We start from the raw sequence: 108,016 nt of genomic DNA, 5'->3' as shown, positions 1-108,016 counted from the left end.
GAGCAGGCAGTCTGGATAAGGGTAGGCTCTTTTTTTTCATCTTTACTAACGATTTAGTGTGAATCAAAAGGTAACGCTTATCCGCTGCTTTTTTACTAAACCAGCCACCGAAGGTTTAGTGCAACCAAATCTAAACGTCAGCTCCGCCACCGTTTAACAAAGTCTGGTAGCCATCAATAGCTCTATTATTCCATCCCCTGCTTGGGCAACTGCAGGACGGGCGAAAAGTATTCGTTTTTGGACCTCAGCAACCTGCTCCTGCTCTATTTTAGCGCCACTCACGGATCTTTACTGTTAAAGGCCTGCTGCGTCTGGCACGCCATCCGCAACATCAGGAGATAAGCACTGTTTTTTTACTGACCATAACCAGAGGGTTTACCAGGCGCTACTCCATTGAAGAACCGATTTTGAAGCTTCCTTACATTTTCACAGCCAGGTTGATGTCCTCTTTATTAGAGCGCTTTGTCTTAATCCAGAGAAGCTTGTGCTGCGCATCGTAAAACCAGCCTGCTCCGCGTTCTAAAGCTGCGGCATTGGCTGCGGCAGAGACTTTCTTTCCGTTCTCCATAACGCCTGCAGGTGCCTTTTCTTCGTTCCAGTGTATTTTAGCCAGGTAGTTGTGTGGCGACACCTTATACTTGCCCTTTGGCTTCTTAATCGCAAGATTTAAACCAGATGAGGAAAGGTTAGAGCTGATTTCCGTGATAGCATATGATCCATTTTTGTATTCCAGGCTCTTCCCGTCGTCTTCATAAAGCTCGAACTTTGATGACTCGTGCGGGAAGATGTCCAGCGTAATCGTGTTCACCGGCTTTTCACCCACGTATATCATCTCCGGCTGCATCGGGATGATGGCTCCGCCCTTGGCAAATATTGGAATAGTATCCAGCGGCGTGAGCACGTGCACATACTGCTTGCCTTCATACTTCTTGCCTGTCCAGTAGTCGAACCAGGTGCCTTCGGGCAAGTATACCGTGCGGGTTTTGGCTCCCTTGGTGGTGACAGGGTTTACCAGCAGGTTGTTTCCGAACATGTATTGGTCCGTTACATCATACACATTCGGGTCGTTCTGATGCTCCAGCACCAGCGCGCGCATGAGGGGCACGCCGGTGGTATGGTTGATGTAGGCGTTGCTGTACATGTACGGAATCAGCCGGTAGCGCAACAGGTCATACTTCTTGAAGTTCCTTAAGGCATCCTCTCCGTAATTCCAGGGCTCTTTGTACGTGGGGTGCTCCATGCCCAGCAGGTGCGCTATCGGGCTGAACATCCCGAATTGTACCCAACGGATGTATAATTCCGGGTCGGCCACGTGCTCAAAACCACCCATGTTGTGCGACCAGTTGCTCACACCAGACAAGCCGATGTTCAGTCCTGCTTTGATAACGGGTGCAAAGTACTGCCATTCGCTCGGCCAATCGCCCGCCCATATAAAGGGGTAGCGCTGAATGCCGGCGTAGCCTTCGCGGGTGTGGGCCATGCCACGTATGCCGTTGTGCTCCTGGAATTTCTCAAAAGATGCTCTGGTATAGATGAGAGGGAAAATATTATGCTTCCACTTGATGTCCTCTCCTTTCGGTCCTACTTTCTCACTTTCGTTTGCCAGGGCACCAAAGGCGCTGCCTTCGTCTGTTTTCAGGAACATGGCTCCCAGATCAGCGATGCGCTTGACGCCGTTCTGCCACCACCAGTCTACCGCCTTCTGGTCAAAGAAATTAACGAACTCGCCCGGTGAATTCTCCTCCGGGTAAACAAACCCTTGCTCCTGCGCCATCGCCAGCAGGTTTAGTTGCTCCCCGTTATCGAAGCGCGGACGCAGGTGCAGGCCCACCATTTTATAGTCCATGGCATACAGGCTGTCGAACATGCCTTTCGGGTTCTGAAAAGTCGGGCGCCACTCAAAAGAGGTAGCGCCTTTTCCTCCCTGCTTCCCGAAGATGCGCCAGGTAGAATCGAGGTGCAGGATGTCGGCTGGTATACCGTATGTTCTGAACTTGCGCCCCAACTCCACTACATACATGTCGGATGTTTCTGCTTCGTGGCCCCAGGTGCCGCCGCTGTAAGTACCCACATGCAGGCCCAACGCAAACTCAGGCAAGAGCGGTGATTTTCCGGTAAGGGAGGTATAGCTGTTTAAGAGTGACGGGAAGCCCGGCCCGTGCATGAAATAGTAATCCAGTTCTCCGCCTTCTGCTTTAAAGCTGTAACTCTCCGGGTTACTCATACCCATGTCCCATTCCGTTGGATAAGCGGTATGGAAGAAGATACCGTAGCCACGGGTACTCATAAAGAAAGGCACCGGCGCATAGTTTGCCTCCAGCACATTGTAGGCGCCTACGTGGTGCGGCAAGCCCTGCCCCCGGCCCACGTTCATGCGCAGCTTCTTGTTTCGCTGATCCAGGAAATCCATTCGCTCACCAAAGCCAAAGAAATGCTCGTCCGGGGCCAGTTGCTTGGTTACGGCAACGGCCTCGCCGTTTTTGGCTAAGCCTTCTCCGCCTGTGGCATCTGCTGTCAGCAGCTTACCGTCTTTTGTATAAACCGCTATGCCGAAAGGAGCCTTGTTTATTTTAATGTCGAGTTTATCAGTTTGCAGCAGGAAATGGTCTGCCTGTTCTGACGTCTTTACCGCTACCGAAGGCCAATCGTATTGCACCACCATGTACGGCTCATTCAACTGAAACTGCCTGTTCCAGCTTGCCCTTACCCGAAACATATCTGGTGTGTTGAACTCCAGCTTTACGTCAGCGTTGGCGTTCCTGAAGAATACTTCATTCCCCTGCTGCCGGAAACCAGACTGGTAGTTGCCTACCGGGGTTTGGCCCAGCACAGGCAAGCAGAATGCCTGGAGGATAAAAATTATTGCAACTATCTGCTTTAAGTGATGTATCATTCTGTTTTATGATTTTTGATTTTTAAATCCAGATTGCTGTTTTGCATCCATCTACCTGTTTTCAAAGGGAGCAACAGCAGAACTTAGTCTCCGTTTAGCCTGGTACAGGCTCTGAATAAACATAGGCATTTCTGCTGATGCAGGCATCCTGCACTGTCCGGTTTTTAAGTGCAGGCAGCTATTTTCAGCTTAAAAGCAAAAAGGAGCGGCACCATTCGTGCCGCTCCTTTCATAAGGTATTCATATCAGTTCCAGAAGGCTGTTTAATAGCCAGGGTTCTGCTCATAAAGCCCTTCTTTCACCTGTAGCTGACTAAACGGAATAGGATAAATGATGTAATTCGGGTCAAGTGTTTCCGGCATCACATTGCGGGTATCCTCGGTCGGAAGCCATTCATTCATCTCTTCTATTACCTGACCAGTTCGGACAAGGTCGTGCCAGCGATGTCCCTCTCCCGCAAACTCACGTCTTCTTTCTTCCAGGTACATATCGAGAGTTACACCGGAAACAGGCTCCAGCCCTGCTCTGACTCTGGCCATATTTATGATTTCGTCCACTTCTTCCTGCGTTCCCGGAGCACCCTGAAGAATGGCTTCCGCCTTCATCATCAGCACATCAGTATACCTGATTATCGGAAAGTTAATGCCCCAGTCAAAGCGGTCCAATCCGTAATCATCCTCATCCAGAAACTTCCTGAAGAATGGTCTTGGATCACTGTTCCCAAACTCATCCGTGAATCCCTGCTGCACGGCAACGCCTAATCGCTCATCTTCCGGAGCAAAAGTTTCTATCAAGTCACTGGATAAAGGCTTTGTTTCCAGGCCTGCCGGGAAAGGAATCCCGACGGCGTTGAAATAAGAATTCGGTGCCATCGTGCCGGGATAAGTGCCTCCTGTACCAAGTCCGCCACTCAGGAACTGAATGTCAAACACGATGTCGGGGTTATTCTCGTTATTATAGTCAAATATGCTGGAATAGTCTTCTACCCAGGCATAGGGCCCATTGTTAATCACGTCATTTAGCAAGGTAAGCGCCTCTGCGTACTCATTCACATCCAGGCCAGGGCCCTCAATACCATAAGTAGGTGCTGAGCGGGTAAGATGCACAAGTGCTAACAACGATTTGGCAGCCCATGATGTAGCCCGCCCTCTGTTGACAGCGCCATGTGAAGGTGGCAGCATCTCTATAGCGGTGTTCAGATCAGACACAATAAGTGAATACACCTCTGCTACCGGACTTCTTGGCACCTCCAGTGCTTCTGCAGGAGACACAGAAGCATCATATACCGGAACCTTACCATACAGGCGCACCAGGTCGAAGTAATAAAGCGCTCTCAGGAATCTTGCTTCTCCCTCAAAGCGGTTTCGCTGGGCATCGTCCGGCACTACGCTCGCATTTAACCTGTCGAGTACTGTATTGGCGCGCATGATACCGTTAAAGTTTTCGTTCCATGCTGAAATCACAAGCGAGTTTGTTTCCAGCGTGTTTACAAAATTGTTGATAGGCTCATGCTCCCTTACGCCAATTTCTGTTGTGGCATACATATTATCCGATCGTACCTCCGACAGGTTAAAATGCCGGTCAGGGTAAGGGCGGAGCTGGGCATAAATACCGTTTACCGCCTGCTCAAAGTCAGCTGCATCACGGTAAAAGTTAGCCGCACTGGCATCCGATAACGGGGCCTGGTCGAGTTCTTTCTCGCAGGAAACTAAACCCACCATCAATGCGGAACATATAAATAAGGATATCTTTCTCATCTTTGATACTTTAAATTAGATTAAAATGTGAGGTTTAGTCCAAACGTCATCGACTTCGCCAGCGGGAAAGCACCGTAGTCGTCGCCTCCGGAGTTAACTGCCTCCGGATTGTAGCCGCCCTCATATTTATCTCCTCCAAACCAGTTCTCGGCACTTGCGTAAATGCGGGCTCCCTGTACAAATTTGTTACCTGCCATTAACCTGCCTAAGTCGTACCCCAGCGTGATGTTTCGTACTCTCCAGTAGTCAGAGGAGTAGATCCAGTCTGAGTTTTTGATAAACCCGAATCTTCCTGTTGCTTTGCCACGGCTGCCGTCTCCCGGGTCTTCAGGTGATCTCCAGCGGTCGCGGTGTACCCCAAGGGTATTTTCTACCCAGCCCATGCTGGTTCTGTCGGTGGCGCGGCCGAATAAAGAGTAAATCTGTCCGCCCTGCTGGCCCTGCACCAGCACCCGAAGGTCAAAACCTTTGAAGCTGAAGGAATTCGTGATACCCCAGGTATAGTCCGGATTCCGGTCACCCATCATCACCCGGTCATCTGCCGTGATAACGCCGTCATTGTTGGCATCGAAGTACCTGACATCGCCAGCAGTCTGGTTGCCATAAAGTGCTGCACCGCTGTCGATGTCTTCCTGTGTCAGAATACCGTTTCTTCTTACCACATAAATTACATTCATTGGCTCGCCTACCATCAGGATGTTATGAGGCGGGTCAAAGTCACCACCCTGTATCGGGGTGTTATTAGGGCCTAGCTGCCTTACCTCATTTTCGTTATGGCTCAGGTTGATGTTGGTATCCCATCTGAACGCTCCTGTCAGGTTATGGGTGGCTATTTCAAACTCCCAGCCCCTGTTATAGACTTCGCCTATATTGGTAAGTGCAGTGGAGAAGCCTGTAGCGGTAGGCACTGGAATATTCAGGAGTAGATTCGTATTCGTTTTGGTATAGTAGTCAAACGAAGTGAAGACCCTGTTCTGGAAGAGCCCCAGATCTAAGCCAATGTTATAAGTCTCAGATTCTTCCCAGCCTAAATCAGGGTTTGGAAAGTTATTGGGGACCTGCCCGGTTGCTAAATTGCCGCCAAAGGTATAGTTAGAGAATCCAAGCAAGGCGATGTGGGAATAGTTGCCGATTCCGTTGTTTCCTGAGATACCCCAGCTTCCTCTCAGTTTCATATCGCTTACAAAGTCTACACCACTCATGAAGGCTTCTTCAGAGATTCTCCATCCTAAAGAGGCTGATGGGAAGGTACCCCACTTGGTATCATCCCCAAATCGGGAGGAGCCATCACGGCGCACTGTCACTCCAAGGAGGTAGCGGTCCATGAAGCTATACTGCACCCTGCCGAAATAAGACAGCATCGTGTTTCTGCTTTCGGCTGTATAGGTCTGGCCTACATTGATGTTGTTGGCTGCGTTAAGCGTAGTGATATCATCAGAACCAAATCCTTCAGCGCTTCTAATCTGGAAGTTGTTAAAGCTCCCGTAATTATAAGAGGCTCCCGCTAACAAAGACACATTATGGTTATCTGCAAACATCCTGTTATAAGACAGCGTGTTTTCATTCACGAAGGTTTGTCTGCGATACCCGCTAAAGTTACCGAATGCCTGCCTGTTGCCCAGCACACCACTTACCGCGGCTGGTCTGTAGCTTTTTGTGCTCGCATCCGAATGGTCCAGGTTAATCGTAGACCGGAAAGTCAGGTCATCTAAAATACTGTACTCTCCATAAACGGTAGCCAGCGTTCTGAAAATCTCTGTATCTCCGATGGATTGCTCAATAACTCGCACCGGGCTGTTTCTCGAAAAGCCCCACTGGTAGTTCCTGTTGTTACCGGTGTTCACATCAATACCTACGGTATCTTCTGAAACCGGTGTGTGGGAGGTGGCTACGTGCATTTGATTATCGCGGCCTTCCACTCCGGGATCACTGGCGATGGAATAGGACGGGTTGATGTTAACGCCAATTTTTAATTTGTCGCTGGCCTTCACTTCCACGTTCGCTCTGGCAGAATACCGCTTATAGCCAATGCCTATGGCTACACCATCCTGGTCCAGATAGTCACCTGATACATAGTAGTTCAGGAACTCATTACCACCGGAGGCAGCCACCTGGTAGTTCTGCATAAAGCCTTTTCTGAACAGCTCATCCTGCCAGTCTATCAAGGTAAGCCCAGGGTATCCTGGCTGCAGCCAGCGCTCGTCCAGCATCAGGTTCTGGTTGAAGCTCCCGTTAATAGCGGTTCTTTCTGCCGTAGTCTGTTCTGCTGTTCTACCCTCTCCGGAGGTCACCCAGTTGTAGTTGATAACTTCTGTGGCTCTTTCAATCCACTCCTCACCGCTCAGCACATCCAGTTTTTTAGCTGTTTCACTCCAGCCCATGTACGTATTGAAAGTAATCTTTGGCTTTCCGGCTCTGCCTGACTTGGTCGTGATGATAACCACGCCATTCGCTCCACGGGAACCATAAATGGCAGCGGCCGAGGCATCTTTCAGCACCTGTATAGACTCAATGTCGTTCGGGTTGATGTTATCCAGAGGGTTACCGGTTGAGAAACCTCCGCCTGAATTTTGAGTCGCCACATCCAGCGGAAAACCATCTATTACATAAAGCGGCTCATTACTGGCATTGATGGAACCTGTGCCTCTCACCTGTATACTGAACCCTCTGCCGGGCACGCCGCTTGTCTGCTGCACCCTAACACCAGCCATCTGCCCTACCAGCGCCTGATCCACTCTGGCAATCGGTCTTTCTTCTATTGCCCTGGAATCCACGGTGGCAATAGCGCCTGTAACGTCAGCTCTTCTTTGGGTACCGTAACCCACTACCACCACTTCTTCGAGCGCCTCGGAGTCTTCAGATAAAGTAACGTTGAGCGTTTCTGGTCCGGAGAAGGACCTTTCGACTGTACTAAAGCCAACATAAGAGAAAACCAGGGTTCCGGGTGACTCCGGCACTGATAAGGAGAAAGCACCGTCCGCATCTGTGGCGGCACCATTGGTAGTACCTTTCAGGAGCACTGTTACCCCTGGCAGCGGATCACCCGCCGCAGAAGTTACTCTACCAGATACGGTCCATTGAAAAACATTTGCTGATACAGCAGAAGGATTGGCTAAAGCCTCCTGGGGAAGAGCAGCGCCAGCAAGAGCTAAAGGGATAAATGCCACACAGCTTTTTAGCTGCCATAGCTGTATTTTACTTCTCATAGGTAAGCGTTTTAGTTATCACGTATTTATTTGTTGTCAGATTTACTATAGCCTGGCTGTTCTTCTAAAAAGGTTTTTCAACAGCAATGTCCTACATATTTATCTTAGCAGGGCTGAAACAGTGAGCAACAGAAGGTGGTACCGCTTTACTACCAAACAATTTTCTATCGATGCCTTCTTTCTGAAACCAGTTGCATTTGCCGGCTAACCATGTGTGTCAGCAGGATAAAAGCCCCCTCCACTTGTTCTGCGCTGGAGGAAAAACTTGTAACTTATTCTAAATTTATAGCATCCAAAAATGCTTTCTATCCTGCTCTATCCTGTAGCAGCTTAAAAAGAGTACAGCAAAATATATTTTATGTGCTCTTGAAGGGCTTTAGAGCCACAAATAGGGTAGCCTGTATGCAAACTGAATTGTATAGTTTAAGACAAGAGAATGTCGGCTAGTATGTAGCAGGTCTTCTTATCGGGGAGGTAATTTTCAAGGTTCAGCTTCATTTTGTCTAATGCTGAAGCCAGGTGACTCTGGTTAAAAGATAACTTATGATGGAAGAAAAATCAGCTACCTGTTCAGTGCATTTGCTACAGGCAACAAGCCACGAAGCGTTGATATTGGTTTTTCCCTGGACCAATGACAGGAGCAGTCGCTTATTCAACAGTGTTTCTGGTCCTGTGTGGCATACAGCTGTAGTATACAGGACACTACCGGATAGTTGTTTAATCACTTATTCTTATTTTTCACATCTAACACCCATCATACAAAAGTTTAAAAGAATAATGAACGTGACAGCAATAGTGCAGGAATGTTTCTATATTAATATCCAATATCTTTTTAAATTCTAGCCACATCCTGTTGCGGCAGAAGCCCAGGCCGAAATTTAATATCAAAACAAAGAAGAAATGAAGAAGACCCTTGCCAGTCAGTTAGACTCCATCAATGAATATGAGAGAGAACCCGTTCCCAAGCATCAGCAGAAGGGATTGAAGAGCTTTATTGGCATGTATGCTGGTGAACACACAGCCGGAACTGAGTTTGTGATTGGTCCTTTGTTTGTTGTGCATGGTGTGAGTGCACCCGATCTTTTCTTAGGCTTGCTGGTGGGCAACCTTTTAGCCGTTTTAAGCTGGGCGTTTTTATGTGCTCCGATAGCAGTTAAAGTCAGGCTCACACTATATTACCAGTTAGAGAAGATCTGCGGCAGATACCTGGTATCCGGCTATAATATAGTAAATGCCCTTATGTTCTGCTTCCTGGCAGGCTCCATGATAGCCGTGGCAGCAACCGCAGTGGGTATTCCCTTTAATATAGCCATGCCCGGCTTAGAAGACTTATACCCCACCAGTGTGGGCTGGATGGTAACGGTGTTTTTTGTGGGTTCAGTTATTACACTGGTTGCTATTCTGGGGTATGAGCAGATTTCTAAGTTTGCCAATATCTGTGCGCCCTGGATGATCCTTGTCTTTGTTGCGGCTGCTTTTGCCGTCATGCCCCAGTTGGGTATTACCTCTTTAGAAAGCTTCTGGAATGTAGCCCAAACCAGAATATGGGATGGTGTGCCGGTGGCAGGTTTCAGCAAGTTTACCTTCTGGCACGTCACCTTCTTTGCCTGGTTTGCCAATATGGCGATGCATATCGGCATGGGCGACCTTTCTATTCTCCGGTATGCCAGAAAATGGCAGTACGGCTTTGCTTCCGCTACCGGTATGTTTATCGGCCATGTGATGGCCTGGATCGCATCCGGCATTCTGGTGGCAGCAGCCAGTGGCGAAGTAACCCCGGGGCCCATTGCCTATAACAGCGCAGGCATTGCAGGTGCCATTTGTGTGATGATTGCCGGCTGGACCACGGCCAACCCTACTATCTACAGGGCTGGCTTAGCGATACAGTCTATTGTGCCCATGGTAAAAAGATGGAAAGTAACCATGGTGGTTGGTTTGGTTACCACTATTGCAGCCCTCTTCCCTGCCCTGGTGATGAGGCTGCTGGATTTTGTTGCGCTCTACGGCTTGGTGCTCATGCCCATGGGAGCCATCATCTTCATAGATTTTTATATCATCCCTAAAATAGGGCTTAGAAGCAATTACGCAGAAGTTGCAAAAAAATCCTTCAACGTGGCGGCAGGCCTGACATGGCTTGTGACCTTGCTCCTTTGCCTGTCTCTTAACTTTTACCAGGGGGTAGAAATCTTCTTCCTGGGGCTGCCGGGGTGGTTTATTGCTGCTACACTCTATATTGTCATCAGCAAACTGTACCAGCAGAAAGAAATTGAGCAACAGGAAGTGAAGGTTTCCGCAAAATCATTGTAATCATGTTCCGCAACGTTCTAACGCTATTTTTATCATGCAAGCCATACTAAAAATCATATCCTACATCGGTCTTATTCTTACGGTAGTACCTTCGTTTCTGGTGTTCTCAGGAGCCATTGAGCTGAGCTTTCATAAAACATTGATGCTTATAGGTACTCTGCTGTGGTTTTTTACGGCACCGTTCTGGATGAACAAGCAAAAGCCATCTGAATCAAAAGTTTAGCAGCTGCTTTATGAGTAGCTGACAAAGGCCGATCATTTTCGATGCCTTTCATTTATTGTCGAACCTTCTATTATCATTCTCTTTTATGATTCCTTGTATTGCAATCTTTGATATCGGTAAAACCAACAAGAAATTCCTGCTGTTTGATCAAAACTATAAAATCATAAAAGAGGAAGAAGTTAGCTTTCATGAGATTGTAGATGATGACGGTGATAAGGGAGAAGACCTTGGGACACTGACAGACTGGCTCCGCACCACCTGGAAAACTTTGGAGACGGAGCAAAAGTATGATGTGCTGGCGGTAAACTTTACGGCATACGGTGCCAGCCTCGTGCACCTGAACGAAGCGGGAGAACCTGTAACGCCGCTGTACAATTACTTAAAGCCTTTCCCGGAAGACCTAGAGAAGCAGTTCTACAGTACTTATGGTGATAAAGCCACTATCTCGGTACAGACGGCATCGCCACCCCTTGGCATGCTGAACTCTGGTCTGCAGCTTTACTGGCTAAAGCACCGGAAACCGGAGGTATTCAAACAGATAAAGCACACGCTACACCTTCCGCAGTATGTGTCGTACCTTTTCACAGGGCAGTTAGTAACGGAATACACCAGTATTGGCTCCCACACTGCCCTCTGGGATTTCCAAAAACAGGATTACCACGCCTGGGTTTATGCAGAGGGCTTTGATAAGCTCTTTCCCCCTTTGCGGCCACATTACAGACCTTTAGAAACATCCTTCAGATCTACAGTGATTCCGGCTGGTTTAGGGTTGCACGACAGTTCATCCGCACTTCTACCATACTTAAAACAGTACCGTAAGCAGTTCTTACTGCTTTCTTCCGGAACATGGGGTATTACCCTTAACCCGTTCGCAAATTCCCCAATCAGCATATCAGACTTAGAAGAGGATTGCCTGCAGTATTTAACAATTTATGGCAGGATTGTAAAGGCATCGCGTAAATTTATAGGCAATACGCATGAGGAACAGATTAAGCGCTTAGCTGAATATTACGATAAGCCACTGGACTATTACAAAACTGTTCAGTATGACGAAAGCCTCACAACTGGTATTACGCAGCCTGGCTTCGGCAGTGCTCCAAAACAGAGGGAGCCAACAGCAGTGAAAGAAAAAGTAGCTTCGGCTGTAAACATAGCATTAGACCTGGAACTGTACGACTCCTACGAGGCGGCATACCATCCGCTAATGGAGCAAATTATTCAGCAACAGTTAGACTCTTTACTTCTGGCTGCGGAAGGAAACATGAATAATTTTAAGATTCTACTTGTAGACGGAGGCTTTAGCAGAAATCAGGTTTTCATGTCATTGCTGCGACGCATATTTCCTTATTTAAGAATAAAAGCCGGTAAGGCAGCCCAGGGTACTGCACTTGGTTCTGCACTGGCGCTGAACATCTGGCCTTATTAAGCTTTGCAAGGGCTGACTTGAGTTTGCCTGCCTTCAACAAAACAGCCCTTCTGCCTGCCATAGTTTAGCAAGCCAGAAGGGCTGTTTTGTATGAGGGAATAAAGAATTGTTTAAAGCCAAGCCACCTTCAGCAGAAGGGCTTTTACAAAGAGTGTCTGCGGATAAGTGTGAAAGGGTTATGTACTTTTTCTGTCAGTTTATGCTTCATCAGATAAGCAGCTGTTTCGCCCATGCCTTCATGGTCAGTCGATATCACGGTAATTCCGTTATCCAGAATGTTCTTTAAAGGTGTGTCGTTATAGGAGATAAGCCCCACGTCTTTGCCCAGTGTCAATCCTTTTGCCCGGCTCTCCTTTATAAGCTCAGCCAGATCAGATTCCTCCAGAACAATATAAGCAGTACCCGGAGAAAGCGGCTCCTGATGGATACTGTTTACCACCGTATGCTCCATAGAGGTTTCTCTGCAGAAATGGCGGAAGCCTTTTACTATCTCAATAGGGTATGCAATCTCTTTGGGGTATACCAGCACAAACTTGTTGTACTTGTGCAACAAGTCCTTACCTGAGTGCAGGGCATTTCTTATGTCGCGCTCGAAATCCTGGTAAACTGCGGCGCAGTTGCCGGTATAGTTTTCGATGTTTTTGTCGAGCAGCACGAGTTTATCCTGCGGTAGCTTCTTAATGATCTGTGTTGCGGCCTCCACATGCGTGGTGAAATGGGGCATGATGACATAGTAATGATACTTCCCCAGGTTTTCCTGAATCAGGCTTTCGCAGATCTTACCGTCAAAGTGGTGGATATGCAGGTCTACAACAGCATCTTCGCCAAGCGATTTAAGGATGGCGTAGTAAACGGATTTTTTGTACGCACTCAGCTTATTGAAAAGCAGCAATACGCGCATTTTGTCTCCGGTAAAAGAATCGCTGATATAGCAGCCTTTTCCCTTAACCGAGCTAATCACCCCTTTTTTGCGCAAAACTTTATAAGCCTTCTCTATTGTGTCCCGCGACAAGTAATACATTTCGCTGGTCTCATTGATAGAAGGAACACGTTCGCCACGCTTCAATACCCCTGACTCGATATCTGAAATAACGGCGTTAACTACCTGTAAATATTTAGGTGTGGCTGAAGTAGCATCAATTCTGTCTAGAAGTTCCATAAGCTATTATAAAGTATAAGGATGAACTGGTTTGATCTCAGTATTTTCAAGCGCTTTTACAGCTGTTACACATCTCATTAAACTTTGCCGACTCAGCCAAACTGCGCAATCGATTGCATTGTATGTGGTAATGTTACGCTTTAAAGCTCTAACAAGTTCATTTATTACCAGTGATTAATCAATCATTTATTTCAATCTTGGAATATAGCCAATAATTTCATGTCTGCAAAAGTTTTTTGATTGTTAGTCTTGCCCCAGGATCTGGAATCATAGTAACAGCTGCCAAAGACGTCTCATGCAACTAGTGCTCCTCTCTGTCTTGTTTACCAAAAGATAGGCAAGAGATGAAGCGCGATAGGTTCAGCACTGGCTAAATGGCAGGCAATATTAGGGCAACTTTGTTGGTTTGCCAGGATGTTCCCCTGAACTACAAAAGGAAAAGCGGCCCAAGGCATCAGGAGCTAGCTAATCCAGTTTCTTAATTCTGATGTCCCGGAACTCTATTCCCTGACCCTCACTCTGAAGGGCTATATACCCTTCCGTCAGGCGCTTACCGTCCTGCTTTATAGCTGGATCGAAATTATTGGCTACATCTCCGCCTATTTGCGGGCGGGTATACTGCAAGACAGTATCCCCGTTGATGAGGTGGGTAACCAGCGAATCTCCCAGTACTATCATGTCTGCTCTTACCCATTGATCCCACTCATAGGTATCAGAAGAAGAATTGATGCAGTGCCGGGGATCCATTTCCCCTTTGTAGAACACTTCCGTTCCCGGAGAACACATGTTTCCTGTTGGGCGGGGATTGCCGTCTCCTGCTCCTGCCAATAATTGAAATTCAACTGAAATGGGCCAGTCCTGCTCTTTTAAAATGGTATTGGGAGCCTGGGAGTGAAACATAATGCCACTGTTCCGATAGGTATAATCCGGCGCATCTTTTAACCACTGGTCTGTAAAGCGGTACTCCCAGGTGAGGTGGTAGGAAGAGAAAGGCTCTTTGTAAAACAAATGGCCATACCGGTTATCGAACGTTTCGTAATCATCATAATTCACCTGCAGCACACCGTCGTCTTTTACCCGGAAGGTGTTGGCATAGTTGTCGCCCACCTCATGATGGTGGATTTTCACAATCCAGTCGTCAATATCTTTGCCATTGAAAAGCGTCTGCCATTCACTCTCCTGCTCTTTATTATCTCCAGTATCTCCGGAAATGCCTGGAGAACAAGAGGTGGCTGAAACCATAACAACAAACAACAAAATAACTTTTAGCGGCAACAGGAACATGGTTTTGGGTGCTGGAAACATTGAATTTTAAATTTGACGGATTACACAAATACTTGAACGTTGTAAAATAGTGATAACTAACTCACCGAATTACATAACCATTAAGCTAATAAAAATAAATGAAGATAATGTCCATTTCTGGATAAGAGTGTTTGAGACCTTTCCTGCTCCTCAACCTAATTCAGGCTCAATGCCGTTAACCTCAATAGTCCCAATCTGCCATTTCGCACCCAATTCTCCGGTTAGTAACATTAGCCTATAGCGCCTTCCATACCTTACTCCGGCATCAGCCTGCTTCATTCTTTCTGATAGACCCTTACATAATCCACCTCATATATTCCGGGAAAATCAGTACCTGAGGGATCTCCCCCATTAGAGCCAATCGCGAGGTTCAACAGAATATAATGCGGCTGGTGAAAAGGGTTAAAACCATCCGGGTTTTGTGTCTGGCTCAGGTCTACCTCGTTTAGCAATTCATCGTCCAGGTAAAGCCTGATGTAGTCTTCTGTCCAGTCCATCTTCCAGACATGAAACTTCTCCGGCCAATTGAGGTCCTTCTGAAGGAAGTGAGAAAAGGGCACTTTACCCTCATCCCAGGCCGCTCGCTTGCTTTCGTGCGCCCAGGCGGCATTCGCCAAAATGGTGGGCTGCCCTTGCACGCGGTAGTATTCCATAATGTCCACCTCCCCGTTGGCTGGCCAGCCTTTGGATATACCCAGCGTCCAGATGGCAGGCCAGAGCCCCATGGCCGTGTCTATCCTGGCCCTAACTTCTATAATGCCGTACTGAAAGGTCTTTTTCCCATTTGTGTTGATGCTGGCAGAGGTATAGTCAGCGTATTCTGTACTCTTTCTCCAGTCCTTACTCGAAGGATCGAAAAAATCATTCTTCACCTTTTCCCGCTTCCCTTCAATCACCAATACCCCATCGCTAACATTGGCATTTTCCGGCTGGTACCACTGCAGTTCATTGTTCCGCTTTAACCCGTACTCATAGGACCAATTCGTGCTATCCGGCTTCCCATCTTTATTGAATTCATCTTGCCAAACTAGATCATAACCATCTGGTGTTAGAGCGGCGGCACTTTGTGATTGCGCTGGCATTTGTCCCCTACTGCACGCCAGTAAACTTACAAAGATTAGCAACAGTGGCCATTTGTTTTTCATCTGTTAAAATATCAGGTTTGAACAGGAAAGTTATACAAAGCAACTTCAGGCCATTTTTAGTCCCAGCGGGACGATCTGTTGGTAGAAAACAATCCCAATAAACTTTAGCTCCAGCGGAGCGACCTGTAGAACTACTTGAACAGGTCGCTCCGCTGGAGCTAAAGGCGCTTATGGATCATGAGGCTATCAACAGGTCGTCCCGCTGGGACTTTTTTGCATAAACTTTAAATAAAGATTCCTGCTTGCTTCAGAAAACAATATACAGAAATGTTTTGCCTAACCACTACCTAAATAGTTAAAACAAGAGCGGGAAAGCTTTTGGCTTTCCCGCTTAACTTCATCCCTATACCTATACAGCATACAGCTGCCTGTCTACTGGCATATCAGGTATGAAACCTGGCAATGGTGTGCTTTAGCTGAGGACGCTGCTAGTACTCGCTCACAGCGATAGCGGCCTGCACATGATATGGTTCATCCGCTGATTTTGTGCTTTCTTTCTGCTCTTCCATCTCCAGTAATAAGTTAGCTACTAAAGCCGTCCAGCCGGTTTGGTGAGAGGCTCCCAGGCCTTGCCCGGTATCGCCGTGGAAAAACTCATAGAAGAGGTGGTGGTTCCTGAAATGCTCGTCTTCCGCAAATTGGGCATGGTCAGCGTGGTACTGGAATTTACCATCTTCGTTTCTTTCAAATATTTTCAACAGCCTTTTCGTCAGCTCATTCGCAATCTGGTTCAGATTTAACCTGTTGCCTGAGTTAGTCGGGAATTCAAAAGTGTAGGCATCACCAAAATACTTATGGTATTTCCGGAGCGCCTGAATGATCAGGTAATTCAAGGGGAGCCAGATAGGACCGCGCCAGTTGGAGTTACCGCCAAACATAGGGCTGGAGCTTTCGCCCGGCTCATACTGGATGGTATGGTGGCTGCCGTTGTGGCCGAACTCAAACGGGTGCTCCTGGTGATATTTGGATAGCGAACGAAGTCCGTAGTCTGATAAAAACTCGTCTTCATCCAGCAGCCTTCTCAGGAGGGGTTCTAACCTGTTCCCGCGCATTACCGAGAACAGGTAATCCCCGTCTTTGCCCTTCTCCTCAATATCGGAGATGAGCTGCCCCAGGTCAGGTCGGGTACGTGTAATACTTACCGCACGGATCTTAAACTCCAGCATCCGGTCAAAGAAGCTGCTGTCAATTACCTCCACTGCCAGCAGCGGGATGATGCCCACCAGCGAACGGACTTTTAGTAACTCACTCGTACCGTTTTCATACTGCACGGCATCATAATAAAACTTATCCTGATTATCCCATAAGGAGATATCGTTCTTCCCGATATGGTGCATGGCCTTGCCTATGTTCAGGAAGTGCCGGAAAAACTTGGCTGCAGATTCTTCATAAGAACGATTTTGCTGCGCCAGCTCCAGGGACATACGTAGCATGTTCAGGGCATACATCGCCATCCAACTGGTGGCATCTGCCTGCTGCAGCTTCTTAACGCCGTGCGGCAAATGGCTCCGGTCAAAAACCCCGATGTTATCCAGCCCCAGGAAACCTCCCTCAAAAAGGTCGGTGCCATTGGAGTCTTTCTGGTTTACCCACCAGGTAAAGTTCATCAGCAGCTTCTGGAAAGCCCGCTCCAGGAAATCCCAGTCCGGTTTACCTGTTTTCTTCTTGTCTATTTCATACACCTGCCACACGCCCCAGGCATGCACCGGAGGGTTAACATCACTGAAATTCCATTCATAAGCCGGTATCTGCCCGTTCGGGTGCATGTAGTACTCCCGGAGCATGAGCTGCATCTGGTGCTTCGCAAAGTCCGGATCCACATGCACGAGCGTGGTGGCATGAAAGGCAAGGTCCCATGCGGCAAACCAGGGGTACTCCCACTTGTCAGGCATCGAGATAATATGCCGGCAGGTCAGGTGCTGCCAATCTGAGTTGCGTTTCAGGTTGCGGTGAGGCGGGTGCTCATGCGATTCCCCGTAATGCCACTTGTACATGTCCAGGTAATAGAACTGCTTTGTCCAAAGCATACCGGCAAAGGCCTTGCGTGCTAAATTTTTATGCTCCTTAGGCAGCGTCTCCGGAACAAGCTGCTCATAATATTCATCTGTTTCTGCCTTGCGAATAGCAAATACATGGTCGAAGTTTCCCCATGGGTCTTCCATGCTTTTTTTGCTCAGGCGTACTTTGAATGTGGCAGATCCGCCTGCAGGTATTTCCTCCTTCAGCCAGATCGCCACTTTCGTTCCCTGCTTCTCCGGGTTAACCGTAGCTGCCTGGTGAAGAACATGGTTGTTGATGCCGTCTTTTACAAAAGGAAAATCATTGGCTGTGTGGTGCACGCGCTGGTTATTTGTTTCATTCTCGCAGAACAACTGCTCCCCCTGCTGATGGTAAAAGTGCCACTTGCCGTTCCGGTCAGAGTTTGTCTGCACACAATGGGCAGTCGGGGCTGTCATGTTCGGTTTGCTGTACCTGGAGTTGTGCTTCCAGTAGTTCCGGAACCATAGGTGCGGCAGCACGTGGATGGCCGCTGCCTCCGGTCCGCGGTTGTGCACCGTCACCTTCATCAGTATGTCATTCGGGTCGGATTTAGCATATTCGATGAAGATGTCAAAATAGCGGTTTTCCCGAAATGCCTCTGTGTCCAGCAGCTCGTACTCCGGTTGCTCGCGCCCCCTCCTGTTTTGCTCCAGCAGCTCCTGGTAAGGGAAAGCGGTTTGTGGGTACTTGTAAAGAAACTTGGTATAGGAATGCGTCGGGGAAGACTCCAGGTGAAAGTAAAGTTCTTTTACATCTTCGCCGTGGTTTCCCTGCCCGTTGGTCAGGCCAAAAAGCCTTTCTTTTAATATCGAATCCTGCCCATTCCAGAAGGCTGGAGCCAGGCACAGAATCTGCTGGTAATCGCAGAAACCGGCAATACCCTCATCACCCCAACGGTAGGCATTGCTTTGCGCCATGTCATGAGAAATGAAATTCCAGGCAGTGCCATCCGGGCTGTAATCCTCGCGTACGGTACCCCACTGCCGATCGGAGAGGTAAGTCCCCCACTTTTTCCAGGTTCTGTTGTTTGTTGACTGAGCTAAACGCTCTTCTTCTTTACTACGCATGCTAATAGGTGCTATTAATGTTACGCCAAAACTAAACCGGCGCTGTTATGTTCATTCTTATGTATTCTTCATCGCTCTCGCTCTTGCTATACATCAATGCAACGGGCATAGGTGAACAATTAAATGAAGAAGCTTTAGTTATCTGAAACAGATATGGCTGTACTCCTGAGATAAGACGAGAGGCATCTCCCTTATCTGTTTGTTAAATAGATAGGGTTTGCTAAGCTTAAGCGAGTCAAATTGAATTGGTTTTCTCTTCCGCAGATAAAGAAAGTGCTGATTAGCTCTCATTGTGCACAGCACTTTTTCCATTTCAATGCCAGTAAATATTTACACCCCAATTGATTGCTTTCCTCTACTGAATTAATACAAAATTATCACTAAATAAATTTTACCAAATCTTCTACTGATTACATATATAGTATATATTCATTCATATAGTTATCATTTTACCATAAAACAAAATAATAATTGAATATTTAAAAATATCAAACCTTTAAAATTGAAAAATAACTATCTATAACATTTTTAAAATGATTGTAATATACTTAAAGTAGTGATATAGTGTTCAGTACTTTACTAAATTTATTGTGTCGGATAGACGCAGGAGGGTGAAGGTGGTTTTGAGGGTGTTTTTTCCAGTGTGACGTTCATCCTGACTTAAGCCTTTACCAAGGGGCAGTGAAGGGAAACAGGAAGAAAGCAGCCAGAGAGGCCACTGCTGCAAACGATGGTTTCTGGTAGTAAAAAGAAAAAGGCACCCCAGAGAGAGTGCCTTTTTCTTTGTTTGATTTTAAATTCTTTCAAAACGATTAATGCGATTGCCTTTTCTGCAGATCGCTTAAAACGCTCTTCAACTTCTGTGGATCATCCATATACTGCTCGAGGTTAAAGAGTTCTACTTTCCTGAATTCCACCGGATGACTTTCGCTTTGCAGGGAGATATAGCCCTCTTTCAGAAGCTGCCCGTCCTGTTTCACTGCCGGGTCGTAGTTGCTTACACTGCCGCCGCCAATCTGTGGCTTCTGATACACCATCACAGTGTCTCCTTCCACTATATGCTTCACGATGGAATCACCTAACACCAGCGCTTCCACGCGTACCCACTGGTCGCCGTGGTAGGTTTCGGAACTGGAACTGATACAGTGAGGCGTGAAAAGCGAATCTCCCATGACCACGTTGGTGCCAGGCGTACACAGGTTGGCAGTGCTCCGCTCATCCTGGCCGTTGCCTCCCAGTAATTGCGCCTCCAAAGAAATAGGAAAATCCTGATCCAGACCCATGGTGTTGGCTGGTTGAGAATGTAGCATGGCGCCGCTGTTCCGGAGAGCCCATCCCTCGCCGCCCGGGGCCTGGTCCCCTACAAACCGGTACTCCATCACCAGCAGGTAAGAAGAGAACGGCTCTTTGTAGAAGATGTGCCCGTACTGTTTGTCGAAGTCCTCATACTGGTCGTAGCGTACTACCATGTTCCCGTCTTCCACCCTGAAGGTGTTTCCGTAGTTCTCGTTCAAGGCGTGGCCCCTGATTTTGATATCCCAGTCATCCAGGTCTTTCCCGTTGAAAAGCTGCACCCACTCCTCCTGGGAAACGTTCTCATCCTGGGCAACAGTCTCATCCTGAGTCTGGTTATTTTGCGTGGTGCAGGACAACAGGCATGCCCCTAGCAGACCGGTACCGAGTAAGGCTTTAATTTTCATATTTTTGGTGTGTTTTGTTTTTAACTTGCAAAACCATATAAACAAAAGCTGATTAGCAGAGGGCATTTTTAAGCTTATTCCTGCTAATCAGCCTGTGCATCTGCTCTCTGCTACTTATGCTCCCATAGCTGCTGCCCCCTTTTTAAGGACCTTTACATTTTTCAGCTATTAACTAAAGCGCGCAGGAGCTCTTTACTTTTTCTGTTGCGAAAGGAAAGTGATGAGGGACGCAAACTCTTCGTAGGACAGGGAATTCGCGAGTCCTGCGGGCATCATGGATGTTTCCAGTTCCTTGCGGGTCAGAATGTCTGCGGTCTTTATGGTGAACACCTGTCCGGCAATGTTCCGCATCACAATCTGGTCTGCTGATTCCTGCGAAATGAACCCCATATACGTTTTATCTCCTTTGGCCGTGATAAGAACTGATGCAAAACCCTGGGAGATAGAGGCATTCGGCTTTAGAATTGACTCCGCTATCTGCTCCCGGTTCATGATAGAACCAATCTGCCCCATAAACGGACCTTTCATGGCCTCGCCTTGCTCTATACTGTGGCAGGCATTACAACCTTGCTGGGTAAAGAGCGCTTTCCCCTTCACCGCATCACCTTCAATTTTCGCCATGGCCAGCATCACGTCTTCGATAGAGGCCTTCCCCACCTGGCCCTTCTGATTCCGGATTTTTTCCAGGTCAACATCTACTTCTTCTGTTGCAGCTACGGCTTCGTCGCCACCGAACTCAGCAATCTCCATACGGTGCCTGGCGTTGAGGTCGGCAAAGAACTGCTTTCCGTTGGCGTCTGCCTTGCCTTGTTCCTCCTTCAGGAACTTCTCGATAGCTGGCGAGGCTTCCCAAACAATTCCCTTGTAATAAGGGCCGTGCGTGTCAGGCCGGGTGCTCCACCACCAGGAGCCATCATAAGGCGCTTCTTTTTTGTAGAGGCGCGACAGCGTGGTCAGAATTTCGTTTTTCTGCTTTTCGTCATTCGTCTTCTGGTAAGCGGCAATCAAACCATCCACCGCTTTCGGATTGTGCATGTAACGCAGGGCCCAAAGCGCCATTCTGGAGTTTTCCGTTCCAACCGCGTTCACGGAAGCATCTACAGCGTTTAGTGCCCCCAGCGCCTGTACTGCCAGGTGCGCAGGCACAACGGCTGCGTTAGGCGTAGCGTGTGGGCCTTCCGTTCCTTTTGCCGGTGCGGCCAGGGTAGCAGGAACGTCAACCGCTAAAAGCGCAGGAATGGCTTCTGCCCGGTCAAGGCGGCCTAAACCAATGATGGCTGCAGCTTGCACCCGCTCCGAAGGACTATTCACTGCTTCAATGAAAGGCTCGACCGGAACATTTCCGATACGCGTTTTTCTATCGCTGAGGGCGCGCAGAGCATACTCTTTCATCTCATTTTCCTGCGTTAGCTTTACTAAATTTTTAGTACCAGCTTCTCCAGACGCCTGTGCATAAGCATACATGCCGGCTACGCGGGCATAGAGCGGCAGTTTCTTATCAGCGGCCACTTTCCAAGCTGCCTTGGTAGCTTTCTTAGTTGGACGGCTAATGAGTTCCTGCTGGGCGTGTAAACGCGCCACGGCGCTTTTTGACTTCAGTAAGTCTGCCAGCTCGTTCACAGAGGCTTTTTTGAGATCCGGGAATGATTTATACTCCCAGTTTGCCGGTACCGCCCGCACCACAAACCCTTTGCCCGGGTTGCCCGAATAACCTGCACCGTCCCAGGCTGCCATATACATTCTGCCAGAGGCATCAACATCCAGGTCCGTGATTTGTGGTAGCTTGATAAACTCTTCTTCCTGCTGCTTAAAGCTTGCTCCGTCTGCCGTTACCCGGTGGATGTAAAGCTGGTTTCTGCCCCAGTCTGCCATCATCGGCACCTGGTTGTATTTTGCAGGCCAGGTAGGATCATCCATAAACAAGGCACCGGTACCCGATCCTCCTCCCACGTCTACCAGGGCAGGAAGAATCTCATCAGTAAAATGCTTGAACAGGACAGGATAGCCATACTCACCAGACTGTATCTGATGGCTGAAGCGGATGTTCCAGCCACCGCCATCATTGGTGTTTCCCCGCGTGAAGATGTTCATGTAAGGGTCGATGGCCACGTCATAGATGTTACGCATGCCGTGGGTATATACTTCCATCTCTGTGCCATCCGGGCGAACGCGAACAATTCCGCCTCCGAGCATGGTCAGTTTTTTTCCTGTTCTATCAACAGCGTTATGAAACCCGAAGTCGCCAACAGCGATGTATATCCAGCCGTCAATACCCATCCGGATACCATTGGTGGCGTGGTCGGTGCCACGGCTTTGCAGGAATTTAGGAGAGCTTATGTTTTGAATGAGTGGTTTGGAGGGACCATCTGCCACACCGTCCTGGTTAGCATCCTCAAAAACAACCAGATCCATACCTGAGGCAATGCCGGTTTCTTTAGAGAAAGTGGTGTGCAGGACAAATACCTGGTCGCCGAGCGAAATAATGCCGCGTGGGTTATCGACTTTGGCAAACTCGGTGTGCTGGTCTACCTGGCCGTCGTTGTTACTATCAACCAGTTTGATGATGCTTCCTTTCTCCGGCTCCTTGCCCAGCGAGCCCATCATATCAACGCCCACGTACACTTCGCCTGTTGGTGCCACGGCGAGGCAGGCGGGGCTTGGGGTAAGTTCAGGACCGGCAAAGGGGGTCACTTTCAGGTCGCTTGGCCAGTCCTGGGCAAGTGCCTTCGTGCGCTTCAGGACCTTCCTGTTATCCTGCGTTTCAGAACCAGAGGGCATTTTAAATAAGCCACTCAACATCAGAAAAGCAAAAATCAGACTAAATTGAATTTTCAACATTTCAATAATTTATTTAAGGTATGCTGTTATTGCCCCGAATAACTCTAGAGGCCGTTTTTAATTTGTTAATACATTTCTTTTGCCAAAGCCGAGAAAATCCATCAGTGAAGCTCCTTCCTGCTTTAAGTTAGGAGTGGGTAACTTTTCGAAAAAGTTCGATATACCGCAACTTGGGCACTTAACCGGTAGCTAATAACTCAGGCTCTATACTAGTAGAGCATAGATTCCTTTAAATTGCCCACTTTGGAGAAATTATTTTATTACAGCCTGTACTATAGCCACATCCAGGACAGCCAACAGCAGCATTAGGCTTTTCGCCAGGGACCGGTTATCGCTACTGTTAAGCCTGCCCCCTGCAGGTTAACAAAGTATGTTTCGCCTGTTGGCGAAAACACACCTCCGGCAAACTCACATTTATAGCCTACATTTTGTGCCAGCTTGTAAAACTCCCCCTTTGGAGTAATTCCCACAACATAAGGAGCAGGATTATCTTCGCATAGCACTAAATCGCCCCACTGCGAGACGGTCATGTTATCGCAGGCATTGGCTATGGTAGAGTCGTTTGGTTCTACAAAAAGCTCCAGTTTTCCAGGCTGGCTCTTTTCCTCCGCCTTTCCCTCATAAGCGCTTGGCACATATTTAAATACCTGCCCATTCATGGAGGTGCCGCCGTTTGTACAGGCAAAAAAGACTTCATTGTTCCCAAACCACATTCCCTCGCCGCGCGCAAAACGGGCTGCCCCTTTCTCGTAACCCTGCAGCCTTAAATCGTTCTCCGGTGATTCTACATTTTCTATATCTATCCAATCCACATCAAAAGGGCGCCCAACCGGAAAAGCAGGCGTAGTGAGTTGTTCCCAGTTGCGGGTGTCCTGGCTTTTCTGCTCCCTTATCATTAAAGCCTGTAGTTTGCCTCCTTTCAGCAATTTGCCGTTCTTTTTTGGTATAAACCGATAAATCAGGCTGTCTCCTGTGTCTTCCGTCATGTATATAATGCCGGTTCTCGGATCCACAGCAACAGCTTCGTGGTTCATTCTTCCCATTGCTTTGATCGGCACCGCTTTGGTTAACTTCATTTTTGTGCTGGCAGGCACCTCAAAGTTATAGCCATGCTCCTGCTCACACGAATTTTCTTCGTTTGGCTTCAAAACAGATTCTTCGCAGGTAATCCAGGTATTCCAGGGAGTAAGGCCTCCGGCACAATTCCTGGTGGTGCCGACTAAGCTCAAAAATTGTTTTTCTACTTCACCCGTTGCCGGATTATATACCAGCGTAGTAGTGCCGCCCAACTGCGGACTAACACCTTTGCCGTAATCATAGAATTTATCTTTATCTATTTTAGACAGAAGCCCGTTCTGAGCCCCAAAAGCGCCACTATCCGGGTTTGAGATAAGCTCATGATTCCGCACCAGTATCACTCTCCCTTTTCGCCCTTTGAAGGTGGCCATGCCATCAGGCGCGCCAGGCACTAAGAGCCCGTCGCTCATCATGTCTCCTTTGCGGGAAATAATTTTGTAGGAGAAGCCTTTCGGAAGATTCAGAATACCTTCCGGATCAGGAAGAAGCGGACCATACCCTACATTATAATCATTGAAGGAACGGGAGGATGCTAATAAGGGGGTATTCACAAAGTGCTGTAGACCTACAAACCCGAGGGAAGCCATTCCCGCTAATTTCAAAAATTCTCGTCTTGCGTTACCTTGTTCCTTGCTCATGTTGTTATCCCGGTTGGTTATGAAGCTATGTGATTAAGCCTTAATATCTTCTGTTCAACATACCAAGACTATACATAACATCACTAAATATCAGCATTTTAATGCATAAATGAAACAGATAGCTGCCTAAAGCACAAGCGCCGCTCTTATAGCGGAATTCATTTCCCCACCCCTTCGCTATCGTGCTGAATTAGGATGGTTTTATTTTAAAGGCTTTCCGCATCGCTCTAACCTGCGACACATCTGCCACCAGCTGCTCAAATTCCGACAGGCTTCTGTTGCTGGACATGGGTGGATAGGCTTTGCGGAAATTCATTTTGCTTTCCACAGGCTTGCGCACGGAAGCATGCACTTCGCTCACACCGGTTTCAGCGACTAATTCCCGTATGTTCGATGGGTTTACCCCACCTCCCGGCATCACAATCAGTTTACCGGCAGCCCTTTTGTTTAGCTCCCGGATCAGCCCGATACCCTGCAGCGCCGTTTCCTGCTGGCCTGAGGTAAGCAAGCGGTGAACATTTAGCTGCAGGAGTGCATCCAGCGCTTTAAGTGGGTTCGGGGTAAGATCAAAGGCTCTGTGAAAGGTGATGCTCAGCGGACCTGCATGCGCTATTAGCTCCTGCGTTCTGGCGGTGTCTATACTGCCATCCTTGTTCAGGACACCAATTACAACGCCGTCTGCACCAAGTTCCCGGCACATTGCTATGTCACTTTTCATTACCTCGAACTCCGCATCGGAATACAAGAAGTCACCTCTGCGGGGGCGGATGAGCACGTGCAAACCTATACGAATACTTTTCCGGACCACCTTGATCATACCGGCGCTGGGCGTGGTACCGCCTCCTGCCAAATAATCGCACAGCTCTACACGCTGCGCACCTCCCTCTTCAGCCGCCATGGCAGAGGCTACTGTGTCAATGCAGACCTCCAGTGCCGGCTGCTGGTCAGAACTTGCTCTTTCCATCCAGCAGCTGTTTTCCTGTTGTGTCCTGCACGGCAAAGTTAAAGCCCTTGTGGATGCAGTAACCACCGTACTCACCGTTCTTGTTCAGTGCGATAAAGCCAACCTGCAGGTCTTTTACGTCTTTCTGCTTGGAGATAATCCGCTCCACTGCCAGACGACAGGCATCCTCCGGCGAATTGCCCTGGCGCATCAGTTCTACCACCAGGTGGCTTCCAACCATCCGCATCACAGCTTCGCCCAGGCCTGTAGCCGTGGCCGCGCCCACCTCGTTATCCACAAACAAGCCTGCGCCAATGATGGGAGAATCACCCACACGGCCATGCATTTTATAGGAAGCGCCACTGGTGGTGCAGGCTCCTGCCAGGTCACCGTTTGCATCCAGTGCGAGCATACCGATGGTATCGTGGTTTTCGATATTGATAACAGGTTTATACTTGGACTCCTTTAGCCAGTTCTGCCAGTCTTTTTCAGATGCAGGTGTCAGCAGGTTCTCTTTCTTAAATCCTTTAGACAAGGCAAAAGCCAGTGCGCCATCTCCCACCAGCATCACGTGCGGCGTATCTTCCATTACCTTGCGGGCCACCGAAATCGGATGCTTGATGTGCTGCAAAAAAGCCACCGCACCGCAGTTGCTGTCCTTGTCCATGATGCAGGCATCCAGTGTTACCTTCCCCTCTCTGTCAGGATAGCCTCCATAGCCTACGGTTCTAACGTTTGGGTCCGCTTCCGGCACCCGCACGCCCGCCTCTACTGCATCCAGCGCACTCCCTTTTTCAGACAGGACTTTCCATGCTGCTTCGTTGGCAGGTATGCCGTGGTCCCAGGTGGAAATAACGATAGGCTTGTTGCTTTTTGCCGAACCCAGCGTGCCACCAAATGCTTTCGCAACATGGAAGCCTCCCCCCACAAGTGTCGCACCTAACGCGGATAGTTGTATGAATTTACGTCTGCTACTCATTGTTCTGTAATGCTTTTTTTGATGTATGCCTGGGGAAAGCCCGGCCTGGTAAAATTGTGAATAAGTTAGGAATTTAACAGCAATATTCTGCTCCACACACTTGAAGAGTTCATGCTTTAGGGCTTCAACAGGTATGAACCGTCCTCTTAAGACATGGAACCCGGAGAAAAACAAACACGTGCACGCCTTCTCCTCCAGCCATGCGCTCAATCAGCTGACACTCGTTGCCTCACGCACTTCCTTGCCCAGGCTTTAACCTTTCTGATACGGCAGGGTATACACATTTTATCACCATCCTGCTAAAAGAAAGGCACCTAAAGGGCCGGAGAAAACAGCCTCTCCTTTACCACCCGCCACAAAGAGGCAATGGCAAAATCAGGATCTTCAAGTAACAAAGAGATGTATGGATACAGAACTAACAGAGGAAGAACAAATCGGGAGCAAACGCTACCACCTTTTTTACAAGTTAGAGGCGGCCCTGGAGGCGCCCATGTTCATTCTGTCTGTGCTCTGGCTTGTCTTCCTGATCATGGAGCTAACGAAGGGACTAACGGCTACACAGGAACTCCTGGTGGTCATCATCTGGGGCCTGTTTATTTTGGAATTCCTGGTTAAGTTCATCATCGCTCCCCATCGGTGGCAATACATCAAGTCAAACTGGCTGACCATCATAGCCCTGCTTATTCCGGCATTCCGGGTTTTCCGCCTGGTGCAGGCTATAAGGATACTACAGTTTAGCCGCGTCACTACCTCCACCTACTTTGTCCGGGCCCTGACTTCCGGCAACCGCTTTCTAAGGGAAATAAAAGAAGCACAGGGGCCAGAGCCGGAGCCGGAGATGAATGTGGGAATCATGCTGGCACTCAGCAGAACGGCTGACACAGCGGGGATGGAAAGCTTTGCCAGGCAGCTCTCGCTGGATACAGGTCCGGAGATGGAGGCGGGAACAGGCATTAAGTGGATTTTCCATCTTGCAGAACCTGTTACCCTTGAATCAGATAGCCCCCGCGGGCCCTCACAGTTTCTGGATGACGCCAGCATGCGCATGGCAGAGGGGCCTTTCGATTTGGTTGTCGTTGTCACGGATGTAGCCCTTCTGTCCCGAAAAAACAAGGCAGAGCCCGGGCTTGCTTCACAGGTCAGCCGGGTACTGGTTATCTCTACCCGGAAACTGGTCAGGTCGCAGCGGGGGGAGCCGCGCCGTTCACTTGACGCTGAGGATGTGCGGTGGAACGGCGCTGCGTTATTGCTGCACCTGCTGGGCCATATCAGCGGGCTGCGGCGCAAAGACCGAAACGAAAGCGAAGTAATGGCTCCCTACCTATTTAAGGAAGGCAGGAGGAGTGTGCCGCACCTTAATACGGCCGAACGAAAAGCGCTCCGGCGGCGAAGTGAGTGGTTGCCTGAGCGCGAGCTGCATGGAGGGAACATGGCTGAAGGGCTTATCTTCCATATTCTCATGGCTTTCCGGCACCCGAAGGAGGTGGCTGTGCCGCTTCTGAGAAACTGGGCGCTCCTGCTGCCGCTTTCCCTGCCCGGGCTTGCCACGGCTGCGGTAGCGCCTTCTTTCCTGCTTATTTTCACTGCTGAGATTTGGGATGTGGGGCTGAACATGCCAAACCAGATAGTTATTCTCTATGCGGTTATCAGCATATTGGGCGCCACCTTTTACCTGGTCCGGGTACAGTCGCTGTTTCTTCCGAGAAAAGACAAGCGCATATTAACAGAGCATTTAGCCGTGGCCAACACCGTTATCTTTCTGAGCATGCTGCTGGCCTGCATCGGCCTGTTTATTATTGTGGGGAGCCTTATGTACCTCATCGAGACCTATATATTTCCTGAGGGCCTGATGAAGACATGGCCTACGCTGCTGGACCAGCCGGAGATTGACTGGCGGGCGAAGCTGCGGTTGGCTGCTTTTATAAGTACCGTAGGCGTCACGACGGGTGCCCTTGCCGGCGGCCTGGAGAGCAGAACAGTTATCCAGCACCTGGCTCTCTTTCGGGAGAAACCATGAGCGGGAGAAGCACCAGCAAGCTTTTGATTCCGCCATAAAAGGCTGCGCTACCTTTCTCGCTTCTTGTCATACGCTGTCATTTTTGATACAGCTAGTAACAGACGTTACGCAAGAGTCTCAGCGGGACGACCTGTTGATAGAAAAAAAGCCCAGTATTCTTTAGCTCCAGCGGAGCGACCTGTTGGGGATTATTTACAGGCCGCTCCGCTGGAGCTAAAGGCGGGTTCTGGCCATCAGGCTATTAACAGGTCGTCCCGCCGGGACTTAGAACAAATTATGCTCTGGTTTTGCGTAAAGTCAGATAGTAAATCTAAAACCAAAGGTTTGAGAGCGGCAGAAGCACGGCAATAGCAGCTGCTGCAGGGCTTTCAGGCGGGTTACTGAGTAATCAGCAGGATAAGGTAAGAGACGTACAGCACCAAGAGCACTCCACCTTCCCACCTTGCCACCTGCCTTCCCTTGCCCGTGAAGACGAAAATAAACAGCAGCAGGCTGGAAGCAAGATTAACGGCAATGTCTGGAAACGAGGCTGAGTTTACCTCCAGTGGGTTGACAATAGTAGAGACACCCAAAATCAGGAATATATTAAATATGTTGGAGCCCACTACATTGCCGATCGCAATGTCCACGTTCCGTTTTCTTACTGCCACCACTGATGTTGCCAGTTCGGGCAGCGAAGTTCCGATGGATACTATTGTTAGCCCGATAATCCGCTCCGAAAGCCCAAAGGTCTGCGCGATGCTCACGGCGCTTGTCACTATCAGCCTCCCGCCCACAATCAGCCCTACCAGCCCGAGTGCGATGAACAGAATGGCCTTTAGGTAGGAGTAGTTTTCTGTCTGCGTCTCTTCCTCCTCCGGACTGTTCCTGGCCACTGTCAGGTTGTATACCAGGAAAACAGAGAAGAACAGAAGCAGGATAATCCCTTCGGTCCTGGAGATAAAATTCGATGCTGCGCCGTCAAGGTAAACATCACTGGCTACGACAAGTACAGTAACAGCGGCCAGAAAGCTCAATGGTATCTCAAGCCAGGTGGTGTTCGTTTTAACTGACAGGGGATAAATCAGGGCGGAGATGCCCAGTATTCCCAGCACATTGAAAATATTGCTCCCCAGCACATTGCCCAGCACCATTTCCGTGCTGTTGTTGATGGAGGCAATCAGGTTCACCACCAGCTCAGGGGCAGATGTACCGAAGGCCACAATGGTCAGCCCGATGACAATGTTAGGAACGCCCATCCTGGAGGCCAGACTTGATGCAGCATCAACAAGTTTTGTGGCGCCGTAAATCAGGGCAATGAATCCGGCCAGGAGAAGCAGTATGTTTATCATGTTATATAATTCTCTTTCAGGTTGTACACTTAAAGTCAGGCGTTACTGATAGAAAAACTGACTTGATAAAATAAGTACAGCAGTTGTAGGCTGATGTTTCATCATAGATGCTACACTACAGTAAACGCAATCCGTTCAGGCCTGCTTCTCTCTTGTGAACCGCTCCATTGCCTCATCAGAGCATGTTTAAAATTTATTTCTGAAAGCGAAAATAGGTGATATCAAGTTCTGACGAGGCTCCATTGCAGCTCAAAGTATAAAGTCCGAGTATGCTCCCAAATAAATTCTGTCTATAACGCCGCCAAAAAGCGAATAATGAAATGTTACTTTCTTACTGGCTTTGGTCCCCTATAACAAACTTAATATATAGTTAATTATTAATATAACTATCGTATACTTTATTTAAGTCCTGTTAATACCCAGATTTATACAATATAATCTAAAGGTAATTCCTGCTGCCTGTTTTAAGTATGTGTTACTCCACGCATATTTATTTCCTGTTGCCGTGCATGATTAGTGTGTATCATTGACATATGTAAAACATAAAACTGTCGCCACATGAGTAAATCAGCTACTTCTTTTCGCCCGAAAGTTATAAAGAACATTAGAAGAATCTTTACCATGGTTTCCGCCTCCCCAAAGGCAGACACTGGTTTTGTCGAAGATCTGCTAAGCTTCTCTACCATAGATGGTAGTGTAGTGGCTTACAAATCAGGGGCAAATGCTTTAAGATCCGGGGCAGGAATATTCGTTGGCGGTTACTTTGTTGGTGTTGCAGATGAGGATACGTTTTCTGGCCAAAGCATGCCCTTTATCAAGTACTGAAAATTATAGGATGCGTCTCCTCTGCAGTGGGTAAAGATATACCCCCCTCAAGGGAGACGTACTATTTCTTGAATGAGCTACCAGCTTTCATGGATCTCAAAAGTCCTGAAATACAATGCGCCCCTATCAACGACCAGTACTATTGCTGTAAGCTTTTCAGATAAGTCATACTTTGGGGCACCTGTATGCTCTTCCTGTCACTCTCGTCCTCAATGTAATAATGTTTGATTCCCGCTTTCTTAGCGGCTTTCAGAATGGCCGCTAAGTCTAACTGGCCGGTGCCCAGCGCTACATCATTTTCTATAGGTGTGCCACCTGAGTAATCACCCTTCACCCCTTTCCGCAGATCCTTTAGATGCATTAGCTTAAAGCGGTTCCCGTACTTATCCAGCAACTGAGCCGGATCCTGCCCGGGATGGAAAGCCCATAAAATATCCAACTCGAATGACACATACTCAGGATCCGTGTTCTGAACAATGTAGTCGAAGAAAGTGCCATTCTGATAAGGCCGAAACTCATAGCCATGGTTATGGTAGCAAAATGTGAGTCCGTGTTCTTCTTTTAATTTTTTGCCTACCCGGTTAAAATCCGCCACCAGTTTTTGGGCATGCTCCAGGGTGAACGGTGCTTCATGCGGAAACCATGCTACCCGCACATAAGCGGCACCTAAGGTTTTGGCATTCCGGGCAACTTCATCGGTTTTATTTACCAGGTCTTCGTAGCTCACACCAAAAGAGGAGCATTTTATATTCCGCTCGTCCAGCATACGGCGCAGCTCGGCAGGCTCCTGACCGAACAGGTTGGAAAACTCCATGTCTGTGAAGCCAAGCGCCTGAATAGTATCCAGTGTAGCCGGAACATCTTTGGCAAAGCTCTTCCGGAAAGTATAAGAAACCAGCCCGGGAGTTTGCGGGAACAGCGGTTTACCGGACTGGGCCGAAACAGTATGCACCGCTGGAATAAACAAGGCTATAAAACCTATCAGGCACCACACATTTTTCATCATGATTGATTTTCATTTTAAGGTCAGAACAATAATAACACTTTAGGCCTTTATTGACTCCCGATAAGTTAATAAAATCTGTGATGGATTTCTGCACTTCTAACCTGAGCTTGCATTATTACATTTAATATATATAATTGATAAAGATTTAACTTAGTAAAAATCAAATTCCCTCTGGACAGAACAATACCCGGAAAAAGCGCCCTTTATACGAGCCATTATATACCCATGTAAGCAATAAGCTCCTTATGATCGACAATGTAAAGATTTTGGAAACTAAAGTACTTTCAGACAACTGGTACGTTCTCAGAAAGATAACTTATACCTACATGAAAAAAGACGGAACCTGGCAGACTCAAAGCAGAGAGGCATTTGACAGGGGCAACGGCGCGACTATATTGCTTTACAACAAGGAGCAGCAAACTGTTATTCTGACAAGGCAGTTCAGGATGCCCACATTTGTAAATGGCAACGAATCAGGAATGCTGATAGAGGCCTGTGCGGGGCTGCTGGATAAGGACAACCCGGAAGACTGTATAAAGCGGGAAACAGAAGAAGAAACCGGGTATAAGGTGACAGATGTACGGAAAGTATTTGAGGCTTACATGTCTCCCGGTTCAGTAACTGAGATCCTCTATTTCTTTATTGCGGAGTATTCAAAAGCCATGAAGATAAATGATGGCGGAGGAGTTGACTATGAGGAAGAGAACATCGAAGTGCTGGAGATTCCTATTGAAAAGGCAATGGAAATGATCGGAAGCGGTGAAATCAAAGACGGCAAAACCATTATGCTGCTCCGATACATTAAACTACACCGCATACTCTGATGCAGGCCGCCAAACCGCTCACGAAACTTGTTGCAGAACCAGCTTCAGGCTAGCCTAGGAATCCAGCCACCGAAGGGCTTCCTTAGGCGAAGAGAAGTTCCTGACATCAAATTTAGTCACCCCCAATGCATCGGCCCTGGTGACCACTGATTCCAGGGCTACCCGATGGAACAGGTTCTCCGGCAGTACCCTTGCCATTTTTTTCAGCTGCGTCAGGGAGAGCAGTTCATAAAACCTGGACGACATCCACTCCTTGGCTTCAGCGGGTAAAACACCCAAATCCTGGGCATTGGCCAAAACACGCGCCACCTGGGTGTCACGCAGTACCTCGTAAAGCTTCGTCCCACCTGCTTCCATTTCCTTCACACTTACCGGCCTCAGCCATTTCGCCTGGAGCAGATCTGCGTCGAGGTCTACCTCTATCATGTAAAAGTCTGTTGCGTACTTTATATCAAACGGCATAGGCTTAGTGTTTAAAGCATGTTCGGAATGTGTACTTTGAGCTACAAATATGCGCTTTCAAAAACTGAAATTAAACATGCTCTTAGTGAAGGTTGAACAAATTTACAATTCCCGGAATATTATTTAGTGTAAAATATAGTTACAAACTGGTATGGCTTAGAGTAGTCGCTTTATACATCATTCCTATCCACCCAGTCCTACTTTATGGCTTCACCGAAAGCAGGGAGGCACAAACAAAGAAGCCCCCGCATAACGGAGGCTTCTTTCCTGCGGCTATAAGCTGAGCCTATTCCTTTTTAGATGCGTCTCCGCCTCTTTCATCCATTCTAACTACACCTGTCTGGCCCTGCTCATTAGTCAGGTTTACCTCGTATACAATAGCGTCTTCAGTGCCTTCTGTGGCTGGCTTGATCAGATAGATGTCTCCTACTGTCCAGTCTTTGTATGTGTCGCTCTTCAAGGCTGCCTGAACAGGCTCCGGAAGTTGCTCCTGCGTTACTTTTTCTTTTTTCTCTTCCTGCTGCGCTGCCGGTGTCTGGTCTTGCGGGGTGGTTGTTTGGGCACTTGCGTCAAGTGATGACATTCCTAAAAATGCGATGGCTGCTAAAAAAGTTACTTTTTTCATAATTGTCTGGTTAAGTTATGCCTCTTACTTTGTCAGAACCGTGCCACGGAAACAAAAACCACACAATTAATTGTCTTACAACACATTACCAAAACATCATAAAATTGGGGAAGTGTGGAAGAAGAGTGGGACTTGTGTATGCTTCTCTACACTCTGTAGAAGATAGCTACAACAGGATGCTCCAGCAAACAGGTTTTTAGGTATCCTTTGAGGGGGCTAAAGCGACATCCTGCTTACCTTCCGACATGGTCGTAATGCAGGAATCTGAAGTTACCTGAGACGTCAGCAGCGTTGGCTTCAACAAATTTTTTCCCCCGGAAGCGGACTGGTAAATATATTTCGTAATATCGCCTTTTGCGAGCATGGAAATATGTCTTCTTTTAAAATGATAAACAAATAATGGCAACAGGACTTCTTGCTTTATTGGATGATGTATCGGCCCTGGTGAAAGTCAGCGCCGCGAGTCTGGATGATGTCCCCGCTCAAGTGTCAAAAACAACCGGTAAAGTATCCGGCATTGTCATTGATGACGCCGCCGTGACGCCCAAGTATGTGGTGGGTCTTGATCCTTCGCGTGAGCTTTCGATCATTTTTCAGATTGCTAAAAAATCACTGGTCAATAAACTTATTATTTTAAGTCCGGCTGCTCTGCTGCTCGGCTTCTTTGCGCCCTGGGCAATAACGCCTATATTAATGATGGGCGGTGCCTATCTATGTTTTGAAGGCTATGAGAAAGTCCACTCCATGTTTAGCAAGCATCATACTGATGACGCCCATCAAAGCCCAGGGGAAGATCTAAAAGTAATCACACCCGAAGAACTGGAGAATACAAGAGTGAAAGGGGCAGTTCGCACAGATTTAATCCTTTCTGCTGAAATCGTAGCCATCACGTATGCCAATGTGGCTGAACAACCACTGGTATCACAAATTGCCGTCATGTTAGCCGTGGCTATTTTTATCACGGTTGCCGTTTATGGGTTCGTAGGCCTGATAGTAAAAGCTGATGATATTGGGGTGCACATGGCAAAAGAAAACCATCATCCGCAAGTCAGAAAAATCGGGCGCGGCATAGTAACATTTATGCCACACTTTTTAAAAATCCTCAGCTATATCGGGACTGCAGCCATGTTGTGGGTAGGAGCAGAAATTATTGCCCACGGTATTCCTTTCACAAGTCATGCGCTTGATGATTTAGAGCATTCTTTGGCCCAAATACCCGTTCTTGCCTGGTTTGCAAAGGTGTTGGTCAGTGGTTTAGCCGGGCTGGCTTTAGGTGCAATCATAGCAAACATTCTGTCACTTTTTCGCAAAGCTGCCTGAGGTTTTAGGCGGGAGGATCTCTTACCGCCTGAAATCATAGAAGTTAGGAGCAAACAGAGTTTTCGTATGAAATATGGCTTGACCGCCAGCACTATTCTTTCATCAAATGTATTGCGCCAAAGTGGTACTCAGATAGATGTTGAGAGTTATAAACCCTAACAGCAAATACGAAAGAAATTCACCTTTAAGAATTGTTGATAATCATCTGATTTTCATAATGATTCGTTTTTTTAGATTTACTTTTGTTACGTAAAAAATATTACCAGGGCTTCAATTAAGAATCACTATTTCCATTGATATCTTGCGGATATAAGTAGTTACTCCCTTCAACCACCCAACGGTACGCGTATCAACGTAACCGGACTAACGAATATATTATATTGCAACTCGCTCTCCATTAAATGTATTGAATATTTTTCAAATTGAGTTGACCTATTCCTCCTAAGAAAAGAACGCGCACTAGCCACTGACAAGTGGTCGATCATGCAAGAACTCTAAGCCTACTTGCTGTGTGCATTACACCCTGTTTTATCTCTAAAACAAGGCTGCAGCGCCGTACTGACTTGGGTTCAGTCCTGTCTTTTGCTTAAAGAAGCGGCTGAAGTGCGAGGCGGTATCAAACTTCAGGTGCTCTGCAACTTCTTTTATGCTCCAGGAAGAATAGGAAAGCAGGTATTGCGCCTCCCGCAGCAGCCTCCTATGGATGATCTCCAGGGCGCTTTCTCCTGTTTCCCGCTTTACCGACTCGCCCAGGTGCTTGGCGGAAATATTCAACATGTCGGCATATTCACTCACGGTACGCTTTGTCAGGAAGTTCTCTTCTACCAGCATTCTGAAGGCGTGGGTTAGCTGGTACTGTCGGTTCATGTGCTTTGTAAAGCTCAACAAACAGGCCTCGCAAGCCCTGTTCATCTCATAGAGCAGCTGCAACGTCTGGAGGCGGACGATGTTCAGGTGAAAAGCACCTCCCCTGTCAAACTCATCGCTGATTTTCTCCAGGCCAGCCTTCATCGCATTAAAACTGTCAGGCTCCAGGGTATATACGGGAGGATAGTCCGGGTTCATCTGCAGCAGGTTATCTACTACCGGGCCACTTATAAAGCTTTCATCCAGGAATTCCCGCCTGAAGAGGAGCATGTACAGGAGCAGATCTTCTGTGGAGTTTTCATAGGAGTTGATGACGCCCGGTGAAACGAAGTGTACCGTTTGGGGCTGCACCTCAAACGTGAACTGCCCAACCGTTTTCGTGCTGCTGCCCCTCAGGCATAGTATCATTGCATAGTGGTCTGTTTTAATAGGCGGACCACTGCTGGTCCCGCCCTCATTGCTCAGCACGGCGAAGTCGCCCCCGTAGTCCAGGTTTTCGTACTTGTTCATCCCAAAAGTCTGCTGCGCTTTTTTCTTCTGCGACAGGTAGTACCTGATGGTGGACTTGATGTCCAGCACACGCGCCACCTCTGAAGGGAGTATTAGAGAATCAGCCATCTTTCCTTTTATATTTCTCGATCCACAGGTCCAAATTTAACCTTTACGTTTGAAGCACTAGCAGGACTGAAAGCATTTCTGCCTGAGCGCATGCAGCAGCGCCTGATGTTCGCTTTAGGTTGTTCTATTGCAAAATAACAAGAGTTCACGCACTGAAAAAGATATTAAGGCAAGCACCATCCGTACTATTGGTTCTTCTTCAGGAGATTTTGGTATTGAGGTGCACTGTTAGAAGCGCGAACTTTGTGGTTCAAAATAAAAGAGATATCCGGGTAGCTTTTAGAAGCTATTTATTTATCTGATAACCAATAATTGATTTAAAAGAATATGGCAGCAACGAAATGGGCTTTAGACCTTTCTCACAGTGAACTAGGCTTTAAGATTAAGCACATGATGATTTCCAACGTTACAGGAAAGTTCACACAATTTGATGTAGAGGCTGGAACCGAGGGTGATGATTTTTCTAATGCGAAAGTAGTGGCTAACGTTGATGTAGCTTCTATCAACACCAACAACGAGCAGCGGGATGAGCACCTGCGCAATGCAGACTTCTTTGGAGCGGAAACACACCCGAACATGAAGTTCGTGTCTACCAAAGTAGAAAGAGTAGACGACGACACCTTTACCCTCTACGGAGACTTAACCATAAAAGACACGACTAAGCCAGTGCAGCTTACTGTGGAAGACAACGGTGTCGCCACAGACCCTTGGGGAAATGTGAAGGCAGGCTTCTCTATCAGCGGCAAAATCAACCGCAAAGACTGGGGCATCAACTACAATGCAGCGCTCGAAACAGGCGGCGTGATGCTGGGAGAGGAACTGAAACTACAGGGTGAGGTGCAGCTCGTAAAGCAAGCGTAAACTCCGCTCTTTCTTTCGTTATAACAAACAAGGCTGCTCCGGTTTAGGGGCAGCCTTGTTTGTTATAACCAGTGGAGGACCTCTGCGAGCAATCTTATCTCCAGCCCATCACTGGCAACAGCCACTTAAACCTTCCGCTACCGTTTCGCTCTCTTGCGCAGCAAACGCTAACATAAAAACGCGGGGGAAGTAAAACTACCTTGTGAGCAAAATCATAGATATACCGGGAAAGCTCGGTCTGAATTTACAGATAGTGAAGACAGCCTTTGCAGCTGCGCTGTCCTGGTTTGTGGCCAGCAGCGTGCTGCACTCGGAATACCCTTACTTTGCTGCTGTTGCAGCCATTATTACAGTGCAGGTTACGGTAGCCGACTCTGTAAATAAAGCGACGCAGCGTATTGTGGGTATAATCGGTGGTGTGCTGGTAAGTATGTTGCTGGGGCACTGGTTTAAGGTAGGGGCTTTCTCCATCTTCTTTATCATTCTGGTAGGGATGGGCATTGCCAAAGCGCTCCGGATGAACCCTCAGATCATATCGCAGGTAGCCATCAGTTCGCTTTTAGTACTTGCTTTCGGACAGACCAGAGAAGGGTATGCCTATGAAAGAATTTTTGAAACGATTTTAGGGTCTGCCATAGCGGTATTAACCAATGCGCTGATTATTCCACAAAATGCCGTACCCGATGTGGAGCGGAGCATCATGACATTTAGCAAGCTGGCTGCAATTACTTTAGCCAATTTAACAGCACTGCTGGATATAACAGGCTCCAAAAGAAAAACCGGTCGCTCAGAGGTAGACGCGCTCATCAAAGAAGCTGAAAAATGCAGAAAGGCACTTGACCTGGCCGAGCAAAGCCTGAAGTACAACCCCCTGCTGACGCACAAAAGAGAGCGGCTAAACCAGCTTGCCAAAAGCATACGGCAACTGGAAAGTATCACCATCCAGATAAGGGGCATCCGAAGGAGCCTGGCCGATTTACAGCTAAACCAGCATTCTGGGCTGGAGCAAACTTATGTAGAGAGGCTAAAGCGAGCGATGGAAGCCACAGCAAATTGTGCTGCTGCCTACGGGCTGTTCTCGGTGCATGCAACGGAGGAAAACCGGAAGAACTTAAACGCTGCTGTGCTTCAGGCCCTGGCAGAACAGGAACGCTGCCTGGATAACCTGCAGGGAGTAGGGCCGCCGGCAACGCTGCGGGATATCGGGAGCATCCTCACCGATTTAGGCCGTATCGTGTCAGAGACGACAAGTCAGCACATCAATTCAGAAGCAACAGAGGCCAAATGAAATGCCTCCTGCCCTGCATCGCGCCATAGATTTGGACTGTCTCCTTTTACGGCTATCTTCAGACAGCTGTGCCACAGCAGTACAGCTGTGTATTATACAAGCCCGTTGTGCATCACCTTTAGAGGCAAATAAGATTGGAATCAAATAAGTGTTTGTTTTACCTGGTTCGTGCTGTTCAAAAAAGGGATGTCTGCTCCCGACTTAGAGTTAACCTGAATACAACTATAGGTTTATTTCTAAGGAGGTAGTCTTCCTCAATTACTTTCATCTCTTACACATCTGAACCCAAGGTTACTGGAACCGCTGGATACTTCGCCTTTCCCACGGCTGCCTGCCCTGTAGCGGGTGCAGTACTGGTCGCTGCACAGGTAAGAGCCCCCCCGCTGCACCCGCTGCACCGTTCCGGACTCATCCGGGTCATAACTGCTGGCCGGGCCTTTGGGGTTCTCTTTGGCGCTGTGCTGGTAGTAGTCCGGCCTATAGTAGTCGCTGCACCACTCCCACACGTTGCCGTCCATGTCATACAGCCCATAGGGGTTAGGAGGATAGGATTTGACCGGGGCCGCACCAACATAGCCATCCGCTCCTGTGTTGCGGTCAGGGAAGTGGCCCTGGTAAATGTTAGCCATCCACTTTCCATCCGGCTTTACCTCATCTCCCCAGTAATATGGCTGCTGCTCTTGGCCGCCTCTCGCAGCGTACTCCCATTCTGCCTCCGTTGGCAACCGTTTACCTGCCCACGTGGCATAGGCAAGCGCATCTTCGTAACTTACATGCACAACAGGCTCATTGGGATGTGCCATGGCAGCACTCCCCTTCCCGAACGGCTTCCTCCAACTGGCACCGGGGGCATACTGCCACCACTGAAGCGGATTATCCAAAGATACCGGTTGGGCAGTAGCCACAAACACACCGGAACCGGGCACTAATTTATCAGCAGGCACACCGGGGAAATCAGCAGGATTCAGGGGCCGCTCCGCTACCGTTACGTACCCGGTGGCCTGTACAAATGCAGCAAACTCGGCATTCGTTACCTCATGCTCATCTATCCAGAAGCCGCTCAGGGTTACATCGTGAACGGGCTTTGCATCAGGAAACGCGGCATCTTCCGCCCCCATGGCAAAGGTGCCTCCCGGAATCCAGACCATCCTCGAAGGAACGGTGTCTGTGGTTTCTTCAGTATTCTCCTCTCCCCTGCTTTCCACTCCGGCAAGCTCCGCAAACTGCTGCCCCGCTCCAGGCTGACACACAGCTATCCCTCTTCCCCCTTCGCTACCAGTTACATCAGCAGCCTTGGCTTGTTCCTCATGCCCAGGCTGGCAACCTGTAAGGCTAGAGAGGCTAAAAGCTAAGGCAGCTGTGGCTATTCTGTACGACTTATTCATATACACTTCTATTTTACCCAACTACACTCAAGGACTTTATTGTAACATGGCTGGCTTCCGAACATTCTCGCCCACCCGGTTTGTCAGATCATCGCCTAAGTCTTTTCGTGCCTCCTCCGCAAGGAGCATTATTTGCGCGACCACCTCCGGGTACAGCTCCTGCACGTCATAATCCTCCCCGGCGTCGTGCGACAGGTTGTAGAGCGCCGTCGGAACCTGCACCCTCGCTATTTTGCCCGGTGTGCCCTCCTTGCCATGCAGCGCTGCGTAGGTGTTGGAAGGATGCGGCAGCACAAGCTTCCAGTTCCGGTAACGGATAGCCTCCAGGTTGTTCTTTCCGAAATAGTAGTAAAGCACCTCCCGGGGCCCTTCATCCGCTTTCCCAAGTAAAACCGGCAGGAAGTTCATCCCGTCTATTTTCTTTTCGGGAAGCGGCGCCCCTGTTGCGGCCATGATAGTTGGCAGCAGGTCCATGTTTGTCATCAGCTGGCTGTTCACGCCGGCAGCCTCCACTTTACCTGGCCAGCGCACCAGCATCGGTACTCGCGTTCCACCCTCCCAGGAGGTTGACTTGCCTTCCTTAAAACCGCCCGACGAGCCGGCATTGTCACCGAAGTTCAGCCAGGGGCCGTTGTCGCTGGTAACAATCAGCAGGGTGTTATCTGCTATCTTCTCCTGGTCCAGCACCTTCAGCACCTCCCCTAACGACCAGTCCAGTTCCAGGATTACATCCCCGAACAGGCCTATTTTACTCTTCCCCCTGAATTTATCTGATGCGGCCAGCGGTACGTGCGGCATGGGGTGCGCCAGGTAAAGAAAGAAGGGTTTGGCCTTATTTTCTTTTATGAAGGCAACCGCTCTTTCGGTAAACGCTGTTGTTAAACGCGACTGCCCCTGTAAGGTAAGAATGGAGTCAACCACAACATCTCCCTGGTACACGGGTAGGGCTGGCCAGCCTCCGCGCATGTTCGCAGGATCCGTGATTCGCTTTCCGGCATAATCTATAGGCCAGATGTCATGGGAATAGGGAATACCATAAAAGCTGTCGAAGCCGTAGTGGATAGGAGTATATGGAGGCTTATTGCCCAGGTGCCACTTACCGAGCATGGCGGTTTTATAGCCGGCTTCTTTGAGCAAAGAAGCAATCGTTTCCTCCTCCGGGTTCAACGCCACTTTACTCCCCGGAAGTAACGCTCCAGCCAGTCCTAACCTGTTGGGGTAAGTGCCGGTAAGCAGTGCCGCACGCGAAGTAGTACAGACAGCCTGGGCTGCATTGAAATGCGTGAAACGCGTCCCCTCTTTTGCAACCCGGTTAAAGTTATCAGTAGAAACTCCTGTCATGCCATAAGGCTCTGTGTCACCGTAGCCCATGTCATCCATGTTGATGATGATAACATTTGGCTTAGAGCTTTTCTGAGCATTAGTATTAGCACATACAATCAATGCAGCAACTAATAATATTAAATTTCTGATCATCTGCTTCTCATTAAAAACTCACTGTTGCTTATCAGGAATCCCCAGCGAAGAGAGCTACTTCAATGCTGATTCTTTCCCCATATCCTAAAATAAGCATAGTTTCTGAGAAGAGTAAGCTCAACTTTAGCATTTCTACAAATCAAAAGGAACCGTCTAAGTGGCTTAGTTAAAGTCACTATTCCCAAACCATCAACCGATATCGCTATAAATCAACTGAAAGAAACGGTATATAGCCTATTCTAAATTGGCTACCAGCGTGGTAATAGAACGGGGAGACAGAATTATTACATTGTCGCTGTTTACCAGGTTGCCGGGCTTCAGATCCTCCTCCGCTGTGGTTACATAAGGTCTGATACCGGCTATAGTAGCCCCTTTCGCACTCAACTTTACTTTCACTGGCTCTATTCCGGCATTTACAGCTACCGTTATGAGCTGCTTTCCTGCCGTATCAATGTAAGAAGAGGCCAGCACAGTGTTAGCCTCCGCTTTCGCTCCTGCCAGCTGCGCGCTGACGCGTACAGCACCAGGACGAATAAACCGGCTGTAATTTCCTAAAGCCCACAGCATTTTGCTTTCATAGTATGCACCGTCTGCTTTGTTCTTGTCAACATACACCAGGCCATCCTTGTAATCATAAGGAGAGACGGCTAACCACCACTGCCAGGCGGTAGCATTTGCAATTACCAGATCGGTATGAACAACACGCGCCAGGTAAATAGCCGGGTCGATTCCCAGGTTCCGCTTGTTACCGTCTATTTCTCCGGCATTATCGCCCAGTATACAGTACTCAGACTGCCAGAACTCCAGCCCTGGCACAGAAGCTACTTTTGCAGCCAGCTTCTCTCTACTGTCAACTGCCTGTTCGAAGGGAGAGGTTGTAAAATAACTATGCGCCGAAATCACTTTGCCCGTATGGGAAAGGTCGCCAATGTAATATGGGGAACTGCTATCAAAGAAAGCCTCTATCTGGTTCCCCCTGTTCGGCTTATCGGCAGTCGTATAGAGGTAATCAATTTTTCCGGCTTCGGCTATGTCAATTTTAGTGGGAAGGCTTCTTCTCTCAAGAGAAGTATTGAGCACTCTGACGATACCGGCAATGTCTTCATTCATAAAGGGAGTTCCCTCCTGCCCTCCGTCACTCCAGTCCCATTGCGGCTCGTTTACCGGGCTGATATAACCGAAGCGAATGCCCTGCGTCCGCTCCACGCCTTGTATGACATCTGCCAGGTAGTCGGCAAAAGCACTATACTGCTCAGGTGCCAGGTTAGGTGTAGCATCGGAAGCGAAGGCTTTGCCGTTTTTCGTTAAGTGAACGGGGGGGCTGTTCGGAAAGGCCAGGAACTTCTTTACACCGCGCTCCTTCGCTGCATTCAGAAACCAAACCTGCCCGGCCTGCCGCTGCCAGTTGTAACTTCCATCCTCTTCCAGAAAGGATTCAGCCCGTCGCCACTCGTCCCGAATCCCGCTTTGCTCTCCCTGTTCTGCACTACCAGCCCCAATGTTAAAGCGCCACAGGGATAACCCTATACCTTCGGGCTGGCCATTGGACATGGTATCTGTACTGAAGAGCAAATCCGCGATGGCATTTCGTTTTTCAGTTGGCCAGTTTCCCACGAACTGACAGGCCCAGGCATCCGAGGCACCAAAATTATCTATCGTCTGGTATGTGTCTGAAGCATCGATACTGAGGGTAACTTCATCTGCCTGAAGCGAAGGGGAAGCCTGCGCATACTCCTGAGGGAGATTGCCGGAACACCCCATCAAACAGCATGCGATTAAAGGTAACTGCCACAACGTGACTCCGCAGCTTTTCCGGATGGAACCCAATATTCTTATCATGGTTGAATGCGTGTAGATTGGAGTAAACTCTTAATACATAGGTACGTGTGCTTCTGCCCGCCATCGCCTGGTTTTAGACATTGATTTTTGTCGTATCGAATACCCCAGCAACCAAAGCCTCTTTTGGTATTCCTGACGGTGAAATCCCAGAGAGTGTGCAGCGTTTACTTTGGCTTCTGAATAAAATCAACCGAAAAACATCCTATAAGAAAGATTACAATGACCGACGTACAAATTTTCTTTTAATGCATGGCTTTTTGTTTTTTACTGGATTGGCATCCCTTCAGCCTTAAAGAGAAACTCCTCTTTTCCAGGGTATGAAATCATCCTGCCCGTGCCGTACAGCAGCGACCTCTTCTTCACCACTGGCCACCGCGATGATATAGTCGAGTATACGCTCCCCTGCCTGCTGAATTGTTTCTTCTCCCTCCGTGATAGCCCCCGTATTGATATCAATGATATCGCGCATCTTATGATAGAGTTTCGTGTTGCTGGCAATCTTAACTACTGGGGCAATCGGGTTGCCCGTTGGCGTGCCCAGCCCTGTTGTGAACAGTACAACGGTAGCACCGGATGCCACCTCTGCAGTAGTTGATTCAACATCATTGCCAGGAGTGCAGAGCAGGTTAAGTCCCGGCCTCTCTACCTGCTCCGGATAATCCAGTACCGCCACCACAGGCGAGGTGCCACCCTTTTTGGCAGCTCCCGCTGATTTGATGGCATCGGTTATCAATCCATCTTTGATGTTGCCGGGAGAGGGATTCATGTCAAAACCAGAGCCAACTGCCATTGCTCTACTATTATATGTTTTCATTAGTAAGGAAAAACGCTCCGCGTCGTCCATTTCTAAACACCGGTCACTCAGGTCCTGCTCTACGCCGCATAGCTCAGGAAACTCTGCCAAAATCACAGAACCTCCTAAAGCCACAAGCAGATCAGAAGTATAGCCAATGGCAGGATTCGCAGATATACCAGAAAAGCCGTCGGAGCCACCACACTCTAGCCCAATGCATAGCTTGCTGAGCGGTGCCGGCGCACGCTCACACTGGTTCGCCTGCATTAGCCCCGCAAAGGTGCACTTTAAAGCTTCTGAAAGCATGTCTGTTTCTGCCCCTATTACCTGCTGCTCTAACACATAAAGCGGTTTATCGAAATGGGGAACCCGCTTCTTTATCTCCTCTTGCAGCATCGTAACCTGTGCATGCTGGCAACCGAGGCTTAGCACAGTAGCCCCTGCCACATTGGGATGCGTGATATAGCCTGCCAGCAGGCCACACAAGGCCTGCGCATCACCCCGGGTTCCGCCACAGCCACCTGTGTGCTTCAGGAACTTTACTCCGTCTACGTTTGGGAACAAGCGGTGCTTCGCCTGATGTGTGTTTTCCACTTCTATATCTAACTGCAGAATCTGCTCAACACTTTTGCCGGTCTTGTAAAAGTCAATTAGTTGCTTTGCCTGCGACTGATACTGTTGGCTTTTGCCATAGCCCAGGTTATCCACCAGCGCCTCCTCCAGTACTTCCAGGTTTCTGTTTTCACAAAATACCATCGGCACCACAAGCCAATAGTTTGCAGTTCCCACACGCCCGTCAGACCGGTGATACCCATTGAAAGTTTTGTTTTCCCAGCGCGAAACATCAGGCCCTAACCACTCTGTTCTACGTTCTCGGGTAGAGAAATCAAGGGCGGCATGTTTCAGGTTCTGCGTAGTGAGCAAGGCACCTGCCGCCACATCTGCTACTGTTTTCCCCACCAGTACCCCGTACATGGTTACCTCAGATCCTTCCGGCAGATCTACTGTAGCAAATTTATGTTTGGCAGGCACAGTGGTTGTTAACAGGTACTGCTCTTCGTCATGCGTGAGCACATCACCTGCTTCCAGGTCAGTCAGCGCGACCATCACATTATCCTGAGGATGTACTTTAATAATCTTCCGAACCATCTCTAATAAATATTTTCTTCTTTGTTTGTTTCCTACTCGTGCCGCTGGTCAGTCTGCCTCCATCCCCCGACCTAAGTTCTTAAATCGCCAGGGTTTGCCTGTAGAAAAATTACTTCCATCGGTTCAGTTGCGACAGCCAAACGGATGCTGTCAGTCCAGTTCAACAATCGCCTTTATGACTCCGGTCTCAGGTTGAAGCCAGCTTGCAAAGTCATGTTGAACCTGATCAAATTTCACCCGATGCGTAATATATGTTTCAGGGTCAATTAAACCACTTTCCATCAACGAAATCACCTTTGTAAAATCTTCGCGACTGGCATTGCGGCTGCTCATTAAGGTTGCTTCACGCTTATGAAATTCAGGATGGCTGAAGCATACCTCCCCTCTCTGCAAGCCAACAAGTACATACCTGGCGCCATGTGCCATATACTGAAAAGAGCTGTTGATTGCTTTCTGGCTTCCTGTAGCATCTATTACCACAGTGGGCATGTCACCATTCGTGATATCCAGTAGCTGCTCCGTTACATGTGGGTCTGTGGCCTTGATGGTATAAGGCAGCCTTAGTTTTTCTTTAGCGAAAGCAAGACGTGCTTCATTTATATCCATCGCAATAACGGTGGCCCCAGCGATGCGCGCGAGCTCCATTATACCTAAACCAATGGGACCGGCGCCTACCACTAATACAAACTCTCCGGGCTTTACACCAGCCCTTCTGACGCCATGTGCTCCTATGGCCAGCGGCTCCACCAGTGCCAGGGCATCATAAGACAAACTGCCCCGTGTACGAGTGCATAGGACGGTACAGAAAGGTATTCTGCCATGCCGCCATCTATGTGCACCCCACATACCTCTATGCCTGTGCAGCAGTTAAGCTTATCGGAGCGACAGGCAATACAGCCGCCACAGTGAAAGTAAGGAATAAAAGTTACCGCCTCTCCTTTCCTGAAACCTGGGGCACTGTCAAAATCAACCAGTTCTCCGGCCAATTCATGCCCTAACACACGCGGATACTCAAAGTATGGCTGCGTACCCTCAAACGCGTGCAGGTCTGTGCCGCAGACGCCAATTCGTTTTATTTTTATGATAGCATTGCCTTCTGTTAACTCCGGCTTTTCAGCGTGCGCATATTCAAACTTGCCGGAAGTAGTACATACTAGTTTTTTCATCAGCGTGTGTTCTCTTGCAGGAATTACCTGATTGTTATGGTATTATATTTATTAAAGCTTATTTTTAAGCAAATACAGCTTACAAACAAGATGAAACCCCAGCTACTCAAGGTTGCCACAGAACCGACCAACTCTTTTTGCATACGCCATAACATCATTCCCTATATGAACAACAGGTGGCATTTCCACCCTGAAGTGGAATTGATACACTTTCATAAAGGCCATGGCCTGCAGTTTGTCGGTGACAGCATCCTGCGGTTTGGCCCTGATGATGTTGTGCTGGTGGGCGCTAATCTGCCGCACTACTGGCGCTTTGATGATGTATACCTGCACGACAAGGACAACTCCGTCGCCTATTCCACTACCATCCACTTCAAAGAGAACTTCTGGGGAGACCGCTTCCTCAACCTGCCGGAAAACAAGCAGCTAAAAGTGTTGCTGGACAAAGCCAGGAGAGGAATTATGGTCACGGGTGCGGCGGGCAAAAAAGTGAGCAGGCTGATGCGCAAAGCACACCAGAAAACAGGCGTATACCGGATAATCGCCCTGCTAAAGTGCCTCCTGGCCATTGCTGAGCAGGACGAGCTAACCCTGCTTTCCTCTTTGGGCTTCCAGGCAGACCTTTCCGATGCAGAAAATGAGCGCATCAACGCCATCTATGAACACACCCTTTCCCACTTTAAGAGAAAAATACCCCTCGAGGAAATTGCCGACACCGCCGGCATGACCCCCAATTCGTTTTGCCGCTACTTCAAAGACCGAACCGGCAAAACCTACTCACAGTTTCTGACGGAGATACGGGTGGGGTACGCCTGTAAACTGCTGGTTGACGACAAACTGAGCATCAAGCAGCTTTGCTTTGAAAGCGGGTTCAACAACTTCAGTTGCTTCCACAAGAACTTTAAGCAAATTATGGGTAAAACCCCACAAACTTACCAGAACGAGTACCTAAAAGTGGAGGCCTGAGTTTATAGCTCAGCTTTTCCCTTTGTCTCTATCTTGAAGACCACCGCCATGTCATTCACCTGTTCAGATGGCGTTGTCAGGGTGAGTCCGTTGTCCTGCCAGGTATGTTTTATCTTATCCGGCGAACCCAGCATAGAGACACGCTTGATTTTCAGGTTTCCCTTCAGCTTGTCTTTTGCAAAGGACTCCAGCAGCACCTGCTGGTTGCCTCCGGGCCAACCAAGCACAATGGCATATATGGTATTGCCTTTCATGGTATACCGGACATCCTGTGGCGTGTATTTGACAACAGGCAAAAAATGACCGGCTTTTTCCAGCTTTGTTGGCCCTTCTCCATACACTATCCAGGGACGTGTCGCATAAATTGCTTCCCCGTGTTCATTCAACCAGTCTCCTATTTGAAGCAATGCCTGCTGCTGGTCCTGCGGTATTTCGCCATCTGCTTTCGGAGAGATGTTCAGCACCATCACACCATTCTTGCTCACAATGTCTGCCAGTACATGAATAATATCGGCAGTAGGCTTTAGCTGCAAATCATTTATGTAACTCCAGCTGCCTGTACTTATAGTTTCATCAGTTAACCAGGTATCCGGGGTAATCTCATTCATCCGTCCCTTTTCAAAGTCTTTGATGCTGACCTCGTCCGGAAAGTCATCGCTTTTGTGCGTGATAACGACCTGCTTTCCCTGCTCGTTGGCTTTGTTAAAGTAATGCGCCACAAATTCCTGCTTATACTTTTCAGGAATCTTACCCTCCATGCCGTCAAAATAAATAATATCAGGGCTGTAGTTGTCAATTACTTCCACCAGCTTGGCTTTCCAGTTTTGATAGAACTCCTCCGCCGGAATGTTTCCGTATAGCAGCCTTAGCTGCGGGTCGGTAGAAGAAGTAGGCATATCCGCCTCGTAAGGAAAGTAGCTTTTGTCTGTTTTCGCCTCTGGGTTGTCTGCATAAAGCTGAAGATTCCGGGCCATGTGGAAAGTGGTCATCAGCTTCATGCCCCTCCCATGGATGGCTTTCTCCAGTTCGGCCATGACATCCCGTTTAGGTCCCATGTCTTTTACATTCCAGGGAGTGACTTTGCTTGCCCACATGGAAAAGCCTTCATGGTGCTCTGCCATAGGCCCCGCAAACTGTGCCCCAGCTTTTTTGAACAACGTCGCCCACTCCTCTGCATCAAATTTTTCAGCTTTGAACATCGGCACAAAATCATGGTAGCCGAATTTGGAGGGATGCCCATACGTTTCCAGGTGATGCTGGTATTCCGGTGAGCCTACCACGTGCATGTTGCGTGGGTACCAGTCGTTGGCAAAGGCCGGCACAGACAAGATACCCCAATGGAAATAGACACCAAATTTAGCATCTTTAAACCACTCCGGCTGCTCATTGTACTGTGCCAAAGACGTCCAATCCGGTGTGTAGGTAATAGGCGCAGGAGCACTCGCAGAAGGTTTAGAGCCTGTACAGCCTCCAATAAATAAACCCGTCGCAAGGCCCAAAGCGATAACAGTGTTTCTCATAAGTGTGAAATTTGCAGGACAAAATGCCCGCCTGAAATAAGTGTCACCAGCAGTTTTGATAGATATACATGCAAGGTAAGGGCTGTCTTAGGAAGTAAGACAGCCCTTTGTACCTCATCATCATGCTAATACCCTGGATTCTGTACCAGGTTAGGATTGGCATTTAGCTGTGCCTGCGGAATGGGGAAAATAGTTCTGGTAGCTGGTGTCGAGTTTGGTTTAAAATCCCATGGCTCGGTATACTCACCGAAACGTACCAGGTCATTTCTGCGCCATCCTTCCCCGGCAAACTCCCAACCCCGCTCTGCTAAAAGCGCATCGAGTGTGAGTGTTCCCATGGTATAGGCTTTCTCTTCATTTCCCTGGAACGCGCGGGACCGCACCATGTTGACCAGCTCCACCGCCTCTGGTGTAGCACCTCCGTTTTTACGCATCAGGGCCTCCGCCTTCATCAGGAGAATATCAGCATAGCGGAAAAGAACGAAGTCATTTGACATGGTAAAATTCTCTGCCCCTGTGTAATCGTACTTCGCCAGGCGCGCACCCTCATTTTCCTTCGCTTGCTCAAGAGAGTTGATTTCCACAGTATAAACAAGCGGTATTCCGGCCATTTCCGCTGTGTTATAAAGCATCTCTCCGCTGGAGGAATACTGTTGTCCCACGAGCCACACGTTACGGCGGGCATCTTCAGGGTCATAGGATGTGTAAAAGGAAGGAACTGCTGCAAAGCCATTCCACCCGCCTTGCTGGGTGTTAAACGCCCTGGTGCCGTCGCCATGCAATGTCCAGAGGTAATGCGAGAACATGCGGGAGGTGATACCGCCGCTTCCCCAATCCTGGGGCAGGTTTACATCAAACGGAATCACAAAAATGTTCTCCTGCGACCCTTCGTTCTGCACGGCAAAGTTGGAGTAGAAGTCGCTGGACAATTGGAACTCGCCGGCGTTGATGATGGCGTCACAGGCCTCTATGCACTCATCCCACATTGGCTGACCGGTATACACTTCGGCGTTTAAGTACAGTTTCGCCAGTGTGGCATAGGCTGCCCAACGGTGGAAACGGCCGTAAGTCGTCATGTCCATGGCCACAGGCAACTCAGGTATTACGGCTAAAAGCTCGCTTTCAATAAACCTGAAGACCTCTTCCCGGGATTGATTAGCAGGCGCATAATCAGCGGGAACATCAAAGCGGTCTACAATCGGAACATTGCCGAAAAGGTCCATCCCGAGAAAGTAGTAGAACGCACGCATTCCCCTGATCTCTTTCATAACAGCTAGCAGGGCATCGCTCTTGTTCTCGATTTTCTCGAACTGAAAGAGCAGCCGGTTACAGGTGTTGATGTTGTTAAAGACAAAGACCCAGGAGTTGTTGATGTTCGCCTCTGAGGCATTCCACTCTTGCTTATGATAGCGCTGAAACATACCTCCGTTGTACCAGTTGTTGCCCCTGGTAGGGAGCACAATTTCATCGGTAGTGAAAGTATTCAGTCCCCAGACACTTTCCGGGTTCTGGTAGGCCCTCAGATTAGAGTATACAGGACCAGCTGCTGCCAGCGCCTGTCTTTCTGTCTGATAGAAGTTGTCGCTTATGATGGTATCGTAAACTTCTTCATCTAAGTCTGTACAGGAGCTAAAGCCTGCTAAAGCCAAAATTATAAACAGTTTCTTTTTCATGATCTCCAGATTCTTAGAATGTAAGGTTAATGCCGGCTGTATACATGCGCGTGCTCGGATAATCAAACCTGTTGTCGCTTCCTGGCTCCAGCCCACCAATCGCTACCTCAGGGTCAACTCCCTGGTAGCCTGTTATCACAAACATGTTGTTGCCTGTCAGGTAAAAGCGGCTTGACTTGATCCACTTGTTCTGCAGCGGCAGGTTGTAGCCCAGGGTGATGTTGTCGATTTTAACAAAGTCACCGTCCTCCACATAATAGCTTGAGAAATCCGGATCGTCCCAAAGCTGAGAATCCATTGCAGAGCGCATGATGTTACGGGGCAGGAACTTTGGATTATCATGCCAGATGCGCTTTGTGTTAATGATCTGATGCCCGAACATCCCTCTGGCCATCACCGTCAGGTCGAAGTTGCCATACTTGAACGTGTTGGTCAGACCCATGTAGTAATCCGGAATACCGTTGCCAATGTCCGCTCTGTCATCGATGTTGATCTCATCGTCTGACTCCCCTGTTCTGGGGTCATAGTCCCGGTATATCCATTGTCCGTCATCGGTTAAGCCCTCATACACTAATCCATGAATGATGCCCAGAGGGGCTCCTTCCCGCAACTGGTGCGTCCAGGCACTGATACCCGGAGGGCCTATGTCGCCGATGTTTCTGTAGTCAAGCGAGTAGAACTCGTTGGAGAGCGACAGCAGTTTGTTTCTGCGATGGTCGATGTTAAAGTCTACACTCCACTGGAAGCCTTCCGTTTGCACCGGAATGGCGTTAATGGTAAGCTCGATACCGGTATTGCGCAGCGATCCTACGTTTGCTAGCGTGGAGGTAAACAAGTTCGGAGGAGTCGGCACATTGTAATTGAGCAGCAGGTCGCGGGTATCGCGCAGGTACCAGTCAACCGTACCGCTGATTCTGTTTCCTAATACAGCCCAGTCCACACCTACGTTATACTCATGCTTCGTCTCCCACTTCAGGTTCGGGTTTGGATTGCTGACAGGCTGATACCCCGGAATAAACTCTCCGTTGTAGTAGAAGAGGCCTGATGCACCCAAACGCTGCAGCGACAGGTAAGGATCGATACCCTGGTTACCTGTAACGCCATAGCCGGCACGCAACTTCAGTAGGTTCAGGTTCGGAACACCGCTCAGGAAATCTTCCTGTGTTATATCCCAACCGGCAGAGACAGCCGGGAACGTACCCCATTTGTTGTTTGCTCCAAACTTAGAAGACCCTTCGCGTCGCACGCTGGCAAACAGGAAATACCGTCCACGGAAATTGTAGGCGCCACGGGCAAAGAAGCCCACCAGACGGCTCTCATTCTTAAAGGAACCCATGCTGGCCCTGCCATCAGTTAAGTAAGTGCCTGACCCGATGTTATTGTAGGCAAAGTCATCTGTGATAAAATTGCTGTTCCCGGCATTGAACCCTTCGGCTCCGAACTCCTGAAAAGAATAACCACCAATAAGGTTGATGCTGTGCTCAGAAAAGCTCTTCATCCACTCTATTGTTGACTCTAGTGTCTCCGTCGTTCTGACCTCCGAATTACGTGAGGCAAAACCGCCCAGGTTTGCCAACTGCTGTGGGTAGGAATAACTAGGCTCATAGTATCCGTTTTGCGCACGGTATGTCTGCAGGCCTCCCAGCACACCGACCCTTATTTCATCGGTCAGATCAAAGTTCACTCCCAGGTTACCGAACAGCCTGGACCCGGCATCGTCCCGTACACGCTCTGTTAAGATACCCACCGGGTTGTCATACTGCCACGCGCCGATAAACTCCGTTAGATTACCATCTTCGTCGTAGACAGGCTCCGTCGGGTTGCGTTGCACAACCTGCCGCATGGCGTTATAGTCTACAGGATTTTGCTTGACATTCGCCATACCCAACTGGGCGGTAAACTGCAGCTTGTCGTTCAGGGCACGCTGGCTCATGTTCAGGTTGGCCCGGTACTCCTCTTTGTTTGAGTTAAGCAGAATTCCTTCATGATCCACATAGAACATGGACAGCCGGTAGGTGGTGTTCTCCATTCCGCCGCTTAAGGACAGGTTATGCAGGTGGCTAAGCGGTGTTCTGGTAATCTCATCGTACCAGTCAGTAGAGGCACCGTAGTCAATCATACTGCTGGCAACATCAGGACGCGTAACACTCAGCCTCTCTTTCATCTCCCTATACTCTGCGGCACTGAGAACTTCAACTCTTCTAAGTGTAGACTCTGTATAAGCTCTGCCTGAATAAGCGACCTGCATCGCTCCCTTCTTACCTTGTTTGGTGGTAATCAGGATAACCCCGTTCGTCCCCCTGGTTCCGTAGATAGCTGCCGCAGAACCATCTTTCAGGATATCGATGGAAGCAATATCATCAGGAGAAATAGCTTCCAGGCTACCACCAGGTATACCATCCACTACAATGAGAGGTGCCTGGCCTGAATTGGTAAGGCTGGAAGTACCGCGCAGGCGGATTTCAAGGCCAGAGGTCGGGTCGCCGCCATTTGTACGGGTAACAGAAAGTCCTGCTACTTTGCCCTGCACCAACTGCATCGCATCCGTTACGGCTCCCTGGTTAAAGTCTTCCGGCTTCACAGACGCCACGGCACCTGTGACTTCCCTTTTCTTTTGTGAGCCATAGCCTATGACTACCACTTCTTCCAGTGCCTCGGTGTCTGGTGCTAATGAAATGTTGATGGCAGCCCTGTTATTTACGGGCACCTCCTGTGGCTCATAGCCGATATAAGAAAAAACTAACGTGCCGCTGCCATTCGGAACATTCAACCGGTAGTTTCCATCCACATCAGTGGTAACCCCTGTGTTGGTACCTTTCAGCATGACGGTAACGCCAGGCAGCCCATCACCGGTTTCTCCTGTTACTTTACCGGTAACAGTAACATCTGTTTGCCTGTTAATCTGCTCTTCTGCAAGAACATCTTTGGGAGGTAAGTTGGCTGGCTGGCTATAAACTGCTCCTGACGAGCGAGGCAGTGCAACCGCCACAGTTTGAGCCTTCGTAGGCCCAAACCCTATTAGCAGCGATGCCAGCACAATACTTTGCAAATAATGTGATGATCTTTTCATTATGTTAACAGTATTAGTTTGTGCATTACATATGATAAATAGTGAACAATTATGGTTTCCTCCGCAAACAGCAGCATTAAACCACCTCATGGCATTAATTCAGCTTTACATGATGTGAGTACTAACTCACACTTGATTTTTATCAAAGGAATAGCATTGATTATTTCCTTCCGAGTTGCTTCTTACCATTTTATTAAGGTATTCTAACATCGCTCTCCCTCCCTCAGGCGTATTTCAGATAAATAAGCTGCTTTTCATTACAACATAGAACTGCTTGCTACAGGGGAAAAGAGGAAGACACATGGCATAGGAAGAGAATAACCTCTGTGTCCCTGGCTCAAATGTTGGTGAGCACGTCAGCTTAGCATAAATCTTTTAGCGTGTTTATGCTAAGCTGTTCGTTCTGCCTACAGGTAACTACTTCATCTATAAACATCTCTACTTAATATAGAAACAACCTATAACTTCATCGTAATTATCGATTTGTTCTATAGGCACAGGTGACACAATTTTGTGATGTCAATATTTAAAACACATCACAAACATGTTAAGAAAAGTACTATTACTTGGAGTAACACTTTTGGCATCCGGGCAAATGTCTTTTGCGCAGCAGAAGCCATTAACGACCAATACAGGTGCCCCGGTTGGCAACAACCAGAGTTCTAAAACAGCCGGTGAGAACGGACCAGTGCTATTGGAAGACGTTCACCTGATCGAGAAACTGGCCTCTTTCGACAGAGAGCGTATACCTGAGCGCGTGGTGCACGCACGTGGCGCCGGCGCTTATGGTGAGTTCGAGAGCTACGGCGACTTCTCAAAGTATACCAAAGCTTCCCTATTCAACACGAAGGGCAAAACAACACCGCTTTTCGTTCGCTTCTCTACTGTAGTGCACGAGCAGGGCTCTCCTGAAACACTGCGCGACCCACGTGGTTTTGCCGTTAAGTTCTACACTGACCAGGGCAACTACGATCTGGTTGGTAACAACCTGCCTGTGTTCTTTATCCGCGACGCGATGAAGTTCCCGGATATGGTGCACTCTTTCAAGCCGTCACCCATGTATAACAAACAGGACCAGAACCGCGTGTTCGATTTCCTTTCGCACCAGCCGGAGGCCACCAACATGCTTACCTACCTGTACACCGACCTGGGTACTCCTGCTAACCACCGCCAGATAGACGGCTTCGGGGTGCACGCCTTTAAGTGGGTGAACGCACAGGGTGAGGTAACCTATGTGAAGTATAAGTGGACAACGCTGCAGGGCGTGAAAAGCCTGACAGCTGCAGAGGCCTCTCAGGTACAAGGCAAAAACCACTCACACGCTACGTCTGACCTGTACGAGCAGATCAACAAAGGCAACTTCCCGTCTTGGGAGCTTTCTGTGCAGATGATAAAACCGGAGGACCTGGATAAGTTCGACTTTAACCCGCTGGACCCTACTAAGATTTGGCCTGAGTCCGTTGCGCCGAGTATGAAAATCGGTAAAATGACGCTGAACCGTATCCCAGGCAACTTCTTCGAAGAAGTAGAGCAGGCAGCCTTCTCGCCGGGCACACTGGTACCGGGCATCGAGCCATCTGAAGATAAGTTGCTGCAGGGGCGTGTGTTCTCCTACTTCGACACGCAGCGTTACCGCCTGGGCGCTAACTTCCAGCGCATTGCTGTAAATGCCCCAAAAGTGGAGGTGAACAGCAACAACCAGAACGGTTTGCACAGCGACCGAGGCAAGAATTCCAACATCAACTACGAACCAAGTGTAACCAGGCAAGGCACTTATACTGATAACAAGCAGTATGAGTACGCTACCCGCAAAATCGATGCGGAGACCATGCAGCGTGTTATTTCCAAGGAGAACAACTTCGCGCAGGCTGGTGAACTGTACCGCTCTCTTTCTGAAAGCGACAAGAAGCACCTGATCAGCAACCTGGCTGGTGACCTCGGGCAGGTAAGCAATAAGGAGATTGTGAACAAAATGGTGAGCTACTTCTACCAGGCCGACGCCGACTATGGCAACCGCCTGATAAAAGCCCTGAAATTGAATAAAGCTGAAGTAACAGGACTGGTAGCCCAAAACTAGCAGCATGGCAGGCTGGGCGAGTAATGGCTCAGCCTGCCACTCTCCTACTACCTTCTTAAGCAAGCAATATTCACACGTTTATCACCCTTCACCTGACATTAACATGAGCGCGCTACAGGTTATTTCTATCTCACATCAGACGGCCACGCTGGAATGGCGACAGGCCCTACAGCTGAGCAAAGAAGAAGCGGCTGCGTTTATGCAGGCGCTAAAGGAGGAGCAGTTAGTAAAAGGCATCATGGTGCTAACCACCTGCAACCGTACTGAGGTCTATTACGAGACAGGCCATGCCACGCCGAATATGATACAGGAAAAGCTACTGCGTTTTAAAAACATAGAAGACACGGCAGCTTTTGCGCCGCGCTTTACGCAGTACAGCCACAGCGAAAGCACCTTACAGTACCTGCTGGAGGTGGGTCTTGGCCTGCGCTCCCAGGTTATCGGCGACAGGCAGATCATCAGCCAGTTTAAGGAAAGCTATAAGCTGACCAACTACCTGAAAATGGGCAGCCCTTTGCTGCACCAGGCCCTGCAAACTCTTTTCAGAACGCACAAGCGCGTACACAACGAAACTGATTTTCGTGCAGGGGCAGCTTCGGTAGGCTATGCTGCATTGGAGCGCCTTGGAGACTTCTATCCCAGAAAGGATTTTTCAAGCAAACGCATGCTTATTATCGGCACCGGCCAAATGGGCACCGATATTGCCCGCTACGCCACCTCGTTTGGCTTTACAGATATAACCCTTACCAACCGCACCGATGCCAAAGCAGCCAAACTTGCCACTGAGCTGAACGTGCGGCACCTTTCTTACCAGCACTACCTGCAAACACTACACGCGTTTGACGTGGTGGTAAGTTGTGTGGGAGGTGGCAAGCAACTTCAGCCAGAGCAGTTTGGATCGGCAAAAGCAAAGCGCGTGTTACTCGACCTGTCGGTGCCTCAGGGCATTGCGCCTGCCACCGGACAGCTAGCTAACACGATGCTGGTGAACATCGACCAGATTAACAGCCGTACGCAGGAAGTACTGGCTACGCGCCAGGCAGCCATAGCGGAAGTAGAAGAAATTCTCTTGGAGGAGACAGTACTTTTTGCCGAATGGCTGCAGGACCTGCCTGTTGCCAAAGCAATTAATGAGCTCAAAAGCTTCTTTGCAGAGGTGCTGAGTAGTGAACTGCAGAAGCACCAGGACCTGGATCAGCCTAATGCGGCCAATGTCATCGCCAAAGCGGCGCTGGACAGGCTGGTTCGCAGGCCGGCAGGCGCACTCAGAGCCACAGCCGGTACAGACCGGCAGCAGCTGTTAACCGCTATTCAAAAACTATTTCACGCAACATCCCTGGAGGAGATCACCCATGCATCATTTAAGCAAGACTGAAGTCCTGATTATCAACCAAGGCACTCCTAACAGCCCTGCCGTTGCGGATGTGCACAAATACCTGCGCGGGTTCCTGATGGACGAGCGGGTGTTAGACATCCCTTCCATGAACCGCTGAATGCTGGTCAACCTGCTCATTGATCCTACCCGTGCTCCAAAATTTTACACCCACAATTAACAGTTCAAAACGAAGCTTACATTTATTTAAACCAACATGAGATTCACAATTCTAAACATCCTGCTCCTGCTTATACCTGCAGCGCTTTTTGCCCAATCTGACAACCTTATTTCAGCCGCCAGAACCGGCGATATAGCAGCTATCAAACAGCACCTGCAGCATAAGGCCGATGTAAACGCAACAGACTCTAAAGGCTTTAGCCCTCTGATCATCGCGGTATATGGCGGCCACCAGGAAGCCGCTGCTGTACTACTGGAAGCTGGATCAAACGTTAATCAGCAGGATGCATCCGGCAACACCGCGCTGATGGGAGCAGCCTTTAAAGGATACCCTGCCATCGCGGAGCTGCTCATCAGCAAAGGGGCTGATATAAACCTGCAAAACGGTAATGGCGGCACCGCCCTGATGTTCGCCAGCATGTTTGGCCGCAACGACGTAATAAAGGTGCTTGTGAGCCACAATGCTGACAAAACCATCAAAGACCAGCGTGGCCTAACCGCCCTGGAACTAGCTACACAGCAAGGCAATCAGGAAGGTATTGCGCTGCTGCAGTAGGTCTGTTTAGTCTGGCATAAATGCAAACCGCATCATCCGAGGCTTCAGGGATAGATGCAATGCTCTGAGCGGGGTGTTCCGTACCAATCTGACACGTAAAGCGGTGTGGGTGTATTCCTGCACCGCTTTCCTGTTCTGTGGCAGCCCTGGAGAATTTTTACTGAAACAAAGGCTTTAGATGCTAGCGAGTCCATCTGCTCAGGAACTGGCTAAACGGCTCTTTGTATTGACCTCTGATTTGAATATTGATGTTCCCAATCTGCACACTGTTTTTAGTGATTGCCTGGATTCTCTCTAGGGAAACGATGTAGGAACGGTGAAGGCGCATGAACCGCCGGGAAGGCAGCTTTTCCTCCAAGGCCTTCAGGCTTGTGAGTGAAAGCAAGGGCTTGCTGCTCCCCTCCGTGTATATTTTCACGTAGTCTTTCATCCCCTCCATATAGAGGATGTCCCGGAAAGCTACCCGTACCAGCTGATACTCTACCTTTAGAAACAAATACTCCTCTTCCGGCTCCGGTAGGGCAACGGGCGCAGGAGCCGGACTGCGGAAGCGCTCGACATATGACCTGGCCTTGCCGGCGGCTCTTAAAAACTCATCATAGCCAAAGGGCTTTAGCAGGTAATCCAGTGCGTCCACTTTATACCCCTCCAGGGCATATTGGTCATAAGCAGTTGTAAAGACAACCATCGGGGCAGTGCCTATCCGGTCCCGGCCCAACGCTTTGGCTAAGTTCAGTCCGTTCAGGTTCGGCATCTGAATGTCCAGGAAAATAAGGTCCACCGCATGCTCGTGAAGCCCCTGCAGGGCCTCTATGGCACTGTCGTAGCAGCCAACTAACTTCAGGAAAGGCGTTTGCTCTATGTAAGCACAAACCAGCTTCAGGGCCAGTGGCTCATCATCAACGGCGATGCAGTTAAGGGTGATAAGGTTCATGACAGGCCGAGTGTTAGGTTCACCTGATACTCGTTTTGCGCAGTGTCTTCGTTCACCGACAAGGTATAGCGGCCGGGGTACAGCAGGTCTAGGCGCCGGCGCGTGTTCACCAACCCAATGCCACTACCCTCCTCCAGCGAGTTGTCTTTTTCTGTAAACAGGGTATTGCGAACTTCCACCTCCAAGGCTTTCTGTTCCTGGCGGACGGCGATGTAGATACGGCTGCCCTGCAGGGCGCTTACTCCGTGCTTGAAGGCATTCTCTACAAAAGGCAGCAGTAGCATAGGGGCAATAGTTGCTTCCTTTAAAGGACCCGGTGCATTAAACGCTACTTCCACCCTGTCGGAAAGCCGCAGCTGCATGAGCTCGATGTAATCTTTCAGAAAGGCTATCTCCTGGCTCAGCAGCACTGTGTCCTTTTGTGTCTCATAGAGGACGTAGCGCATCATCCGCGATAACCTGAGCAGTGCCTGCTGGGAAGCGCCTACATCTAACATGGTGAGCGAATAGATGTTGTTGAGCGTGTTAAAGAAGAAGTGGGGGTTGATTTGCGCCTTCAGGAAGGAGAGCTCCGAACTGGTTTTCTGTTGCTCCAGGCTTTTACGAAGCAAAGCTTCCTCTTTCCGGAGCAGCGCATCTGCCTGCCACTTCTGCACAGCGGTAATGCTGGTGCCAATGCCCAGTACCAGCAGCGTAACGGCAAAAAGGGCTGCTATCATCCACTTCAGCCTGGAGCCGTCTCCACCTGACCTGCCTCCTTCCGGATGAAGAATTTGCTGCATCTGCTGAGGCAGGTTAAACCACAGCTCTACTTGCCAGATGAGGAGCACTATAGCAATCGCTGTAGCAAGTATAGCCAGGATGAAAAGTCCTGTCTTGTCTTCAAACAAAAGTTTTGGCACCCACACCAACGTCGTCAGGTAATAGGCACTCAACCACATACAAAACAGTATACCCTGCTTTATCCAGAATTCAGCAGGCAGGCTACCGTCCCACACAAGCGGCTGAAATATAAGAAGCATTGCCGCCAGTGACACCCACACTAAAACATGCAGCAAGGGAGAGACATAGCGGTATAGCGAAAGGTTGGGCATCTGTGTAGCTTTCACGAGCAAAGAAATTCCCCTAAATATACATCAGCCATTTGGCAGGCGCTAAAATAATCTATGGGAAAGCAGTATGTACCGACCAGACGAGCGTTTTTTGTCTACCACCAAACGGTTACAGTCGACTATACCGGTCTGTACCACTCATCGGTTCAGGTAAGCGTGTGGTCGGTGTATAAATGCGTTGGGTCTATTGTGTTTTTTCTACACGGAAGGAGCCTTTACTTTAGTGTACACCTACTCTAAGTTAAACAAATGAACAAGTTATTCTTCTTTGTCAGCCTTCTACTCTCTCTGATGTCTTTTGCGGCTCTTGCCCAAGGTCCAGCCAATCAGCTCCTTATCAAAGGCACTTTGGTGGATGAGCAGAAAAATCCTGTTTCCTATGCCAGTGTCGTCTTGTTTGCGAAGCAGGACTCCAGCATGGTTTCAGGAGCAACGTCTGATGATGCAGGCAGATTCGAGATAAGCACCAGGCCCGGTGCCTACTATGCGCTGGTTACCTTCTTGTCTTTTGATAAGAAAGTAATACCAGATATCCGTGTTACAAACCAGGACGTTGACCTGGGGATGGTCCAGCTAACCAGCAATACAGAAGTGCTGCGGGAAGTTGTGGTGCAGGGGGAGAGAAGCACGATGGAGTTGTCGCTGGACAAAAAGATATTTAATGTAGGAACGGACCTGGCGAATGCCGGGGGCACTGCTGTGAATATATTGAGCAACGTGCCTTCCGTGGCTGTTGATGTGGAGGGCAACGTAAGCCTGAGGGGAAGCAACAACGTGCGTATCCTGATCGACGGGAAACCTTCCGGACTGGTGAGTATGGGAGGCGGCAGTGGTTTGCAGCAGCTGCAGGGCAACCTCATTGAGCGCGTGGAAGTCATCACCAATCCCTCTGCCCGTTACGAAGCCGAGGGAATGGCGGGGATCATTAACATTGTTCTGAAAAAAGAGCGCAAAGCAGGCTTCAACGGGTCATTCGACATCATAACCGGTTACCCGAGCAATTTTGGGGCAGCGGCCAACGTCAACTACCGCCGCAAGGACCTGAACTTCTTCGTAAACTACGCTGCCGCCTACCGGAACACTCCGAGCAACAGTACATTGTACCAGGAGCTGTATGAGAATGACACTACTTTTATCACCCGCCAAACCTCCGAAAACAGGCAGGAAGGCATGAACCACAGTATACGCGGCGGAGCCGATTATTTCTTTGACGAGAAAAACGTTTTGACCGGGGCCTACACCTGGCGCCTGAGCAAGGGCAAGCGCTATTCTAACATCATCTACCGGGATTACCTCTTCAACACCTCCAACCTGCAACGCATCATCAGCCGCTCGCAGGACGAAACAGAAACCGAGCCCAACTCAGAGTATTCCCTGACCTATAAAAGAACCTTTGCCCGGGAAGGCCATGAACTGACTGCCGATTTGCGCTACCTGGACAACTGGGAGGAATCAGACCAGTACTTTACTGAAAGAGCCTTTCTTTCCGACGGCAGCACCCCTGAAGCGCCAGTTCTGCTGCAGCGCTCGCTCAACGATGAAACGGAGAAGCAGTTGCTCGTGCAGATCGACTACGTGTATCCGTTTGGGGAAGAAGGAAAGCTGGAGGCGGGCTTGCGCAGCAGCTCCCGCGACATGACGAACAACTATGCCGTGTCAGAGCAAACCGGCAGTGGTGTGTGGAGCCCCTTAGACAGCCTCAACAATAGCTTCCTCTATGAGGAGAACATACACGCGGCCTATGGAATCATTGGCAACAAGGTTAATAAGTTCTCCTACCAGGTGGGGCTCCGGGCAGAGTGGACCGACGTAACAACTACGCTAAGACAGACCGAAGAAGTGAATCCGCGCGATTATGCGAATTTGTTCCCCAGCGCGCACATCACCTACCAACTACCTGACCAGCACTCCCTGCAGGTCAGCTACAGCCGCCGGGTGCGCCGCCCAAGCTACTTCGACCTAAGCCCCTTTGTAACCTTTACTGACAGGCGGAATTTCTTCAGCGGCAATCCCGACCTCGACCCGGAATTTTCAAACTCATTTGAGGTAGGGCATATGAAGTACTTTACAAGAGGCTCGCTTTCTTCCTCTTTATACTACCGCCACACAACCGGCAAAGTCCTGCGTATTCGCCGGGTAAACGAGCAGGGCTTTTCTACCACCCTGCCCGAAAACCTTGCCTCAGAGAATGCCTATGGCGCTGAGTTTATCGGCACTTACGAACCCCTCAGGTGGTGGAAACTGGATGGAAGCTTTAACTTTTTTAGAGCCATCACGGACGGAAGCAACCTGGATACTGACTTCCAAAGCGACACCTACAGCTGGTTTAGCAGAGTAACATCACGCGTTTCGTTCTGGGACAACGCAGACTTTCAGCTGCGGGCTAACTATGAAGCACCTCAGATTTTGCCACAAGGCAGGCGCAAAGCCCTTGCCACTCTCGACCTGGCGGTAAACAAAGATATCCTGAAGAACAATGGCACGCTTACACTCAATGTCATAGATGTATTTAACTCACGCCGTTTCCGCACCATAACAGAAGGCGAGAACTTCTACACAGAAATTGATTCGCAGGGCAGACGCCGGCAAATCAACCTGACCTTCAACTACCGCCTCCACCAGGCGAAAAAACAAGGCAGACCAATAGAGCAAGGTGACTATTGATTTCCCCTTCTATAAAAAGCTCCAGTAGACTGGCCTTTGAACCCGTTTTAGGGCTGGCAGGAGCGATGCACCGGATTGGTAGCCGGAAGCTTGCTGTCAAATCTTCCATCAGAGCAACCTGATGTGCTCAACCAACTGCCCAGCATTAACATGAGGCTGGGAACCATTTGTGTCACCCGTTTTAAAGGAGCGAACTGTTGTTTCCCTGGCATGCATCCTGCCTGTATGAGAATTGAAAGGGCAACAGGACAATATACCTTTATAAGCGATTATTGCATAGGAGGGATGGTTTGGACTTTTATAAAGCTAATCTTCTTTCCTGCAAACCAATACTAGCAATTACTTACTTTCAAATACAGCTAATTTACTTTATATTAGCTAATGCAGTAAAGAAAGAAACGCTTTCTCCCTGACGATTAAAAGCTAATTAGACAAATATTTTGACTATCATGTAGCTAATCCCATGACTTCAATTTCCTCCCTCTTTTCCCTTGTTCATTCGCTTACCAAACCTGAAAAAAGATATTTCCGCCTGAGTGTTTCCCTTCAAAGCGGAGAGAAAGAATATGTGAAGCTATTCGATCTACTGGAACTGCACCATACTTTCGATTCAGCTTTGAAGAAAGACATAGCCCTGCAGTTTCCGGGTACCTCTGTCGAGCCTGCCCGGAAACACCTCTACAGGGTGCTGATGAAAAGCCTGCGCAATTTTCAGATGGAAAAACAAGTAGAAGTACGTCTGATGAACCTCTTACAGGACAGCACGATACTCTTCAACAAAGGACTTGTAGATGAAAGCTTCCAACAGCTGCACAAAGCCCAAAGCACGGCTTTGAAATACGAGAAGTTCACTTTCTTTATCCTGGCTGCCCAGAGCGAGATAAAGCACCTCATCCAACTGCAGTTCATTGGAGTAGACGAAAACACCCTGATCAAGAAACAGGAAGAGATAAACAAACTACAGGGGCAGTTGAGCACAATACATCAACATGCTTCTCTTTACGAGCTTTTGCTCATACGCTTTTGGAAAAGCGGCACCGTCCGCAGCCTACGGGAAAGCACACAACTGAATGACCTGTTGCTCGAAGAGCACATGATCCTGAACAGCCAGCAATTTCAGTCCTTTGAATCCCAGCAACTACACCTGCAGTTCCAGTCTGTTTACTTTCTAATGACCGGTGATCCGGAAGGTAGTTTAAAAGTATCTTATGACCTGGATAAGCTATTTCAGCAGAACGTTCATCTGTGGGCGGACACCCCGCTCTACTATGTACACTTTTTAAATGGCATCCTGCACAACCTGCGGCGCATGCAGTATTATGAAGAAATGACATTTTTTCTTCAACGTTTAAATGCTACCGCCGAAATATCAGGAAGCTTTGCTCTTTCGATAGAGTACCAGGTGCTCGAACATGAACTGCATCGTGCTGTTAACCAGGGGCAGCATGGGCAGGCAGTGGCGTTAGTCCAGCAATGGTCAGCCTCTCTGGATAAGGAAATTGACCAGCTCCCCATCCATATACACGCTCAGTTGTGCCTGACTGTAGCTCGCGTCTGGTATAGCTCAGGAGCCTACTCTACCGCCCTTAAGTATATTAACCGTGCTTTAAACCAACCTAGCAATTCTTTGAATCGCCTGCTCTACGTAAGTTGCCGCCTTATGAATTTGCTCATTCACCTGGCGCTTGATAACACAGATTACCTGCATTATGAGATCCGTTCCAGCGAGCGTAAACTGAAAGCAGAACACAGCTGGTATAAGGTGGAGCAACTTGTGTTTAATCATGTCAAACAGTGGCTCCGGAACAGGTCCGTAGGAGTCATGCCGGAACAGCTCCTTCCGCTGCTGGAGGATCCGTTTGAAAAGCAGCTTATTCTGGAACTGGGGCTTCAGGAATGGGTGCTGTCTTTACGACCCGTTAAATCACCTGCTTAAAGTGTAACGGCTTGTACTTCGCCCTCCACATTAGCCAACTTTAATGTTGTGGCTTTTGCAACTGCCCTGCTCTGTTAAGGAAACAGAGTGAATTTATTTCTTGCTATCGTTCTTTCGCAACCGCCTGCTTTTTTGATCCAGGAAGAGCGACTGCGGTTCCAAGGTGTTGCCCACACCTTTTCCCTCCACAAAATCTTCTGGCGCTGTTATAAATTCTGTTCCAGCTTGCCATGCCGATGTGCGCACTCCGGGTTTACTGCCGGACGTTCCGATAACGTAACCATACCGGCCTTGCTGGGTCTGTACTGCCTCTGCCTGCGAGCCATTGCTGCTCAAATTCCAGTACACACTATGTGCTCCTGTGAGGCCGTGAATGGTAGAACCGCCCCACTTTCGCCAGCCGGCAGCAAAGAAGCTGTTTTCGACTGTGCATTGGTCAAACAAGTTGGAATGGCTGAAGTGCATGTGGTGATCGCTGCCGCTGCCGTTTGTTTTCTGATACCCCACCAGCCCTTTCTGGCTTCCGGAGTTTTTATCCAGGCAGCGGAAAAACACATTGCCGGAAGCTGACATGTGCGACAACACAAATCCGTGGCGGCTTGAATCAGCTACGCAACCCTGAAGTAAGGTTTCATTCCCCATCACCCGATACATATATCCGTTGCCGCCACCGCCACCATACTGCGGGTTCTTAAAACTACAGTCTACAATGCTCACGTTCATGGTTTGCCAGACTTTGATGCCGTTAGACAACACATGGGTATCAGAGCTATTCCCCTCCGGGCGATAAGAATTCACCTGCCGGACCCATCCATTGTATAAGTGGGCAATTGCAATGGCCCAGGAATCATGGCACTGATAAGAACCATTCTTTTCATCACGGTACGATTCCTCTGACCAGTCTCCTTCTACAAAGCTTTGCCTGTTTCCGATGGACATATACTCCACCCCTACTTCCGTGAGCATTGGCGGCGCTTTATACAGGGCGGCTCCGTGCGCAGTTTCCAGGGCATACCGAATGGGTATATCAAGCGTTATTTCCTTTGCTCTTTTATTTATAGCCACCACCTGCCGCCCATACAACTGCCCGTGCAGGCTATTGCCTTTGTCTTTCCAGTAATCGAGCATCCTATGCTTTTCAATCCAATTGTTGTCAATGTAATTCCGGATGATGATTAAGTCGCCAACTTTGAGACCGGTTGTTTGCTGCACCGGAATAACTGATGTTGGCTTCAGAAGGTCTTTTGTAAGAAGAGTTTTATTTTCCCCGGTCCCGGTCCAGGAGTTACCGTTCTCAATGCTGATGATGGCTTTACTGCGCATGTTGGAAGACGCGTTATACAGGAACGTCTCTCCGGGCCCGGCTCCTCTCAACACCACATGCGAACGGGCTATGCGCAAACAATAATTCTTATCTGTTACCGGGTTTACCTGGTAAGTGCCTTTCGGCAGATAGACCACCCCGCCCTGCTTTCGCTGGCCGGCATCATCAATGGCTTTTTGAAGAATAGCCGTTACATCCAGGGTACCGGTATTGTCTGCGTTATAAGGTGGCTTAGTCACATCCAGTACTGCCCGTGCTTTGAAGGGTATTTCTTTTTCTCCCCGATGATAACCGGCGTAGGAGAAATCCTGAATCAGCTTATCAGAGTAGAAATCAGCTTCTATAGGTGGCTGCCAACCCTGCGGGTAAAGCTCGCTGCGCCATGTCTGTGCCTGGGCATGCACCCCCAGGCAAACCATGAAGCATATAAGCAGCTGTGCTGTTTTTCCCATAGTTTCTCTTTAAGCATTCATTTATTGCACTTTAGCCTTTCAGAATCAAAAGAAAAAGCAGTTGTGTACTTTCCTGCCTCTTCTTTTGGCAAAAGCTAGCGTGCTTTATCGTAACATCTGATACTAAACTACAGTGACAAGAATTATTGAAGCGATTTCCATTTGCCTGAATAATATGCTCTATCTATAGATGCAAGTAGCGACTTATCTTTCTTCAACTTAGCCACATGCCTTAAATCCTGGTATATGTAGAAATTGAGCCAATAGCCATAGTCGTATTTCTGGTGCAGGCTATGCGGTTTCATATAAAAGGCGTAGTGGCTGGTATCTACCTTGTATTTTTTGGCCACACTTACAGCGTCATTGGCTCTGGCCCACATATTTTCAGCTACACTTGAGAAAAGCGCCTGAAAATCCTCATAATTATTTTGAGATGTCGGAATGATCTCATTCCGGTCATCAACACCTAATTCCAGCAGCGAAACACGATCCTCAAATAAGGTATCGCCATCCAGATCATACTCAACCAGATCTATAAAGCCATTGTTATTGGTGTCGGTGTATTTTACTGTCCCGAACGTCTTTGGCTCCACTTGCGTACGCTCTGGCCTCCATCGGTTGTATAAGCCACCGAACCCCTGGTAAGAGTAAGCGGTCTGGTCTATTCTCCAGGCTCCCCACTCAGCCCCATAAAGGTGAATTCTGCCATCAAAAGCACCTACATAAAGTTGCCCTTTTCCCGAAAAGTCTGTGTCCCACTCACCCCGGTCACCCGCCGCATCAGCCTGGGCATTATTATCCAGGCCCCCTTTGTTTTTACCTATTTTAAATAAATCCTTTGGCTCATAAAATTCAACCCGTTCCCATCGGTTACAATCATCATCCTCATCAAAAACAAAACTGCACTGGCTCCATTGGCCCCGGTTAAATATGAGGTTCCAGGCATTGTCCTGGTCAGGGTAGTAGAGTTCATCTACTTTGCGCCATCGGGAGTCATAAAAGAACTTGTTCGCTTCCGGAAGCCCTCTAAGACTGCTAAAGGAATGTTTCTGGTCGGTGTAATCAAAACCAGGGCCTCTAAAATTAAGGCTTATATCAAAGTCGAACTCATTACCTGGCCCGTTATCGTTATCAAGGTCGAAGGTAAAAGAAACGTGGTCTATTTTCTTGGAGTACAGAATATCGATTTCCTTATCTACCTGATGAAAGGTTGTATCCTTATTATCCTTCGGCCTGAACAGGGGGGTATCTACTAATCTGATAGCCATTTCAGTAAGGCCGTCTTCGTCCTTGTCATAAAAGATGAACGGATTTTCCCAATTATAGCGAAGGTCCCCAATACGATAACTGGAGCCATGCATTTTCATGAATAGTGAATTGCCATGATAATCGGTGAAGAAATTACTATGACCATCTTTTTCCCAGGCCTGAATGTTCAGTATGTTCCAATCGATGTAGTGCATGATCTTGTCTTTGTCAAAATCCATCACGTACATGTAATCAGCCTCCCAATCAAAGAAGTTACGGGTTGCAGCCTTTCCGTTCCTCACGACCAACTGCATGTCGGCTATACCGTCACCATCTTCATCGTTCCAGTCAATGCTTAGATCCTGAGGGCCAGCAAAATGTCCGTCGCGGTTTAAATCCAGTAACAGGCAGTCGCTGTCCGTGTCTCCCTCCACATCCCCAACTTCCATATCATCGTCGTCGTCGATCCACATGAGTGGAATAGAGTCGTTCACCATCCCCCTGAGCACATCAGGGTCTCCGTCATCATCTAAATCGATGTATTCTAAAGCGGCGATAGTTGGTGCAAGCGGAAGCCTCCAGGGAATAAGTTGGGTGTTGGTATTCCAGTAGGGAACATGAGTGGCTGTCTGGGCACAAGCGCTAAATGTGACAAGTAATAAACTGAGGGCAAGAAATTTAACCATTGAAAAAGATAATAATAATACACATTTTGAGGCCGCATTTTACTTCAGGTCCTGATTGACTTTAGATAAATGAAGATAAAACTGCGAAATACTTCTGCCTTGTCTTTAATAAGTAAGTGTTAAATTACAGCATGGCACAGGTGTGACAGGATTAATCCTTTTGTGAGCTGAACGTGTGGTTTGCCTTTCTCTGGGCAGGCGGTGCGACCATCAGATCTTCAATGGTTTTCTTTACTTCTTCCGGTTTCTGCAAAATTAAGTAACTGTGGTCTTTATCTGTGTCGTTGCGCCACTCGTTCTTACCCGACTCGTCTATATAATTATACCCGGTGCTTTCCAGTGTCCAGTTATCCTCAGCTCCTCTTACAGCATAAAGCATGGAAGTTTGGTCCCAACTCTGGCGGTCTTTGGTCACTTTGTCTACAAACGGATGATTTTCGTAAGATGCCCGTATCGGGCTGTTTTCAGGGGCTTCCGTGAGCAGGCGGCTACCTGTTCTGACAGCGTTTCCTACTTCGTAGCCACTGTACACAATGGGGGTGGGCCAGGTTTCCGCTACCAGCTTAGAGGCATCCGGGGCTATTTTAACATTCCATTCATCCCCTTTCGGAAAGCCAGCTCCCATCACAGAAAGGAACTTCACTTTCTTTTTCACCAACTCATGGCCGCTTAACTTGCTATAACCGTCAGGTGTGGACTTTAACAAATCAGCCAGCAACCGTTCCGGCCCTACCGCCACAATCACAACACTTCTGTCGGCCTGTTTGGCTAATATTTTCCGGTAGAGCGCAATCGCATCCGGGGCATCCTTGCCATGCATCAGATCATGCGGGAATTTTTCGGCCAGTTTGGTATTATAATGGTCAAAGAGTTTTCCTTTGTACTCGTAGTTGCCCTTGTAAGTACCAATTGGAATATCCGGGCGGCCATAGTAGGTGTTGATGACATCCATGGCAGGCGCTCCCATCGGGTCCTGCATCGGGAACATTGTCGCTAATATTTCGGCCTCTCCGTTATCCGCAAACTGATGCAGCAGGGCCATTACGCCGGCATCATCGGAATCCTGGCCAATATCACTGTCCAGGATTATTTTAACCGGTTTGTCACTATTGGATGCACCCATGTTATTTGATGTACAACCGCCGAGCAAGATGCTACTGCATATAACTGACAAACCTAATAATGTGTTCTTATTCATCTTTGTTGATTAAATAGTAAAGCTCTAAAAATAAAGCAATCATTTATGTGTGACAGCACCTGCAACCTGCCTGCATATCTTTTTTTACAACAGGAAGGAAAACATTATCTATTTTGAAAAGAAACAGCAGGCATGCTAAAAACAAGAAGATGCCTGCTGTTCCGGTTTTCTGCAGCTGAACTACCAGTTTGGATTTTGACTTAAGCCAGGGTTTAAGCCCAATTCGTTGATAGGAAAGGGCCACAAATAATCCCTGCCGGGGTCAAAACTCAGGAACTCAGCATCCTGAAGTAACAAATACCCTTCCGGGTCAAGCTGTACAGCTACATTGGTGTTAAACTCTCCCTGGAAGTAATACATACCCAAAACCGGCTTTACCAACACATTTTCAGCAATTTTCCAGCGCATAATATCCCAATAGCGAAATCCCTCCATAGCTAACTCTACCCGGCGCTCCCGGCGTATTTCGTCCCGCATGTCAAGGCCATGCTCGGCAACAAAACTGTTGGTTAGCTCGGCTACACCGGCCCGCTGGCGTAAACTATTGATCGTTAAACCCAGGTCTTCATCGCTGATGCTGCCCTGCAACTCAAAGGTGGCTTCAGCATAAATGAGGAGCACCTCCGCATAGCGGATGATGGACCGGTCTATGAAGGAGCGCTGGTTAGACCAATCGGTTCGGTCAAAATATTTCCGGGTACCAAAGCCTGTTTTGTGAAACTGAAGAGGCGGAACAGTATAGCCGGCATTAGAAATAAAAGCATCTCCCTGCTTAAAGAAAGTAGCGGCTAAACGCTCATCCCGGCCTGCATACACCTCATAGGAAGCATTGGGCGCCTGATAGGCAGGAGACTGGGCAATGGGCAAGCCATCTTTCATCAGGTAGCTGTCTACAAGGCTTTTGGTGCCGTTTAAGGCGCCGGTTTCAATGATGCGGGAAAAATTGTGGTTTGCAACCTGTTCAGCAACGCTAATCCCAAATTGTTTCACCAGAATGTTCTCCCTGTTCTGCCGGCCTTCTCCCGCATATTGAAACAAGTCAAAGTAACTTCCAAACAAGCTGTGCTCCTGGCTATCTATGACGGCTTTAGCTGCATCACGGGCAATGGTCAGATGTTTGGCAGGCTCACCATAATTGTGAAATTTGGAACGGGTTCCTTCAAAAAGAGCTATCCGTGCTTTTAAGGCCATGGCTGCCGTATTCGAGACTCTGCCATAGTCGGCACTTCCCAATTGGGTGGGAGTAGGTAGCAACGTGCTGGCATAATCCAGGTCGCTGTATATGGCATCCATCACTTCATCGCGTGAAGCAGCAGGGGCATTCAGTTCCGGCGAGTCTTCCTGCAGTGTTTTCAGTATAAGCGGAACCGCCCCGTACTTCTGAAATAACTGCACATACGCCCACGCCCGGAAAAAACGGGCCTCCGCGATGTAGCGGTTGTATACATCTTCAGTAACCGGTACGGTAGGAGCTTTCTCCATAATATTGTTAGCCGCCCGAATAATCTTGTATGGGTCGTTATAATCATTCGCGGTAGACGGAGCCTGCCGGGAGCCGTCACTTATGTTGTTCGCTGAAGTACCGAAGGCATCATCCGACCAAACATCTTCCGTGGTGGGTGCGGGTAAAAAGGTATATAAATAGTTAGTGGCATTTCTCAAATCACTTTCTGAACGCCAGAAAGAGGGGTCGCTGATTTGGGTTTCGGGTATTCTTTCTATTTCGCAGGCGGTTAAACTCACCAGCAACCCAAAGGCAATAACTAAAGGATATTTCGTGATTTTCATATGATGTTTTTTTAAGAGTCAACTACTTAAAAGGTTAAATTGAGCCCCATGGCAGCGGTGCCAAAAAACGGATAGGCAGACCCGGTATTATTTGCTTGTTCCGGATCCAGGTAGTCCTGGAATTTACCCAAGCCCGAAATCGTCAGGAGGTCTTGCCCGGTAAAGAATATCCTTGCCCGCGCTATTCTTGCTTTTTGCGTCCAGGCCTCAGGAAGCGTGTACCCTACCTGTAAATTTTTTATCCGCATATAGCTGGCATCCAACACCCATTTATCAGAAACCAGAAAGTTATGACGGCCTCCTAGGTAAGGTCTGGGATAGAGTGCATCAGGGTTCTCTGGCGTCCAGTAATCACGATGAATATCCATCGCCTGCTGCCAGGTGTATGGCAAGGGTTCCAGCACATCGCTGCTAGGCATAAAGTTACGCTTGCCTACTCCCTGGGCGAACACCGCAAAATCAAGCCCTTTCCAATCCATGGCCAGGTTGAAGCCAAACAAATAGCGGGGCTGGGTGGTACCCAGGAACACCAGGTCGCCATGGTCTTCAGGAGTTCCTTTGCCGACGGTAATTTTATTGTCTCCGTCCAAGTCCACATACTTTACATCGCCAACACCGGCACGGCTATCCTGAAAGGCCCACTCATCTACTTCAGCTTCCGAAGTGAAATAACCGGCCGTCTGGTATCCCCAGATTGTATTAAGCGGATACCCTTCCAGAATGGAAGCAACACCGCGCGGTATTACCCTTCTGCCTGCATATTGCATCAGTTCGTTCTGGTTGTCTGACACATTGACTGCCACTGAATAGTTAAAGCTGTTGCCTATTGTGTTCTGGTAACGCAGTTCAGTTTCCCAGCCCCATGATTTAAGTTCACCGTTATTTGCTTTAGGCGTCCCTACCCCAAAGGTTGCCGGCAACTGCATAGGAGTTAGCATGTTACGATTGTACTTGACGTAATAATCAACACTGGCCTGAAGCCTGTTATTGAAAAAGCCCATGTCCAGGCCACCGTTCATGGTTTCAATGGTTTCCCATGATAGACGGGATGCAGGTACAGTGTTCTGGTAAAAGTAAGTGGAACGGGATTCGGGTGTACCAAGCACTAAGTTGTTTCCGCGGTTCAACAAGGCCAGATAATCATAATTGCCAATGCCCTGGGCATTGCCTAAGGTACCCCACGAACCTCTTAACTTAAATTCATAAAAGAGAGGCAGTGTTTCGCTGAACCACGATTCACGGTGCAGGTTCCAGCCAGCAGAAGCAGAAGGGAATACTTTCACCCGCAATCCGGGAGCCAAACGGGAACTTTCGTCTACGCGCAAGGTCGCCTCAAGAAGGTATTTCCCGTCGTAGTTATAGTTGAAACGCCCGAACAGCGACTGGAAGGCATAAGTAGAAATGCTCTGATTGTTTGTTTTGGTGCGGTCATCGCCCAGGACCAAAGAAGGTAAATCGTTGCTGACCAGATTAGTGGTGCGGGTTTCTACGTCTTCTCCACGGATGTCTTCGTACTGATAACCTCCTAGTATATGGAAATTATGTTTAGCACCGATGGAAAGATCATAATCCGCCAGGAACTGAAGGTTATTGTTATGGTCCAGTTCTTTTCTGAGTTGATAGAAGTTCGGGTTATTTAAGCGGGATGCCACTCCGGTGCGGTTAAACATTTCAACTGTCCGGTCAAATATCTCCCGGTCGCCGAGGCGGTATTGAACTCCATATACGGCTCTCAGTTGAAGGCCCTTTACAACTTCAGCCAGTCGCAGGGTAAACACGCCATCAAAAAAGTTACGGGTGTAATTGTTATACCCTCCTGATTCCAGCTGCGCATACGTCTGGGCACCCTGGTAATTGTAGCGTCCTTCAGGCGTAAAAGTAGGGTACCGGTTTCGGCTATTCCGGTATAAAGAGTGTAAAAGAGTCCCGCCGTTGCCGCTGATATTGTTGCTGCTGGTTTCTATCTGCTGTAAGGTATAGGATATGCGGGAATCCAAGGACAGGTGCTTGGTTAACTGAGCACCCAGGTTGAGGCGGGCATTATAACGCTCATTTTTGTCGGGACCTACTTTAAACATTCCCTGCTTATCATAGAAACCAACCGAGGCCATAAAATTCAGTTTTTCTGTTCCTCCTCTAGCCGAAAGGTTGTGCGTTTGCATAGCAGTGTTTTTGCGAACAACCTGGTCGATGATGCTTTCGGTGTTATAATACAGGTAATTGTTTGTATCGGCAGGGTTGATAATATAGGGAGTGCTTCCATCTTTGAAGTACCCGATTTCCTCTGCTGTATACTCCGGCCCCTGCCCGGCATTTGCACGGGCCAGGTTTGAATATTCTGCCTCTTCCCAGGTTTCCATACGCTGCGGCAGGTTCAAGGCCCAGTCAACCCCAACCTGCGTCGAATAATCGAATACAACTTTACCGTCTTTTCCCTGCTTGGTAGTTATCAGAATAACCCCTCCGGCAGCCTGAGCACCGTAAATAGAAGCGGCAGCCGCGTCTTTAAGGACACTGATGGTGGCAATGTCGTTAGGGTTCATGGTTTGCAAAGTAACGCCCGGACTGGCAACACCATCCACCACAATCAGAGGGTCTACGTTGCCATTGGCAGAGGTAGCCCCCCGTATCTGGATGCCTATTCCTTCATTACCAGGCTGGCCGGTTGTACGGGTAATGTTCAGGCCGGGGGCCACTCCCTGTAAGGCAGTGGCGACATTAGCAACCGGACGGTTTTGAATAGCTTCAGAGCTAACCGTTGACACGGCGCCCGTCAGATTTTCTCTCTTTTGTGTACCATATCCTACCACGACCACTTCCTGCAGGGATTTTGCATCATCAAGCAGGTTCACGTTAACAGTAGATTGGTTGTTGATTGGCACCTCCTGGGGCTGATAGCCGATATAAGAAAAGACAAGGGTACCACTGCCGTCTGGTACATCAAGGGAGTAGGTACCGTCAGCACCAGTAGGCGTTGCCGTTGTGGTTCCCTTTAGCAGCACTGTCACCCCAGGTAGTTCTATACCATTTTCATCAGTAACTTTTCCCTTTACCTGAACACTTTGTGCTAGTGCACTGGCCATCGATAAAAAGAAGAGAGGTAGTATCATGTAATATCTCAGTTCTTTTAGTAATAAGTGTTGCATAGAATAATTTAATTAATGGTTAATGAGATATGATTAGAGTTATCTTTGACTAGATGCTTCAGTGCACCAACTGTACCGGTCAATTGCTTATTTATAGTATCTAATGAGTTTGATTCTCGCCGAAAGCAAAAGCAACTTATGATTGATTAATCACTTGTTTGAAAGAATATAAAAGTATAGCCTCTGTTAGTGGTCGCCCTGCTAACGGGCAGCCACTAGCATTGTAAGCCCCACAATATAGCACGCCAGCATCAGGTGAAGCATTGCGTGAGTTCCGCGAGGGGCATTCCGAAACTCCCGCCAGATATAGATACCCCAAAGCGCGGCCACCACTGTTGCCCCCTGCCCTAAGCCGTAAGCTATTGCCGGACCAGCTTTGTCTGATGCAATAATACTGAAGGCCATGCCAATGCACCATATAGCGCCTCCCAGCACACCGGTCAGATGGCTTACCCAACTCCCTTCAAAATAATCACTGTAACTTACCGGGGCTCCTGTGAATGGGTAGCGCATTAGGATTGTGTTAAATAAAATATTGCTGACGAACACTCCTAAAGCAAATACAACTACCGCTGTGTAGGGGCTCAGCATACCTGCTTCCGGAACTGTGAAATCAGGGAACATAGAGGCCGCCACGTACCTATAAAAGAGCCCCATGAGGCAGCCGCTTACCACAGCAAGCAGAAGCCCTTTACCTGACACGCCCCCCATACCCTGTGAAAGACGACGATAAGCCCCGGCGTTAAGCAGAATAGCCACCACAATAAATCCCACTCCAACTGATAGCAACCCCGCGTCACCTACAGGAAGCTCCAGATAGTTTACGACCACGCCTATAACCAGCGCAAGCCCTACACCTACCGGAAAGGCTACCGCCATACCAGCAATGGCGATAGCGGCACTTAGTAAGATATTGGACAGGTTAAATATGATACCGCCTAAAAGCGCGGAACCTAGAGCAGAGGAGTCTGCCTGCATTAGATCAGGGATAAAAGAGCGTCCTTCACCTCCCCAACTTCCCAGCGTGAAGGCTAACAGGAGCGAGACAAAAAGTACACCCAACACAAAATCCCAATAAAAAAGCTCGAAGCGCCAGTTTGAGGATGCCAGCTTCTGCGCATTGGCCCAGGAGCCCCAACATAGCATCGTGATGACACAGAATATAACCGCTAAAGAATAGGAAGGAATTACAAACATAGCTGACTTATTATCAATTCAAATTGATTAATCACTTACAGTACAAGGCAAAAAAAACTACACCAAGCCCACCAGTGGAAGACTCTCTAATTCCCGCCGGTGCGGTAGCGATGATTGGGCTCCCATTCGCGTGACAGAGATAGAGGCTGCCTTGCAGGCAAAAGCCACCGCCTCTTCTAAAGAAAGCCCCTCTGAGAGCGCTACCGTCAGTGCGCCGTTAAAGCAGTCGCCAGCAGCTGTTGTATCCACTGGAGTAACTGGCGGAGCGGGTATGAGCTGTGCTGCATCTGCACCGGAGTATAAATATGCCCCACGGGAACCCAACGTAATCACCACATTGGAGACTCCCTTCTCCAGAAGCCGCCGTGAAGCCTCTGCTGCCGTATTAAGGTCTATCACCCGCACCCCCGTCAGGAGCTCAGCCTCCGTCTCGTTGGGCGTAATCACGTACAGGCAAGGGTAGAGATCCTGCGGAAGCTCCTGTGCGGGAGCAGGGTTCAATATCACGCGCAGGCCCCGCACATGGCTCTCGCGCACCGCGTAAGCAACGGTGCCTAGCGGAATCTCTAGCTGTAACAGCACCAAGGCATTGCTGCCTGCCGCCGGAAGACCTGCCTCCACCTCTACCGCAAGCAGGTGATTGTTAGAGCCTGGGGCAACCGCTATACAATTTTCGCCTGTTGCATCCACATTGATGAGCGCCACACCAGAGGGCTGCTCGGCGTCCGTCACCACGTGCCGTGTATCAATGCGTTCACGCTGAAACTGCTGCAAAGCCTGCCGCCCAAAGACATCGCTTCCCACTTTTGTTATAAAGCTTACCTGACCACCCAGCCGCGAAGCAGCTACAGCCTGGTTAGCCCCCTTCCCGCCGGGGTTCATTAAAAAACGCCCGCCCAGCACCGTCTCACCTGGAGAAGGAAGGCGCTCAGACTTCACCACCATGTCCGTGTTGGAGCTGCCTATTACACATATTCTACTTGTCTCTGACATTCTTGCCTTTGCTTTTGATTGTTGACTGACTGAATATAGTTACACCAGTACTTCCCCCGAAACTCATTTATCTACATTTAGCTAAAGCTAAGACGCCTCTTCCCCTCAAATCAGGCAAAAACAAGCTCCTGTTAAGCTACAGAGTAAGGCTAGTGAAAAACATTAGCTAATCCCAAGAACTTATGTTAGCACTTTAAATTTTATAACTGGAATTATTTCAACCGAAAAAAGGACAGTAACCTTAATAGAATAGGTTTCCTAAGTGATACCAGTCCTCTGAACCTATTGTGTTATTTTTGAGCAGGTTGAAAATGGAGTTGCTTATATTTGACTGGAGGCTTTTGACAGGCAGATTTATAAAGTATCAAATTTGACTATTATGGATAGACGTGTATTTGACGCCTCCTTCAAGCGGATGGCCATTGACCTCTCCTATTGTAGGTGAATCAGTAAAAGTGGTAGCCGATGAGCTGGGCATTGATCCCGGCCGGCTGAGCAAATGGCGGCAGAAGGATTGTTCGCCAGTCCGGCCCACGGAAGGGCTGGCAGACGAGCAAAGGGAGATAAAGCGGCTACAGAAGGAGCTAAAGGAGGCGCAGTTAGAGCGTGATATGGATCTGATGCTGACGCAACGTCTGCTGGTTTAAGAAAGTCCAAAGAATTTTTCCCTATTTTTCAGGGAACTTGTGGTTTATCTATAAAGTATTATAAATAGATCCCGCTCCTCTTTTTGGAATTTCCCGACACTAGTTTGAACTACTTCTTTAAGGATGCTGCGGGAAGAAGTGTAGCCCACTGGCTTTCTTGTACCTGTTTCGTATCAATGAATAAGCATATCTTTATGATATAACGATTTTTTGTTCGAGTAAATAAAAGAGTAATCTTAAGGTTTATGTGCCCATGAAAAAATATATACTCCTGCCTCTCCTGTTGGCGGCTTATGTGGCCTGTGCTCAAAAGAATTGGCAATATACCGAACCCGGGAAGCAAAGAGTGATTGTGTTAACCGATATCACGAATGAGCCCGATGACCAGCAATCGCTGGTCCGGTTTCTGGTGTACGCGAACGAATTCGATACGGAGGGGCTGGTAGCAACTACCTCGGTCCACCTCAAAGACAGGGTGCAGCAAAATAAAATCGAGGAGTTAGTCAGTGCCTACGGAAAGGTGCGGGATAACCTGGAGAGGCACTCCAGCGGCTACCCCTCCGCAGCGGATCTGAAGGCTGTTACTGCTTCCCACCTGCCGCTCTATGGCATGGAAGGTGTAGGAGCAGGGAAAGATTCTGAGGGCTCTGAATTGATCATCAGAGCGGCGGACAAAAATGACGAGCGCCCGGTCTGGGTGAGTGTGTGGGGCGGATCCAACTGCCTGGCACAGGCTTTATGGAAGGTGCGGGAGTCGCGGACACCAGAGGAGCTTAAAAAGTTTTTGTCGCGACTGCGGGTATATTCCATCTCCGACCAGGATGATGCCGGCCGCTGGATCCGGACTAATTTCCCGGACCTATTCTACGTGGTAAGCCCCAGCGCAGAACACTGGGCGGAGTATTACCAGGCCACCTGGACAGGTATCTCGGGAGACCGCTTTTACAAGAACGGGCCTATGCATCAATTCGAACTGGTAGACAACCCCTGGCTCATGGAAAACATCAGCCAAAACCATGGGCCTTTAGGTGCATTATACCCCCCGCTGGAGTACATCATGGAAGGAGACACCCCTTCTTTCCTCGGTTTAATCAACAATGGACTGGGGAGTGCCTTAAGCCCGGCCTATGGCGGTTGGGGCGGGCGGTATGCTTTTTTCAAGTCCTATGCCGAAGCAGGTAAAATCTGGACCAATACGATTAATTCAGTGGATGAAGTGGAGCTGGAAGATGGCCGCCGGGTAGCATCTGACCAGGCTACCATCTGGCGCTGGCGGGAAGCCTTTCAACATGACTTTGCTGCCCGTATGGATTGGTGCGTGGCCGGCTCCTTTGAAGAGGCGAACCATAACCCGGTGGTGGTGGTAAACGGAAACAAAGGGCAGGCGGTAGCCACGGCCATTGCCCCGGCCGGTGAAACGGTCCGCCTCAGTGCCAAAGGCACCTCCGACCCCGACAGCCATGCTTTGACCTTCCGCTGGTTTGTGTATAAAGAAGCAGGTCAGTTCACCGGCAATGTACAGTTGAACAACCCCGGCACCGAGGAGGTAAGTTTTGTGATGCCGAAGTTAGATGCAGGACAGGAGCTGCATCTTATCTGCGAGGTAAAAGACAATGGTACGCCAGCCTTATTCAGCTACCGGAGAGTTATTCTGCGGCATTGACCACTGACATGGACGCCATGCATGACAAAGGACTTACACCTCCCTGTAAAAAAGAATACCCGGAAGCGCGACCATAAAAATGGCGCAAAGTTCATTGCGCCTTTTCTGCGTCGAGCTTGTAGGCTTGTAAAACGGGTTTGTCGGTATACCCATCAAAGGAGTTGTCCAGTCCTTTGCCCACCTGGTGGAGCACCAGCTCGTATTCGCCATCTCGAAGCGTCGTTGTAACCAGCAGGCGTCTTGAGCGGAATGGACAGGTATTGGGCAACGGGTGCGTTTGCGGGCACAACAAAAGGTTTGCTTCCGGCCGTTTCTTTGCCCTTCACAAGGGTTTTAACGGTGTAGGCTGTATTTTGCGTGAAGTCCGCTTTGGTGTCGATAAAGTTAGTACCCCCGGTTATAGGTTGCGGGTTCAGCTTTACAGGCTTCTCCGTTCCTGTTGTGCGGTAAAGGTTAAAAGGGAAGTTTTCCGGCTCGGTTGCTAACACACGCCAACTGATGAAAACAGCATCAGGCTTGTGCCGAACGGCTACCACCCCACGGTCAAGATTTTCCATGATGCGCTGACCGTAAACCGAGGTGGTCAAGCAAAAAACGAACAGGTATAAAATCAGTTTTCTCATCGTCTTAGCTTAGAATTCAGGTGTTGACTCAGCTCCGAAGCCTGTTACAAAATAGTGAAGTAAGGTCCGGGGCATCTAACAGCAACAAGGGGCTTCTCCAGTTCATGCCACAATCTCCAGGCTGATCTTAGCCTGGAGAAAGGCTCTAAACAATCTAAGGAAATAAATTTGGCGAACCACCAGTATCAAATAGGGGATTAGAAAAAAAGCCGGCTGAGAAGAACACATAATTCTCAGCCGGCGAATCTTAATAGATAATTACTATCTAGAGGACTTTTTTACTGTTGACGGTTACTTTCTTCAGTTTGAAATTTTCTATGATAGAAGTGTCTATCTCAGTAAAATTCTTTGCGGTTACAGCTATGTTTTCAAATCTGAAGTCTGACATCTTATAGCCGAATCCTTGAGAAGGTTTGACTTCTTTTGCCGCTCCCACATTAAAAAAGTTCTCGCAATCCAGTTTTATGTTGCGCATGGTTATATGGCGGATGACAGACGTTCCCGCTACCTCTTCCCCTTTAAGGTCGAAGAACTGGGTCCAGGGGCGTATGAAGATAAAGTTGCCTATGTCTTGGCCTTCGATGTCTTCTACGAGAACATATTCGTAAATCTGTGGGGTGTCAGGGCGCATTTTAAACCAGAGTAAACGCTCTGCGTGGTCTATCTTAACCCGGCGTAAAATGATGTTGCGATCGTGCAACGACTCGCTTCCGAAGGTTAAGGCGCCATGGCAGTATCCGTACGTGCAGTCTTCGATGATGATGTTATGGTTGGCTCCGTTATTTGGATCCTGATCGGCACGCGGACCTTTGCCGCCCTTTAGCGCCACGGCATCGTCGTTTACCGACATATAGCAGTTTTTGATGAGTACGTTTTTACAGGCGTCAATATCCACTGCATCAGAACTCGGGGCTTTTACAGGCTCTTTGGGAGAGTATATGTACAGGTCGAGCAGCTTTACATTTTCGCTTTTATACAAGTGCGTCGTCCAGAAAGGTGAGTTTATCAGTTTCACTCCTGAGAGCTGCACGTTCCTGCTGTTTGAGATGTATACCAGCCGCGGCCTCATTTCATCCATGTTAGTGGTTTTCGGATTAAATTCCCGCCTTAGCCAGAATGATTTCCAGTAACGCAGTCCATTCCCGTCGATGGTTCCTTTACCAGAAATTGTAAATCCGTCAAGCCCGTCGGCATTCACCAGCGCAGCAAAGTATTTCAGCGTTTGTCCTTCCATACGCGTCATCACCAGGGGGAAGTTGCTGATGTCGTCGCTGCCTTTCAGCTTGCCGCCTTCTTCCAGATGCAGGTGTGTGCCCTGTTTAAAGAAGAGCGAGCCACTCAGGAAAGTCCCTTTGGGAATAATGACAACCCCGCCGCCGCTCTCATGGGCTTTGTCTATCACTGCCTGTATGCGTTCTGTCTGAATGACCGTACTGTCGTTTGTGACATTGAAGTCTGTAATACGGTAATGCTTTCCCAGCTTATTTATATCCGTAGGTTTGTTTTGCCGGAACCAGTCCGGTATCGGCGTTCCATCCGGGAATTTTTCCTGTGCAAAGGAGGTAAGATGCAGCGTAATGGACAGCATGAGCAGCAAGGCGAGCCTGAATTTTTGTGTAAGCATTAAATTTCTGCCTGTGGTCTAAAATGTATGATAGAAGAATAAGTATGGCAGCAAGGGTATTTACAGGAAGTTATGTGCGAGATAACTATCCAGGTAAATTGCCCCTACTGCCACAGTATGAAAGTAGTCAAAAATGGTGTAAAGCGCACGGGCAAGCAAAACTTTCTGTGCCGTTCTTGCGGAAAGCAGTTCCAGTACGTGTACCAGAAGGCAGGCTGCCGACCTGAGGTAAAGCGGCTGGTGTTGCACATGCTGGTGCGAAACTGCGGCACCCGGGACATCGGAGAGGTGACGGGCGTGCACCGGCAGATAGTGCTCAGGTGATTAAATCAGCGTGCTTACCAATGCTGACCTCCCCCCGAAAAACCGGACCGTTGTAAAGTAGAGGAAACGGGTAAAGTATCTCACTAAATAAAGAAATTATCATTTTTAACATAATGATTAATCAAACATCTTGATCATTAAAAAAATATCTTCCATAAGTTTTATTGCCTTACTATTGCTTACCCCGCTCCTACCAGCTACTTCTTTAAGCGAAGGACCTTCCCCTCCCCATAGAAGAAATCATCTTTTACAATCTGCCTGAGGAGACCCGAATATTTTTTATCCATTTAGACAATTCAGGAGCCGACTTTCGCATGGACCCAATGTTTAGAAGTATGGTTTTAGTAGATAAGCTTTCATTTTGAAGATTTTTATAATTGACTACTAATAAATCAGATCAAAGCATAAACTCAATTGCTTATGTGCCAATGCATAACAAGAACTAAAATCGCATTATTTTTATTAACTTATGAGGCTTTTGAATGATAGGAATTTTTGAATATTATTATTTAGATTGCAGAAAAGACTTTAAAGGGAGAACCCGGCCTGAAGTGGATGGAACGTATTGCTTTTTTTGATCTGGAGGTAACAAAACAGCCTAAAGCAAGGGTGCAGAGTATTGGATCCTGGTTCAATGGTCGTACCTGGCATTCCACATCAGTTTATGACTTTGAGCAGTTTCAGCTGGATTCTCATTTCCTCTGCGGCCATAATATACTGGCGCACGACCTCCCCTTCCTCAAAGCTGCCGGAGGGGTCTCTGAGGGTTTCTTTCGCAAAAGGTTTATTGACACGCTTTACCTCTCCCCGCTTTTCTTTCCCAACCGGCCTTACCACCGGCTTGTGAAAGACTACCGGTTAATGAGTGAACACTACAATAACCCTGTTGAAGACTCGAAAATAGCAGCAGACCTCCTGGCAGACTGTATCAGTGCTTACTACAGTATGCCTGCACTGCTCAGACAAATAATCAAACAACTCCTTTGCACAGATATATCTTTTCGTTCGTTTTTCGAGCTTTTAAATGATAATAGTTCAAGCGAAGAAGATGGGCCGCTTGAAGAACAAATCATGTCCTTCTTCCAAAACAGGATCTGTTCTAACGTTATCCTTTACACACTCATACACCAGCTACGGGTGCCTTTAGCCTATGCACTGGTCCTGATAAATGCCCCTGATCAAGGTTCCATTATCCCTCCATGGCTGCTGCACCGTTTCCCGGAGGTGGTTACTGTATTGCAGCTGCTTCGGGGCACTGGGTGCCAACAGCCCTCCTGCCACTACTGCGAAACGTATCTTTCGCCGGTAGCGGGGCTTAAAAAGTACTTTGGCTATGCAGGGTTTCGGAAGTTTACTCCTGCCGAGCAGACGCCCTTGCAGCAACAGGTAGTGGAAGCAGGCTTGAAGGGAGAATCGCTGGTGGCTATTTTCCCGACCGGAGGTGGCAAGTCCCTTACGTTCCAGTTGCCTGCTCTTATGAAAGGCGAAGCAAACCGGGCATTGACTGTCGTCATCTCACCCCTGCAGGCACTTATGAAAGACCAGGTAGATGTGCTCCGAAACCGCTTCGACATCACCACTGCCGTGGCCATTAACGGGCTGCTTTCCCCGCTGGAGCGAGCCGATGCCATTCAGACGGTCCATGACGGAGGCGCTACTCTTTTGTACATCTCTCCTGAATCCTTGCGGTCCAACACCATTTACCGGCTGTTAAAGGGCCGGCAGATAGAACGGTTCGTAATTGACGAGGCCCACTGCTTTTCTTCCTGGGGGCAGGACTTCCGGGTAGACTACCTGTATATTGGTCGCTTTTTAAAGGAACTTGCCGAAGCTAAAAACCTGCAACATCCAATACCTGTCTCCTGCTTTACCGCTACGGCTAAGCCCGAGGTAGTGCAGGACATCATCTCCTATTTCAAAGAGCAGGCGAACTTAGACCTGAAGCTGTATCAGACAACTGCCTCCCGAAAGAACCTGACCTACCATGCTTCGAAGGCAGAGGGTAAGGAGGCAAAACTACAGCAGCTCAAGGACCTGCTACAGGACATTACAGAACCGGCGATAGTTTATGTGAGCAGAACGAAAACCACAGAATACGTTGCCGAAGAACTTAAAAAGGCAGGTATCAAAGCGGCGGCTTTCCACGGTAAGATGGATGCTGACCTGAAAATCCGCATCCAGGACAGCTTTATGAAAGGCGAAATCAATGTTATCGTGGCAACTTCCGCTTTCGGGATGGGCGTTGACAAAGAGAACGTGAAGCTGGTGGTGCACTTTGATATATCTGACTCACTGGAGAACTACATCCAGGAAGCAGGCCGTGCGGGAAGAAAGCCGGAAATGGAGGCTAACTGCCATTTGCTCTTTGACGAGAATGACCTGAACGAGCATTTTGCCTTGCTAAATCAGACGAAGCTTTCTAAAAAGGAAGTAGGCCAGATATGGAAGGCAGTAAAAGATTTTAAAAGGCTGAAGTTCACCAAATCGGCTTTAGAGCTGGCCAAGCAGGCTGGCTGGGATACAGACATTATCCAACTGGAGACGCAGGTAAAAGCCGCTATAGCCGCTCTGGAAGATGTAGGGTACCTGAAGCGGGAAATGAACTCCCCACGGATATTTGCCCAAAGTATCCTGGTACGGAATGTAGAGGCCGCCAACAAGGTAATTCATGCAAACGCGGACAAATTTCCGGGCGACCAGCTACAACAGGCCATCCGGATATTTCAGTACCTTATTTCCAGGGAAGACACCATGGTCGATGCCCTGTCTGACCACCTGGGCATCGAAAAAGAAATTGTAGTCAGAATTCTGCTTCACTTCAAGGAACTTGGCCTGCTTGGCGACACCAAAGACCTGACGGCTCTGATTAATCCTACCAGAAGTGAGAAGAACTCAGAGCGTTGCTTCCAGCGCTACGCGAAGCTTGAAAAGGCGCTGCTGCACATCTTGCTGCCATCTGATGAATCACCGGTTGTTTTCCAGACGCACCTGCGCGACATCAACGAAAAGCTGATAGACCAGGGCTATGAGGGTAGCTCCATAGAGGCTATCCGGAACCTGCTGCAGTACTGGGAGCACGAGCATTACATCAAGAAAGAACGGATAGATGCCCATACCCTGCTCTACCGCATCGCGTTCCGGAAAGAGAAGCAGGAAATAGAAGAGAAAATTATGAGCCGCCTCACCTGTGCTGCAGACGTGGTGCAATGGCTTTGCAGGCAAAACGCGCTTGAGGTAGCAAACAAGCAAAAGCAGGAGGATGCTGCCCTGGAGTTTTCCATGGTGGAAATGAAAAAGCAGGTGGAGCTCAGCAACATCATGCTACCCAAAGCTTCGCTGACGGACTATGAAGCGGTACTGCTGTACCTGCACATCATCGGGGCCATAAAGCTGGAAGGCGGCCTGTTCGTCCTCTATAATCCCATGACCATCGAACGCCTGATAGATGATAACAGGAAGCAGTACACGCTTGAAGATTATGGTAAGCTGCAGCGGCATTATGAGAAAAAGGTAGATCAGATTCATATTATTGGTGAGTACGCCAAAAAGCAGCTCCGAAACCATGTGGAGGCCATCAGCTTTGTGGATGATTACTTCCGCCTGGGCTATGAGGCTTTTGTGCAACGCCATTTCCGGAACGAAAAAGGCAAACTCAAACAGCCCATCACCGATAAGAAGTACCGGGAAATATTTGCGGCCCTTTCACCGGACCAGATGCAGGTTATCAAGGACAACAAGAGCCCTAACATTTTAGTGGGTGCCGGTCCTGACAGCGGAAAAACACGGGTGCTCGTACACAAGGTGGCGGCCCTGCTGATGATGGAAGATATCAAACCAGAGCAGTTCCTGATGCTGACCTTCTCCCGACCTGCCGCGACAGAGTTCAAAGAAAGGCTGCAAAAGCTGATTGGCAAGTCCGCTTACCATATTGACATCTACACCTACCACGGCTTTGCTTTCCAGCTTCTGGGCCGTGTAGGTGATCTGAAGAAATCTGACAATGTCATTAAACAAGCGACCGAGGGCCTGGTGCATGATGATATTCCCAGTGACCGTCTGAAATGCAAGAGTGTTATTGTGGTGGATGAATACCAGGACATCAGCCAGCAGGAATACGATTTCCTGAGCACCATTATAAAGCTGGCCGAGGATGTACGGGTGATTGTGGTCGGTGATGATGACCAGAACATCTATGAGTTCAGGGGCTCTTCCATATCCTTTATGCGCGACTTTGAGCGGGACAGGCAGGCAACAAAGTACCTGTTCAGCACAAACTACCGAGCCTGCTTTAACCTTGTGGCGTTCTCTAACCAGTTTCTGAAGCTTTTCCGGTCCGACAGGCTGAAAGCAGGCTTACCGTTAATAGCGCATAACCAGACCTACGGCGACATTTGCCTGACACGCTATACGCCTTCATCTGACCTGGTCAGCCCGTTGGTGCAGGATGTAGTGCAAAAGCAGCTGACAGGCACCATTGCCGTACTAACACATACGAACGAAGAAGCGCTGCTGGTGCAGAACCTGTTGCTCCAACACGGCATACCGATCCGCCTGATTATGGCGCAGGAAGGCTTTTCTCTGCGGCAGCTTTTGGAGCTAAAGTGTTTCAGCTGGTATATCCGCGACAAAATCAGCGGCGAGCTTGGCTTCATTTCAGGTGAAGGTTGGGAGCACAGCCGCACCCGGATTGAGCAGGAGTTTGCCACCTCAGCAAATCTGCCCCTGGTACAGGATGTGATACATGAGTTTGAGAAGACGCATGGCGAACGGAAGTTCTGGTCTGACTGGCTGGCTTTCTTGCAGGAAGCACGCACCGAGGATTTTATATACCCGGAAACGAGCAAAGTGCTGGTTTCTACCATGCACAAGGCCAAAGGAAAAGAATTTGACCATGTATTTTTGCTCCTCCGAAACTACCCCTTAGTCAAGGAGTCAAACAAACGTGTCGTGTATGTTGCTATTACCCGGGCAAAGAAATCCCTGCACATTCACACGGACCAGCCTTACTTCGATCCTATATCGGTGCCCGAATTAAAAAAGGAGACGGACGGAACAATTTATCCGGCACCACAGGATCTGCAGCTGGAAATGGGCATGAGCGACGTATGGCTTGGCTTCTTTAAAAAGCGCCAGAACCTGAAGGCTATAAAGCCACTCAAAGCAGGAGACGCCTTACAATTACCAGAGGAGCCTGCAAATGGATTACATTTTTCAGATAACCCGGTTGTTGCCTTCTCTCAGAAGTTCAAGGAAAAACTTGCGCAACTACATAAGCAAGGCTATATGATGCAAAGCGCCGAAATAGCGCATATCGTAGTTTGGTATTGCGAAGATGATGAGAAAGAATATCGGGTGGTTTTGCCTAGGTTGTATCTACAGAGGCTATAGGGTGGTGTTCTAAAGGAGTTGCCTGAGATAAATACTTTATATCTAAATCAATATTGAGGTTTCCAGATCACAATGCACAGTTTATAATAGTACAGCCATTCTGATAAGAGAGTATGTAGACAAGTGTAGCACTTTTATTTCTAAAAACGTGTAAACTGAGGAGCTAAGGGCGTAGACTGAGAGGACTGGGAAAAGTATGACAGGAATGGTCCGCTCGCAAACTAAGAGAATTTTGCTTTACAGAAGCCTGATTGAAATCATTAAAGAGCTAAAGGTTATAATAACTCGAAAATTTTCTAATTTGGATAAGAGTCATATATACTCCTCCACCCTAACCTTAAGACAAACTGCTCAAAATGAATGAAGAACCAATAAAGTTCTCATGGGTTAATACTCATAAACAGATCGTAAAATTCTTGGCTGAGAATAAAGACAATCAATTATACCTCATCAAACTTCTCAAAGATCTAGGCATAACAGGTTTCAATGATAGAGACGAAGCCGGCAATGTATTTGAACTCACGGAAATAGACCCGTTTACATTCTTTTGCTGTATTTATAAACATGGGGCTTCCAAGAGGCTTAGTTATCTTCAAAAGATTGCTGAAAAAATAGGTATTAGTGAACTTCCCTCCGATGAGTCTGGTATTCCTTCAGCCAATCCACAAAGCACTTGGCTTTTCCCTTACAAAGTCTACAGAGTAAACAACGAAATAGAAAGACTCTGGAACCTCTTTTTTAAAGTGTTGGATGGCGGGATAGACAATAAATTATTCGAGGATGCACTTCAGATAGGAGGCACAGGGAAGACAAAGCTGACAGAGGCTTTATTCTACATTGACCCAATTAAATACTTCCCTATCAATGCACCTGCAAGATTATTTTTAAAAGAAGTTTTAGGAACAAATCCCTCTTTCAAAACCTACACTGAATATTTGAAAATTCTTGAACAGATAAAGCAGAAAACCTCAAAACCATTCTACGAACTATCATCTGAAGCTTATGTATGGAATAATTCACGCAAAAAGGTGAGCTACTGGATTTTTCAGGGCAGCCCCAAGATGTTTGACTTTGAAACTGCTCTAAAGGAGAATTTAATTGAAGATTGGAATGTGGCAGCCCACAAGGAAAATATAAAGCCAGGTGATAAGGTTATTATTTGGATAACGGGTAAGCAACCGGGGTGCTATGCACTGGCCGAGGTTACGCATGAACCTCAGTTAATAACACAATTAAAGGACAGTCATCTGTGGAAGGAAGGTAATCCTCATGATTTACAAGCGGGAATAAAGATAACGCATAACTTACTCGATAAACCTATTTTAAAAGAGCAGATTGCCACAGTACCTGAACTGGCCAAATTAAAAGTTAGCAACCAAGGTACAAACTTCTCAGCTACAGAAGAGGAATTTATGGCTATACTGGAAATGGCAGAACCATCGAAAAGTATTAAGTACTGGTTATATGCACCGGGGGAAAATGCCAGATGGTGGGATGAGTTTTATTCATTGGGTATCATGGGCCTTGGTTGGGACAAACTTGGGGATTTAAATAATTATGCCAACAAGAAAGAGATTGTTAAAATGCTGCAGGCTCTTGACGGCACAACAGGTTCAAAAAAGAATGATGCCACCGCCAACTTTGAATTTAAGGATGTTATATCTGTAGGCGATATAGTCATAGCAAAAAAAGGAAGAAATGAACTGCTTGGCTATGGCATTGTAACGTCAGGCTATTATTATGATTCAAGTAGAGACAGTTACCAGAAGTGCAGAAAAGTAGACTGGAAGAAATGGGGGAAGTGGGATGCGCAGCATCATATGGCGCTGAAGACGCTAACTGACATTACCAAATATCCATCTGAACATCCTCAACACCAGTTTTACTATGAGTGGTTGTTAGGAATTATGGAGGCAAACCATACAAATGAAGATGTTATAGAGGCCGACACACCTTTCCTTCCCCTAATTGACTTGCCTTTGAACACTATCCTCTATGGGCCTCCGGGAACCGGCAAAACGCATAGACTAAAGAATGAATACTTCAAGTTGTTTACTGATGAGCAGTCAACACAAACATTAGAAGAGTATTGCCTGGAACTGGTGAAAGACTTGGCCTGGTGGGAAGTAATCAGCGTAATCATGCTGGACCTAAAAAGCACAAGTGTTGAGCGTATATTTGAGCACCCCCTGCTAAAGGCTAAAAACAGCATCTCCGTTAATAAAACGCCAAAGAATACTATCTGGTCATTGCTTCAATGGCACACAAAAAAGGATTGCCCGCATGTAAACTTTACGAAGAGGGCTACACCACTGTTCTTCTGGAAAGACGACAAAGGCAACTGGACAATAGATGAAGAAATTGCCCAACTAGAAACGCCTGATTTTTATGAAGTTTTAAAGAAGTATAGGAATTATGCTCCTATTAGCAAAACAGAGAGAAGGTATGTTTTTACCACCTTCCATCAGTCTTTCAGTTATGAAGATTTTATAGAAGGTATCAAACCAAAGTTAACTAAGCCTGAGGAAGATTCCGAATCCGCTGATGTGCAGTACCATGTTGAAAAAGGTGTTTTTAAAGAAATTGTGGATAAAGCAACAGCAAACAGCGGGAAGAGATTCGCAATTTTTATTGATGAAATAAACAGGGGAAACATCGCCAACATCTTTGGAGAACTTATCACTTTAATTGAAGATGATAAGCGAATAGGCTGCGCCAACTATATTCCTGCTATGTTGCCATACTCCAAGAAAGAATTCGGAGTACCAAATAACCTTCACATCATTGGCACCATGAATACCGCTGACCGTAGTGTAGAGGCATTAGACACAGCTCTTCGCAGGCGGTTTTCATTTATTGAGATGAGTCCAGAACCACAGAAATTGGCTGAGCCTGAATTCAAATGTGAAGGGATTGAGTTAAACAGGTTGCTTGAAGCTATCAACTGCCGAATAGAGAAGCTTTTGGATAAGGACTACTGCATCGGGCACTCCTACTTCATGTCGATTACTAATCAACAAAGTCCTTTTGAAGAACTCAAATTAATCTTCCTGAACAAAATACTGCCTTTGCTGCAAGAGTACTTCTATGGAGACTGGGGCAAAATAATGCTGGTATTAGGGAAAGGATTTGTGAAGAAGAAAGTGGAGGCAGTAAAGTTTTTGGCAACAGATGAGTATGAGGAATACGAGGAGTTTGACAGTAAACCAACTTATTCTTTTACAGATGCTGCTTCCTGGTCTTTAAACACATTCAAGGGGGTTTATGAGTAGAGCTAAAGTGATAAGGGTATTTGAGCATCAAACTTTAAAGGCTGAACCGGATTCTGCTTTCACTTTATCTCATTTCTCTGCATTGGAAAAGTATGGCTACGCGACAAAAGAGAAATACTTCTCGGTAGGTAACAAGCGAATCAAGTTTTCTAATTATGTAGGGGTAATACAGGTGAAAAACCTGACAATCGAAGTACTGCCGAAGGCTGATTTTTCTGAATGTGACAATGCAGCAAAGAACAAGTGGCATGATGCTCTGATTTCCATGCTGAAAGAATGCAGACTTATCAAACTGGAAAACATCTCTAATGCGAAGCTAAAGTTGAGATCAGCCTCTATTCTAGACCTGTACTACGAGTCGTTTTTAACAGAGACTGAAAGAATAGTGCGGCATGGGCTTAGAAAATCATACCGTAATGTTTCTGAAAACCTGAAGAAGGTAAAAGGAAAGATTCTGTTTACAGAGCATGCTCAGAAGAACTTCCTGCACAAAGAAAGGTTTTTTGTTGAGCACAAGGTCTATGATGCAGACACTAGACTTAACCAGATATTGCTCAAAGCTCTTCTGATCCTCTCCTCTATCTCTAATAATCCTGCTTTCAATAATCGGGTTAAAAAGCTGCTCCTGTATTTTGAAGATGTTCAGGAAAAGAACATCAACAGTTCCTGGTTCGATAGCTTGCAGTTTAACAGAAACACTGAGCGCTATAAGGAAGCAATAACCCTTGCAAAGCTCATCATTCTGAGGTACTCACCAGACTTAAAAGGCGGTAGAGAAGATATACTTGCCATTTTGTTCGACATGAATGTGCTTTTTGAAAACTATGTGTACAGAAAACTAAAAGTTTTGGAGTTTAATACGAGCATACCTATCAATCGGGTACGTGAGCAAAACAGAATACCTTTTTGGGAGTCCAGGGGAATTAGAGCCGATATAGTTATTGAAACCGATAAAGGAAACTTTGTCGTTGACACAAAGTGGAAAGTGTTAAAGTATGATCAACCATCGGATGAGGATTTGAAACAGATGTTTGTATACAACCTGCATTATAACTCCGACCTTAGCATACTCCTATACCCAAAGACGACGCAGAACACCAGCACAAAAAAGCCCTTCCGGAACGAGGAGTTTCAGAGCAGAAACTGCCAGATTGCTTTTACAGATATTTTTAATGATGAAGGAAGGTTGTATAAGTGCCTAGGGATGAGAATTTATTCTGAATTATTACAGGATGAATTGCTATAACTAGAATTAGTTCTAAACACCATGTTTACCACACCTATAAAGCAATTTCTTTGCTCTCTATCAAGAGATGAAAGAGGCAAAAGCCTGGCAAAAAGGAAAGTAATTTAATGCCAACACACAGCTTACTAATCTTTTAGATGATAACAGGAAATCAAACCAACACCGTTTATACCTCAGCATTACTCCACACAGATGCCAGGTTCAGCAACGCCAGCCAGGCACTAATCTCTATTCTGGACAGGCACGGTATTTCACACAAACAAATACAAGAGACAAAGGATATCTGGTGCCGGGACTATATGCCGCTTCAAGTCAGTCAGGGAAAGCTGGTGCAGTTCCGCTATGAACCCTTTTACCTTAAAGATGACTTGCACTTACAGTCTGACCCAAAGGAAGTCTGTGAGGCCAACAACCTCAAAGCCAGGTTCTCACACATCAACCTGGATGGCGGTAATGTGGTAACTTGGGTGGACAGGGCCATTATCACAGACAGGGTGTTTCGTGAGAACCCTGCCTATACCAGCAGAACAAAACTCATCTCGGAGATCGAGGAACTATTAGGCGCTGAAGTGATTGTCATTCCGCATATAAAGTTTGACATGACAGGCCACGCAGATGGGCTTGTCCGGTTTGTTGACCGAAACACCCTACTCGGAAACGACCGGGAAATGGAATACAAGTACTGGAAAAGCGGGATAAATAAAGTCCTTCAGGAACACCAGCTAGCGTACATTGACATCCCCTTCTTTGAGCACAAAATTTCCAAAAACACTGACCATGCTATTGGCTGTTATATCAATTTTCTGGAATTAGGAAACCTGATTATCCTGCCGGTATTTGAGTTAACAGGAAATAAGGATAATGAAGCACTACGCCTGTTCCAACAGCTATACCCCGACCGGAATATTGAAACCCTTAACTACAATGACGTCGCCCTTCATGGTGGTCTTCTGAACTGCACCACCTGGACAATACAGGAATAAACACTGCTTACTGGCTGCAGCAGTTGCAGCACAAACTTAATTGCGGTATTTTACCAGGCATATGAACGAGGCGCGGATAAAGCAGCTGCTACAGCAGCCAGAGGGGCTACGGTTAGAATTCAAGGAAGCAAAAGCCGCCTTGCCTGCTAACCTGTTCGAGACCATCTGTGCCTTCCTCAACCGATGCGGCGGCGATATCCTGCTGGGCGTTACTGACGACGGCACGGTAACTGGTATAGACGCAGACAAAGTAGAGCAGCTCACCAAGGACCTGGTAAACCTGACAAACAATGCTCAAAAGCTGGACCCGCCGTTTATACTGCATCCGGTAGTGTATACCCTAGAGGGGGCCACTGTCGTGCATGTGCAGGTCCCGGAAAGTTCGCAGGTCCATAAGTCCAAGGGAGTAGTTTTTGACCGTAGTTCCGATGGCGACTATAGGCTGACGCACCACACCGCCATTGCCGAACTCTACAACCGCAAGAGCACCAGCTATACCGAGAACACCATTTACCCGGGGCTTCGCTTCTCAGATTTTAGGCCAGAGCTTTTCCCCAAGGTACGAAATCTGATACGGAGCCGTGATTATAACCACCCCTGGCTTGCCCTGGATGATGCGCAGCTCCTGCACAAGGCAGGGCTGTACCGCCGCGACCTGCAGGCGAACCGGGAGGGCTATACGCTGGCGGCGGCATTGCTGCTGGGGCAGGATGAAATCATTCAGAGTGCTTTGCCGCACTATAAAACAGATGCCCTCGTACGCCGCCAGAACCTAGACCGCTACGACGACCGGCTTTACGTGCAAACTAACCTGATTGACGCCTACGAGCAGCTCATGGAATTCATTGCCAAGCACCTTCCGGACAAGTTTTTCATGGAGGGAGCTGTCCGGGTGAGCCTACGTTCCAAAATATTCCGGGAAGTGGTCGCCAACCTGCTCGTGCACCGCGAGTTTACCAACGGTTTCCCGGCTAAGCTGCTCATTTACGCTGACAAGGTTGTAACCGAAAACGCCACGACTCCACATACTTACGGCCACCTGACACCAGACAATTTTTCACCTTTCCCAAAGAACCCTGTCATTGCGAAGTTCTTCACACAGTTGGGCCATGTAGATGAACTGGGCTCCGGCATCCTGAATGTAAACAAGTACCTGCCACACTACACACCCGGCCAGAAACCTGTTTTTGACGAAGGCGATATTTTCAGGATGACCATACCGTTGGAAGTAAGTCAGGCTGGCGGTGTATCTGGCGGAGTTCATGAGGGGATAAGTGAGGGTATAAATGAGGGGATAAATGAGGGGATAAGTGCAAGGCAACTTGAAGTACTGAAAACGATTGTCAGGCAGCAGAGAAGCAAAGCAGTGGAGTTAAGTAAGGCAATGGACGTTTCGCAGGCAACCATTGAGCGGGACATAAAAGCCCTGACAGCACAAGAACTGATTACCTATGTTGGCTCAAAAAAGAAAGGAAAATATATAGCTACTGAAGCAGGAGAATCTCTCGCTAAAAGGTGACTCAGTAACTGGTTGCATAAAAGGCAGCGCGAAAATAAAACAGAAGCTTTCGCTCAAAAGACCTCGCGGTGTTCGAAGGTTCCGCGAGTGTCTGTGCCGAAAGCAAAAGAAGCATTATAGCACACTATACACGTGCAGTTTGAAAAGCATTCAAGGGCTGCACAGAAAGATGGATTAAAATAAAATATGAGTACGAACACAACTAATAGCATTGTATCCAGAGTATAGAGCTTCTGTAACACCCTGCGCGATGGCGTGGGCTATGGCGATTACCTGGAGCAGCTTACCTACCTGCTGTTCCTGAAAATGGCCGACGAATACAGCAAGCCTCCCTACCTGCGCCCATCTACCATACCGGCTCAATATAACTGGGAAAGCCTGCGCGGTTTACGCGGAGCTGAACTGGAACTCCACTACTCCATCCTGCTGCGTGAACTTGGCAAGGAGAAAGGTCTGCTGGGCCAGATTTTCGTGAAGAGCCAGAACAAGATTCAGGACCCGGCTAAGCTTTACAAGCTCATCGAACTAATAGACCGCGAGCAGTGGGTGCTGATGGGTGCCGACGTGAAGGGCGACATCTACGAAGGCATACTCGAGCGTAACGCCGAAGACACCAAGAGCGGTGCCGGCCAGTACTTTACGCCGCGTGCTATCATCAAAGCCATTGTAGCCTGTGTAGACCCCAAGCCAAACAAGTCCATCGCCGATCCAGCCTGCGGCACAGGAGGTTTCTTCCTGGCCGCCTACGACTATGTGCTGGAACACTATAAAAAGGAGCTGGACAAAGAGGCAAAGGAATTACTGAAGAAGAACACCTTCTTCGGCAATGAGATTGTAGCCTCCACGCGCCGTCTGTGCCTGATGAACATGTTCCTGCACAACATCGGCGAACTGGACGGCGAACCGCATCGACATATTCAAGCACATCATTCAGAACCCCACCTCCACCTATATGATGCGTGTGAAAGGCTGCTCCATGGTGAACGCTAACATTCATGAGGGTGACATTTTGGTGATAGATAAGTCTTTCAAGCCTGCTGAGGGTCTGCCTGTGGTCACTCCGACAGGGTTCATCCTCAAAATCATGCTCTTTATCTTCGCCTATACTCTAAACCAAATCATCGAGTAACTCGCAACTTGAGTTAAATAGGAAAAATCTTCCGGTAATGAGGAGCCGAAGCCTCTTTTTACGCTTGGCTCCGAAGGAGACAAGAAAAGTAGCCCCAGCTATTGCCGGGGCTACACAAGATAAACTTCCATACATCGAATCGCCTGAAGCTACCTTTTCGCTTATGCCATATTAATAAATCAATCCTATCCTTTCACTTGCTTTCAAGACAGTATCTCGACTGTATGCTTTGTTTATTTATTGCAGCTTACACAAACTTCATCTCTTTTGCCATTTGAATAGTTTTCAAGTAAGTCCTTCCAAGACTGTGACTGATGTTTTATTCTTCATGGATATAGGCTTTTGCTTACACAGCTATTTAACCGTGTAAATTTTTTGGCAACTCGTAAATGTGACATTCATTAAGTGACAGCCAAATCATTTCCCGGACCTGGCCGTGAGAAAGTTGTTAACCTCCAGCCAATACATGAAGGCATCGAACCACCGATTACTGGTTCGGTCAGGATTGCCGAGGCCGAAACCGTGGCCGCCGTTCTGGTAGAGGTGGAATTCGACAGGGATGCCCGCTTTGTACCAGGAATCAACCACACCGAACTGACCGCGGAAGAGAAAATCATCAGTGGCAATGACATTGAACATGGGCGGAGCGTTCTTCGGCACCTCCACTGGGCCCATACCGCCATAGATCGGACCGATGAAAGCTAGCTTCATGGTCTTGGAGTTGAGTGTTGAATGCATCGTGAGGCCGGCGCCGGCCGAGAAGCCGATCATGCCTATTCTGTCCGTATCGACACCCCACTCCTTGGCACGCTTAAGTATCATGGCGTAGGCGGCCTCGGCGTCCTCGAGCTGGTTAGACAGGTCCTGCTGCGGCGGACTCGGCGGTGTTTCACTTTGGGAAGTGCTGGCAGACGCGGCTGGAGCCGAGCGAGGTCGATTCATCCATGCCGTAAAGTCGTCGAGCGATTCCGGAGTCGGGTGGAGCCGGTACTTGAGCACAAAGGCAGCAATTCCCTTGTCGGCAAGTGCCTGTGCGACTTCCCAGCCCTCATTGCCCATCGAAAGCCACCTGAATCCGCCGCCGGGTGCCACGATCACGGCCGTGCCATTCGCCTTGCCCGGTTCAGGCAGGAAGGGAGTCAGGGTCGCTTTAGAGATGTTCCGCGCCATAGGATCGCCCCACTGGCGAAACCAGGTCTCAGAGGCGGGCTGGTCATCAACACCGCCCGTGCCGAGCGGAATGGCATTTTGCTCTGCAGGGGCTTTGAGCGGATAGATGGTACCGTCCTGCGCTATTGCCGGTGCAGCAAAAACAAGTAAGGTGCTTAAAATGAAAGTTCTAGTCAGGTTTATAAGTTTACAGGTCATAGAAATGCAATTGATAAATTATAATTTAAATTAATATATTAATAATTCTTAGCTTTCAAAGCTTCACCTTCACTCACCAGGACATCAAAGTCTCTGTACTTATGCAACCCACTCCTTAATTTGCCAACCACGTACATAGGGTAAGCCAGACATCCCTTTCCAGCTGTCTAGGTGGCTCTGGTAATGTGTTTGACCTTTTTTCGCCGGTGACTGTACCTTTTTCATAAGTAAATTCTCCTCTTACTTAATGGCTTGTACAATTGCTTCTTTTGCAATATCGATGTCCCTGGCTACTTCCGGCCTGATGCGTGCCCAGTGGAACAGATTGTTGTCGTTTCGGTCATGGCTGCTTCCATTATAATGCGTCAGGGGCATGTCCTTATAGATGGGGCGGGTAATTTTAATAACTTCGTCCCAATACTCGAGCGCTTTTTGCAAGTGTGCTACCGCTTTTTGCTGGTTTTCTTTCCCGCCTTTCATCCGGTAAGTTTGAAGCGCTACGGCACCTTTCAACTTTTCGGCAAGGTGCAGGCCAAGGTTTGCCCAAGTTTTCACATCCGCCACCTCATACATCAGAGAAGCATCATGCATGGTATCGATGTTTTTCACCAGGCGCAGCGCTTTCCGGCTATCGCGTTCCAGCATCCGGATCAGCACAGGCGGCGTAATGCTCTTTTCTCCAAACGAGTTGCCAGCCAGGCTCTTTTGCACATAGTCTTTCACCGACACATAATCCGGGTCTAGGGTCGGCTGGTTTATCAAGGCGTCAACAGATATGTACTGGGTGCTGTCTCCTATCAGTGCCATAAACCCTTCGCCATAGAGGGTGAAATCCCACCTCGAATCGTAGAGCGAGGCAAGGCGCAGTTGAGTGGACGAGGCCAGGGAATATGCCTGTAGCAGGTCTTTGCCCTTTTTACCATAGCGCATGGTAAATTCATTCTGAAATACCCGATCCGAAGTAGCAGGATTGTACAGCAGCCTTCCCCATAACTTATAAAACAGCCACTGCCGCTCAAATGCCCACTGCCAGTCTACCGGTGCCTCCACGGCTGTAAAATAATCCTTCGCAGGAATATAGGTTTCTGAGCCAATAAAATACCCTCCTACATAAGGCTGGCTGTTTTGGGCAACATGGGCACGTATGAAATCCGGAACACCCCAGCGAAGCGCAAAGAAATCTTCGTTACGCGCGGTATAGGTAATTTTGTAGCCTTCCGGCATGGGATTATAAAATGTGTCAAACATCTCTCCCCCATGCACCTTTACCAGTTTGGGCGTAGAGTGTGCATGCGACCAGTTATATTTTAAGTCAGCCCATATAGGCTCCTGGATAAAGTCTAAGTTTGCTTCCCTTTCTATAGACTTCCTCGTGAGTCGCTCCAGGTCTACACTGGTAGCCCCCAGCGATTCGGTGGTACTGGAAAAAGGAATCCGATGGACCAGTTTGAGCGGCCGGCCCACCTGGCGCATCCCTTCAATATAGGTGTCATATATCCAGTCCTCCCGTTGCTGCGGCGTCATGCCAGCCATTCCCTCCCCCAGTGTAAGGCCCATGCCGGTAAGGGTTGGATATTCCTGTAGCAGCTGGGTGATGCTCTCCCGCATGTAGCGTTTTACAATTTCAGAGGTATCTCCCGACACATAATAGTTTGGGTATACATTTTCGTGCGCCACCCCATAAGCTTTCGCAAACTCCGGGCTTACAAAGATGTTGAAGGGGATAATATAGGTATCGATAGCACGTTCGTGGGCCATCCGGAATATTTCCTGGTGCAGCTGTTGCCATTCTTTCATTTCGGCCTCGCTGAACGGGCTGGCTGCCGGAAAGTTTTTCGGGCTTATCATGTACACAAACGGATGAAGGTTCCAGAGGGAAAGGGAATTGAAGCGGTTTTCAGCCACTATATCCAGAAAAGCCTCCCAGTAACGCACATCCCGCACTGTTTCGTAGTGCTGATCCAGGGCAGAACTAGGCCGATAAGAATACCAGGGGGTATTATGCTTGATGGCACGAAAGGGATAATGTGGTTTTTCGCTTTGCTTTCGTACTTGCTGAAGCTTTGTGCCATGCTGCAAACTTTCAGCAAGCGAGAAGCTGCCATATATCATTCCCCTGTTGTCGCCACCACGGATGGTGATGGTGTTCTGCTCTGGTATAATGGCAAATGATTCGCTTTCCAGACGGGCAGTATCCACCTCTATTCTGATTAAATAATCATACCCATTCTGATCTTCCAGCACAGTATATTTTTGTGCTAAAAGTGCTTCTTTTAACTGCCTGAAGGCATATGATGCCTGAGGAGTTACTGAATCGTACTGCACGTATACCCTTTGCGCAAGCCCTGCCTGAATGCCCGCTATACAGCACAGCAAGAGGCTGAAAACAATTGTCCTGATTACTACCATAAGAACTAGATACTGTTTTATTTCATCAAGATCAATCAGCTATAGCAAGCATATCCATCGGTACCGCACTAAAGGCGGCAAAACCCGTCCTTTCTGCCACGACTATTATAGTTGGATAGCCTCTTTTGTTCCTGATGCCTATGGCCGTGATGCGGATCATACGCCTGATTCCTGCGCCACAGCATCCAGAACAGGATCAGCAGCTTACGCAGCACAGCCATGTATGCCGGCATCTTGCTCTTGTCAGAAGCCGTTCATGGAGTGCGGTGTAGACAGGCTCTTTAAAGCGCTTCTCCCCCAAAGTGAGTGGCCGAAGTTCCTAGCAGGGGCAACACGCCGAGGTAAAAGTAGTGCCGGTTTTAAGAATACACGACTAGCCATTACTCCAATGCCAGTACTACCACCGAAAAGGGCGGTACTTTCAGGGAAAGGGTATTACCCCTTAGTTTGGCATCTTTAAAAGCTTTTGGGGTGATCAGGTTGGGATTTTCGAAGGTGTTGTAATCCTGTAGATTTCTGGACCTTAAGATTCTGCCGCTTAACTTTTTATAGCTGGCCCCTTTAATGTCGATGCTGATTTCCTGCGCCTTGCTGGCGTGCACATTCACCAGGCTGATGTGGGTGACGCCCTGCTTGTTGCGGGATGCTGATGTCCAAACTGCCTGCAATTTATCATCGCCGAGCTGGTACTCTGCTGATTTTACCTGTAGTGGCAGCAGGGTAGCATCCTGATGCACCTTGTACATTTCCATCACATGATAGGTTGGAGTAAGCAGCATTTTTTCCTCATCGGTAAGAATCACTGCCTGCAGCACATTTACGGTCTGGGCCAGGTTGGCCATGCGCACCCGGTCGCTGTGGTTGTTGAAGATGTTGAGGGTAGCACCGGCAATCATGGCATCGCGCATGGTGTTTTGCTGGTATAGGAAGCCAGGGTTGGTACCAGGCTCAACTTCGTACCAGCCACCCCATTCGTCTACCACCAGGCCAATTTTTTTCTCCGGGTCGTACTTGTCCATAACGGCACTGTGCTTCTCCACCAGCTCGTTCATCAGCAGGGCCTGCCGCATGGTACCGAAATACTGCTTTTCGTCGAAAGTGGTGGACGGGCCTTTGGCGTCCCAGTCGGTTACGGCATAGTGGTGCAGGGCAATACCTTCCATCAGAGAAAGGGGTATTTTTTTCATCAGCACCTCGGTCCAGTTGTAGTCGTCGCCGGCAGGGCCCGAAGCAATGCGGTAGATGCCCCCTTCTAGGTAGCCCTCGGCCATGTAGGTGGCGTATTGTTTGTAGAAATTGGCATAAAATTCTGCGTCCATGTTACCGCCGCAGCCCCAGGGTTCGTTACCAATGCCCCAATATTTCACCTGCCAGGGTTCGGCCCGGCCGTTTTCCTGCCTCAGTTTCGACATAGGGTTCCCCTCCTTGGAGTTGGTGTACTGTACCCAGTCCATCATTTCCTGCACGCTGCCGCTGCCTACGTTCCCGGCCAGGTAAGGCTCGGTTTCCAGCACCTCGCAAAGATTCAGGAAGTCGTGGGTGCCAAAGCTATTGTTTTCGGTAACCCCACCCCACCAGGTATTTACAATGGTAGGCCGCTGATCTTTAGGGCCAATGCCGTCTTTCCAATGATAGGTATCGGCAAAACACCCCCCGGGCCAGCGCAGGTTGGGGATGTTTAGGTTTTTGAGAGCGGCAATAACGTCTTTACGTACTCCGTTGACATGCGGGATTTTTGTATTGTCTTCTCCTACATAAAAGCCGCCGTAGATGCTACGCCCCAGGTGCTCGGCAAAATGGCCGTAAATGTGGCGGCTAATCTGTTGATCGGAGCCTTTGGCATCCATAATTATGGAGGTTTGCCCATAGCTTATCAGGCTGCAAAGAAGTAGAACACCACTAATAAATATTTTATTCATCTGTTGATTAGTTGTTTAAATAGGTTAACAGGAATCCCCGAACTGAAACCCCATGAACAGGAAACAGTATCATTGCCACTTTCACCAGAAACTCAGGGCCAACACATCTGCTGACGTGCCTGCAGTTCCAACACTGCGATGTCAGTCACCAGCCTGCCATGCAAAACAAAAAGCGGTTATCATGTGGTGGATAATGGTACACACGCAGCATTCACGCCTGTGCCATCAGCATACATTTCATCGCCATTCTAAAAGTATCAGTTCATTATCCCTTTGTAGTATATTTCATAATCAGATACTACCAGCGAAAATTTCTAAAAACTATCTCGCTCTCAGCAATCAAATATATACAACTGAACCCTTACAGAACACTTTTCATGTTACAGGTACTTTTGACCATGTTACATTAAGGCCATCATGAACGTATTTTTAAGCCATTACAATGTGACTCTCCTGTGCCTCCTTATTTTACTTCCCGATAACAGATGGTGCCGCTCAGGCGGAATAAAGCCTTTTATTCTCATAGATTTAAATTACTTCCAATCGATTTTGGGGTACGGATGAACCTTAGCCGCTTTCATCAGGCTGCCTCTGCTTTCAGCATCCGCTGTTCTGCTGCCGCCATTGAAAACAGGAGGCGAGGTGCAATCGCACCCAGACCGGTGAATAGCTCATGTGTTCTCTTATTTTGCCAGATTGACGACATATACACCTCCCTGTTTGGTTTTAAGGTCATACTCATATACTCTTCTGATTTGCACACTTTCTAAGTCTGCACCAGGGGAAACCAGCGGCTCTTTTATGTCGGCTATCTGGTAAAAAGAATTCTGGTTCGCCCTCTTCGCTTTCTTCAGCCCTTTGCCAGAGAGCGGGTAGTAAGACCGTATTCTGCAGTTGCCTCCCAGGGCAGACCGGATGGTCACTTCACCAGGTTTGTTGTCCTCCCATTTTATGTCCACCCCAAATCCTCCCCTGGCCCTGAGCCCGCTGATGCTGCCCTTCGCCCAAGCGTCAGGCAAAGCCGGTAAAAGTTGCACGGCTCCATCGTGGCTTTGCAGGAGCATCTCAGCAATACCCGCCGCACAGCCAAAATTCCCGTCAATCTGAAAAGGAGGATGCGCATCAAAGAGGTTCGGGTAAGTACCGCCTCCCTCTCCAGAGGCTTCACGACCAGCAGGTGATAGCTGATCCTTTATCAGTTTATAGGCACGGTTACCATCCAGCAGCCTAGCCCACAGGTTCACCTTCCAGCCCATCGACCAACCCGTGGACTCGTCGCCCCGGGCAACCAGGGATGTTCTGGCTGCATCAAACAGCTGCGGATGACGATAAGGGGATATCTGATTCGAGGGATAAAGCCCGTACAAATGCGACACATGCCGGTGGTTGTCCTCTGGGTTATCCCAGTCCTGCATCCACTCCTGGAGCTGCCCCCACTTGCCAATCTGCATAGGCGGCAGCTTCTGAAGGCTCTTCTTCATTTCAGCTACTAATGCCTCATCTGTTTTAAGTGTCTCCGCCGCTTTAATAGTCCTGGTAAACAGGTCGAAAACCAGTTGGTTGTCCATGGTGGTACCCGCCGTCACGGACGAACCAGGGTGGGCAGCGGGGGCGTTTTCAGGCGATACGGAAGGAGCAACAACCAGCCACTGGTGCTCCGGCTCCTCCACCAGGAAATCCAGGTAAAACCGCGAAGCCTCTTTCAGGATGGGGTAAACGGACGCAAGGTACTCCCTGTCACCGGAGAACTCGTACTTGTCGAGCAGGTGCTGCGAAAGCCATGCCCCACCCATTGGCCACATGCCCCAGAAGGCACCGTCCACTGCCCCGTTGATGCGCCAGATGTCCGTGTTGTGGTGCAACATCCAACCCTGAGCCCCATACATGTCTCTCGCGGTTTGGCGGCCGGATTCGGAAACTTCGCGCACCATCTGTATCAGCGGCTCGTGCAGCTCCGCCAGGTTAGTTATCTCAGATGGCCAGTAATTCATCTCCGTGTTGATGTTCACAGTGTATTTGCTGTCCCAGGGCGGGGTGAGCTGGTCGTTCCAGATCCCCTGCAGGTTCGCCGGCTGCCCACCGGGTCTTGAAGAAGAGATTAACAAATACCGGCCAAACTGAAAATAAAGGGCTACCAAACCCGGGTCATTTCCTTTTTTAAACTGCGCTACCCTCTGGTCAGTGGGCAGGTTTACGGCATCCGTTTCGCCTAAGTCGAGGCTCACCCGGTCAAAATATCGCCTGTAGTCAGCCACATGATCCCGATAAATCGCCTCCGCATTCTTATTCAGTGCCTTTTGCAGGTAAGCATCTGCCCGCGCTGCCGCATCACCACTAATATCTTTGTAGTTGTTGAAATTAGATGCGATGGAGATGTAGATGGTGACTTCGTCCGCCTGCTCCACATGCAAACCAGTCTCCATAGCTTTTACTGTTCCCCCGGTGTGCTGGACTCTGGCCTTGGCCTGGAATTGCACCTTTCCTTCCACCCCCTCATGACTGCCTGTTCTCCCTGCTAGCACGAGTTCGTCACCGCCCCTAGTGGAGACTTCGGCATTTGCAGGTCTGTCCATCGTAGCGGAGAAGCTTATAGCACCGGGTTTATCCGCCGACATACGAAAGACGATGACCTGGTCCGGAAAAGAGGAAAACACCTCTGTTTTATAGTTCACCCCGTTGACACGGTAACTGGAGGTTGCCACCGCATTCTCAATATCCAGCTCCCTGTGGTAGTTTGTGTAGTTTTCATGGCCGGCAAACGAGAGCTTCAGGTTGCCTGCGGTCTCGTAGGGCATTCCGTGCGATGTTTTGCTGATGAACTTCTGGTTTGCCAGTTGCTGGGCTTCCTTATACTTCCCCTCAAAAATCAGTCTCCGGACTTCAGGTAGGGCTTCCCTTGCCTGAGGGTTGTCATTGCGGTTGGGCTGTCCGGCCCAGACCGTGTTCTCATTCAGCTGAATCACTTCCTTCGCGGGGTCACCAAAAACCATGGCGCCCAGGCGCCCGTTTCCGACCGGCAGGGCCTCCACCCACTTCTCTGCCGGCTGTGTGTACCACAGCCTCAGGGGGGCATCCTGTTGCGCAAATGCGTTAGCCAGGAACGTCAGACTAAACAGCAGACAACATAAGAATCCTCTCATCATCTTTCTTTGTGATTCTCTCATCCTTGTTTATAGCTTTAAGATTTCTAATCATATGCTACCTGCAGCTTACTGACCTTCAATAAGCGCTACTTATCACGAAGATGCTTGAATGAGTTTATCCAAAATTCTTAAGTATATCATTCCAACTCAACCATCGCCTTTATGACTCCAGTCTCAGGTTTGAGCCAGGAGTTAAAATCATGCTGTACCTGATCAAAACGTACCCGATGTGTAATGTATGCCTCTGGGTCAATCAACCCATTTTCCATAGACGAAATCACCTTCTTGAAATCTTCGCGCGTGGCGTTGCGGCTGCTCATTAAAGTAGCCTCACGCTTATGAAACTCAGGATGGCTAAAGCAGACCTCTCCCTTCTGTAAGCCTACCAGTACATACCGGGCGCCATGTGCCATATACTGAAAAGAGCTCTGAATGGCTTGCTTGCTTCCTGTCGCATCCATAACAACGGTGGGCATGTCCGCATTTGTAATTTCCGACAACTGCTCCATTATATCATGACCATTGGCATTGATGATATAAGGTATCGCGAGCTTCTCTTTACAGAAAGCAAGGCGTGTTTCATTTATATCCATCGCAATAACAGTAGCTCCAGCGATTCGTGCCAGCTCCATGATCCCCAGGCCAATAGGGCCGGCACCTACGACTAACACATGTTCACCGGGCTGTATTCCGGCCCTTCTGACAGCATGTGCCCCTATGGCTAAAGGCTCCACCAGTGCTAAAGCGTCATAAGACAAACTGCCTCCGTGCACAAGGGAACTGGAGGGTACTGTAAGATATTCTGCCATGCCGCCATCAACATGCACCCCGCACACTTGCATTTTTGTGCAGCAATTGGGTTTACCGGAGCGGCAGGCAATACAAACGCCGCAGTTGTAATAAGGAATAAAAGTGACCGCTTCTCCTTTCCTGAAGCCTGGTGCATCGTCAAAATCAACTAACTCTCCGGCGAGTTCATGCCCCAGTATGCGCGGATACTCAAAGTATGGCTGCGTCCCCTCAAAAGCATGAAGGTCAGTACCGCAGATGCCAATCCGCTTGATTTTAATGATCGCGTTGCCTTTGGTTAGCTCTGGCTTTGCTGCTGCCCCATACGCTAATGTTCCTGGTGTAGTACATACTAATGTTTTCATATACTTTGATGTTATAGGTTGCTTCAAGCATTTACCATTGCCCGATCCAGGTGTACATAGCCTCCGTCCACGTGTATAAGCTGGCCGGTGGTTTAGCGATGCTGAAAAATCAATTCTATCTATGGATGACTTGTATTTCCTGTAACGCAGAAAGATGACAGAGAATACATTCTTCACAAGCCTCCAGTTTGTTTGTTCTTGAGCCAGTTCAGGGCATTCTCTCTGTCCGTGAAGAAGCGCACCTCTATCAGAGAGCCTATGCTATCAAGGGGGTGTGCCGCCCCTGCTGCTTCACCAGAAGAGCTGAGGCTAGCTATGTAGGCTACATACCGTATGCCAGCGCGACAGGCACAAGGCAGCCAGTCTTCTTCTAACCACGCTCCCAAATCAGCCCAAAGGCCTGAGAGACTGGTTATGTCTTCCAGCCTGTAGGGGCAGTGCGTCTGCTCGTGTACCATGAGCCCAAACGATAGCGCCTGTTTGAGGTCCTCCTGAGAGGCTGCGCTATACCAGACGGCTTCCACGATGCCAATCTCTTCTTCATGCTCAATCTTATGAATAGTCTTTCCCAAGGAATTCCTAACTTCCATCAACATCGTGACCTCCAGCTAAAGTATTTTTCACAGGTTGCTCTGTATATGCCTGTTATTTTGATATAAGAAGCTGATTGATACAACATTACCATCTACTGGCGAATATCTGCCAGTCCAAACCTAATAACATTCTTATCTTCTTTGGACACCATACACAGACCGTTTATTCCTTCTGTTCCGTTTATTCTATATGTTTACCTATGTTACTCTAAAACTGAGGCGCACAGTGAAGTAGTAATTTCAATGTGCGCCTCAGTTGAAGTAAAGTCTTAATATTATGAAAGTCTCTTACTGGGGGAAAGCATCGTTTGCAGAAGTGGCGTACAGCCCAAGCAAAGTACCAGTAAAACCTCCCGCAACATTAGTCGACAGGATATCACCTGAAACAGTGCCTCCCAAATTCACGAAATCGGTTCCATTCGTTGAATAGCTAAACTGGTAGTCATCTTCATCTGCCTTAACCTGTAGCCGTATAGGCTTTCTAACATCTATTTTGCTGCTGGCAATAATTTTAGATTGCCCCTTTTCTGTTCTTTGCAACACAACATAGTGATCCTTGTCTTTTTTGGTAATACCAAAAACATAATTGAAACTTTCGCTTTGCAAAGCCACAATACCGGCCAAATCCTTTTCTGAGGCCGGCCTGTAATCAAGCGTTGTAGTATAAGTGAAAGTATTGTGCTGTTGCCGGTGAAAGAGCGTTGAAGTAGGTTTAATTTCCTTGATATTCACCGGGAACGGATTTATCTTCAATCCTTTCTTTGTTGATGATATAAAATCTTCACGGGGTCCTCTTAAACCAATCCACCTATGATCCAGCTTCTCAGAAGAAAAGTTATCTATGAATGTGAAATTGCCGTTGGGAAAGTAACCTTCTTCGCCGGTTTTGTTTTCAACCCCTTCTGGCATTTTCAACTTTGGTTCTATAGGTATAAGACCATTGATGAAAACAGGGAAGTCACCTGACCAATCAACAGGCAGGATAAAAGTTTCGCGACCAATGTTAACCCTATTCTTTTCATTTGGACGGATACCAAGAAACACACCATAGTATCTGCCATCAGGCCCTTCAACTAAATCGGCATGCCCGGCCCAGTCCACCTTGTTTGGACGATTGGGGTCTAAATATCTTTGAGTCAGAATGGGGTTATTCTGTGCAGGTGTATAAGGACCTTTAGGGTCATCGCTTACAAAAACAACTTCGCTGTGGTTTCCACCCGTACCGCCTTCGGCACACATCAAATAATAACGCCCGTCTTTTTTGTAGATATGAGGGGCCTCAATCCAGACTGGTTTTTTTTCAATATCAACCCCGCCGTCAACTATAATCTTGTCGGTCCCGGCAACTACCTGGTCCTTTTCAAGGTCATACTCCCAAATCTTGATCACCCGGTGCCCTTCATAAAGTTCTTTCCCTTTATCCGGGGCATCGTTATGCACCACATAGGCTTTCCCGTTGTCATCAAAGAAAAGAGAGGGGTCGATTCCGTCGAATTGTAGCTTGTTCGGCTCGCTCCAGCCTTGTAAGGGATCTTTCGTTTTTACGACAATATTTCCCAGCCCTCCAGCAAATGCTGTCGTGATCATGTAGAAAGTGTCATTGTTCGGATTATACTCTATATCCGGTGCATATACCCCAGCGCTGATTCCTGTATCGTGCACATTCAACTGCGAAGTACGGTCCAACACATGCCCAATCTGCGTCCAGTTAACCAAATCCCTGGAGTGGAAAATCGGAACTCCGGGAAACATGGCAAAGGATGAGTGCACCATATAGTAATCACCGCCTTTGCGGGTAATTGCCGGATCGGGATAAGCGCCCTGCAAAATGGGATTATAGAACTCACCTTCCTTCAAAGGATTGTTATTGTATACCTGGTCATTTCCTTCATATACAAAGTTGGAGAATACGGGAGCATTCTTTGCCATTTTCACCTTTGTCTGGCCATTCACCTCTAATCCCATAAAAGAAAATAATGTCATGAAAACACACAGTAGCACAAACTGCCTGTTTCCTAATGGAGTAATTCTAAACTTAATTCTATTCATCTTTAATTTATAACTGTTGATTTTTATTGAGTTCAGGTTTTTGAAATTGCTTATGTCTTAAAAGCGCAGGAAAAGTTTAATCAAACTACTTCATCTCCTTCCTGGAAGATGCGCTCCGCATCATCATAATCCGTCTTGTTTCTATTCTGCTGCCTGCGCTTTACTTGTGTTGGCAATCCGGTCATCGATGTGGAAATAGTCAAAGTCCACATAGCCGCCTGGCGTTTTAGTGGCATAATTGAACAGCCCGAAACGATACCCCATGAAGTGTGGTAAGGTGTAAGCCATCTTCAGCTGTGAACCAATTTTCTTCCAT

General features: G+C 48.3%; 68 protein-coding genes and 3 pseudogenes (1 of these 71 cut by a window edge). 27 read left to right on the top strand and 44 right to left on the bottom strand.

What is annotated here, in order from left to right; all coding sequences use genetic code 11:
• Window positions 1–418 precede the first annotated feature (418 nt).
• The 3 genes from DXT99_RS01755 to DXT99_RS01745 form a co-directional block, all read right to left on the bottom strand.
• On the bottom strand, window positions 419–2,893 hold the full coding sequence (locus DXT99_RS01755; protein ID WP_115563772.1) for a glycoside hydrolase family 31 protein: 2,475 nt from the start codon (window positions 2,891–2,893) through the stop codon (window positions 419–421).
• A 263-nt stretch (window positions 2,894–3,156) separates the two neighbouring features.
• Window positions 3,157–4,650 (bottom strand): RagB/SusD family nutrient uptake outer membrane protein, encoded by a 1,494-nt coding sequence (locus DXT99_RS01750; RefSeq protein ID WP_115563771.1) that lies wholly within the window; start codon window positions 4,648–4,650, stop codon window positions 3,157–3,159.
• Between the two features lie 20 nt (window positions 4,651–4,670).
• Window positions 4,671–7,856, bottom strand: coding sequence for a SusC/RagA family TonB-linked outer membrane protein (locus DXT99_RS01745; protein ID WP_115563770.1), 3,186 nt, complete (start codon window positions 7,854–7,856; stop codon window positions 4,671–4,673).
• 900 nt (window positions 7,857–8,756) lie between these two features.
• Between DXT99_RS01745 and DXT99_RS01740 the strand changes: the two genes are divergently transcribed.
• The 3 genes from DXT99_RS01740 to DXT99_RS01730 all read left to right on the top strand — a co-directional run bounded on the left by DXT99_RS01740 (window position 8,757) and on the right by DXT99_RS01730 (window position 11,812).
• The gene (locus DXT99_RS01740) at window positions 8,757–10,163 is read left to right on the top strand and encodes a purine-cytosine permease family protein (RefSeq protein WP_115563769.1); all 1,407 of its coding nucleotides are present in this window, start codon (window positions 8,757–8,759) and stop codon (window positions 10,161–10,163) included.
• Between the two features lie 34 nt (window positions 10,164–10,197).
• Window positions 10,198–10,386 (top strand): hypothetical protein, encoded by a 189-nt coding sequence (locus tag DXT99_RS01735; RefSeq protein ID WP_181884997.1) that lies wholly within the window; start codon window positions 10,198–10,200, stop codon window positions 10,384–10,386.
• Between the two features lie 85 nt (window positions 10,387–10,471).
• Window positions 10,472–11,812 (top strand): FGGY-family carbohydrate kinase, encoded by a 1,341-nt coding sequence (locus tag DXT99_RS01730; protein ID WP_115563767.1) that lies wholly within the window; start codon window positions 10,472–10,474, stop codon window positions 11,810–11,812.
• 142 nt (window positions 11,813–11,954) lie between these two features.
• Here DXT99_RS01730 and DXT99_RS01725 read toward each other — a convergent pair whose 3' ends face one another.
• The 9 genes from DXT99_RS01725 to DXT99_RS01685 all read right to left on the bottom strand — a co-directional run bounded on the left by DXT99_RS01725 (window position 11,955) and on the right by DXT99_RS01685 (window position 26,703).
• On the bottom strand, window positions 11,955–12,971 hold the full coding sequence (locus DXT99_RS01725) for a GntR family transcriptional regulator (protein ID WP_115563766.1): 1,017 nt from the start codon (window positions 12,969–12,971) through the stop codon (window positions 11,955–11,957).
• 465 nt (window positions 12,972–13,436) lie between these two features.
• Entirely contained in the window at window positions 13,437–14,276 is an 840-nt protein-coding gene (locus DXT99_RS01720) for a 3-keto-disaccharide hydrolase (RefSeq protein ID WP_246000391.1), read from the bottom strand.
• Window positions 14,277–14,551: 275 nt separating this feature from the next.
• Complete coding sequence (locus DXT99_RS01715) at window positions 14,552–15,421, bottom strand: glycoside hydrolase family 16 protein (RefSeq protein ID WP_115563765.1); 870 nt, start codon at window positions 15,419–15,421, stop codon at window positions 14,552–14,554.
• Window positions 15,422–15,849: 428 nt separating this feature from the next.
• On the bottom strand, window positions 15,850–18,528 hold the full coding sequence (locus DXT99_RS01710; RefSeq protein ID WP_115563764.1) for an MGH1-like glycoside hydrolase domain-containing protein: 2,679 nt from the start codon (window positions 18,526–18,528) through the stop codon (window positions 15,850–15,852).
• A gap of 812 nt (window positions 18,529–19,340) precedes the next feature.
• Window positions 19,341–20,228 (bottom strand): 3-keto-disaccharide hydrolase, encoded by an 888-nt coding sequence (locus DXT99_RS01705; RefSeq protein WP_115563805.1) that lies wholly within the window; start codon window positions 20,226–20,228, stop codon window positions 19,341–19,343.
• Window positions 20,229–20,420: 192 nt separating this feature from the next.
• The gene (locus tag DXT99_RS01700; protein WP_115563763.1) at window positions 20,421–23,066 is read right to left on the bottom strand and encodes a DUF7133 domain-containing protein; all 2,646 of its coding nucleotides are present in this window, start codon (window positions 23,064–23,066) and stop codon (window positions 20,421–20,423) included.
• 305 nt (window positions 23,067–23,371) lie between these two features.
• Complete coding sequence (locus DXT99_RS01695) at window positions 23,372–24,781, bottom strand: alkaline phosphatase PhoX (protein WP_115563762.1); 1,410 nt, start codon at window positions 24,779–24,781, stop codon at window positions 23,372–23,374.
• Between the two features lie 190 nt (window positions 24,782–24,971).
• On the bottom strand, window positions 24,972–25,745 hold the full coding sequence (locus DXT99_RS01690) for a copper homeostasis protein CutC (RefSeq protein WP_115563761.1): 774 nt from the start codon (window positions 25,743–25,745) through the stop codon (window positions 24,972–24,974).
• Window positions 25,726–26,703, bottom strand: coding sequence for an isoaspartyl peptidase/L-asparaginase family protein (locus DXT99_RS01685; protein ID WP_115563804.1), 978 nt, complete (start codon window positions 26,701–26,703; stop codon window positions 25,726–25,728). Before DXT99_RS01685 ends, DXT99_RS01690 begins: the two co-directional genes overlap by 20 nt.
• Before the next feature lie 133 nt (window positions 26,704–26,836).
• Between DXT99_RS01685 and DXT99_RS27675 the strand changes: the two genes are divergently transcribed.
• Window positions 26,837–26,959, top strand: coding sequence for a hypothetical protein (locus tag DXT99_RS27675; RefSeq protein ID WP_262511347.1), 123 nt, complete (start codon window positions 26,837–26,839; stop codon window positions 26,957–26,959).
• 147 nt (window positions 26,960–27,106) lie between these two features.
• Window positions 27,107–28,720 (top strand): ion transporter, encoded by a 1,614-nt coding sequence (locus DXT99_RS01680; protein ID WP_115563760.1) that lies wholly within the window; start codon window positions 27,107–27,109, stop codon window positions 28,718–28,720.
• A 377-nt stretch (window positions 28,721–29,097) separates the two neighbouring features.
• On the opposite strand, the gene DXT99_RS01675 is transcribed toward DXT99_RS01680, so the two are convergent.
• A complete protein-coding gene (locus tag DXT99_RS01675; RefSeq protein ID WP_115563759.1) occupies window positions 29,098–30,051 on the bottom strand; it encodes a calcium/sodium antiporter in 954 nt (317 codons plus the stop codon).
• Between the two features lie 558 nt (window positions 30,052–30,609).
• On the opposite strand from DXT99_RS01675, the gene DXT99_RS01670 reads away from it, so the two are divergent.
• Window positions 30,610–30,876: a hypothetical protein gene (locus DXT99_RS01670; RefSeq protein WP_115563758.1), complete on the top strand. Its 267-nt coding sequence runs from the start codon at window positions 30,610–30,612 to the stop codon at window positions 30,874–30,876.
• A 139-nt stretch (window positions 30,877–31,015) separates the two neighbouring features.
• Here DXT99_RS01670 and DXT99_RS01665 read toward each other — a convergent pair whose 3' ends face one another.
• The gene (locus DXT99_RS01665) at window positions 31,016–31,882 is read right to left on the bottom strand and encodes a sugar phosphate isomerase/epimerase family protein (protein ID WP_181884996.1); all 867 of its coding nucleotides are present in this window, start codon (window positions 31,880–31,882) and stop codon (window positions 31,016–31,018) included.
• A gap of 245 nt (window positions 31,883–32,127) precedes the next feature.
• Between DXT99_RS01665 and nudK the strand changes: the two genes are divergently transcribed.
• Window positions 32,128–32,706 (top strand): GDP-mannose pyrophosphatase NudK, encoded by a 579-nt coding sequence (gene nudK / locus DXT99_RS01660; protein ID WP_115563756.1) that lies wholly within the window; start codon window positions 32,128–32,130, stop codon window positions 32,704–32,706.
• 54 nt (window positions 32,707–32,760) lie between these two features.
• Here the strand turns inward: nudK and DXT99_RS01655 are convergent, their stop codons facing one another.
• Window positions 32,761–33,168 carry a hypothetical protein gene (locus DXT99_RS01655; RefSeq protein WP_115563755.1) on the bottom strand — a complete coding sequence of 136 codons (408 nt, stop codon included), beginning with the start codon at window positions 33,166–33,168 and terminating at the stop codon, window positions 32,761–32,763.
• Window positions 33,169–33,454: 286 nt separating this feature from the next.
• Complete coding sequence (locus tag DXT99_RS01650) at window positions 33,455–33,793, bottom strand: invasion associated locus B family protein (RefSeq protein WP_115563754.1); 339 nt, start codon at window positions 33,791–33,793, stop codon at window positions 33,455–33,457.
• 399 nt (window positions 33,794–34,192) lie between these two features.
• Here DXT99_RS01650 and DXT99_RS01645 point away from each other — a divergent pair, with 399 nt between their 5' ends.
• On the top strand, window positions 34,193–35,113 hold the full coding sequence (locus DXT99_RS01645) for a DUF808 domain-containing protein (protein WP_115563753.1): 921 nt from the start codon (window positions 34,193–34,195) through the stop codon (window positions 35,111–35,113).
• A 534-nt stretch (window positions 35,114–35,647) separates the two neighbouring features.
• On the opposite strand, the gene DXT99_RS01640 is transcribed toward DXT99_RS01645, so the two are convergent.
• Window positions 35,648–36,598, bottom strand: a complete 951-nt coding sequence (locus tag DXT99_RS01640) for an AraC family transcriptional regulator (protein ID WP_115563752.1) — start codon at window positions 36,596–36,598, stop codon at window positions 35,648–35,650.
• A 327-nt stretch (window positions 36,599–36,925) separates the two neighbouring features.
• On the opposite strand from DXT99_RS01640, the gene DXT99_RS01635 reads away from it, so the two are divergent.
• Window positions 36,926–37,459 carry a YceI family protein gene (locus DXT99_RS01635; RefSeq protein WP_115563751.1) on the top strand — a complete coding sequence of 178 codons (534 nt, stop codon included), beginning with the start codon at window positions 36,926–36,928 and terminating at the stop codon, window positions 37,457–37,459.
• A 202-nt stretch (window positions 37,460–37,661) separates the two neighbouring features.
• Window positions 37,662–38,747, top strand: coding sequence for an FUSC family protein (locus DXT99_RS01630; RefSeq protein WP_115563750.1), 1,086 nt, complete (start codon window positions 37,662–37,664; stop codon window positions 38,745–38,747).
• Between the two features lie 254 nt (window positions 38,748–39,001).
• Here the strand turns inward: DXT99_RS01630 and DXT99_RS01625 are convergent, their stop codons facing one another.
• The 5 genes and pseudogenes from DXT99_RS01625 to DXT99_RS01605 form a co-directional block, all read right to left on the bottom strand.
• Complete coding sequence (locus DXT99_RS01625) at window positions 39,002–39,895, bottom strand: formylglycine-generating enzyme family protein (protein WP_246000397.1); 894 nt, start codon at window positions 39,893–39,895, stop codon at window positions 39,002–39,004.
• A 273-nt stretch (window positions 39,896–40,168) separates the two neighbouring features.
• Complete coding sequence (locus DXT99_RS01620) at window positions 40,169–41,608, bottom strand: sulfatase family protein (RefSeq protein WP_115563748.1); 1,440 nt, start codon at window positions 41,606–41,608, stop codon at window positions 40,169–40,171.
• 234 nt (window positions 41,609–41,842) lie between these two features.
• On the bottom strand, window positions 41,843–43,447 hold the full coding sequence (locus tag DXT99_RS01615) for a glycoside hydrolase (protein ID WP_246000390.1): 1,605 nt from the start codon (window positions 43,445–43,447) through the stop codon (window positions 41,843–41,845).
• A gap of 289 nt (window positions 43,448–43,736) precedes the next feature.
• Window positions 43,737–45,389, bottom strand: a complete 1,653-nt coding sequence (locus DXT99_RS01610; RefSeq protein ID WP_115563746.1) for a UxaA family hydrolase — start codon at window positions 45,387–45,389, stop codon at window positions 43,737–43,739.
• Window positions 45,390–45,539: 150 nt separating this feature from the next.
• A pseudogene (locus DXT99_RS01605) lies at window positions 45,540–46,555 on the bottom strand (zinc-binding alcohol dehydrogenase family protein).
• Between the two features lie 165 nt (window positions 46,556–46,720).
• Between DXT99_RS01605 and DXT99_RS01600 the strand changes: the two are divergent.
• A complete protein-coding gene (locus tag DXT99_RS01600; protein ID WP_246000389.1) occupies window positions 46,721–47,521 on the top strand; it encodes an AraC family transcriptional regulator in 801 nt (266 codons plus the stop codon).
• 2 nt (window positions 47,522–47,523) lie between these two features.
• On the opposite strand, the gene DXT99_RS01595 is transcribed toward DXT99_RS01600, so the two are convergent.
• From DXT99_RS01595 to DXT99_RS01585, 3 genes are all read right to left on the bottom strand, one after another.
• Window positions 47,524–49,041, bottom strand: a complete 1,518-nt coding sequence (locus DXT99_RS01595) for an alpha-L-fucosidase (protein ID WP_115563745.1) — start codon at window positions 49,039–49,041, stop codon at window positions 47,524–47,526.
• Between the two features lie 125 nt (window positions 49,042–49,166).
• Entirely contained in the window at window positions 49,167–50,714 is a 1,548-nt protein-coding gene (locus DXT99_RS01590; protein WP_115563744.1) for a RagB/SusD family nutrient uptake outer membrane protein, read from the bottom strand.
• Window positions 50,715–50,727: 13 nt separating this feature from the next.
• Window positions 50,728–53,784 (bottom strand): SusC/RagA family TonB-linked outer membrane protein, encoded by a 3,057-nt coding sequence (locus DXT99_RS01585; RefSeq protein WP_181884995.1) that lies wholly within the window; start codon window positions 53,782–53,784, stop codon window positions 50,728–50,730.
• Between the two features lie 544 nt (window positions 53,785–54,328).
• On the opposite strand from DXT99_RS01585, the gene DXT99_RS01580 reads away from it, so the two are divergent.
• From DXT99_RS01580 to DXT99_RS01565, 4 genes are all read left to right on the top strand, one after another.
• On the top strand, window positions 54,329–55,861 hold the full coding sequence (locus DXT99_RS01580) for a catalase (RefSeq protein WP_115563742.1): 1,533 nt from the start codon (window positions 54,329–54,331) through the stop codon (window positions 55,859–55,861).
• A gap of 103 nt (window positions 55,862–55,964) precedes the next feature.
• The gene (gene hemA / locus DXT99_RS01575; protein ID WP_181884994.1) at window positions 55,965–57,236 is read left to right on the top strand and encodes a glutamyl-tRNA reductase; all 1,272 of its coding nucleotides are present in this window, start codon (window positions 55,965–55,967) and stop codon (window positions 57,234–57,236) included.
• Window positions 57,214–57,354 carry a ferrochelatase gene (locus DXT99_RS01570; RefSeq protein ID WP_115563740.1) on the top strand — a complete coding sequence of 47 codons (141 nt, stop codon included), beginning with the start codon at window positions 57,214–57,216 and terminating at the stop codon, window positions 57,352–57,354. Before hemA ends, DXT99_RS01570 begins: the two co-directional genes overlap by 23 nt.
• 96 nt (window positions 57,355–57,450) lie before the next feature.
• Window positions 57,451–57,969 carry an ankyrin repeat domain-containing protein gene (locus DXT99_RS01565; RefSeq protein WP_115563739.1) on the top strand — a complete coding sequence of 173 codons (519 nt, stop codon included), beginning with the start codon at window positions 57,451–57,453 and terminating at the stop codon, window positions 57,967–57,969.
• Between the two features lie 181 nt (window positions 57,970–58,150).
• On the opposite strand, the gene DXT99_RS01560 is transcribed toward DXT99_RS01565, so the two are convergent.
• Window positions 58,151–58,894, bottom strand: coding sequence for a LytR/AlgR family response regulator transcription factor (locus DXT99_RS01560; RefSeq protein WP_115563802.1), 744 nt, complete (start codon window positions 58,892–58,894; stop codon window positions 58,151–58,153).
• A 5-nt stretch (window positions 58,895–58,899) separates the two neighbouring features.
• Entirely contained in the window at window positions 58,900–59,997 is a 1,098-nt protein-coding gene (locus DXT99_RS01555) for a sensor histidine kinase (RefSeq protein ID WP_115563738.1), read from the bottom strand.
• A 267-nt stretch (window positions 59,998–60,264) separates the two neighbouring features.
• On the opposite strand from DXT99_RS01555, the gene DXT99_RS01550 reads away from it, so the two are divergent.
• Both DXT99_RS01550 and DXT99_RS01545 read left to right on the top strand, forming a co-directional pair.
• On the top strand, window positions 60,265–62,679 hold the full coding sequence (locus DXT99_RS01550) for a TonB-dependent receptor (RefSeq protein WP_115563737.1): 2,415 nt from the start codon (window positions 60,265–60,267) through the stop codon (window positions 62,677–62,679).
• Window positions 62,680–63,142: 463 nt separating this feature from the next.
• The gene (locus DXT99_RS01545; protein ID WP_115563736.1) at window positions 63,143–64,615 is read left to right on the top strand and encodes a hypothetical protein; all 1,473 of its coding nucleotides are present in this window, start codon (window positions 63,143–63,145) and stop codon (window positions 64,613–64,615) included.
• 93 nt (window positions 64,616–64,708) lie between these two features.
• On the opposite strand, the gene DXT99_RS01540 is transcribed toward DXT99_RS01545, so the two are convergent.
• From DXT99_RS01540 to rbsK, 7 genes are all read right to left on the bottom strand, one after another.
• Window positions 64,709–66,391: a glycosyl hydrolase family 28-related protein gene (locus DXT99_RS01540; RefSeq protein WP_115563735.1), complete on the bottom strand. Its 1,683-nt coding sequence runs from the start codon at window positions 66,389–66,391 to the stop codon at window positions 64,709–64,711.
• Between the two features lie 143 nt (window positions 66,392–66,534).
• Window positions 66,535–68,325, bottom strand: coding sequence for a hypothetical protein (locus DXT99_RS01535; protein ID WP_115563734.1), 1,791 nt, complete (start codon window positions 68,323–68,325; stop codon window positions 66,535–66,537).
• Between the two features lie 151 nt (window positions 68,326–68,476).
• Window positions 68,477–69,448 (bottom strand): nucleoside hydrolase, encoded by a 972-nt coding sequence (locus DXT99_RS01530; RefSeq protein ID WP_181884993.1) that lies wholly within the window; start codon window positions 69,446–69,448, stop codon window positions 68,477–68,479.
• A 255-nt stretch (window positions 69,449–69,703) separates the two neighbouring features.
• On the bottom strand, window positions 69,704–71,311 hold the full coding sequence (locus DXT99_RS01525; protein WP_115563732.1) for a RagB/SusD family nutrient uptake outer membrane protein: 1,608 nt from the start codon (window positions 71,309–71,311) through the stop codon (window positions 69,704–69,706).
• A gap of 26 nt (window positions 71,312–71,337) precedes the next feature.
• Entirely contained in the window at window positions 71,338–74,421 is a 3,084-nt protein-coding gene (locus tag DXT99_RS01520) for a SusC/RagA family TonB-linked outer membrane protein (protein WP_246000388.1), read from the bottom strand.
• A 237-nt stretch (window positions 74,422–74,658) separates the two neighbouring features.
• The gene (locus tag DXT99_RS01515; RefSeq protein WP_115563730.1) at window positions 74,659–75,654 is read right to left on the bottom strand and encodes a multidrug DMT transporter permease; all 996 of its coding nucleotides are present in this window, start codon (window positions 75,652–75,654) and stop codon (window positions 74,659–74,661) included.
• Between the two features lie 57 nt (window positions 75,655–75,711).
• Window positions 75,712–76,647, bottom strand: coding sequence for a ribokinase (rbsK, locus tag DXT99_RS01510; RefSeq protein ID WP_115563729.1), 936 nt, complete (start codon window positions 76,645–76,647; stop codon window positions 75,712–75,714).
• Window positions 76,648–77,069: 422 nt separating this feature from the next.
• Between rbsK and DXT99_RS01505 the strand changes: the two genes are divergently transcribed.
• The gene (locus DXT99_RS01505) at window positions 77,070–77,294 is read left to right on the top strand and encodes a transposase (protein WP_181884992.1); all 225 of its coding nucleotides are present in this window, start codon (window positions 77,070–77,072) and stop codon (window positions 77,292–77,294) included.
• 253 nt (window positions 77,295–77,547) lie between these two features.
• Window positions 77,548–78,957, top strand: coding sequence for a DUF1593 domain-containing protein (locus tag DXT99_RS01500; protein WP_115563727.1), 1,410 nt, complete (start codon window positions 77,548–77,550; stop codon window positions 78,955–78,957).
• A gap of 152 nt (window positions 78,958–79,109) precedes the next feature.
• On the opposite strand, the gene DXT99_RS01495 is transcribed toward DXT99_RS01500, so the two are convergent.
• Complete coding sequence (locus DXT99_RS01495) at window positions 79,110–79,580, bottom strand: rhamnogalacturonan endolyase family protein (protein WP_115563726.1); 471 nt, start codon at window positions 79,578–79,580, stop codon at window positions 79,110–79,112.
• 265 nt (window positions 79,581–79,845) lie between these two features.
• Window positions 79,846–81,204 (bottom strand): rhamnogalacturonidase, encoded by a 1,359-nt coding sequence (locus DXT99_RS01490; protein WP_115563725.1) that lies wholly within the window; start codon window positions 81,202–81,204, stop codon window positions 79,846–79,848.
• 72 nt (window positions 81,205–81,276) lie between these two features.
• Between DXT99_RS01490 and DXT99_RS27920 the strand changes: the two are divergent.
• From DXT99_RS27920 to DXT99_RS26925, 8 genes and pseudogenes are all read left to right on the top strand, one after another.
• A pseudogene (locus tag DXT99_RS27920) lies at window positions 81,277–81,525 on the top strand (transposase-like zinc-binding domain-containing protein); the annotation flags it as partial.
• Window positions 81,526–82,083: 558 nt separating this feature from the next.
• A complete protein-coding gene (locus tag DXT99_RS01480; RefSeq protein ID WP_115563723.1) occupies window positions 82,084–86,916 on the top strand; it encodes a RecQ family ATP-dependent DNA helicase in 4,833 nt (1,610 codons plus the stop codon).
• Between the two features lie 356 nt (window positions 86,917–87,272).
• A complete protein-coding gene (locus DXT99_RS01475; RefSeq protein WP_115563722.1) occupies window positions 87,273–90,188 on the top strand; it encodes an AAA family ATPase in 2,916 nt (971 codons plus the stop codon).
• On the top strand, window positions 90,181–91,434 hold the full coding sequence (locus tag DXT99_RS01470; protein ID WP_115563721.1) for an McrC family protein: 1,254 nt from the start codon (window positions 90,181–90,183) through the stop codon (window positions 91,432–91,434). Before DXT99_RS01475 ends, DXT99_RS01470 begins: the two co-directional genes overlap by 8 nt.
• Window positions 91,435–91,571: 137 nt before the next feature.
• Entirely contained in the window at window positions 91,572–92,417 is an 846-nt protein-coding gene (locus DXT99_RS01465; protein WP_115563720.1) for an agmatine deiminase family protein, read from the top strand.
• Between the two features lie 61 nt (window positions 92,418–92,478).
• Window positions 92,479–93,936 carry an RNA-binding domain-containing protein gene (locus DXT99_RS01460; RefSeq protein WP_181884990.1) on the top strand — a complete coding sequence of 486 codons (1,458 nt, stop codon included), beginning with the start codon at window positions 92,479–92,481 and terminating at the stop codon, window positions 93,934–93,936.
• A 243-nt stretch (window positions 93,937–94,179) separates the two neighbouring features.
• A pseudogene (locus DXT99_RS01455) lies at window positions 94,180–94,815 on the top strand (N-6 DNA methylase); the annotation flags it as partial.
• A 97-nt stretch (window positions 94,816–94,912) separates the two neighbouring features.
• Window positions 94,913–95,065, top strand: a complete 153-nt coding sequence (locus DXT99_RS26925) for a hypothetical protein (RefSeq protein WP_181884989.1) — start codon at window positions 94,913–94,915, stop codon at window positions 95,063–95,065.
• A 417-nt stretch (window positions 95,066–95,482) separates the two neighbouring features.
• Here DXT99_RS26925 and DXT99_RS01450 read toward each other — a convergent pair whose 3' ends face one another.
• The 8 genes from DXT99_RS01450 to DXT99_RS01415 form a co-directional block, all read right to left on the bottom strand.
• Entirely contained in the window at window positions 95,483–96,433 is a 951-nt protein-coding gene (locus DXT99_RS01450; protein WP_115563719.1) for an alpha/beta hydrolase, read from the bottom strand.
• Window positions 96,434–96,673: 240 nt separating this feature from the next.
• On the bottom strand, window positions 96,674–98,842 hold the full coding sequence (locus DXT99_RS01445) for a hypothetical protein (RefSeq protein ID WP_115563718.1): 2,169 nt from the start codon (window positions 98,840–98,842) through the stop codon (window positions 96,674–96,676).
• A gap of 380 nt (window positions 98,843–99,222) precedes the next feature.
• Window positions 99,223–100,761 (bottom strand): alpha-N-arabinofuranosidase, encoded by a 1,539-nt coding sequence (locus DXT99_RS01440; protein WP_115563717.1) that lies wholly within the window; start codon window positions 100,759–100,761, stop codon window positions 99,223–99,225.
• A gap of 683 nt (window positions 100,762–101,444) precedes the next feature.
• Entirely contained in the window at window positions 101,445–103,904 is a 2,460-nt protein-coding gene (locus tag DXT99_RS01435) for a glycoside hydrolase family 95 protein (protein WP_317048105.1), read from the bottom strand.
• A gap of 137 nt (window positions 103,905–104,041) precedes the next feature.
• Window positions 104,042–105,058 carry a zinc-binding alcohol dehydrogenase family protein gene (locus DXT99_RS01430; protein WP_115563716.1) on the bottom strand — a complete coding sequence of 339 codons (1,017 nt, stop codon included), beginning with the start codon at window positions 105,056–105,058 and terminating at the stop codon, window positions 104,042–104,044.
• Between the two features lie 173 nt (window positions 105,059–105,231).
• Complete coding sequence (locus DXT99_RS01425) at window positions 105,232–105,630, bottom strand: hypothetical protein (protein WP_147294153.1); 399 nt, start codon at window positions 105,628–105,630, stop codon at window positions 105,232–105,234.
• Window positions 105,631–105,939: 309 nt separating this feature from the next.
• Window positions 105,940–107,634: a glycoside hydrolase family 43 protein gene (locus DXT99_RS01420; protein ID WP_220273333.1), complete on the bottom strand. Its 1,695-nt coding sequence runs from the start codon at window positions 107,632–107,634 to the stop codon at window positions 105,940–105,942.
• Between the two features lie 207 nt (window positions 107,635–107,841).
• Window positions 107,842–108,016, bottom strand: partial view of a glycoside hydrolase family 43 protein gene (locus DXT99_RS01415; protein WP_115563713.1) — the 3' end only. The gene runs 1,418 nt beyond the window's last position; 175 of the gene's 1,593 nt are visible here — the last part of the coding sequence; its start codon lies off the right edge, out of view; the stop codon is at window positions 107,842–107,844.

This window comes from Pontibacter diazotrophicus (genome assembly GCF_003367245.1).
Taxonomy (GTDB): domain Bacteria; phylum Bacteroidota; class Bacteroidia; order Cytophagales; family Hymenobacteraceae; genus Pontibacter; species Pontibacter diazotrophicus.
Note: the sequence above shows the minus strand (reverse complement) of the source record. Positions and strands in the feature narration are given on the sequence as shown.

What these genes read in the sequence shown, in the direction of transcription:
- DXT99_RS01540 (WP_115563735.1), bottom strand. Translation starts at nt 66,391, where the DNA reads ATGGGAAAAACAGCACAGCTGCTTATATGCTTCATGGTTTGCCTGGGG.
- DXT99_RS01515 (WP_115563730.1), bottom strand. Translation starts at nt 75,654, where the DNA reads ATGTTTGTAATTCCTTCCTATTCTTTAGCGGTTATATTCTGTGTCATC.
- DXT99_RS01615 (WP_246000390.1), bottom strand. Translation starts at nt 43,447, where the DNA reads ATGATAAGAATATTGGGTTCCATCCGGAAAAGCTGCGGAGTCACGTTG.
- DXT99_RS01700 (WP_115563763.1), bottom strand. Translation starts at nt 23,066, where the DNA reads ATGTTGAAAATTCAATTTAGTCTGATTTTTGCTTTTCTGATGTTGAGT.
- DXT99_RS01725 (WP_115563766.1), bottom strand. Translation starts at nt 12,971, where the DNA reads ATGGAACTTCTAGACAGAATTGATGCTACTTCAGCCACACCTAAATAT.
- DXT99_RS01680 (WP_115563760.1), top strand. Translation starts at nt 27,107, where the DNA reads ATGGATACAGAACTAACAGAGGAAGAACAAATCGGGAGCAAACGCTAC.
- DXT99_RS01710 (WP_115563764.1), bottom strand. Translation starts at nt 18,528, where the DNA reads ATGCGTAGTAAAGAAGAAGAGCGTTTAGCTCAGTCAACAAACAACAGA.
- DXT99_RS01610 (WP_115563746.1), bottom strand. Translation starts at nt 45,389, where the DNA reads ATGGTTCGGAAGATTATTAAAGTACATCCTCAGGATAATGTGATGGTC.
- DXT99_RS01690 (WP_115563761.1), bottom strand. Translation starts at nt 25,745, where the DNA reads ATGGAAAGAGCAAGTTCTGACCAGCAGCCGGCACTGGAGGTCTGCATT.
- DXT99_RS01555 (WP_115563738.1), bottom strand. Translation starts at nt 59,997, where the DNA reads ATGCCCAACCTTTCGCTATACCGCTATGTCTCTCCCTTGCTGCATGTT.
- DXT99_RS01635 (WP_115563751.1), top strand. Translation starts at nt 36,926, where the DNA reads ATGGCAGCAACGAAATGGGCTTTAGACCTTTCTCACAGTGAACTAGGC.
- DXT99_RS01705 (WP_115563805.1), bottom strand. Translation starts at nt 20,228, where the DNA reads ATGAAAATTAAAGCCTTACTCGGTACCGGTCTGCTAGGGGCATGCCTG.
- DXT99_RS01625 (WP_246000397.1), bottom strand. Translation starts at nt 39,895, where the DNA reads ATGGTCTGGATTCCGGGAGGCACCTTTGCCATGGGGGCGGAAGATGCC.
- DXT99_RS01670 (WP_115563758.1), top strand. Translation starts at nt 30,610, where the DNA reads ATGAGTAAATCAGCTACTTCTTTTCGCCCGAAAGTTATAAAGAACATT.
- DXT99_RS01535 (WP_115563734.1), bottom strand. Translation starts at nt 68,325, where the DNA reads ATGGTTAAATTTCTTGCCCTCAGTTTATTACTTGTCACATTTAGCGCT.
- DXT99_RS01640 (WP_115563752.1), bottom strand. Translation starts at nt 36,598, where the DNA reads ATGGCTGATTCTCTAATACTCCCTTCAGAGGTGGCGCGTGTGCTGGAC.
- DXT99_RS01420 (WP_220273333.1), bottom strand. Translation starts at nt 107,634, where the DNA reads ATGACATTATTTTCTTTTATGGGATTAGAGGTGAATGGCCAGACAAAG.
- DXT99_RS01695 (WP_115563762.1), bottom strand. Translation starts at nt 24,781, where the DNA reads ATGAGCAAGGAACAAGGTAACGCAAGACGAGAATTTTTGAAATTAGCG.
- DXT99_RS01620 (WP_115563748.1), bottom strand. Translation starts at nt 41,608, where the DNA reads ATGATCAGAAATTTAATATTATTAGTTGCTGCATTGATTGTATGTGCT.
- DXT99_RS01585 (WP_181884995.1), bottom strand. Translation starts at nt 53,784, where the DNA reads ATGAAAAGATCATCACATTATTTGCAAAGTATTGTGCTGGCATCGCTG.
- DXT99_RS01745 (WP_115563770.1), bottom strand. Translation starts at nt 7,856, where the DNA reads ATGAGAAGTAAAATACAGCTATGGCAGCTAAAAAGCTGTGTGGCATTT.
- DXT99_RS01440 (WP_115563717.1), bottom strand. Translation starts at nt 100,761, where the DNA reads ATGAATAAAATATTTATTAGTGGTGTTCTACTTCTTTGCAGCCTGATA.
- DXT99_RS01665 (WP_181884996.1), bottom strand. Translation starts at nt 31,882, where the DNA reads ATGATGAAAAATGTGTGGTGCCTGATAGGTTTTATAGCCTTGTTTATT.
- DXT99_RS01675 (WP_115563759.1), bottom strand. Translation starts at nt 30,051, where the DNA reads ATGATAAACATACTGCTTCTCCTGGCCGGATTCATTGCCCTGATTTAC.
- nudK (WP_115563756.1), top strand. Translation starts at nt 32,128, where the DNA reads ATGATCGACAATGTAAAGATTTTGGAAACTAAAGTACTTTCAGACAAC.
- DXT99_RS01755 (WP_115563772.1), bottom strand. Translation starts at nt 2,893, where the DNA reads ATGATACATCACTTAAAGCAGATAGTTGCAATAATTTTTATCCTCCAG.
- DXT99_RS01450 (WP_115563719.1), bottom strand. Translation starts at nt 96,433, where the DNA reads ATGACCTGTAAACTTATAAACCTGACTAGAACTTTCATTTTAAGCACC.
- DXT99_RS01435 (WP_317048105.1), bottom strand. Translation starts at nt 103,904, where the DNA reads ATGATGAGAGGATTCTTATGTTGTCTGCTGTTTAGTCTGACGTTCCTG.
- DXT99_RS01570 (WP_115563740.1), top strand. Translation starts at nt 57,214, where the DNA reads ATGCATCATTTAAGCAAGACTGAAGTCCTGATTATCAACCAAGGCACT.
- DXT99_RS01495 (WP_115563726.1), bottom strand. Translation starts at nt 79,580, where the DNA reads ATGAGAAAACTGATTTTATACCTGTTCGTTTTTTGCTTGACCACCTCG.
- DXT99_RS01715 (WP_115563765.1), bottom strand. Translation starts at nt 15,421, where the DNA reads ATGAAAAACAAATGGCCACTGTTGCTAATCTTTGTAAGTTTACTGGCG.
- DXT99_RS01470 (WP_115563721.1), top strand. Translation starts at nt 90,181, where the DNA reads ATGAGTAGAGCTAAAGTGATAAGGGTATTTGAGCATCAAACTTTAAAG.
- DXT99_RS01550 (WP_115563737.1), top strand. Translation starts at nt 60,265, where the DNA reads ATGAACAAGTTATTCTTCTTTGTCAGCCTTCTACTCTCTCTGATGTCT.
- DXT99_RS01525 (WP_115563732.1), bottom strand. Translation starts at nt 71,311, where the DNA reads ATGAAAATCACGAAATATCCTTTAGTTATTGCCTTTGGGTTGCTGGTG.
- DXT99_RS01720 (WP_246000391.1), bottom strand. Translation starts at nt 14,276, where the DNA reads ATGTTTCCAGCACCCAAAACCATGTTCCTGTTGCCGCTAAAAGTTATT.
- DXT99_RS01565 (WP_115563739.1), top strand. Translation starts at nt 57,451, where the DNA reads ATGAGATTCACAATTCTAAACATCCTGCTCCTGCTTATACCTGCAGCG.
- DXT99_RS01490 (WP_115563725.1), bottom strand. Translation starts at nt 81,204, where the DNA reads ATGCTTACACAAAAATTCAGGCTCGCCTTGCTGCTCATGCTGTCCATT.
- DXT99_RS01500 (WP_115563727.1), top strand. Translation starts at nt 77,548, where the DNA reads ATGAAAAAATATATACTCCTGCCTCTCCTGTTGGCGGCTTATGTGGCC.
- DXT99_RS01445 (WP_115563718.1), bottom strand. Translation starts at nt 98,842, where the DNA reads ATGGTAGTAATCAGGACAATTGTTTTCAGCCTCTTGCTGTGCTGTATA.
- hemA (WP_181884994.1), top strand. Translation starts at nt 55,965, where the DNA reads ATGAGCGCGCTACAGGTTATTTCTATCTCACATCAGACGGCCACGCTG.
- rbsK (WP_115563729.1), bottom strand. Translation starts at nt 76,647, where the DNA reads ATGTCAGAGACAAGTAGAATATGTGTAATAGGCAGCTCCAACACGGAC.
- DXT99_RS01590 (WP_115563744.1), bottom strand. Translation starts at nt 50,714, where the DNA reads ATGAAAAAGAAACTGTTTATAATTTTGGCTTTAGCAGGCTTTAGCTCC.
- DXT99_RS01735 (WP_181884997.1), top strand. Translation starts at nt 10,198, where the DNA reads ATGCAAGCCATACTAAAAATCATATCCTACATCGGTCTTATTCTTACG.
- DXT99_RS01530 (WP_181884993.1), bottom strand. Translation starts at nt 69,448, where the DNA reads ATGGGTGCATCCAATAGTGACAAACCGGTTAAAATAATCCTGGACAGT.
- DXT99_RS01520 (WP_246000388.1), bottom strand. Translation starts at nt 74,421, where the DNA reads ATGATACTACCTCTCTTCTTTTTATCGATGGCCAGTGCACTAGCACAA.
- DXT99_RS01750 (WP_115563771.1), bottom strand. Translation starts at nt 4,650, where the DNA reads ATGAGAAAGATATCCTTATTTATATGTTCCGCATTGATGGTGGGTTTA.
- DXT99_RS01600 (WP_246000389.1), top strand. Translation starts at nt 46,721, where the DNA reads ATGAACAACAGGTGGCATTTCCACCCTGAAGTGGAATTGATACACTTT.
- DXT99_RS26925 (WP_181884989.1), top strand. Translation starts at nt 94,913, where the DNA reads ATGGTGAACGCTAACATTCATGAGGGTGACATTTTGGTGATAGATAAG.
- DXT99_RS01685 (WP_115563804.1), bottom strand. Translation starts at nt 26,703, where the DNA reads ATGAGTAGCAGACGTAAATTCATACAACTATCCGCGTTAGGTGCGACA.
- DXT99_RS01430 (WP_115563716.1), bottom strand. Translation starts at nt 105,058, where the DNA reads ATGAAAACATTAGTATGTACTACACCAGGAACATTAGCGTATGGGGCA.
- DXT99_RS01480 (WP_115563723.1), top strand. Translation starts at nt 82,084, where the DNA reads ATGGAACGTATTGCTTTTTTTGATCTGGAGGTAACAAAACAGCCTAAA.
- DXT99_RS01460 (WP_181884990.1), top strand. Translation starts at nt 92,479, where the DNA reads ATGAACGAGGCGCGGATAAAGCAGCTGCTACAGCAGCCAGAGGGGCTA.
- DXT99_RS01545 (WP_115563736.1), top strand. Translation starts at nt 63,143, where the DNA reads ATGACTTCAATTTCCTCCCTCTTTTCCCTTGTTCATTCGCTTACCAAA.
- DXT99_RS27675 (WP_262511347.1), top strand. Translation starts at nt 26,837, where the DNA reads ATGAACCGTCCTCTTAAGACATGGAACCCGGAGAAAAACAAACACGTG.
- DXT99_RS01740 (WP_115563769.1), top strand. Translation starts at nt 8,757, where the DNA reads ATGAAGAAGACCCTTGCCAGTCAGTTAGACTCCATCAATGAATATGAG.
- DXT99_RS01655 (WP_115563755.1), bottom strand. Translation starts at nt 33,168, where the DNA reads ATGCCGTTTGATATAAAGTACGCAACAGACTTTTACATGATAGAGGTA.
- DXT99_RS01650 (WP_115563754.1), bottom strand. Translation starts at nt 33,793, where the DNA reads ATGAAAAAAGTAACTTTTTTAGCAGCCATCGCATTTTTAGGAATGTCA.
- DXT99_RS01475 (WP_115563722.1), top strand. Translation starts at nt 87,273, where the DNA reads ATGAATGAAGAACCAATAAAGTTCTCATGGGTTAATACTCATAAACAG.
- DXT99_RS01580 (WP_115563742.1), top strand. Translation starts at nt 54,329, where the DNA reads ATGTTAAGAAAAGTACTATTACTTGGAGTAACACTTTTGGCATCCGGG.
- DXT99_RS01730 (WP_115563767.1), top strand. Translation starts at nt 10,472, where the DNA reads ATGATTCCTTGTATTGCAATCTTTGATATCGGTAAAACCAACAAGAAA.
- DXT99_RS01595 (WP_115563745.1), bottom strand. Translation starts at nt 49,041, where the DNA reads ATGAGAAACACTGTTATCGCTTTGGGCCTTGCGACGGGTTTATTTATT.
- DXT99_RS01645 (WP_115563753.1), top strand. Translation starts at nt 34,193, where the DNA reads ATGGCAACAGGACTTCTTGCTTTATTGGATGATGTATCGGCCCTGGTG.
- DXT99_RS01465 (WP_115563720.1), top strand. Translation starts at nt 91,572, where the DNA reads ATGATAACAGGAAATCAAACCAACACCGTTTATACCTCAGCATTACTC.